The sequence below is a fragment of the Leptobacterium meishanense genome (assembly GCF_037645805.1).
Lineage (GTDB): Bacteria > Bacteroidota > Bacteroidia > Flavobacteriales > Flavobacteriaceae > Leptobacterium_A > Leptobacterium_A meishanense.
Genome location: NZ_JBBEXE010000009.1, coordinates 1 through 115343, shown reverse-complemented (window position 1 = coordinate 115343; position 115343 = coordinate 1). Strand labels below are relative to the sequence as shown.

At 35.6% G+C, this 115343-nt stretch carries 102 protein-coding genes and 3 tRNA genes (1 of these 105 running past the window's edge); 53 read left to right on the top strand and 52 right to left on the bottom strand.

Going from position 1 to position 115343, the window contains the following annotated elements; all coding sequences use genetic code 11:
- The 4 genes in view from WBG21_RS10390 to WBG21_RS10375 are tightly spaced (at most 7 nt apart) and all read right to left on the bottom strand, a layout consistent with a single transcriptional unit that may run on beyond the window.
- Positions 1-983, bottom strand: the beginning of a protein-coding gene (locus WBG21_RS10390) for a GumC family protein (protein ID WP_340077613.1). The gene continues 1381 nt to the left of window position 1, outside the view; the window shows 983 of its 2364 coding nt (coding positions 1-983); the start codon lies at positions 981-983; its stop codon lies off the left edge, out of view.
- Positions 984-990: 7 nt separating this feature from the next.
- Positions 991-1761: a polysaccharide biosynthesis/export family protein gene (locus WBG21_RS10385; RefSeq protein WP_340077611.1), complete on the bottom strand. Its 771-nt coding sequence runs from the start codon at positions 1759-1761 to the stop codon at positions 991-993.
- On the bottom strand, positions 1758-3719 hold the full coding sequence (locus tag WBG21_RS10380; protein ID WP_340077609.1) for a polysaccharide biosynthesis protein: 1962 nt from the start codon (positions 3717-3719) through the stop codon (positions 1758-1760). Before WBG21_RS10380 ends, WBG21_RS10385 begins: the two co-directional genes overlap by 4 nt.
- Positions 3716-4846, bottom strand: coding sequence for a DegT/DnrJ/EryC1/StrS family aminotransferase (locus WBG21_RS10375; protein ID WP_340077607.1), 1131 nt, complete (start codon positions 4844-4846; stop codon positions 3716-3718). Before WBG21_RS10375 ends, WBG21_RS10380 begins: the two co-directional genes overlap by 4 nt.
- 496 nt (positions 4847-5342) lie before the next feature.
- Between WBG21_RS10375 and WBG21_RS10370 the strand changes: the two genes are divergently transcribed.
- On the top strand, positions 5343-6377 hold the full coding sequence (locus WBG21_RS10370; RefSeq protein WP_340077605.1) for an NAD-dependent epimerase: 1035 nt from the start codon (positions 5343-5345) through the stop codon (positions 6375-6377).
- Positions 6378-6426: 49 nt separating this feature from the next.
- On the opposite strand, the gene WBG21_RS10365 is transcribed toward WBG21_RS10370, so the two are convergent.
- The gene (locus WBG21_RS10365; RefSeq protein ID WP_340077603.1) at positions 6427-7830 is read right to left on the bottom strand and encodes a right-handed parallel beta-helix repeat-containing protein; all 1404 of its coding nucleotides are present in this window, start codon (positions 7828-7830) and stop codon (positions 6427-6429) included.
- 359 nt (positions 7831-8189) lie between these two features.
- The gene (locus WBG21_RS10360; RefSeq protein WP_340077601.1) at positions 8190-9458 is read right to left on the bottom strand and encodes a right-handed parallel beta-helix repeat-containing protein; all 1269 of its coding nucleotides are present in this window, start codon (positions 9456-9458) and stop codon (positions 8190-8192) included.
- Positions 9459-9764: 306 nt separating this feature from the next.
- On the opposite strand from WBG21_RS10360, the gene murJ reads away from it, so the two are divergent.
- The 7 genes from murJ to WBG21_RS10325 are packed head-to-tail and all read left to right on the top strand — an operon-like array spanning position 9765 to position 17002.
- A complete protein-coding gene (gene murJ / locus WBG21_RS10355; RefSeq protein WP_340077599.1) occupies positions 9765-11102 on the top strand; it encodes a murein biosynthesis integral membrane protein MurJ in 1338 nt (445 codons plus the stop codon).
- The gene (locus WBG21_RS10350) at positions 11092-12168 is read left to right on the top strand and encodes a glycosyltransferase family 4 protein (RefSeq protein ID WP_340077597.1); all 1077 of its coding nucleotides are present in this window, start codon (positions 11092-11094) and stop codon (positions 12166-12168) included. The genes murJ and WBG21_RS10350 overlap by 11 nt, the downstream gene beginning before the upstream one ends.
- Positions 12165-13391 carry an O-antigen ligase family protein gene (locus tag WBG21_RS10345; protein ID WP_340077595.1) on the top strand — a complete coding sequence of 409 codons (1227 nt, stop codon included), beginning with the start codon at positions 12165-12167 and terminating at the stop codon, positions 13389-13391. The genes WBG21_RS10350 and WBG21_RS10345 overlap by 4 nt, the downstream gene beginning before the upstream one ends.
- On the top strand, positions 13363-13902 hold the full coding sequence (locus tag WBG21_RS10340; protein ID WP_340077593.1) for an acyltransferase: 540 nt from the start codon (positions 13363-13365) through the stop codon (positions 13900-13902). The genes WBG21_RS10345 and WBG21_RS10340 overlap by 29 nt, the downstream gene beginning before the upstream one ends.
- A 9-nt stretch (positions 13903-13911) precedes the next feature.
- Positions 13912-14976: a glycosyltransferase gene (locus WBG21_RS10335; protein WP_340077591.1), complete on the top strand. Its 1065-nt coding sequence runs from the start codon at positions 13912-13914 to the stop codon at positions 14974-14976.
- On the top strand, positions 14970-16082 hold the full coding sequence (locus tag WBG21_RS10330; RefSeq protein ID WP_340077589.1) for a glycosyltransferase: 1113 nt from the start codon (positions 14970-14972) through the stop codon (positions 16080-16082). The genes WBG21_RS10335 and WBG21_RS10330 overlap by 7 nt, the downstream gene beginning before the upstream one ends.
- 11 nt (positions 16083-16093) lie before the next feature.
- Entirely contained in the window at positions 16094-17002 is a 909-nt protein-coding gene (locus tag WBG21_RS10325; RefSeq protein WP_340077587.1) for an ATP-grasp fold amidoligase family protein, read from the top strand.
- 4 nt (positions 17003-17006) lie between these two features.
- Here the strand turns inward: WBG21_RS10325 and WBG21_RS10320 are convergent, their stop codons facing one another.
- Positions 17007-18041, bottom strand: a complete 1035-nt coding sequence (locus WBG21_RS10320; protein ID WP_340077585.1) for a sugar-transfer associated ATP-grasp domain-containing protein — start codon at positions 18039-18041, stop codon at positions 17007-17009.
- Positions 18042-18322: 281 nt separating this feature from the next.
- Between WBG21_RS10320 and WBG21_RS10315 the strand changes: the two genes are divergently transcribed.
- The 5 genes from WBG21_RS10315 to WBG21_RS10295 are packed head-to-tail and all read left to right on the top strand — an operon-like array spanning position 18323 to position 22709.
- A complete protein-coding gene (locus tag WBG21_RS10315) occupies positions 18323-19459 on the top strand; it encodes a glycosyltransferase family 4 protein (RefSeq protein WP_340077583.1) in 1137 nt (378 codons plus the stop codon).
- Positions 19456-20085 (top strand): sugar transferase, encoded by a 630-nt coding sequence (locus WBG21_RS10310; protein WP_340077581.1) that lies wholly within the window; start codon positions 19456-19458, stop codon positions 20083-20085. Before WBG21_RS10315 ends, WBG21_RS10310 begins: the two co-directional genes overlap by 4 nt.
- Positions 20082-21101 (top strand): glycosyltransferase, encoded by a 1020-nt coding sequence (locus WBG21_RS10305; protein ID WP_340077579.1) that lies wholly within the window; start codon positions 20082-20084, stop codon positions 21099-21101. Before WBG21_RS10310 ends, WBG21_RS10305 begins: the two co-directional genes overlap by 4 nt.
- Complete coding sequence (locus tag WBG21_RS10300) at positions 21098-22066, top strand: ATP-grasp domain-containing protein (RefSeq protein WP_340077577.1); 969 nt, start codon at positions 21098-21100, stop codon at positions 22064-22066. The genes WBG21_RS10305 and WBG21_RS10300 overlap by 4 nt, the downstream gene beginning before the upstream one ends.
- A complete protein-coding gene (locus tag WBG21_RS10295) occupies positions 22050-22709 on the top strand; it encodes an HAD family hydrolase (RefSeq protein ID WP_340077575.1) in 660 nt (219 codons plus the stop codon). Before WBG21_RS10300 ends, WBG21_RS10295 begins: the two co-directional genes overlap by 17 nt.
- Position 22710: 1 nt before the next feature.
- Here the strand turns inward: WBG21_RS10295 and WBG21_RS10290 are convergent, their stop codons facing one another.
- From WBG21_RS10290 to WBG21_RS10225, 14 genes are all read right to left on the bottom strand, one after another.
- Positions 22711-24087 (bottom strand): MBL fold metallo-hydrolase, encoded by a 1377-nt coding sequence (locus tag WBG21_RS10290; RefSeq protein ID WP_340077573.1) that lies wholly within the window; start codon positions 24085-24087, stop codon positions 22711-22713.
- Between the two features lie 2 nt (positions 24088-24089).
- Complete coding sequence (locus WBG21_RS10285; RefSeq protein ID WP_340077571.1) at positions 24090-24941, bottom strand: PDDEXK family nuclease; 852 nt, start codon at positions 24939-24941, stop codon at positions 24090-24092.
- A 60-nt stretch (positions 24942-25001) separates the two neighbouring features.
- Positions 25002-26363, bottom strand: a complete 1362-nt coding sequence (locus WBG21_RS10280) for a DUF6734 family protein (protein WP_340077569.1) — start codon at positions 26361-26363, stop codon at positions 25002-25004.
- Positions 26360-27970, bottom strand: a complete 1611-nt coding sequence (locus tag WBG21_RS10275; protein ID WP_340077567.1) for a thioredoxin domain-containing protein — start codon at positions 27968-27970, stop codon at positions 26360-26362. The genes WBG21_RS10280 and WBG21_RS10275 overlap by 4 nt, the downstream gene beginning before the upstream one ends.
- A gap of 103 nt (positions 27971-28073) precedes the next feature.
- The gene (locus WBG21_RS10270; protein WP_340077565.1) at positions 28074-28250 is read right to left on the bottom strand and encodes a hypothetical protein; all 177 of its coding nucleotides are present in this window, start codon (positions 28248-28250) and stop codon (positions 28074-28076) included.
- Positions 28251-28540: 290 nt separating this feature from the next.
- Positions 28541-28999 carry a protease complex subunit PrcB family protein gene (locus tag WBG21_RS10265; protein ID WP_340077563.1) on the bottom strand — a complete coding sequence of 153 codons (459 nt, stop codon included), beginning with the start codon at positions 28997-28999 and terminating at the stop codon, positions 28541-28543.
- A gap of 10 nt (positions 29000-29009) precedes the next feature.
- Positions 29010-30137 (bottom strand): N-acetyl-alpha-D-glucosaminyl L-malate synthase BshA, encoded by a 1128-nt coding sequence (gene bshA, locus WBG21_RS10260; RefSeq protein ID WP_340077561.1) that lies wholly within the window; start codon positions 30135-30137, stop codon positions 29010-29012.
- Between the two features lie 12 nt (positions 30138-30149).
- On the bottom strand, positions 30150-33059 hold the full coding sequence (locus WBG21_RS10255) for a glycoside hydrolase family 3 N-terminal domain-containing protein (RefSeq protein WP_340077559.1): 2910 nt from the start codon (positions 33057-33059) through the stop codon (positions 30150-30152).
- Positions 33060-33131: 72 nt separating this feature from the next.
- Complete coding sequence (locus tag WBG21_RS10250; RefSeq protein ID WP_340077557.1) at positions 33132-33617, bottom strand: ABC transporter ATPase; 486 nt, start codon at positions 33615-33617, stop codon at positions 33132-33134.
- A gap of 3 nt (positions 33618-33620) precedes the next feature.
- Positions 33621-34415, bottom strand: coding sequence for a (Fe-S)-binding protein (locus tag WBG21_RS10245; protein ID WP_340077555.1), 795 nt, complete (start codon positions 34413-34415; stop codon positions 33621-33623).
- Between the two features lie 24 nt (positions 34416-34439).
- On the bottom strand, positions 34440-34886 hold the full coding sequence (locus WBG21_RS10240; protein ID WP_340077553.1) for an LNS2 domain-containing protein: 447 nt from the start codon (positions 34884-34886) through the stop codon (positions 34440-34442).
- Between the two features lie 14 nt (positions 34887-34900).
- Positions 34901-36229: a (Fe-S)-binding protein gene (locus WBG21_RS10235; protein WP_340077551.1), complete on the bottom strand. Its 1329-nt coding sequence runs from the start codon at positions 36227-36229 to the stop codon at positions 34901-34903.
- A 3-nt stretch (positions 36230-36232) separates the two neighbouring features.
- Positions 36233-37189, bottom strand: a complete 957-nt coding sequence (locus WBG21_RS10230; RefSeq protein WP_340077549.1) for an MlaD family protein — start codon at positions 37187-37189, stop codon at positions 36233-36235.
- Positions 37190-37243: 54 nt separating this feature from the next.
- Positions 37244-38386, bottom strand: a complete 1143-nt coding sequence (locus WBG21_RS10225) for an N-acetylmuramoyl-L-alanine amidase (protein WP_340077547.1) — start codon at positions 38384-38386, stop codon at positions 37244-37246.
- Positions 38387-38472: 86 nt separating this feature from the next.
- Between WBG21_RS10225 and WBG21_RS10220 the strand changes: the two genes are divergently transcribed.
- Together WBG21_RS10220 and WBG21_RS10215 are read left to right on the top strand one after the other, a co-directional pair.
- Positions 38473-41259 carry a putative LPS assembly protein LptD gene (locus WBG21_RS10220; protein WP_340077545.1) on the top strand — a complete coding sequence of 929 codons (2787 nt, stop codon included), beginning with the start codon at positions 38473-38475 and terminating at the stop codon, positions 41257-41259.
- A gap of 24 nt (positions 41260-41283) precedes the next feature.
- On the top strand, positions 41284-41664 hold the full coding sequence (locus WBG21_RS10215; RefSeq protein WP_340077543.1) for a RidA family protein: 381 nt from the start codon (positions 41284-41286) through the stop codon (positions 41662-41664).
- 31 nt (positions 41665-41695) lie between these two features.
- Here the strand turns inward: WBG21_RS10215 and WBG21_RS10210 are convergent, their stop codons facing one another.
- From WBG21_RS10210 to pfkA, 3 genes are all read right to left on the bottom strand, one after another.
- A complete protein-coding gene (locus tag WBG21_RS10210; RefSeq protein WP_340077541.1) occupies positions 41696-42553 on the bottom strand; it encodes an N-acetylglucosamine kinase in 858 nt (285 codons plus the stop codon).
- Between the two features lie 61 nt (positions 42554-42614).
- Positions 42615-43616 (bottom strand): type I glyceraldehyde-3-phosphate dehydrogenase, encoded by a 1002-nt coding sequence (gene gap, locus WBG21_RS10205; protein WP_340077539.1) that lies wholly within the window; start codon positions 43614-43616, stop codon positions 42615-42617.
- A 37-nt stretch (positions 43617-43653) separates the two neighbouring features.
- Entirely contained in the window at positions 43654-44640 is a 987-nt protein-coding gene (pfkA, locus tag WBG21_RS10200) for a 6-phosphofructokinase (protein WP_340077537.1), read from the bottom strand.
- 117 nt (positions 44641-44757) lie between these two features.
- On the opposite strand from pfkA, the gene WBG21_RS10195 reads away from it, so the two are divergent.
- Positions 44758-46485 carry a sodium:solute symporter family protein gene (locus WBG21_RS10195; RefSeq protein ID WP_340077535.1) on the top strand — a complete coding sequence of 576 codons (1728 nt, stop codon included), beginning with the start codon at positions 44758-44760 and terminating at the stop codon, positions 46483-46485.
- Here the strand turns inward: WBG21_RS10195 and WBG21_RS10190 are convergent.
- Positions 46482-50873: a translocation/assembly module TamB domain-containing protein gene (locus tag WBG21_RS10190; protein WP_340077533.1), complete on the bottom strand. Its 4392-nt coding sequence runs from the start codon at positions 50871-50873 to the stop codon at positions 46482-46484. The genes WBG21_RS10195 and WBG21_RS10190 overlap by 4 nt on opposite strands.
- 119 nt (positions 50874-50992) lie before the next feature.
- On the opposite strand from WBG21_RS10190, the gene tsaD reads away from it, so the two are divergent.
- The 14 genes from tsaD (at position 50993) to WBG21_RS10120 (ending at position 66507) form a co-directional block, all read left to right on the top strand.
- Complete coding sequence (tsaD, locus tag WBG21_RS10185; protein ID WP_340077531.1) at positions 50993-52018, top strand: tRNA (adenosine(37)-N6)-threonylcarbamoyltransferase complex transferase subunit TsaD; 1026 nt, start codon at positions 50993-50995, stop codon at positions 52016-52018.
- A gap of 22 nt (positions 52019-52040) precedes the next feature.
- Positions 52041-52748, top strand: coding sequence for a 16S rRNA (uracil(1498)-N(3))-methyltransferase (locus WBG21_RS10180; protein ID WP_340077529.1), 708 nt, complete (start codon positions 52041-52043; stop codon positions 52746-52748).
- Positions 52749-52826: 78 nt separating this feature from the next.
- The gene (locus tag WBG21_RS10175; RefSeq protein ID WP_340077527.1) at positions 52827-53456 is read left to right on the top strand and encodes a hypothetical protein; all 630 of its coding nucleotides are present in this window, start codon (positions 52827-52829) and stop codon (positions 53454-53456) included.
- 209 nt (positions 53457-53665) lie between these two features.
- The gene (locus WBG21_RS10170) at positions 53666-55339 is read left to right on the top strand and encodes a Hint domain-containing protein (protein WP_340077525.1); all 1674 of its coding nucleotides are present in this window, start codon (positions 53666-53668) and stop codon (positions 55337-55339) included.
- Between the two features lie 22 nt (positions 55340-55361).
- Positions 55362-59021, top strand: coding sequence for a LamG-like jellyroll fold domain-containing protein (locus WBG21_RS10165; RefSeq protein WP_340077523.1), 3660 nt, complete (start codon positions 55362-55364; stop codon positions 59019-59021).
- A 13-nt stretch (positions 59022-59034) separates the two neighbouring features.
- Positions 59035-59544 (top strand): M35 family metallo-endopeptidase, encoded by a 510-nt coding sequence (locus tag WBG21_RS10160; RefSeq protein WP_340077521.1) that lies wholly within the window; start codon positions 59035-59037, stop codon positions 59542-59544.
- Between the two features lie 98 nt (positions 59545-59642).
- Positions 59643-60020 carry a VOC family protein gene (locus tag WBG21_RS10155; protein WP_340077519.1) on the top strand — a complete coding sequence of 126 codons (378 nt, stop codon included), beginning with the start codon at positions 59643-59645 and terminating at the stop codon, positions 60018-60020.
- A 71-nt stretch (positions 60021-60091) separates the two neighbouring features.
- On the top strand, positions 60092-60760 hold the full coding sequence (locus WBG21_RS10150) for a peroxiredoxin-like family protein (RefSeq protein WP_340077517.1): 669 nt from the start codon (positions 60092-60094) through the stop codon (positions 60758-60760).
- Between the two features lie 34 nt (positions 60761-60794).
- The gene (locus WBG21_RS10145) at positions 60795-61661 is read left to right on the top strand and encodes a sigma-70 family RNA polymerase sigma factor (protein ID WP_340077515.1); all 867 of its coding nucleotides are present in this window, start codon (positions 60795-60797) and stop codon (positions 61659-61661) included.
- Positions 61662-61716: 55 nt separating this feature from the next.
- Positions 61717-62616 (top strand): alpha/beta fold hydrolase, encoded by a 900-nt coding sequence (locus WBG21_RS10140; protein WP_340077513.1) that lies wholly within the window; start codon positions 61717-61719, stop codon positions 62614-62616.
- Between the two features lie 89 nt (positions 62617-62705).
- Positions 62706-63317, top strand: a complete 612-nt coding sequence (locus WBG21_RS10135) for a DUF4159 domain-containing protein (RefSeq protein WP_340077670.1) — start codon at positions 62706-62708, stop codon at positions 63315-63317.
- Between the two features lie 64 nt (positions 63318-63381).
- Complete coding sequence (locus WBG21_RS10130; RefSeq protein ID WP_340077511.1) at positions 63382-64470, top strand: AI-2E family transporter; 1089 nt, start codon at positions 63382-63384, stop codon at positions 64468-64470.
- A 7-nt stretch (positions 64471-64477) separates the two neighbouring features.
- Complete coding sequence (locus WBG21_RS10125) at positions 64478-65665, top strand: class I SAM-dependent methyltransferase (RefSeq protein ID WP_340077509.1); 1188 nt, start codon at positions 64478-64480, stop codon at positions 65663-65665.
- 119 nt (positions 65666-65784) lie between these two features.
- Positions 65785-66507 (top strand): hypothetical protein, encoded by a 723-nt coding sequence (locus WBG21_RS10120; RefSeq protein ID WP_340077507.1) that lies wholly within the window; start codon positions 65785-65787, stop codon positions 66505-66507.
- A 50-nt stretch (positions 66508-66557) separates the two neighbouring features.
- On the opposite strand, the gene WBG21_RS10115 is transcribed toward WBG21_RS10120, so the two are convergent.
- Positions 66558-67292: a M15 family metallopeptidase gene (locus WBG21_RS10115; protein ID WP_340077505.1), complete on the bottom strand. Its 735-nt coding sequence runs from the start codon at positions 67290-67292 to the stop codon at positions 66558-66560.
- Between the two features lie 321 nt (positions 67293-67613).
- Between WBG21_RS10115 and WBG21_RS10110 the strand changes: the two genes are divergently transcribed.
- The 3 genes from WBG21_RS10110 to WBG21_RS10100 all read left to right on the top strand — a co-directional run bounded on the left by WBG21_RS10110 (position 67614) and on the right by WBG21_RS10100 (position 76878).
- A complete protein-coding gene (locus WBG21_RS10110) occupies positions 67614-74699 on the top strand; it encodes a malectin domain-containing carbohydrate-binding protein (RefSeq protein WP_340077503.1) in 7086 nt (2361 codons plus the stop codon).
- Between the two features lie 49 nt (positions 74700-74748).
- Complete coding sequence (locus WBG21_RS10105) at positions 74749-75519, top strand: T9SS type A sorting domain-containing protein (protein ID WP_340077501.1); 771 nt, start codon at positions 74749-74751, stop codon at positions 75517-75519.
- An 87-nt stretch (positions 75520-75606) separates the two neighbouring features.
- Positions 75607-76878: a sterol desaturase family protein gene (locus WBG21_RS10100; RefSeq protein WP_340077499.1), complete on the top strand. Its 1272-nt coding sequence runs from the start codon at positions 75607-75609 to the stop codon at positions 76876-76878.
- Positions 76879-76882: 4 nt separating this feature from the next.
- On the opposite strand, the gene WBG21_RS10095 is transcribed toward WBG21_RS10100, so the two are convergent.
- Both WBG21_RS10095 and WBG21_RS10090 read right to left on the bottom strand, forming a co-directional pair.
- Positions 76883-77272, bottom strand: coding sequence for a hypothetical protein (locus WBG21_RS10095; protein WP_340077497.1), 390 nt, complete (start codon positions 77270-77272; stop codon positions 76883-76885).
- A gap of 2 nt (positions 77273-77274) precedes the next feature.
- The gene (locus WBG21_RS10090) at positions 77275-77862 is read right to left on the bottom strand and encodes an RNA polymerase sigma factor (protein WP_340077495.1); all 588 of its coding nucleotides are present in this window, start codon (positions 77860-77862) and stop codon (positions 77275-77277) included.
- Between the two features lie 96 nt (positions 77863-77958).
- On the opposite strand from WBG21_RS10090, the gene WBG21_RS10085 reads away from it, so the two are divergent.
- From WBG21_RS10085 to WBG21_RS10070, 4 genes are all read left to right on the top strand, one after another.
- The gene (locus tag WBG21_RS10085; RefSeq protein WP_340077493.1) at positions 77959-78297 is read left to right on the top strand and encodes a DUF6249 domain-containing protein; all 339 of its coding nucleotides are present in this window, start codon (positions 77959-77961) and stop codon (positions 78295-78297) included.
- 117 nt (positions 78298-78414) lie between these two features.
- Complete coding sequence (gene msrA, locus WBG21_RS10080) at positions 78415-79080, top strand: peptide-methionine (S)-S-oxide reductase MsrA (RefSeq protein ID WP_340077491.1); 666 nt, start codon at positions 78415-78417, stop codon at positions 79078-79080.
- Between the two features lie 27 nt (positions 79081-79107).
- Complete coding sequence (locus tag WBG21_RS10075; protein WP_340077489.1) at positions 79108-79710, top strand: carboxymuconolactone decarboxylase family protein; 603 nt, start codon at positions 79108-79110, stop codon at positions 79708-79710.
- Between the two features lie 39 nt (positions 79711-79749).
- Positions 79750-80478: a sugar-binding protein gene (locus tag WBG21_RS10070; protein ID WP_340077487.1), complete on the top strand. Its 729-nt coding sequence runs from the start codon at positions 79750-79752 to the stop codon at positions 80476-80478.
- Positions 80479-80481: 3 nt separating this feature from the next.
- Here WBG21_RS10070 and WBG21_RS10065 read toward each other — a convergent pair whose 3' ends face one another.
- The 8 genes from WBG21_RS10065 to WBG21_RS10030 all read right to left on the bottom strand — a co-directional run bounded on the left by WBG21_RS10065 (position 80482) and on the right by WBG21_RS10030 (position 87699).
- Positions 80482-82023, bottom strand: a complete 1542-nt coding sequence (locus tag WBG21_RS10065; protein ID WP_340077485.1) for a DUF4832 domain-containing protein — start codon at positions 82021-82023, stop codon at positions 80482-80484.
- A gap of 108 nt (positions 82024-82131) precedes the next feature.
- Positions 82132-83010: a haloalkane dehalogenase gene (locus tag WBG21_RS10060; RefSeq protein ID WP_340077483.1), complete on the bottom strand. Its 879-nt coding sequence runs from the start codon at positions 83008-83010 to the stop codon at positions 82132-82134.
- A gap of 4 nt (positions 83011-83014) precedes the next feature.
- A complete protein-coding gene (locus WBG21_RS10055; protein WP_340077481.1) occupies positions 83015-83494 on the bottom strand; it encodes an SRPBCC family protein in 480 nt (159 codons plus the stop codon).
- Positions 83495-83545: 51 nt separating this feature from the next.
- Positions 83546-84115, bottom strand: a complete 570-nt coding sequence (locus tag WBG21_RS10050; protein WP_340077479.1) for a TetR/AcrR family transcriptional regulator — start codon at positions 84113-84115, stop codon at positions 83546-83548.
- A 185-nt stretch (positions 84116-84300) separates the two neighbouring features.
- Positions 84301-85080 (bottom strand): hypothetical protein, encoded by a 780-nt coding sequence (locus WBG21_RS10045; protein ID WP_340077477.1) that lies wholly within the window; start codon positions 85078-85080, stop codon positions 84301-84303.
- Between the two features lie 70 nt (positions 85081-85150).
- On the bottom strand, positions 85151-86605 hold the full coding sequence (locus tag WBG21_RS10040) for a hypothetical protein (RefSeq protein WP_340077475.1): 1455 nt from the start codon (positions 86603-86605) through the stop codon (positions 85151-85153).
- Positions 86577-87173 carry a hypothetical protein gene (locus WBG21_RS10035; protein WP_340077473.1) on the bottom strand — a complete coding sequence of 199 codons (597 nt, stop codon included), beginning with the start codon at positions 87171-87173 and terminating at the stop codon, positions 86577-86579. The genes WBG21_RS10040 and WBG21_RS10035 overlap by 29 nt, the downstream gene beginning before the upstream one ends.
- On the bottom strand, positions 87157-87699 hold the full coding sequence (locus WBG21_RS10030; protein WP_340077471.1) for an RNA polymerase sigma factor: 543 nt from the start codon (positions 87697-87699) through the stop codon (positions 87157-87159). The genes WBG21_RS10035 and WBG21_RS10030 overlap by 17 nt, the downstream gene beginning before the upstream one ends.
- Positions 87700-87945: 246 nt before the next feature.
- On the opposite strand from WBG21_RS10030, the gene WBG21_RS10025 reads away from it, so the two are divergent.
- The 6 genes from WBG21_RS10025 (at position 87946) to WBG21_RS10000 (ending at position 93269) form a co-directional block, all read left to right on the top strand.
- Positions 87946-88497: a DUF2911 domain-containing protein gene (locus WBG21_RS10025; RefSeq protein ID WP_340077469.1), complete on the top strand. Its 552-nt coding sequence runs from the start codon at positions 87946-87948 to the stop codon at positions 88495-88497.
- A gap of 2 nt (positions 88498-88499) precedes the next feature.
- Positions 88500-89570 (top strand): methylmalonyl Co-A mutase-associated GTPase MeaB, encoded by a 1071-nt coding sequence (gene meaB, locus WBG21_RS10020; protein WP_413789401.1) that lies wholly within the window; start codon positions 88500-88502, stop codon positions 89568-89570.
- A gap of 57 nt (positions 89571-89627) precedes the next feature.
- The gene (locus WBG21_RS10015) at positions 89628-90341 is read left to right on the top strand and encodes a glycosyltransferase (RefSeq protein ID WP_340077467.1); all 714 of its coding nucleotides are present in this window, start codon (positions 89628-89630) and stop codon (positions 90339-90341) included.
- Entirely contained in the window at positions 90342-90965 is a 624-nt protein-coding gene (locus WBG21_RS10010; protein WP_340077465.1) for a lipid-A-disaccharide synthase N-terminal domain-containing protein, read from the top strand.
- 88 nt (positions 90966-91053) lie between these two features.
- Positions 91054-92595 carry an ArnT family glycosyltransferase gene (locus tag WBG21_RS10005; protein ID WP_340077463.1) on the top strand — a complete coding sequence of 514 codons (1542 nt, stop codon included), beginning with the start codon at positions 91054-91056 and terminating at the stop codon, positions 92593-92595.
- Positions 92596-92597: 2 nt separating this feature from the next.
- Positions 92598-93269, top strand: coding sequence for a hypothetical protein (locus WBG21_RS10000; RefSeq protein WP_340077461.1), 672 nt, complete (start codon positions 92598-92600; stop codon positions 93267-93269).
- Here the strand turns inward: WBG21_RS10000 and WBG21_RS09995 are convergent.
- From WBG21_RS09995 to mazG, 4 genes are read right to left on the bottom strand one after another with little or no spacing between them, the layout of a single operon-like run.
- Positions 93266-93850 carry a phosphatase PAP2 family protein gene (locus WBG21_RS09995; protein WP_340077459.1) on the bottom strand — a complete coding sequence of 195 codons (585 nt, stop codon included), beginning with the start codon at positions 93848-93850 and terminating at the stop codon, positions 93266-93268. The genes WBG21_RS10000 and WBG21_RS09995 overlap by 4 nt on opposite strands.
- 11 nt (positions 93851-93861) lie before the next feature.
- Complete coding sequence (locus WBG21_RS09990; protein WP_340077457.1) at positions 93862-94092, bottom strand: hypothetical protein; 231 nt, start codon at positions 94090-94092, stop codon at positions 93862-93864.
- 21 nt (positions 94093-94113) lie between these two features.
- Positions 94114-95487 (bottom strand): MATE family efflux transporter, encoded by a 1374-nt coding sequence (locus tag WBG21_RS09985; protein ID WP_340077455.1) that lies wholly within the window; start codon positions 95485-95487, stop codon positions 94114-94116.
- A gap of 56 nt (positions 95488-95543) precedes the next feature.
- A complete protein-coding gene (gene mazG / locus WBG21_RS09980; protein ID WP_340077453.1) occupies positions 95544-96317 on the bottom strand; it encodes a nucleoside triphosphate pyrophosphohydrolase in 774 nt (257 codons plus the stop codon).
- 488 nt (positions 96318-96805) lie between these two features.
- Between mazG and WBG21_RS09975 the strand changes: the two genes are divergently transcribed.
- Positions 96806-97417 (top strand): LytR/AlgR family response regulator transcription factor, encoded by a 612-nt coding sequence (locus WBG21_RS09975; protein ID WP_340077451.1) that lies wholly within the window; start codon positions 96806-96808, stop codon positions 97415-97417.
- Positions 97418-97484: 67 nt separating this feature from the next.
- On the opposite strand, the gene WBG21_RS09970 is transcribed toward WBG21_RS09975, so the two are convergent.
- The 6 genes from WBG21_RS09970 to tgt form a co-directional block, all read right to left on the bottom strand.
- Positions 97485-98696 (bottom strand): asparagine synthetase B, encoded by a 1212-nt coding sequence (locus WBG21_RS09970; RefSeq protein ID WP_340077449.1) that lies wholly within the window; start codon positions 98694-98696, stop codon positions 97485-97487.
- A gap of 97 nt (positions 98697-98793) precedes the next feature.
- Complete coding sequence (gene dnaB / locus WBG21_RS09965; RefSeq protein WP_340077447.1) at positions 98794-100344, bottom strand: replicative DNA helicase; 1551 nt, start codon at positions 100342-100344, stop codon at positions 98794-98796.
- 169 nt (positions 100345-100513) lie between these two features.
- Positions 100514-101467: an acetyl-CoA carboxylase carboxyltransferase subunit alpha gene (locus WBG21_RS09960; protein WP_340077445.1), complete on the bottom strand. Its 954-nt coding sequence runs from the start codon at positions 101465-101467 to the stop codon at positions 100514-100516.
- Positions 101468-101505: 38 nt separating this feature from the next.
- Complete coding sequence (locus WBG21_RS09955) at positions 101506-102414, bottom strand: DMT family transporter (protein ID WP_340077443.1); 909 nt, start codon at positions 102412-102414, stop codon at positions 101506-101508.
- A complete protein-coding gene (locus tag WBG21_RS09950) occupies positions 102401-103477 on the bottom strand; it encodes an LptF/LptG family permease (RefSeq protein WP_340077441.1) in 1077 nt (358 codons plus the stop codon). The genes WBG21_RS09955 and WBG21_RS09950 overlap by 14 nt, the downstream gene beginning before the upstream one ends.
- A 1-nt stretch (position 103478) precedes the next feature.
- The gene (gene tgt / locus WBG21_RS09945) at positions 103479-104609 is read right to left on the bottom strand and encodes a tRNA guanosine(34) transglycosylase Tgt (RefSeq protein WP_340077439.1); all 1131 of its coding nucleotides are present in this window, start codon (positions 104607-104609) and stop codon (positions 103479-103481) included.
- 172 nt (positions 104610-104781) lie between these two features.
- Between tgt and WBG21_RS09940 the strand changes: the two genes are divergently transcribed.
- The 3 genes from WBG21_RS09940 to WBG21_RS09930 are packed head-to-tail and all read left to right on the top strand — an operon-like array spanning position 104782 to position 107279.
- Positions 104782-105627 (top strand): transketolase, encoded by an 846-nt coding sequence (locus tag WBG21_RS09940; protein ID WP_340077437.1) that lies wholly within the window; start codon positions 104782-104784, stop codon positions 105625-105627.
- Between the two features lie 29 nt (positions 105628-105656).
- On the top strand, positions 105657-106610 hold the full coding sequence (locus WBG21_RS09935) for a transketolase family protein (RefSeq protein WP_340077435.1): 954 nt from the start codon (positions 105657-105659) through the stop codon (positions 106608-106610).
- Between the two features lie 48 nt (positions 106611-106658).
- Positions 106659-107279 carry an outer membrane beta-barrel protein gene (locus WBG21_RS09930; protein WP_340077433.1) on the top strand — a complete coding sequence of 207 codons (621 nt, stop codon included), beginning with the start codon at positions 106659-106661 and terminating at the stop codon, positions 107277-107279.
- 42 nt (positions 107280-107321) lie between these two features.
- Here WBG21_RS09930 and WBG21_RS09925 read toward each other — a convergent pair whose 3' ends face one another.
- Complete coding sequence (locus tag WBG21_RS09925) at positions 107322-108221, bottom strand: FKBP-type peptidyl-prolyl cis-trans isomerase (protein WP_340077431.1); 900 nt, start codon at positions 108219-108221, stop codon at positions 107322-107324.
- A gap of 83 nt (positions 108222-108304) precedes the next feature.
- Here WBG21_RS09925 and WBG21_RS09920 point away from each other — a divergent pair, with 83 nt between their 5' ends.
- The 3 genes from WBG21_RS09920 to WBG21_RS09910 are packed head-to-tail and all read left to right on the top strand — an operon-like array spanning position 108305 to position 109770.
- On the top strand, positions 108305-108694 hold the full coding sequence (locus WBG21_RS09920; RefSeq protein ID WP_340077666.1) for an RNA-binding S4 domain-containing protein: 390 nt from the start codon (positions 108305-108307) through the stop codon (positions 108692-108694).
- A complete protein-coding gene (locus tag WBG21_RS09915; RefSeq protein WP_340077429.1) occupies positions 108681-109262 on the top strand; it encodes a class I SAM-dependent methyltransferase in 582 nt (193 codons plus the stop codon). The genes WBG21_RS09920 and WBG21_RS09915 overlap by 14 nt, the downstream gene beginning before the upstream one ends.
- Before the next feature lies 1 nt (position 109263).
- On the top strand, positions 109264-109770 hold the full coding sequence (locus WBG21_RS09910) for a phosphoribosyltransferase family protein (RefSeq protein WP_340077427.1): 507 nt from the start codon (positions 109264-109266) through the stop codon (positions 109768-109770).
- Here WBG21_RS09910 and WBG21_RS09905 read toward each other — a convergent pair.
- Positions 109762-110271, bottom strand: a complete 510-nt coding sequence (locus tag WBG21_RS09905; protein ID WP_340077425.1) for a shikimate kinase — start codon at positions 110269-110271, stop codon at positions 109762-109764. The two genes, WBG21_RS09910 and WBG21_RS09905, sit on opposite strands and share 9 nt — an antisense overlap.
- A gap of 113 nt (positions 110272-110384) precedes the next feature.
- Between WBG21_RS09905 and WBG21_RS09900 the strand changes: the two genes are divergently transcribed.
- The 3 genes from WBG21_RS09900 to WBG21_RS09890 all read left to right on the top strand — a co-directional run bounded on the left by WBG21_RS09900 (position 110385) and on the right by WBG21_RS09890 (position 110717).
- A tRNA-Lys gene (locus tag WBG21_RS09900) sits at positions 110385-110457 on the top strand.
- An 84-nt stretch (positions 110458-110541) separates the two neighbouring features.
- A tRNA-Lys gene (locus WBG21_RS09895) sits at positions 110542-110614 on the top strand.
- A gap of 19 nt (positions 110615-110633) precedes the next feature.
- Positions 110634-110717 (top strand) — tRNA-Leu (locus tag WBG21_RS09890).
- Positions 110718-110773: 56 nt separating this feature from the next.
- Here the strand turns inward: WBG21_RS09890 and WBG21_RS09885 are convergent.
- The 4 genes from WBG21_RS09885 to WBG21_RS09870 all read right to left on the bottom strand — a co-directional run.
- A complete protein-coding gene (locus WBG21_RS09885; protein WP_340077423.1) occupies positions 110774-111340 on the bottom strand; it encodes a TlpA family protein disulfide reductase in 567 nt (188 codons plus the stop codon).
- 62 nt (positions 111341-111402) lie between these two features.
- Entirely contained in the window at positions 111403-111960 is a 558-nt protein-coding gene (locus WBG21_RS09880) for a TlpA family protein disulfide reductase (RefSeq protein WP_340077421.1), read from the bottom strand.
- A 125-nt stretch (positions 111961-112085) separates the two neighbouring features.
- Positions 112086-114353, bottom strand: a complete 2268-nt coding sequence (locus WBG21_RS09875; RefSeq protein ID WP_340077419.1) for an aconitate hydratase — start codon at positions 114351-114353, stop codon at positions 112086-112088.
- A 212-nt stretch (positions 114354-114565) separates the two neighbouring features.
- On the bottom strand, positions 114566-115343 hold a 778-nt coding region (locus WBG21_RS09870), incomplete at its 5' end, for an AAA family ATPase (protein WP_340077417.1).

The following is a 115343-nucleotide window of genomic DNA, read 5'->3' as shown; positions in this document are numbered from 1 at the left end:
TCTGTTCGGGCAGCGGATAATTTCTGTTCATTCTCTGAGCCTGAAGAAAGGTAAATATCTGCTTCAGAAGCAATATCTGTAAGCCGATTGCCTATTTTAAATTGTTCTACTACCTGATCTACATTGGAAAGATCAGTTGCTATAAGGTCTATCCTACTACTAATGAAATCTGCTGTGTTTTTTGCAATTAGCTTTTCTTCTTCTACTGTATTTTCCTGGTATTTTTGAATAAGTGTATTAATAATCTGCTTAGCCTTCTCAATTACCGGATCATTCAAAGAAATCTGTACCACACTTGAGCCTTCTTCTATGGGAGAAACAACTATTTTATTTCTATAATATTCCGCAACTTTATTAACAGGTTGTAGCCGTATTTTTATAGTGGTATTTTTGAACCGTTCTATATTATTTATTGCCGGAATAATAACCATGTCGCCGGAAGGAGTTATAATATTCTCCCCAAAATCAACATGCTTCACTTTAGTTTCATTCTCAAACTGATAATTAAAAGAGGTTTCTGATTTTATCTCAATATTAAATGTGAAATCTGACTGGTTAAGTGTAGAATCTGAAGCAATAAAATTTAATTTTACTGGTACTTCCGGAAACAATTCTATTTCATGTATTCTGCCTTCTGTATAGTACTGAATATTTAATTGACGCTCTTTGACCACTTTGGTCATAAGTGTCCTTGACTTTATGATCTGAATCTCATCTTCTACTTTATTTCCACTACCTGAAAGAAAGTTAAGGTCTTCAAAAATTGCCATTTCCGGGGCTGTTTTCTTATCATCACCAAGCATTATCCGTGCCGAAGCTGCATATTGTGGTGTAGTATATCTTAAGTATGTATAAGCCAGGCCTATACATATAATACAGCTAAGTACAAACCATCTCCAGTACCTTAAGTACCGCTCAAAGAACCTTCTTAATTCTGTATTGTCCGTAGTAGGAGAAGCTGTATGTTGATGTCCGGGCTCCATATATAATTTACCTTGTTAGAATGATCACAACCGAAGTAATAATTGTAGAAGCAATAGAAATAGCTATTGAAGCCCTATTATCAAGCCTGGAAGAGCTAATAGCTGATTGATTAGGCTCTACATACACCACATCGTTTTGAGTAAGGTAATATACAGGTGATTTGACGAACTCTTTTGAAGTAAGGTCTATTCGTGTGTAGGTTTTTGTACCGTTAAAATCACGTATCACCAATACATTTTTACGCTCTCCCTTTATCCTGAGGTCTCCGGCAAGCCCTAACGCTTCCAAAACAGTGATCCGCTCCCCTTCAATCCGGTAAGTTCCGGGCCGGTTTACTTCTCCCAATACCGTTACCCTGAAGTTTTTAATCCGAATATTTATAATCGGGTCCTTGAGGTAGTCTTTTAACTTTTCTCTCAACAATTGTTTTGCCTCTTCCGGGTTCAATCCTAATAATTTAACTTTACCAAGAATAGGAAAATCAATATTCCCATCTTTATCAATCAGGTAGTCCAATTCTACCGGACGCCCAAATTCACTAGTTCCTTTTACCAAATTAAAAGGCTTGGTGGCTTCCATATCATAAGCAGATACATGAATACTCACTATATCATCAATTTTAAAATTGGGTGAAAATGTATCTGTATCCACTATTGTTTCAAAATCTTTCGCATTTTGAAAATAGACAACATCTTCCCTAGATGCGCACGAAACAAGGAAGATGGATAGTATGATAAAAAATAAGTTGTTTTTTAGCCTGCATTTATATTTTGTCATAGATCTTTTTTTGTATAATTAGTAGTATTGATAGCACCGTTCATTATTCGTTTACGGGCTTCTATGATAGAAGTGTTTTTATCATATATTTCATATTTTGAATTCTTGGATTGATATTCCGGAACAAGCTCTTTCATTTTTTTTACAATTCCTTTGCTCTGGAAACGATTGGCAATACACAACTCTTCTATGTCAGATTTTGTGGTAGTGTATGGAAACTCTTTTGTTTTGCTTATCATTATCTTCTTATGATAAGTGGGCAAGGTGTTTTCACCATTGGCCAATAATTCTTCGTAGAGTTTTTCTCCCGGCCGCAATCCGGTAATCTTGATAGCCATTTCTTGTGGATATTTTAGTCCTGATAATTTGATCATATTAAGGGCAAGGTCATAAATTTTAACAGGCGCTCCCATATCAAATATGAAAATTTCTCCTCCTTTACCCATGGCTCCGGCTTCTAAGACCAATTGAGATGCTTCCGGTATAGTCATAAAATAGCGGGTTACATCTTTATGGGTGACGGTTAAAGGTCCGCCATTCTCTATCTGTTTTTTGAACAATGGGATCACAGATCCATTAGAACCTAATACATTTCCAAACCGTGTAATGATAAACCGGGTTTTGCTTTCTTGCTGTACACAACTTATATACATTTCAGCAATCCGCTTTGTGGCACCCATCACACTCGTTGGGTTGACTGCTTTATCTGTTGATACAAAAACAAACTTCTTTATTTTGTACCTAGATGCTGTATCAGTTAATGTTTTTGTGCCCAACACATTAATTTTAATAGCTTCATAAGGGGTGGCTTCCATTAAAGGCACATGTTTGTATGCTGCTGCGTGAAAGACAATGGAAGGGTTATATTTCTGAAAAATAGTATCTACCCTATTCTTATCACGAATGTCCGCAACAACAACCTTAAACTTATGTATGGCCAACTGTTTAAGGTTTTGCTCTAAATCATATAATGGTGATTCTGCTTGATCTAATAGAATTAGCTTTTCTACATCATACTGTGCGATTTGTCGGGCCAATTCACTCCCGATAGAGCCTGCTGCCCCGGTTACCAGTACAACTTCTCCTTGTAGTTCCTGTTGTAATTTAGGATTGTTGATCTGGATAGGATCTCTCTCTAAAAGGTCTTCTATTTGAACTTGTTTTATTTGACCAAGGCTTAATTCTCCATTAATCCACTTCTCAATAGGAGGCACTACCTTAATTTTTGTAGGCAACTTTACCATATTCTCTATTAGTTCCCTATATTTTTTTGATTTTATTCCTTGAATTGCTATGACAATCTCATCTACTGCATTTTTATAAATATATTTAGATGTCACTTTGTTTGATGCCAAAATAGGCACACCATTTATCTGTTTCCCTATTTTTTTAGGGTCATCATCAATATAAGCAACAACAGTTACGCGATTTCGCAAATTATTTATCAATGCATTGTATGTTATAATACCTGAGTCTCCGGCTCCGTATATCATTACTTTTTTACAGTTTCCCAATAAGCAATGCAGTTTTTTATACGCCAGTTTAAATGCCAATCTGCTTGCACTCAATACCACAAAGCTTAGCAATGAATGTATGATAAGGATGGAAATAGGGATTGTATAATCTTCTATGATGTTTAGTTGATTATTTACCAAAATAAAAGAAATGGTCAACACTCCTAACAAGGAGATCGCATTAAAAAGATTCATCACATCTTTAAAACCGGTGTGACGTATCACTCCTTTATAGGATCCAACTATTAAGAAACTTATAGCTGCTATGGCAACTAATACCGGAAGCTGAACCCATAATTTTGTTATATCAAAATTTAGCGTACAATTGAAACGAATAAAATATGCTAAAAAGAATGTGATACCAACTATCATCAAATCAATAGCTAACACTAGCCATTTAGAAGCATATTTTTGAGATTTATTAGCTAGGTAGTTCTTTATCATTCGTCCGTATTTTTAATTATTATTTCGGTTATTCGGGCAATATCTGACTGGCTTAGGCTTGAACCACTTGGCAAACACAATCCTTTTTCAAATAACCGCTCTGAAACACCACTTAAATATGCATCGCATCCCTTATAAACAGGTTGTAAATGCATTGGCTTCCATAAAGGCCTCGATTCTATGTCTTCTTTTTCCAATGCTATCCTGATACGTTCTCTTTGTTCATACGATGCTGTAATAATGCATGTTAGCCATCTATTTGAAAAAAATCCGTCAGGTTCCTCTAAAAATGAGATATTGGTATATCCGGACAATATTTTTTTGTAATAGTCAAAATTGTTTCGTCTTGCTGCTACCCGTTCATTAATAACTTCCATTTGACCACGTCCAATTCCTGCAACTACATTGCTCATCCGGTAATTGTACCCGATATGTGAATGTTCGTAATGTGGTGCAATATCCCGCGCCTGCGTTGAAAGAAAAATCACTTTATCTTTTATCCATTTATTCTTTGCAACTAGTGCCCCCCCTCCGGAGGTTGTGATAATTTTGTTTCCGTTAAAAGAAAGAATCCCTAAATCTCCCAATGTGCCGCATTTTTGCCCTAAATAGCTACTCCCTAGTGCTTCCGCACTGTCTTCAATAATGGGGATCTCATATTTTTGGGCAATTTCACGCACCTCTTCTACCATATATGGCATTCCGTATAAATGGACAGCTATAATGGCTTGGGGTTTTTTATTTTTTGAAATCCGGTTTAGAATTGCTTTTTCCAGAAGCTCCGGGGATAAGTTCCAGGTATCTGCCTCACTATCAATAAAAATAGGGGTTGCTCCCATGTATATTATCGGGTTGGCCGATGCAGTAAAAGTAAAACTCTGGCACAGTACCTCATCTCCTCTGGAAATGCCTAAAATCCTAAGTGCTAGATGTATTGCCGCTGTTCCCGAACTTACTGCAGCAACATGACAATCTTCACATAGATATGACTCCAAGTCGTTCTCAAACCCATATAAATTAGGCCCTAACGGAGCTATCCAATTTGTTTCAAAAGCATCATTAACATACTTCTGTTCGTTGCCTCCCATGTGAGGGGAAGAAAGCCATATTTTAGTCTTTGTTATCACACAAACTGTTTTTATAATGATTATTTAATCATTCACAGCGTATGGTTTGTGTTCATTATGAGAAAGGGCAGGAAGAGGACTGTTCTTACATTACACTAAAAAAATAAACTGATTTTCATTACCTTCCTTGGAAAACAGGTCGGTCTTTTTTGTGATGGTGTGTTTCATAATCCTCAAAATATTAAACTAATAAGGTGCTATTAATCAATTTAATACTTTCGGGTTTATGGGGTAAATTTAGTAATTGTTTAAGAGCTGTATGTATTGTTATTGTTTATTTCGCCAAAATCTTGATAAAAATCGGTTAACGACTATACATTGTATTTTACTGTCAGAAATTTATCCCATTCATCTGTTTTTATTGTTGATTGATCGTAAAAATGAAAAAATATGGTTTTCAGCGTCATTATTTACACATCATACTCTAAAGTTGAATGTTTTTAAAACTATTTTTTAATCTTTGTTCAATTGTACTTGATTTTTAAAAGAATATTTGATGAAAATACTTGTTACCGGAGCAGCAGGTTTTATAGGGTTTCATGTAGCCAAAGTGCTCATCGATAAAGGTCATAATGTTATAGGGTTAGATAATATCAATGATTATTATGATGTCAACCTGAAATATGCCCGTCTTGCTGAGCTGGGTATAAATAAAAAACAAGCAGCCCTTTATGGAAAAGTTACAGAAAGTGAACTGCGCCAAGCTAAATTTAAGTTTATTAGGCTACACCTAGAAGATCGAGAAAAGTTGCCAAAACTTTTTAAAGAAGAATCTTTTGAGGTTGTCTGTAACCTTGCTGCCCAGGCAGGAGTGCGTTACAGTCTAGAAAACCCGGAAACTTATATTGACAGTAATATTTCCGGTTTTTTAAATATTTTGGAATGCTGCAGGCATTATAATGTAAAGCATCTTGTATATGCAAGTAGCTCTAGCGTGTATGGATTGAATGAGGAAATCCCTTTTTCGGTACAGCATAATGTAAATCACCCTATAAGTTTGTATGCAGCTACCAAACGGAGTAACGAATTGATGGCACATACGTATAGTCATTTATTTGGTATTCCAACTACAGGTTTACGCTTCTTTACGGTTTATGGTCCCTGGGGACGGCCTGATATGGCCTTATTCCTTTTTACAGATGCCATAGCAAACAATAAACCTATAAAAGTTTTTAATTATGGGAAAATGGAGCGCGACTTCACCTATATTGATGATATTGTAGAGGGAGTTGTTAGGATCATCGAAGGCCCTATTAATAATCGTAAGGAAACAAACGACTTATATAAACTGTATAATATTGGAAACAACAAATCTGTCAAACTCCTTGATTTCATACATGCGATTGAACAAAATTTAGGGAAAATAGCTAAAAAAGAAATGTTGCCTATTCAACCTGGTGATGTAGAACGTACTTGGGCAGATGTAGATGCGCTTATAGATGACTACGGATATAGGCCTAATACTCCAATTAAAAAAGGGGTTAAAGAATTTGTGAACTGGTATAAAGGTTTTTACAATAAAAATAAATAATTAAAAAAAGCAGCTTGTTAAGCTGCTTTTTTTATTGAAGGGATTTAAGTTATCTGTTAATCGTATAGGTAAATGTTACATTTTTATTTTTAGAAGGGTCATACCCTGTGTAATTAGGTGGCTCTGCATTAGATCCATTCACTATAATATCGCCATGGATTTCACTTACCCCGAGCAACGTACTATGTCCTCGAACTTGAAAGAATGGTTCTTTTGCCCCATAGTCCAACCTGAGATTCTCAAAAGTAAACCCTCCTAATGGGCCCGACGCATAATCATAACTGGGAACTTCTAAATTAATTGGTGGATGGGTATCTGCCAAAGAAATATTCCTTGCAACAGAATTTTTAAATGTAACGTGAAAAGCTTCTTTAATTTTTCTACTATACAACATTCCCCATTCACTTCCGTCTATTACAATGCCGTCAAAAGTCACTGTTCCTTTTACCGGGCGCGTATCGTGTGCACTAATCCCTATTTCACTGGCAGCATAGCGATTTGATTCGTCATGGTTCATACTCAAGAAACAATCTTTGAATGAAATACTTACCGGCTCTGATGTGTCATCAAGATTAAACAACGCTAACAATATCCCTGAGTGATGATTATTAGTAAATGAACAATCAGAAAAATTAACATTCACAACTCTATCAATGGGGTTATTAGGTTCTATATCAACACCTGCTTCAGGCAATGCACCTTTAGTTTCAGTAAACAGAGAGTTTCTCACCCACATATTCTGTACACTTATAATGCTCATTCCCTGACGTCTGTGATTAATCGATTGAATGTCTTCAACAATTATATTCTCAGAGTATGATTTTTGAGAAGATCCGGCCACATATATTCCATCCCCTCCACTATCTTGCAGTGTCAGTCCTTTTACAGTAATGTCTGTACTACCTCTCAAACTAAGTGTATGGCGCCATTCTCCACTAGTATACTCATCTTTATTCATATCAAAAGTGGCTCCATAACCAATAATGGTAATATTATGACCATTGATAAATTGTAATAGGGCATCATTTGTATTCGGAAATGCTCCTCGTTTTGCTTTTAAAACAACTCCTTCTTCAAAGAAGATGAATTTATTACTTATGTTCGTAATCCGTGTTGGTTTTATAATCCAATCGGAAGCTTGCTTGTCAATAACAATGGTATCATTATCTGAAGTAAGGGCTGCTACAAATGCACTGGTAGCATCTGTTTCATTATAACCAAAAGTGGAGGCTTTTACACCTTGCACATCACTTGGTGGGGGAGTTTCTTCCGGAGGGGTTTCACCATTTTCATCCGTTGGGGGTTCTTCTTCAGTTGATTCTTCTTCCGTAGTGTCGTTTTCATTATCAACGACTTCTTCAGCGGTTTCATCAACTATTGTGATAACGTCTTCCTCTCGGGTACACGAAAGGATAAGCAGTAGCATAACTGCTAGTGTAATCTGTTTTCTCATGATTCGATTTGGGGTTTAATGATTAACAGTAACTAATAAACTTAATATGTCTCTTTCCAATTTGTAACGTATTAATTATCAAAATCGTATATAGATCTTGAAAAAAATTATAAAATATGGTTTTGCGAAGCTTAGATACAACTATTTTTATATACGCACAGATGAACAAAAAAGATTACTGCTTGTTCAAATTAATAAAATTTTAACATCTTGATAAAAAAGAGTAAGACATTCCTATTTCATTATCATCCATCCATTCAAAAGGTTTGAATAAATCTTAAAGGGTTTATTTCTATTGATAGAATCTATGTAAGGGTCTTCAAAAAATGATATAATTCAAATTATTTACAAATAATGGATCAATAGTCCTTATCTGTAATTATGGTATAAGTAATACGCACTTGTCTATTATTTTCCGGATTGTAGTTTAAATATTTAATACCTCCCTGCCATGGGTTTATAACAGTAATATCACCATATATCCCTGCCACTTCTTTAAGTGTTTCTTTTTTTGAACCCCTTACTTGAAAAAATGGAAGTGCTGTTTTATACGCAAGCATTACGTTCTGAAAAGTAAATCCTCCCAAAGCTCCTGTTTCTTTATTATAATCAGGAACTTCTAAATATATGGGGGGCCAAGTATTATCCTGAGATATGTTTATAGCAGCACAATCTTTAAAAGTTACATGATAGGCATCTCTAGTTTTTCTGCTATATAACATTCCCCATTTACTCCCATCTATCAAACAATTATTAAAAATCACCTCTCCTTTTACAGGGTTTAAAGGACTAGCTCCAACAATAATTTCACTGGCTGCATATCGGTTTTCAGGGTTATGATTATTCTTTAAATAACAATTTGAAAAATAAACACTTACAGGTTCAGAGGTATGATCCATCTTGTTTAGGGCCAATAAAATCCCTGCATGATCATTATCTATAAAAGAACAATTTTCAAAACGAATATTTATTATCTTGTCTTGATTATGGTTGGGTTCTATATCTACCCCGGCCCCGGGAAGAGTTCCTTTCGTATTTTTAAAAACACTCTGACTAATGTATATGTTTTTACCGCTTATAATACTTATTCCCTGCCTTTTATTGTTCATTGCTGTAACAGCATTGATAGTAATATTTTCGCTGTAGCTTCCTTTTTCTAATCCAGCAATATAAATACCATCTCCCCCGCTATTTGCTATAGTCAGTTTTTCGATATAAATATTCCTACATTTTCGGAGGCTTATACTATGTCGCCATTCTCCTGTTATATACTCGTCCTTATCCATTATAAACAAAGCTCCATTGCCTATGATTTTTACATTCTCAGCATTAATAAACTCAAGGAGCCTATCTGATTCATTTGTAAAGGCTCCTTTTTTAGCTCGTAGTGTAACTCCTTTTTCAAAAAGGATTGTTTTATTGCTAAGATTTCTAAATACAGTGGGTCTTATATGCCAATCAGAAAACTGTTTATCAATAATGATAGTATCAGCTTCTGATTGAACAGCTTGCTGAAATGCTGCTGTAGCGTCTTGGGGATTGTATCCATAAACAGATGCTTTTACCTTTTGAGCAGCAATACTACAAATCCCTCCAAGCAATAATATTACGGTAACAAGTATCTTCATGACTATCTATTATAACCTTTTAAACCATTAAAAATACTTTTTATGCTTAGTAATATGCTTATTTCTCTGTATAATGTGAATTTCAACGATATTATCACCTGCTTATGGTGAGAAACCCATCCTTAAGAAGGTAAATTTTCATCTTTGCTAAGGGTTTGGACTGAAAAACAAGCTAAAAATCGTGCACAAAATACTCCATAAACCTTAATTGCTTAAATCATAAAAAAACCTCTCAGTTTGAAAAAACAGTTAGCGTTAATAATAGTAAAAAAAAGTCTAAAGACCACTTTAAGCACCTGTTTTTATATGCCTCGGACACGTTTTGATAGCATCCTAAATATTATTCGCCAGCCCATTGTGGCAAATATGTTACTCGTTGGTATTGTTACATTGGCTGTGAAGGTTATTTCTTTTTATAAAGAAACGGTAATAGCCAGTACATTTGGTCTTTCTGAATTATTAGACACCTTCTATATTGCTATTCTAATCCCTTCTTTTGTACAAAATGTATTCGTAGGGGCATTAAAAAACCTTTTTATCCCCAATTACATCACAGAGCTTCATACAACCAAACAGCGAGGAGGGTTTCAAACATTGGGGTTTAGCATCATAATTATCATTGTATCAGTACTTATTATCCTCTCTTTAATATTTGCTGTTTATTTTTTGGAATTTGTATTCCCTGGCCATTCAGAAGCTTTTTATCAGCTAGTGAGAATACAGTTATACTTTGCATTACCTTGTCTTTATTTTTGGGGGGCTTCTACTTTACTGGAAGGGTTGTTGGAAATTGACAACAAATTTTTCGTTGCTACCATAGCACCTGTCTTTATGGCTATTGCCACTATTTTTTGTCTGTTTTTTTTAAGGGATGTATTAGGAAAAGTTGTCTTAGTAGTCGGCATGTTAAGTGGCAGTGTTTTAGGGTTTGCCTACCTCCTTCTAATGGCTGTTCGATATAAAAAAATATACCTAGGGAAAATCCGGATGAATGGTAATATGCGGATGATGATAAAGCAATTACCCCCTAAAATTATTTCCGGCTTTTTAACAGGGGTGAATCCTTTTGTAGATCAGTTTTTTGCTGCGCAATTGGTAGTGGGGTCAATAGCAGCCATTAATTACGGTGTCAAAATACCGGCCTTTGCTGTTGGTATTTTAATATTAGCTTTGGGAAATGTACTCCTTCCTCATTTCTCAAGGCTCATTAATAAAGATCTAAGAAAAGCCTACGTACAACTTTTCAATATTTTAAAAATGATTTTTATAGGAAGCTTGCTATTAATGGTTATTGCTTTCTTTTTTTCTAATGAAATTATAGCATTCTTATTTGAAAGAAAAGCTTTTACAGCTGATAATACTATTGTTGTAGGCACAATTCAAAAGATTGCATTTGTATATGTGCCTTTCTATTTATGTACGCTTGTTACCGTGAAATTCCTTACCAGCATTAACAAAAATGCTTTTATGGCATGGACTTCTTTTTTCAATCTTATAATGAACCTAATCCTAAACATTATTCTAGTCAAAAAATGGGGGGTTTATGGGTTGGTTTTAAGTACCACTTGCGTGTATATAATAAGTAGTTTTATCTATTTCGGCTTTACTTACAGACAATATAAATTGCATTTAAATGAAAATTGATTTTATCATAAGTTCATTGGGTGGTGGTGGGGCCGAACGAGTAATGGCACTACTGGCCAATCATTTTGCTTTAAAAGGGAATGATGTTACCATCGTTACTTTTAATGATGGAGAGGCATATGAATTAAATGAAAATGTAAAGCGGGCTAAACTACATGGGGGCAAGATTAAAAACCACACTATAAGAAGTTTTATTAATCTCATACGACATTATTACAAAAAGAGAAACCGGCCTAAGGTAGCTATTTCCTTTATTACGCACGCTAGTATGATGGCCATTGTTACTTGCAGGTTCTACGGTATAAAAGTAATTGCTTCTGAACATAACAACCACCTACAAGCAAAAGTTCCTGTTTTCTTAACTCGTTTTGCCAGAGATTATATTTACCCTTTGGCGCATTACATTACAGTGTTAACCTCTTATGATATTGATTTCTATCAAAAGAAAGGTGCTAAAGTAGTTGTAATGCCCAACCCTTGTACTTTCAAACCTTTGAAAGACAGCCCAAAAACACGTGAAAAAGTCATTCTGGCTGTAGGCAATTTAGATCGGTACCACCATAAAGGGTTTGACAACTTAATAATATTAATTGCCCCTATATTGAAAGAGCATCCGGAATGGCACCTAAATATAGTAGGCGGAGGGAAAAACGGATTGGCTTACCTGAAGGAATTAGCAGATAGTAATAGGGTTCAAAATCAGGTTCATTTTGCAGGGTTTCAAAAAAATGTAAGTGCACTAATGCAAAAGTCTGAGATTTTTATACTACCCTCCCGTTTTGAAGGACTTCCCATGGTGTTGCTGGAAGCTATGTCGCAGGGAATGGCATGTATTGCTTATGATTGTGTTACGGGCCCTTCCGACATCATTAATAACAACATAAACGGTTTATTAATCGAAGATCAAAATCAAGAAGCCATGCAAAAAGGGCTCCGCGATTTAATAAATGACCCGTCACTAAGGGAAACTTTAAGCACACGGGCTATCCGTAGTTTGGAAAGGTTTTCCATGGAAACCATAGGCAATAAATGGGAAATGCTTTTTAAAAATATATTGACCAAATGAAACATCTAGGTATATTATTCTTACTAATCCCTTTTGTTTTAAATGCACTAAACATACAGGCTTTTGTCACTAAGTTTGTTTCTGTTTCCATAGGGCAGGCAATTGCTTATTTAAATGTAGCATTATTACTTATAGGGATCGGTTTTTTTATTAAACAAAAACGCTCTTTTCCTCCTCTAATAAAATTATGGGTATGGTTTTTTGGATGTTATTATGTCTTCGGGCTTATAGCAAATGCTATTCACCAAACACCGGCCCCTATTATAAAAACACTGATCCCTGTTATCTACTTTTTCAGTTTTGCAGTGTTTTTAAATATGGACAATTATCGTGCTTTTTTCCAAAAGGTAATGGCCATTACTTTCTTCATTGCTTGTTGCTTGCTTATTGTTATGCAACGCTATAATTTTTCATTAGATCATGATGGTATTTACGCATATACCCTAGATAGAGCCGGTGGTGTTTATGGAGATGCTAATAATGCTGCTGTTGTTTGCCTATTGTCATTCATTTTTATATATAAAATTTTCAATCCTAAAAAAAGAATATTGCGCCTTCTTAAGCTAATAGGGTTGGGTATTGCTGCATATGCCTTATTCCTTACATTTTCTAAAACCGGATTTGTTGTATTGTTTGTCGTAATAGGTTTTTTATTTTACAAGCTCTTTAATCTAAAAAGAATCTTACTTATCGTAATAATAGTGCCTGTTTTATTGTACACAGGGATCACTACTGCCTTGAACAGCGAAAGCTTAACGCCGGTCCAGAAAAGCCGGATCGAAAACATTGTCAACCTGCTTAGTTTCAATACTGAAAAGGTGGAGTTTTCAGACAGGGATATCTTGTTCAATAATATGATAAGCTTTATCTATGAAAACCCTTTTATAGGCAATGGTATTAATTTTTCGACAATGATACGAGGGCATAATACTATTTTTGGGGTTTGGGCAGATGCCGGGATCATAACTTTCTTACTTTTTCTTTTTCTGCTATTTCAACATTTCCGAAAAGCAATAGTAGCCCCTCCTGAAACCCGCTTCTTTTTATTACCTGTAATCTTTGTTCTATGCATATTCATGTTAAGCTTACAGAGTATTATCAATCAAGGGTACTTAATGGCTTTATTTGCATATATAGCTTATGGGTTAGAAAGCCGATATAAATCTGATGTCAAAGTATATAAACACCCTAGTTATGAGAAGAATATTAAAACTGTTTATTGATTATTACCGTCGTTTTTCCATGTCGGGAGTTGCATATGCACGACTGAAAGGAGTTTCTGTAGGCAATGATTGTCGCATTCTAACTACTACTTTAGGATCTGAGCCATGGCTAATTTCAATTGGAAATAAGGTAACCATCACTTCTGGGGTCCGGTTAATAACACATGATGGTTCATCATGGTTGTTCAGTGATAAAAAAGGAAGGAGGCAGATATACCGTCGCATTGTTATAGGCAATAATGTTTTCATCGGAGTTAAGAGTATTATTATGCCCGGCGTAAAAATTGATGATAATGTTATTGTAGCAGCAGGAAGTGTTGTAGTTAAGTCGATCCCCAGTGGAGTTATCGTAGGAGGCAATCCTGCTAAAATAATTGGTGATTATAACAGCTATAAAGAACGGGTACTGAAGAACTATGTTGCTAATGCTGATATTGATTTTTCAAAGAGTTATCGGGAGCGTGTCAATGAAGTTGTTGATAGTACTTTTAAATCTTATATGAAACAATAAAAGATCTTCATGAAAAAAAAGAAGAAAATAGTTTTTATAATTCCTTCTCTTCGAGCAGGAGGCGCAGAACGTATTATGTCTTTTATTGCAGAAAACTTAAACAAAGAGTTCTTTGAAACGACACTGCTTGTTATCGGCTCGGAAGAAAATGCTTCTTATAGGGTAACTAAAATCCCGGTTGTTTTCTTGAATAAGAATAAAGTACGCTCAGCCATTCCAGCATTGTTCAAGTACCTGTTATTCCACAAAATTGATTTAGTTGTAAGCGCAATTGGACATTTAAATACTGTCATGGCCATCCTTGCTGTATTTTTCCCAAGGATAAAGTTTGTAGCACGTGAAACTATCGTCCGGTCTGCAATGATTCCATATCAGGATCATAGAAAAAAATGGTTTGACCTTTCTATAATACAGCGCTATACATTAGATGCTATCATTTGTCAATCGAACGATATGAAAAAAGATTTGATAAAAAATTATCATTTTCCAGAAAAAAAACTTGTCATTATAAACAACCCTATTACAAAAGAAATTAATGTGAAAGCGGCCAAAAAGAACAACCCCATACGGTACATTACGGTGGGCAGGGTAGTAAAACAAAAGGGGTATAAGCGTCTTTTAAAACTATTAGCAAAATTGGAATATCCCTTCCAATATATCATTGTTGGTAATGGAAAAGAGATGAATGCTATTTTTAGGCAAATTGAATTTTTAGGCCTAGAAGATAATGTAATACACATTCCTTTTACAAAGAAAGTAGAAGAGTGTCTGGAACTAAGCGATGTGTTCCTTCAAGGTTCATATGTAGAAGGGTTTCCAAACGCACTTATAGAGAGTTGTGCAGTAGGCACTCCTGTTATTGCCTTCAATGCTCCCGGAGGGATTAATGAAATTATTGAGAATGGGGTTAACGGATATATTGTGAATACCGAAGAAGAGTTTATAGCCCTGCTAAATAAAACTAAAGATTTTCATTGGGACCCCAGAAAAGTAAGTGAATCGGTTACTTCAAGATATCATAAAAATAGTATTCTTAAAAAATATGAAGCCCTGTTTAATCAATTAACATGTTGAAAAGGAAACATATAGACTGGTTGTTTGTACTTCCCACTGACGGACTTGGTGGTGGGGCTGAACAATTTCTTTTTAATATTGCAGAACACCTCTCTAGTAAAAATGAAAAATGTAAGATCATTATCCTTACACGCAAAAAATACAAGGGTTGGGATAAGCTCGAAAAAAACTGTCAGATTACCTATTTACCTTTTTCTTCAGTGATTTTAGGGTATTTATTTTTAGTACTAGTCTTATTTCGGTTATTTGTCACACATCAGCTAGATTATACATTTACTTCCCAAACACTCATAAATGGCTTATTAGGATGTTATAAACGTATAGGTCTCATACCAAATACAAAAGTAATCGTTAGGGAATCCAACTCTATTTTTAAACTTCTTAAAGGTAAAAAACTAAGGCTTTACACTACTGCTTATAAATTAGGATATAAAGGTGTTGATCTTATTATCTGCCAAACTGCTTACATGAAAGATCAGTTGCTTTCAGTTATTCCAAAATTGGAAAAAAATGCAAAAATTGTTGTTCTTCACAATCCTGTTAATCTAGGCCTAATTGCTGAAAAGTCAAAAAAACCCATTTCGATTACGCTTCATAACAATACTCCATTTATTGTAGCTGCCGGAAGGCTTGTCCCTGCAAAAGGGTTTGACATACTGATAACAGCCTTTGGCAAACTCCGGAAAGATTTTCCTGAGCTACAACTCATCATACTTGGAGAGGGCCCAGAACGACAAAAACTTACATCACAAATTGAACGTATGAGGTTACATGACCGGATAACACTAGTGGGGTTTGTGGAAAATGTGTACCCTTACTTCAAAAATGCGGCATTATGTGTACTCTCATCACGTATTGAAGGGTTTCCTAACGTATTATTACAGATGATGTCGCAGAATACAAAAGTGGTTAGTACATTAAGTGCCGGTGATATTGATCAGATTAAAGGCATCTACACTTGTGAAATTGAAAATGTAGCTAGCCTAGCTAATACTATTAAACAATGCTTTAATGATGATACTACTCAAAATAGGGCATTATTTGATGCTTATTTGGAAAAGAGAACCGTGCCATCTTATATAAAGAATATGTTACACAACTTATAAAGAAAGAAGCAATGCGAGGATTTCTAACAAAAATATACTATCAAACACGTATTGGAACCTATCTCATTCAACCCATACTCAATTTAAGAAACTTCGTAATTCCGGAAAAAGTGCGCTTACAACAGCGATTTAAGAGGTTGTTAGGTTATCCCCTTAATTTAAAAAGCCCAAAAACATTAAATGAAAAAATACAATGGTTAAAGTTATACGATCGTACACCACTGCATACTATTTGTGCGGACAAATATACCGTACGATCACATATTAAAGAAAAAATTGGGGAACAATACCTCATCCCGCTTATTTTTCATACAAAAAATCCAGATGACATCATCCCTCAAAACTTACCAAACTACCCCGTTATAATTAAAACAAATCATGACAGTTCTGGAGGGATTTTTGTACGGGATAAAAATACTATGGATTGGAAAACAATCCATAAGAAACTGAAAAGACATCTAAAACAGAATTATGATACCGGAAAAGGGGAATGGCAATACCGAAATATAGCCCCTCGCATTTTGGTTGAAAAACTCTTGATGGATGAACATGGAAGTATCCCTTCCGATTACAAATTACATTGCTTTAATGGTAAATTAACCTTTACTCAAGTAGATATTGACCGGCAAACCGATCATAAGCGAAACCTTTATGACGCTGAATGGAACTTCATTGATTGTGAATGGAAGTACAAAAACGGAGTTCCTGTTAAAAAACCTGATGTTTTTGAAGAAATGCGAGGGATTGCAGAAAAATTAGCGACCGATTTTATTTATGTACGGGTTGATCTTTATTATGTAAAAGAAGCTATTTATTTTGGAGAGTTAACATTTCACTCTGAATCTGGGAACGGGTCTTTTAAGCCAATAGAATGGGACAGGAAATTGGGTGATTTATTAGAGCTTCCTATAGAGAAATAGTCTTTTAGGCACTGTACAGTGGCCTATTGGCAATTTGATATTCTTTAACTTCTTGTCCAATAATACTATAATTAATCAGTATTACTTCTTCATCTTTATCTACTGCCAAATCCCATGAGATCATTTTAAAGTATGGCATCTGCGGATGTAGCTTATTAACTGCATCTTTTACTTTTCTGAAAAATGAAAGCTTTACAGCATTAAACGCTATTCCTTCATCTGTTTCTGTTACTTTTTCAAACATATCATCATATCCAAAATCATTTAGTTGTCCATTTGGTTTAATACCACAATAGAGTCCCCCGGAAACAATATCTCCTTGTCTGCCCATTCGGACAGAAGCAGATAGTATGACTGGCTCCTTCTCTCTGAGATCTGTTACAATGCGCAATACGTTCAATGAAGAAGGGTTCATCAATCGTAACAGCTTGTGCTGTTCAATAACTTCCTGAACAAGAAAATCCTTTTCATACGATTCAAATAATTCACATAGTGCCATCCCTTTATAATCTGTTAAATCCCCTTCAACCGAAAATAGCACAATGCGTTCCCCTATCCCAGAGCCTATGGAGGGTTTTATAACAAGACGGTCGTATTTCCTACAAAGCTCTAAAGCTTGCTTTTTTGAAATTCGTTTATCGTTGTGAAAATACGTTCCCTGAATATTTTTCACAGGGGTTTCGGGTTGCTTTATGCCTATAAAATGCTTGCTCAATAGATTTTTATCTGTTAAGTTCGGATAGGCCTCAATTTTATTTAATACATATTCAAGCGTAGGACGGAATAGATCCTTTGGTAAATATTCTTTTGGAAAATTTACCATAATATCATCATAAAAAGGGTTCCAGTTCCCTTCATTTACCTTAAAACTGTTTTTCATATAATACTTTTTCGCCTCTATTATATGCTCCTTACTAAAGGAAAAACAGTTTTTAACCTTTCGGAGATTTTCAGATGTTTGGGCCCCTATCCATGGGAAACGTTTTATGAATGCCGATGTATTGGTAAAAAAAGCTTGAACTTTACATAAAAACCCCATATGTAAATAACTGTAAATTAAAAGTTTTGATATTTAATAAACCCGAAAATTACTAAACCTTATAGAGGTATGTCACGGTATTCGATAAACGGTTTATTATATTCGACAAAAATGTTGATTTTATCGATGAAATACATCTGTAAATCAGTTATTTAAAAAAAAAGTCTTTAATATATTTCTATATTTGAAGTAGAAAAAGAAGGATTTGGTTTGTTAAATTTAAGATGTAATAAAACACATCATTCAAACTATTTTTCAAATAAACAACCTACCCACCATCCATGAGCAAAAAGAGAATAATGCTAATAAGCTCATTAGCTGGTTCTTTATTGAATTTCAGAGGCGATTTTATTTGTAGTTTAGTTACAAATGATTTTGAGGTTTTTTGTGCTGCCCCCGATTTTGACAAAGAAACCATTCATCAACTATCACTCCTGAAAGCACACTCCATACTTGTACCATTATCAAGGACCGGTCTTAACCCTTTTGCAGATCTAAAAAGTATCCTGGTAATCAAAAAGATTATTGAAAAATATGCTATAGACGTTGTTTTTCCATATACCATAAAACCGGTAGTTTATGGTTCTATAGCTGCTCACCTTTCTAAGAAGCCTGCTATCTCATTGATAACAGGTTTGGGCTATACATTTAGTGGTGTTTCAACAAGAGCAAAGCTTCTACAAAATATTACCCGGTTACTATACCAATTGGCCTTGCGTAACAACAAAGCGGTTGTTTTTCAGAATGAAGATGATTATTTGTTATTCGTTAAAAAACGGATTGTTTCAAAACAGCAGCCTTTCTATATTGTAAATGGCTCTGGTGTTAACCTTAACCGGTTCAAATATCGAACATATAAAAAGCATTGTGGGCCTGTTTCTTTTATTATCATAGCCCGGCTCATTGAAGAAAAAGGGACGGGATTGTATTTAGAAGCTGCAAAAACATTAATAAAAAAATTTCCCGAAACCATTTTTCACATTGTAGGAAGCCCTCCGAAAAATAATTCTTCGGGAACTTTAATTGATAACTTAAACCGTTTAACCCAAGAAGGTATTATTGTATATCATGGTGCCCAACCAAATGTTGTTGATTTTCTTTCCAATTCCGATGTTTTTGTTTTGCCAACATATTATCGGGAAGGAATTCCCCGGTCTATTTTGGAAGCCCTATCAGTAGGCATGCCTGTTATTACTACTTTGACTCCGGGATGCAAGGAAACTGTAGAAAATATGGAAAATGGGATTTTAATTCCGCCAAAAGACCTTGAAGCATTAATAAATGCTATGGAGTTTTTTGTCAAAAACCCGGAAAGCATCCAAAAAATGGGGCAAAAAAGCAGAGAAATTGCTGAACAAAAATTCGATGTTAATAAAATCAATCAACAACTAATAACAATTATCAATTCTCATATATGAACTTTTACAAAAAATATATTAAAAGAATATTAGATATTGTTATAGCAACCATAAGCCTGCTAGTGCTCTCCCCTATCTTTATCATAACAACCTTATTGTTAGCGCTAGCCAATCATGGAAAACCATTTTTTTATCAACTAAGACCCGGAAAAAACGAAGCTAGATTCAAAATTGTCAAATTTAAAACCATGAGCGATAAAAAAGATTTAAACGGAATACTGCTTTCTGATGCTGAACGGTTAACGGCAATAGGAAAAATAGTACGAAAATTATCTATCGATGAGCTTCCACAACTTATTAACATACTCAAGGGGGATATGAGTCTCATTGGCCCAAGACCACTATTAATTTCATATTTACCTCTATACAATGAGATACAGAGACGACGCCATGAAGTTAAACCCGGAATTACCGGATGGGCACAAGTAAATGGCAGAAATGCTATTAGCTGGGAGCGAAAGTTCGAGTTAGATGTATGGTATGTTGATCATCTTTCATTTTTATTGGACTGCAAAATCATCTGGTTGACTTTTATGAAGGTAATTCGTTCAGAAGGTATTTCATCAAACACACATGCTACTATGGAAAAATTTCAAGGAACTCCTTCACAAAAAAATATTATATGAAACTAAGTATTATCGTTCCTGTCTACAACATGGAAAAATACCTTGGTATATGCCTGGATAGCTTAATAAACCAGAACATGCCCGAAAAGGAATACGAGGTTATTATAGTAAATGATGGATCAAAAGATAATAGCTTAGCCCTTGCTACAACGTATGCACAAAAGCATACCAATATTGTTATACATGACAAAGAGAACAATGGTGTGGGTGCAGCAAGAAACTCAGGATTAGACTTAGCAAAAGGAGAGTATGTCTATTTTGTAGATCCTGACGATTACTTAGCTGAGAATAGCTTACAACCACTTATACGCATTGCTAAAAAACATCAATTAGATATTTTAACTTTTGATGTAAAAAATGTGAGCGCATCAGATAATGGACAAAATAAACCCGAATATTTTTCTGATAAGAAGCCTAATATTATGAGTGGAGTTAGCTACATAGCTAATTACAAGTACAAAAGTGAAATATGGTGGTATATTATAAAAAGGGACTTCTTGTTACAAACCGGTTATCGTTTTATTGAAGGTAGGTGGATGGAAGATGCCATACTTACTGCTCAATTGTTTTTAAAAGCAAAACGGATGGCGCATGTTTTTATAGATGTGTACCGTCACCGGGTTATTCCCACTTCGGCAATGAAGAATAAGACTCCGGAACATTACAAAAAAGTTATCTATGATAATGAAAATGCGGCTTATGTATTTAATGATCTCATAAAAACAATTCCTTCTCAAGGAACTGATAGTGATGACTGTAAAAAACGCTTACAGATACGTCAGCAATCGTTCGTTTTTTTTCTTATGGTCCGGTTAATGAAGTCTGATATTCCTGTAAATAGGGTTCCTGAGATGTTGAAGGGTTTTGAAAAAATAAATGTTTATCCTTTGAATCATTTCCCCGGTAGTGACTATAAAGGGTTAAGATACAGCTTATTGACTTTAATCTTTAATCAGAAGCGATTCATGGTACCTTTTATCCATTTTTTCCGGTTTTTTTATACTATCGTCAAATGAATATTTTAATTACATCCGCAGGAAAAAGAGTTTCACTCGTTCGGAGCTTTCAAAAAGAGCTAAAAAAAATAATGCCCAGTGCTAAGGTGTTTGCAGCAGATGCCAATCCTGAATTAGCGGCAGCATGTCATATAGCAGATGCATCACTAAAAGTTCCAAGGTTGGATCACCCATCATATATTGCTGAACTAATTAACCTTTGTAAATTTAATGAGATAACACTTGTTATCCCCACCATTGACACTGAACTGCTCCTATTGGCAAAAAATACAATGTTTATGAAAGAGCAGGGAGTAACACCACTTATTGCCGCCTTAGAAATTATAGAAAAATGTAGGGATAAACGAAAAATCCATTCTTTTTTTGCACAACATCATATAGATGTAGCAAGAGAATTTTCAAAAGATGATTATCAATTACCATTATTTATAAAACCGACTGATGGCAGTAGAAGCCAAGATACATATATCATAAAAAATCCTAATGACTTAACCGATTATCATTTTAAGAATGAAAAATTGATGTTCTTAACATATTTAGACCCAGATGATTATGATGAATATACGTGCGATCTGTACTATGGGAAGGATCATTTTTTAAAATGTGTAGTGCCCCGAAAACGGATCGAGGTACGTGATGGAGAAGTCAATAAGGGGAAAACGGTGAATAACGAACTTGTTCCCTACATCAAAGAGCGATTAGGGAATGTAAAAGGGGCAGTAGGTTGTTTTACTGCACAGTTTTTTAAACACAGAAAAGAAAATCAAATTATTGGAATTGAAATAAATCCACGATTTGGTGGCGGCTTCCCGCTATCCTATTTGGCCGGTGCTAATTTTCCAAAGTGGATTATTGAAGAATATCTGTTAAAAAAAGTGATATCCCCTCAATTTGATTGTTGGGAAAGTGATTTATTAATGCTTCGCTATGACGATGAAATTTTAGTTCATGGATATAAAGGTTGATACACATACCGTTGTTTGTTTTGATCTGGATGATACATTGTATAATGAAATCGATTTTTTAAAATCTGCTTTTAAAGCTATCGCTATGCAGCTTGACACTAATCAACCTGATGTGTTATATGCATATATGTTTTCTTTACATCGTTCAGGTAGTGATGCTTTCGACATGGTTTCAAAACACTATGCTATTACTAAAGAGGAACTCATTCATTGCTACCGATCACATAAACCTTCTGTTGTTCCTTTTGATAATGTTCTGTCTGTTTTTCAGACTATAAATCACAAAAAAGGTGTTGTAGGTATCATTACAGATGGGAGAAGCCTTGCTCAACGGAATAAATTAAACGCGCTAGGCCTTATGCCTTATATTGATACCATTCTTATTTCAGAAGAAACAGGTTATACGAAACCTCATAAACACAATTTTAACCTGATAGAAGAAAAGTATAACCGAAAAAATTATTACTATATAGCAGACAATCCTTCAAAAGATTTTGTTACACCAAATACGTTGGGATGGGAAACCATTGGGTTGATTGATAATGGGCTAAATATCCATAACAATATTCATATTTATTCAAATAATCCTGAGTTCATGCCCCAGAATTTGATTCACTCATATGAAGCATTAAGAATCATTTGAACTAAGTACCTATATGAATTGTATAGGTCTCATAAAGCTTAGGAATATAGGTGTTCCAATTGTAGATTTCTTCTACTCTTAAGCTTAATGACTCTAGTCCTTCTGTTTCTCCATGTATCAAAAAAACCGTCTCAGGAATATTTTTTACAGTACTAAGCCACTCTATCAACTCATCCTGATCTGCATGTGCTGACAAGCTTTCTACTAATGAAATTTTTGCTGCTACAGGAAAATATTTCCCATGAATTTTAATTTCTTTTATCCCATCAAGAAGGTCACGACCACGAGTCCCTTCTGCCATATAGCCAACTAAGAGGACACTTGTTTCAGGCAAGTCAATAAGTTGTTTTAAATAGGTTAAAACCCTTCCTCCTGTAATCATCCCGCTGCCTGCAATAATAACTTTAGGCCTTGGGTCATCTATAGTCTCCCAAGTTTCACTATAATGTTCTATCACTTCTATAAAATGGCACATTTCGGTAAATTCTACTTCTGATAATTTATGCCATTTTGAAAAATCCTTGAAAACGCCCAACACTTTCTCCCCCATCGGACTATCCATCACTACCTGGATTTTTGGGATTTTACCTTTTTTATACAATTGCCACAATAGGTGTATGAGTAATTGTGCCCGTTCTACTGTGAAACTTGGCACAATAATGCTCCCTCCGGTATATATAGCCTCTTCTATAAGTGTTTTTAGTATTTTTTCTAAATCCTCCTTAGGGTGTTTTTTGTTTCCATATGTGCTCTCAATGAAAAGATAATCTGCTTCTACAGGTTTCTCGGGAGGGTATAATAATGCATCCTTTTCCCTTCCTATATCCCCTGAAAAGACAAAGACCTTTCCAAATACAGTAAGTTCAATAAACGTAGCACCTATAATATGCCCATTATAATAAAATTTAAAATAAACATCTTCCGATAACTGTACTGTTTCGTGTAATTCTTTTGGTTCAAAATGACGCAATGTTTTCTCTACATCTAAAGTGTCATATATAGGTTTGGCCGGATGGTGTTTTGTGTACTGTTCTTTGTTTGCCCTCTCTGCATCTTCTTCATTTACTTTTGCACTGTCTCTCAGTATAATCTCTGCTATCCGCAATGTTGGGGGTGTCCCTATTATTCTTCCTTTAAAACCTTGTTTAACCAGCCTTGGTAAATAACCTACATGATCTAAATGCCCGTGGGTCAATAACACAGAATGTATCTGTGAAACATCAAACGGTAAATAGTCCCAATTCTTCTGTCTGAGCTCTTTTAATCCTTGAAACATCCCACAATCAATCAAAACATTGTGCTGTGGGGTTTCTACAAGGATTTTAGAACCTGTTACTGTTTGTGCACCTCCCCAAAAATGAACATTGATTTTCTCCATTGTTAATGATTAAGATTGCATAAGTGCCTTAATTCTGATAGAATTTTTTGTTTTCTTATTCTTGATACTCTTATTTTATCCAATAAGCCATGCCTGTCATAGAGTTCTTTGCACAATACTATACCCTCTGCAAGAATTGCCTTTTTTTCTACATTTGTAATCAATGTTAATGTAGTTACAGGGTAAAGCCCAACAGCATCTATCCTGTCTTTTAACCCATTCCTATCTGGATAATCCCAACTCAATAATTCAAGTCCCGCACAAGTTCCATAATCAATAGCATTTTTAGTGAAACGTGTATTAGTAACCACCCAACCTTTGTTCAATTCACTGTTTTTATATTGTGACGGATGCCATGCTTCTTTAATGTCAAGGTACCTCGATTGGATATATAGTGGGATTTTAACATCACAATGGTAACCTCTCTTAGAGTGAAATTTACACTCAATAAGTTCTGCATATCTGTTTTTTAATGCTAAAACATCTACTTCGTGATCTACACACCGCCCTTTTATAATTTCACTAACATTTGTATCATAGCCAGAATGAGAAAATATAGCACTTATATAATGCTCAAAAGGAAAGCCTGAAGGGCCTAGCTCATATATAGCTTTTTTGAGTTTATATCGAGCAGCATAGTGTGGCTTGTTCCTTTTTAGTAATCGAAACGCTTCTCTATGGATTTGTTTTGTAGTACTGCCCTCTCTTATGTTGGTAATTATGTGATCAATAATCTCATTTACCTGTAGTTCACTTGCCCCGGTTTTTAATAGTGATTTTTTTAATTTTTCAATAGAAAAACTTGCTCGTTCCCCTGATGCCTTTATAATATTAATAGATTGTTTTTCTCTCACTTTATTTATACATAGATAAAGGCGAAAGTTACAAAAAAACAATCTTGCTCCTTTTGTTATTTATACAGGTAATTTTGTATGATAATTTTTCATCACAGAAAGTATCTTTCTTGATAGAAAGAAAATGATCCTTTCACGTATCATGAGTACAAAAGCTTCCATATGGGCATTTGTTACATCCTCATCCAAATACGTTTTAAGGAACTTAATTAAATTGTTATAATTTATTGGCTTTGCTGTTGTTGCTAAAAGAATTTCATCAATGTCATCTATAAGAAAACTATAGCTGTCTCCGAATTTGTCAATTCTTCTTATCCCTTTTTGATCACCCAATTTAAAAATTTCATTACATGGGAGTTTATAAAAAAATGTTTCCTCTTCTTTTGCTAGTATCTCACTAATATTTGCTATTATTTCCATAGAGGTCAAATCCCTGGCTAACAAATAATGTTCAGTGATGTTTGTTTTCTCTTTATGAATTTTATCCATGAAGTTTTTAACCAATTGCTTGTTTGTTTGTTTTGAGAAATTGTATCCTGATTTTTTAAAAATGGGTGCTTCTCCGGCTATTTCAATCACGTTCTTATAATATTCTGGATAATGGGTTATTACATAATCTTCCATTGCTTTATAGGTGTAGGAATCTCGCTTATACCCCCCTAGTAGGTGCAAATATGTTCTTTGTTCCGGAACCTTGTCAAAATCACCAAAACCGATATATTCGTTGTCTGAAGGCACTTCATCAAACAAGAAATGAACCTTTTTATCATTGCTTTTTGTCATCTCATAAAATAAAAGCTGTTCAAAAAAAATATTGAAGTTGCTCTTGCTTATTCTATCCCAAGATTTTTTATTGTTATCTACAAAACGTATGGCTTTATTTGCATATGTTTTAAAAAATGTTACGTCTGTTCCTCCAACAATGCCCATATTACATGCATAACCTGAATTTGTATTATTAAACGACTCTAATTCAACAGGTATGTATAAAAGATTGTCTTTTATCCCTTTCCACATTAATTGATAGTAACTGGTAGTTTTTTCAAGGTTTTGGGCAATGATAGGAGCTTGTATAAGTGTCTCCGGGAATTTGTCCCAGATAAAAACATCGCCATCAACATGCAAAAAAGGTGCTTCTTGTAATGAATATGTTTTTATTTTAGAGATAGCCCACAATTCATTATGGTAGCAACTTAAATCATCTAAAACAATATGAACTTTTGAATAGGGTAGTTTGAGCTTATCTATTAGTATTTCTGCCCCAAGGGCATCCGTATATAATTCTACCTTGCTATAATATTTCTTTAGCTGATTAGCACTTAATACCCAACTTATTAAATTATATTTTGATGAAACCCAACCAAAGTTATTTTGAGCTATGTTTTTGATCCCGGCAGTCCAGAAGCTTTGAATAATTTTCATACTTCTTGTAATTTATAATCTTGTTTAATAGCTTCATCTTCAATCAAATCTTCTATAAAAAATACGATATCTTTCCTCTCATAGGCCTTGGGATACTCATATCCATTAATAAATATAGCCGGCGTATAGTTTATATTATTGTTTATACACCATTGGTTCATGGCCTTATATATGTTATCTACTTCATTCCTCTCTGTTATAGCATATTTATGCTTGTTTAACCATTCTTTTATGTTCCCGGATATAAAAAACTGTCGCAATAATTTATTGAATTCTTTTTCTCCTTTTTCCAAGTAATTGGTCATTAATGTCCTGAAAAAATCTTTGGTTTCCTCATTATCTAATTCAAAGTTTGTTTTGATTATTACTTTAATAGCTATACGGTCTCTATATTTTGCTAAAACCGTATCTAGAATTTCATGTACTTCTTTACAATGTCCACAGAAAGGATTTGTAATTACTGTAATTTGAGTTTCGCTATCTGGATTTCCCATGAAAATCACATTCTTTGTTGGTGTTTCTTTTTTATCCCCCGAGCGTAATGAATTTCTAAAAACCTCATAATTTCTCAGAAAACGATTGGCCTTCAATTGAAACTCTTTTAGTTCTTTTTGTTCTAGCAGACTTTTCTTCATCAATATCCACACCAATATAACTCCAGTAAATACAAAACTGAATAGTATTGTTGCATTATAGGATATTATGAATTGATTCTCAAAAAAAAGTAGCAGGTACACTGCTTCTATAATAATAATACTTCCGATCATCAAACATATAGGGCACCATTTCTTCTCTACAAATTTTTGATAATATATTGACAACAGTATGATTGGAACAGCTCCTAAGACAATAATTTTTTGAATATCAAAAAAACGATCTATATTATCTGCAAGTAAAAATAACAACAACCCAAAAAGTTGACTTGCAAAAAACACAATGCTTAAATCACTAAAATTAATATGCTTTAAAATGCTCCATTTTTGAGAGGACACTACAGAAAAACAGCTGTTATATGAAGTAACATTACAAAAAGCAGTTATAAAATTATTTTTTGCTCCAAATAACTCTCTTAATGCGGCAATTGATAGCATTATCCCTGTAATAGGTAAAATAAAAAACAGTAAAATGAAGAAATCATTTGTGGATTGAAATAGTGTAGCTAATAAAATTCCGAAAAACAGAGAAGGTAGAAACCAAAAGTAGTTTGATCTTTTTTTGCTGGTCTTTTTTTCCTCTTTAGGGGCTTCTATTAATAAAACAAGGTCTAACCACCGTTCTTCAAGTGTCGTTCGGTCAATTTCATACAATGTCTTCTCTTTCATAATGACGAACTTGTCTTCTTTTCTATTTATAAAGTAAAGTTGAGATTCGTCATTAGCCTCCTTTAATAAACCGATAAAATGATCTGGTAGTAAGTCAAGCTTTGAAACATCCAACCTAATAGCCCCATTATTGATATTAAAAAATGTCAATGTATCAGATATTGATAATAATGTTGGGTAATCAGGATGTGATTTTATTTGAAATAAAAATTCGGAAGCATCATAAGGAATGACCTCATGCTCCATATACTTAAACACAAAGTTAAAACTATAGTCATCTGTCATTAGAGGAACTGTTTATATTAATATTCTATTGTATAGTTTAGGTATATGAATTTTATATAAAAGGGATTCCTCTCTTTTGAAAAGGAATCCCAAAAATGCTAAATTAACATGCTCTTAGCTCGGCACCTTCTACACAAATAGTACCACTGGTACATGTGCTACAGTTATTGGTTCCTTTCCAACAGCACTTGTTAAGTCCGCCGCCTCCGCAGCCTCCTCTTACGGCTCTCATTTCATCTCTTTTAAGACCGCTTTTTAAATCTTTTAAACTAATTTTCATAATTAAAAATTAAATGTTTACACCTACTCTATTCTGGCTTTTCGGCTTCCCCCATATTGCATGTCAAATAATTAAAATATAGGTTAATTGCTAGCTTTTTTCCTACAATCAAATGTAATAATTAATTTTATTTTGAAGTTGTCTTTTATCAATATAAAAAATACGTGAATGCAGTAATTTATATCAGTTTAAGAATAATTAAAAATTAAGAAATTTTTTAATTTTAAAATAAGAGTTAATATAAAAAATAGAGGAGTATAAAAGTGAAGTGTGGTGATACCTTCTAAAGATCAATTATTTTTTTTTCTAAAAACAATCTTTTTATTTTTTTTAGGTATTTTATATACACTAAAGGGTTGTGTTATAACAGTTGGCACAAAATCATCCTTAGCAGGTGTTATTTCTTCTACATAAACTATGATCGTATCTTCTTGTTCTTCTATAGTATTAATCTTTGATTGGTATCCTGCGGTTTTTTTGAGTCCCATACACAATATAATAATGGTCTCTTTCTTAAAGTTTACTTTTGGGACAGCCAATCCGGGTTTACGGGTCATATTGATTTTTGCATAAAACTCTTGTAATAATGAAGGTTCTTTAATTACCAGTATTTGTGGGTTTTCCGGTCCACCTATTACATCTTGTACTATAAGCTTATATGGGTATGTTTGTTGATCATCAATACTATTCACTTCCTTAGTCACAAAAAAAAGGATTGATATTATAATAAACGTAACTAATACTTTCATTTTGTTTATTTTATGCTAATTCATATGCTTTTTGATAAATCTGTTCGTACAAAGAAACAATAGTGTCAATATCAAATTTTAGTGCTTCCTGTTTTGCATTTGTTTTAAAACGATTTAGTGTTTCCTTATCTTTCAGTATGTAAATAGCATTCTGTGCCATTTCTTCTATAGCTCCTACGTCACTGAGAAATCCTGTTACTCCATGTTTATTTACCTCTGGAATCCCTCCAGTATTACTAGATATTACAGGTACACTGTTTATCATAGCTTCTAGGGCGGCTAAACCAAAACTTTCATTCTCTGAAGGCAATAAAAACAAATCAGAAAAACAGAGTATCCTGTCTATCTCCCTACTATTTCCTAAAAAAAGTACCTTATCTGTTATCCCTAAGGTATCACATAAATATTCTGCATGCTCTTTTTCAGGTCCTTCACCTACCATAACAAGTTTAGCGGGTAATTGTTGTTGCACTTTGTTGAATACATGGATGATATCCGGAATACGTTTTACTTTCCTAAAATTGCTTATATGAGTAATGATTCTTTCTTTTTTATCTGCTATCATATCTCGCTGACAATCTGTAAATTCTTTACTGTATTTTCTTGCATCTACAAAATTGGGTACAACTTCAATTTCTTTTTTAATATCAAACAATCGTAGCGTATCTTCTTTTAAACTCTTGGAAACAGAAGTAACAATGTCAGATTTATTGATGCTAAATGTCACCGCCGGTTTGTAAAAAGGGTGATTGCCAACAAGTGTAATATCTGTACCATGCAATGTAGTAACCATTGGAAGTGTAATCCCTTCTTCTTGTAACATCTTTTTTGCCATATAGCCTGCATACGCATGTGGAATGGCATAGTGTACATGTAATAATTCAATGTTGTACAGTTTTACCATATCTACCAGTTTACTCGACAAAGCCAATTCATATGGTTGATAATGAAATAAGTCGTACTCAGGCACATGAACTTCGTGAAAATGAATATTCTTGGTTAAAAATGCCAATCTTACTGGTTGCTTGTATGTAATAAAATGAACTTCGTGTCCCCTATTTGCAAGAGCAATTCCTAATTCAGTGGCAACTACGCCACTACCGCCAAAGGTAGGGTAGCATACTATAGCTATTTTCATGTTTTGATTTAATTAATCTATGATAGCATCATAAATAATTTGTTGTATTACCGTTCTGGTGCCTTCCGTTATCAACTTTCTGTTTTCAGCAGTTGGATAAGTCCTGTTTGATAAAAATACATAAACTATTTCTTTCTCGGGGTCTGCCCATGTATACGTTCCCGTAAAACCACTATGGCCAAAGCTGTTCATAGAAACACATCCACAGGTAGGCCCTTCTTCTTCTAATTGAGGCTTATCAAACCCTACGCCACGCCTGTTGTTATACTCACAGAAATAACATGTGTTAAAACGGTCTATCGTACTTGTCTTGAAATACCGTTTCCCTCCATAATACCCTCCTTGCATGTACATCTGCATAATCTTAGCAACATCGTTGGCATTACCAAACAATCCTGCATGCCCTCCTACACCTCCCTGCATTGCCGCTCCCATATCGTGAACATATCCTCGAATAGGTTGATACCTGAAATACGTGTCTTCTTCTGAAGGGACAATTTTATTGCTTGGGAATTTTTCTAATGGCTTATATGTAGTATTATTAGCTCCCAAAGAACTGTAAAAGTATTCTTGAGTTAAGACATCTAACGGTTTTTTATATTCTCTTTCTACATATTCTTTAAGCAAGTAATATGGCAAATCACTATACCGGTATTCTTTTCTCCCCAGTAAATCACTCTCTAATATCCTATTGACAATAGTGTCTTTATAATCGCTTCTGAGGTATAAGTTTCCTGTAACCTTTGTAGTATAAAATTCGTCAGCTCGTTTTCTGTAATAAATTCCCGAAGGTTTTTTTGTTATCGAATCTAACGTATTTAAGTAATATGGTATCCATGGTCTAAACCTACCATAGTGAGAGAGCATTTCAAGCAATTGGATGTCTTCTTTGTTGGTTCCTTTAGCCGCTGGAAAAAATGATTTTAAAGGCGATTGAAGTGAAACTTTTCCGGCTTCTTCTAGTTTCATTACCATTGGTAAGGTAGCTAAAATTTTGGTCAATGATGCCAGGTCGTATATATGGTCAGATTTTATTTTCTCTCCTGAATCATACGTTGTATTACCAAAATTTTTATCATAGATCACTTTCCCTTTTCTGGCTATTAATATCTGAGCCCCGGGAAGTATCATGGAGTCAATTGCACGTTCCATAATAGTGTCTATATACTTTAAAAAAGTTCCGTCTATTCCCACACTTTCTGCAATTCCATACCGAAGCCTTGATAGTGAGTTAGTGGTTGTCCCCAAATTAACAGGAAGCTCTTCGTTAACAGACACCGGCAATATCCCTTTGAAAGGAATAGCTCCGAATATGGCTTGTGCCGATTTTTCCTGAGCTACTTTACTATTTTGATAACTTACAATAACTGTTTCAATATTACTGAGGGAAATAATATCTTTTAAAGCATATGGTTTTACGAAAACATCTAATATAACATTGTGGTTTCTAGCAACTTCATAAAGCCAGGTAAGCTCTTTGTTAGAAAATTTATACGATTTCCATGGGTTTGCATTAGAACGGTGAAGGCCGATAATTACCAGGTTATAGTGTTTAAGCTTTTCTAGGAGTTCATCAAGCCTGTTTGCAGTTACTTTATCTACACGTGTATATCGTTTTAGCGCATCTAAAAAATGGCTTCCATCGTCATCTCCCATAGGCACATAGGCTATTTTTTTTATTTCTAAGCTCCTCACAGGTACTAAATCCAATTTATTTTTTGCAACAGTTATACTGTTTTCTACCAACGTTTCATGTAATAACTCATCATGTATGGTATTTAGGTCTTCTATTAAATGGGTTGTTTTAATTGGTTGATAACTATGAAGCCCTACTTTATATTTTGTCTGTAATATCTTTTTTACGGAATGTGCCAACCGTTCCTCTGATATGATCCCATTCTGATATGCAGTTGTCATTTTTTCAAATGCTTTCGGTAAATCTTCCGGTATTAACAATACATCGTTCCCTGCCAAAAAAGCTGCCAGGTCTATATCTCCGGGAACTGTAAAGTTTGTGGCCCCTTTCATGTTTAATGCATCTGTGAAAATGAGGCCGTTAAATCCCATTTTTTCCTTTAAAAGTTTGGTGACAATATTCTCTGAAATAGATGAAGGATAGCCATTTCGCATTTCCAATGCAGGTACATTAAGATGGGCTACCATAACACTTTCTAACCCTTCTTTAATAAGTTTTTTGTATGGATAAAGTTCTACACTGTCAATGCGTGCTTCTGTAAAAGATACAGTAGGTAGTGTTTTGTGTGAATCTTGATCTGTATCCCCATGTCCCGGAAAATGCTTCCCACAGGTTATAATTCCTGCTTCTTGCATGCCTTTCATGATAGCTAACGCTTTTTGGGTAACATTTTCCTTATCTTCTCCAAATGATCTATTGCCTATGATAGGGTTATCAGGATTGGTATTGATATCAATATCCGGAGCAAAATTAATATGGACCCCTAATCGTTTGGCATGCATCCCTATTTGATAACCTGTTTCTCTTATCAATTTACTATCGCTAACTGCTCCAAGTGTCATGTTCCATGGGTATGCATAGGTTGAATCAAGCCGCATCGCCAATCCCCATTCAGCATCCATTGCAATAAGAAGCGGTATTTTAGAAAGTTCTTGGTACTCGTTAGTAAGCTTGGCCTGTCGTTTTGGGCCTCCTTTTGAAAATATAACTCCCCCAATATGATATTTTGCTATATTTCTTTTTATTTGATTGGTATGCAATGTGTCTTTTTCTGAGAAAACATCTATCATGAACAATTGTCCCACTTTCTCCTTCAATGTCATTGTGTTGTATAGGCTATCTACCCATTCATTCTGTGCCAATGAATCTTTCGTTACTAAAGGATGTACTTGTGCTACAGTTTCATGTAGATAGAATATTGCCACAAATATTAAAAAGTACCGCATTGTTTGGATTGTCATAAACACCTTCAGAAATTGAAATTAAAAAGACTTGTTGAAAAAACAGCTTTTTTAGGACTATTTAACAAATCGGGAATGCCAACTCTCCTTAGCAGGGACTTCCCAATGTTTTAAATACTCTCCTTTATTAGCAACCAGATTGTTAAACACAATAGTATTACCCGAAACAGCTTTGTTTTTAGCCATTTTTTTAAATTCAATTAACGGTTTATAAGTTATGTATTCCCCTTGCTTATAAGATACGTTCATTTTATCGAGTAAATCTATATTGTATTCCTGCTCCAGTTGCTGAATGAAACGGACCGATGTATCAATAGAGCAACCTGTAGCCGCTTGTAGGTCTTGATCTAAAGCAATGATGATAAAACGATTGTATTTGATTTGATACGACGCTTGCAAATTAGCTCCATGAGCAGTCCATTCCTCAAGAAACACTTTTAGTTTTTTTTCTATTTCGGCTATCTCAATATCAGAAAATTTTCGATTGGATTGATATATCCATATTCTTGATGAATCTGGTAAAGTATCAAATGTTACTAACATATACTATAGGTCATTTGCATTTGCTATTAATTCTGCTACGTCCAGTACCTGAACAGCAGCTTCTTTTTCTTTGTTTTTTATGCCATCTGTCATCATGGTATTACAAAACGGGCAGCCCGCCGCAATAATCTGCGGATGTGTCTCTAATGCTTGCTCTGTTCGCTCTATGTTGACATCCTTATCTCCCTTCTCAGGCTCTTTAAACATTTGGGCTCCTCCTGCTCCACAGCAAAGCCCATTTTTGCGGCACTTACGCATTTCTACCAATTCGGCATCTAGTTTTTTTATAAGTGCTCTTGGGGCCTCATATACATTATTAGCTCTTCCTAAGTAGCAAGGGTCATGAAATGTGATCCGTTTTCCTTTGAAAGCACCTCCTTGAACAGACAGTTTTCCCTCGTCTATAAGCGATTTTAAGAATTGAGTGTGGTGCATTACTTCATAATTGCCCCCTAATGAGGGGTACTCATTTTTCAATGTATTGAAACAATGCGGACATGTTGTAACTATTTTTTTCACTTCATAAGTGTTGAGCACTTCTATATTGGTTACAGCCTGCATTTGGAACAAGAACTCATTTCCTGAGCGTTTGGCCGGGTCACCGGTACAACTCTCTTCAGTACCTAATACTGCATAAGATATCTCCGCTTTATTAAGAAGCTTTACAAACGCTTTTGTTATTTTTTTGGCCCTATCATCAAAACTACCTGCACAGCCTACCCAAAATAGCACATCGGGTTGCTTTCCTTCTGCTATCAGTTCAGCCATTGTAGGTACTTTAATTGTTGTGTCGCTCATCTTATAAAGATTTATAATCAATTATTACTCATGTTTTCCATCGTCAAAGACTTCAATAGTGATTTCTTTTTCTATAAGGTCAGTAAATTTTCCATTATAGCGTGTAGCTCTCACCAAATGATTGTCTACCCAATGGTAATTTCCTCCTCTGGGTTTGCCCATCAACAGGCTATGATATTTAAAACCGTATTTATTGAGCCATTGCTCCGTTACTTCTCTATGAACCTCTGTACGAGAGGTGAAAAAACATATTATATGGCCTTCTTCATACCATTTATTAAGCGTCTCTAAAGCATCAGGGTATAATTCGGCAGTAGCCATCCGTTCCGGTGCTTCATTCGGGATATCATCACAGATTGTTCCATCAATATCAATCAGGTAGTTTTTTATACCCTTAGGCAATATGGGACTCACATGCGACCCCTGTTCCACCTTTTCATGTAATAATTTTTCTATTTCTTCTTTCTTCATAGTTTAAAAATATATCATGCTTCGTTTTTCCAGTTCAACCTGTCCATTTGATTGTACGGCCAAGGCGCTCCATTATTTTCAATATTGGTCATCATATTGTTTAATTCTACCGGAGCTGCTGATTGCTCCATCACAAGGTACCTCCTCATGTCCATGATAATAGATAACGGATTAATACTTACAGGACATGCTTCTACACATGCATTACAAGAAGTACATGCCCATAATTCTTCCTTGGTTATGTAATCATCTAGTAATTGTTTTCCATCATCTACAAATGTGCCTTTATTGTTATCAATATTTTTCCCGACTTCCTCTAAGCGATCGCGGGTGTCCATCATAATTTTGCGAGGAGAGAGCTTTTTCCCCGTTTGATTGGCAGGACACTCACTAGTGCAACGGCCACATTCTGTACATGTATATGCATTTAAAAGCTGTACCCTATTCAAATCCTGTACATCAGATGCGCCAAATTTCTCAGGAGGGGTAGCTGTTTCAGCAGGTACTGTAAAGGGGTCTGCGTTCGGATCCAGCATTAATTTCACCTCTTTGGTTACCGCTTCCAAGTTATCAAACTGTCCTTTGGGGTTTAAACTTCCAAAATACGTGTTGGGAAATGCCAATAATATATGTAAGTGCTTTGAATAATATAAATAATTCAAAAATATAAGAATGCCAATGATATGTAGCCACCATGCAGTACGTTCTATCATGATAAGTGTGGCTTCTGAAAAACCATCAATTATAGGTAACAAATATTGGCTTACAGGAAAAAACCCAGCTTGTGTATAATGGTCTGATCCTAGTTGTTGTAGTTGATAATCAGAAGCATTCATAATTAAAAAAAGCATCATCAACACTACTTCAAAATATAGGATAATATTCCCGTCATTCTTAGGCCATCCTTTCATTTCAGGTTTAATGAACCTTTTAAGTTTTATGATGTTTCTACGAACCCAAAACACTAAAACCGCTACTATTACCAGCAATGCCAATATTTCAAAGGACCCTATGAGGATGTTATAAATTACTCCCAAAGAAGCAAAAACACGATGTGTGCCAAACAGGCCATCCATAATGATCTCTAATACTTCAATGTTAATAATAATAAAACCTATGTATACAATAATATGAAGCAATCCAGCTATAGGCCTCACTATCATTTTTTGCTGACCAAAAGCAATCATAATCATATTCTTCAAGCGTTTAGCCTTGTGATCACTTGCATTCACTTCTTTACCTAGTTTTATGTTTCGTATCAATTTCTTGATATTCATTACAAAAAACCCAATGCCTAGAATAAGGATTATGGCAAAAATTAAGCTGGCTATATAACTTGTCATGCTTTAGTTGTTTTCTTTCGTATCTGATGGAGGTTCATATGGTTTTGGCTTCTTCCCAAATAATGAAAAATGCACATAACGCTTAGGGTTTAACCGCATATCTTCCAGTAGAAGTCCTAACTCTTGTGATGCACCTGATAAGTTATCATATAATTTTTTATCATTTACAAGTTTTCCTAAAGACCCTTCTCCTTTTTCAATTTCATTCAATATTTTGTTAAAACTGGTAATTGTTGTCTCTAATTTTTTAATAGTTGCCCCTAAATTCGCTTCAGAGAGCGAGTCTGATACTTTAGATAAGTTTGCGCTTACATTTTCTACGTTATCCAATGTATTCCTCAATTTTTCTTCATTGTCAGTTACAATACCTCCTATAGCTTCAGAGGCTTTCCTAAAATTAGCTATCGTCCGGTTTAACTCGCCAATGCTTCCTCTTATATTTTGTTTGGTTTCTGCGTCCATTATTTGGTTAATATTTCCAAGCAATGAATCGGCATTTGTTAGCATATTGCCTAATTGCTCTTGTAGAGGCGTTAACTTCTGTGTAACCAATTCTGTCAACCCGGGTTTTACTGAACTGATAAGTGTATCCCCTGATTGTGCTATTCTGCTATCATCAAAAACAGGAATAACCTGAATGCTTTTCCCTCCTATAATTCCGGTGTCGAACAATTCTGCTTTACTGTTTTTAGAAAACTCAAACTCATCTTCTATATTAAATGTTACAAGCAATCGTCCCTTTTCATCCAAAAACCGGATATCTTTTATTTTCCCAACATTAAACCCATTTATCATAACAGGGGTTCCCGGAGCCAACCCACCTACGTGGTTATATATAACATAATACGTACGGTATGATTGAAATACAGAATTTGATTTTAAGTAACTGAAACCAAGGACAAAAAGCAATATACCCCCCAGTACAATAATAGCAGTTTTAATTTCTCGAGATAGTTTCAAATGAAGGGTTTTTGCGTTTTAAACAAATTTAGAAATATTTTTATGAAAAAGAAGTCAATCGCGAATTGATTTCAGCGCTTCATCTATTGTTATCCGTAATCCATTTTTATAAGCCACTATAAATGCAGATGTATACCCCTTCTTCTTTGCTTTGGTTTGGAGTTCTTTGGCTTCTTCTAAGGTGTTGACCGCTCCATAAAAATAGCGGTAGATGTTATTAAATTTCTCTTTTGAAATAGGGCTCAGGCCTTTAAAGTTATAAGCTTTTGTCTCAAGAAGTGTAGCACCGGCAGCCAATTGAACCTTGAATGTTACTAGGCCTGTAGACAGAACATTTTTATTCTCAGAAAGTGTTTCTGTTTCGTTTGTAATGGGGTTAATTTCTCCTGTTTCATACGAAAAATCGTTCCCTACATTTTCTTCAATTGATTTTTTATATGTTACTATCCCAAAAGCAATAGATTTGGCCATCTCTCCCTGTCCGGTGGCAGAATTCAAATATCTCCCTTCTGGTTTATAGGTCAAAAAACCTGTTTCTACCAATACACTGGGCATAAATGTTTGGTGCAATACAATAAATCCCGCTTGTTTTACACCTCTATTAACCCTTCTCAACTTATTTGTAAAGCCATCTTGTATATTTTTAGCTACTTCTATGCTTTGATCTAGAAATTCCTCCTGCATAATGGTCAACCCTATGACAGACTCCGGAGAGTTAATGTCATAAGCTGCATATTTGGTTTCATAATTTTCTTCCAGATAGATCACCTCGTTTTCTGCCTTTGCTACTTCAAAATTTTGTTGGTTAGCATGGAGTCCTAAAACAAAAGTTTCTGTTCCATGTGCTTTACTATTGTGTGAATTACAATGTACAGAAACAAATAGATCGGCATTAGCATCATTCGCTATTTTACCTCGCATAAAAAGGTCTACAAATTTGTCCGTTTTGCGGGTATATACAACTTCAATATCTTCATTTTTTTCCAAAAACGCCCCTATGGCGAGTACAATTTTAAGCGCTATATCTTTCTCTTTGTAGCCATTTCCTACATTACCAGGATCGTGCCCGCCATGACCCGCATCTAGCACCACCTTAAATTTTTTCTTTTTCGGAGGATCCAATGGTGCATATCCGTACAAAACAAACAATGAAAAAAGTAATCCGAAAAGGGGTTGTTTTTTTAATAATTGCTTCATAAAATAATAACTATTTTCCACAGTTATTTATTTGATTCAAATAATTTTAACTGCTCATTTATACAGACAAAAAAATATACGTATGTTTGGCTCTCCAAAAATTGAGCCATACTTTTACAAAAATAGGATATAAAGCTTTGCAGGCAAAACGGTACTATATACTTTCATCGATTATTTTATTCTTTTTTGGCTTCATTGTGTATGCCCAAGAAACCCCTGTGAGGCAGCCTTTAAAAATTGAAGCTGAAAAAGATTCTACAGCAATCACTGCAAAAGCACTTATTCAAAATACTGTAGCCATCGATTCTGTCCGAACTGATAGCCTTACCATAGATTCCATTCCTCAAAAAGAACCTTTACTATTAGACAAAATAGATTATAAGGCAAAAGACTATGTCCGCATTAGTCAAAAAGATAAAAAAATATACCTATATAATGAAGCCGAGGTGTATTATCAGGATACAGAATTAAAATCAGGCATCATTGTTATAGATTATGAAAAAAATGAAGCTTATGCCGGACGTATCAAAGATACAGCCGGAAATTACATTCAGCCTCCCTACTTTAAACAAGGTGGGAATGTGGTAGAGCCTGATTCCATACGCTTTAACTACGATACACAAAAAGCATTGATCTGGAACTCCCGATCAGAACAATCAACAGGAGGTACTGGAGGTGTTGGCGGTGTGAATATTGGTGCAGGAGGTGGAAACATCAATGTTTTTGCTGAGCTCACAAAAAAAGAAAACGATTCTGTTTACTATCTTCAAGAAGGAAAACTAACAACTGACAAAAATCTAGAGGATCCTGATTATTACATCCGTATCCGAAAAGGAAAATTTGTTCCTAAGAAAAAAGTAATTGCTGGCTTTAGCAACATGTATATAGCTGATGTCCCTACGCCTATTGCAGTCCCTTTTGCCTATTTTCCTTTAACACAAAGCAGAACATCAGGATTCATATTTCCTACCTTTTCACAATCTAATGAACGAGGGTTCTTTTTACAGAATGCAGGCTATTATTTTGCCATAAGTGATTATGTTGATTTAGCTTTAATGGGAGATTATTTCACCAACGGAAGTTATGGTTTCAGGGCTGAGGCTACGTATGCATTGCGTTACCGTTTTTCAGGTGCTTTTAATTTTCGTTATGAGAACAATATTACCAGTCAAAAAGGGTTTCCTGATTTCAGTAAAAGTACAGTATTCAATCTACAATGGCGGCATACCCAGGATGCTAAAGCCAATCCGAACTCTCGTTTCTCTGCATCTGTAAATGTGGGAAGTAGTCGGTTCTTCAGAGAATCTCTTAACCTCTTGAATACCTCAAACTTTCTGCAAAACACGCTGCAATCATCTATTTCATATTCCAAAACATTTCCGGGATACCCTGCTGTAAATCTAAGTTTAACAGCTTCTCACTCACAAAACACCAATACGGAAACGGTTAATATGATCCTTCCTACTTTTCAAGGAAGTGTAGAACGTATATTTCCTTTTGCTCCGAAAGAAGGGGTGAAAAAAGGGATTTTTCAGAACATTAACTTTCAATACAATGTAAGAGGCGAAAACAGAATTCAAACAACAGACTCCCTTTTCTTGAAAAAAGAAATGTTTGATGATGCTAAAATGGGCTTTCGGCACACCATTCCGATAAGTACCAACTTTAAAGTGGCTAAATATCTAAGTGTCTCTTTATCTGCAAACTATGATGATGTTTGGACATTTGAAACCATCCGGAGAAGAGACTTTGATGAAACACTCAACACAGTACCTATTGACACTTTAAAAGGCTTTGACCGTTTTGGACAGTATAATTTCAGTGCTAGCATTGGTACTACATTATATGGTACATTCAATTTTGGAGAAGACAAAAAGATACAGGCCATCCGGCATGTTATGAGGCCATCTATTAGTTACGGTTATACACCTTCATTTGACCAATATTATGAAGAATATGTAGCTAATGAAACAGGCGAAATCCGGGAGTTTACACGATTTGAAGGGAGTATTTTTGGTATTCCGAGCAGAGGGAACTCCAATAACATAGGTATCTCCATCAGTAATACCATCGAAGCTAAAGTAAAGAACAAAGACACTACAGCTACAGAGCCCAAAAAAATTAGCATCCTCAACAGCCTCAATTTCAATACCTCATACAACATTGCTGCAGATTCACTTCCTTGGAGTCCTCTAAGAATGACCGGAGGCACCCAGCTACTGAACAATAAAATGAGTGTTAATTTTGGTGCTACTTTTGATCCTTACGCTATTGATAATAATGGTAGGCGTATTGATGTGTTCAACATTGATAATGGTGGTAGTTTATTTCGGTTGACCAATGCCAACCTTACCTTAAACTACTCACTTTCTAGCAAAACCTTTCAAAAGGGGAAAGACGATAAAAAAAATGATAAAAAATCTGTAGAAGAAGAAGTTGATGAAACTTTTTTTCAAGACAGTTTTTCATTAGGCAGAAATCAACGAAACCGTTTTGATGACGATAATGAGGAAGAGCGGGAAAATAAATTGTATAATACGGAAATCCCCTGGGACCTACGTATTGGGTATTCTATGAATTATAATAATTCCAATCGGCAAAAGGAAATTACTACCAATACGGTTCAATTCAGCGGAAATGTATCGCTATCTCCAAAATGGAAAATCAGGTTTTCTTCAAGTTATGATATAAAAAACCAAGGGTTTGGACACACCAATCTGGGCTTTCAAAGAGACCTGAATACCTGGCGGATGAGCTTTGATTGGCAACCTTTCAGGGAAAATGGCACCTGGTTTTTCTTTATAGGGATAAAAGGTTCCATTTTGAGTGACATCAAATGGGAAAAACGAAGAGAACCGGACAGAAGACTTTAAAACTAAATTATATATTTATAACATATGAAAACAATTATAAAAACAAATGATGCCCCAGCTCCTATTGGCCCATACAATCAAGCTGTATTTGCAGGCAATACACTTTATATTTCAGGACAAATACCGATTGACCCTAAAACTAATGAACTCGTTTCCTCAGGAGTTAAAGATGAAACTGAACAAGTGATGAAAAACCTTCAGGGTATTTTAACTGAAGCTGGAATGACTTTTGAAAATGTAGTGAAATCATCCATTTTTTTAAAAGACATGCACAACTTTGCTGAGGTCAACAATGTTTATGGTAGCTATTTTAATGAAGAAACAGCACCTGCTAGAGAAACAGTTGAGGTTGGGAACCTCCCTAAATTTGTAAATGTTGAAATTTCTATGATTGCAATTAAATAGCGTATTTTCTATTACTGTTTTTTATTTGAAACTATTGGTAAATAGCTTTATGGTGCTGAACTAGTCCATCAATAGGCCTTCTTAAAATTTTTCCTAGGTTTAAATTGTTCTCGCTCATAATAATTCTTAGTTCATCCTGAAGGTAGTATGCAATACTCCCTACAAAATGTATAGCGACCTGCTCTTTGGCTTGTTGATACTGTTTTATGGAGTTCTCTATAAACAGTTGCATGCCTTTTTGTATTAACCGCTGGCAGTATTCTTCATTTTTGTTTTGAATAACAAATTTGGCAAACGTAGCGAGGTAGGTATTCGGATTGGGCTGTCTGTATAAATTATTCTTTATAACATCTGCTTCCAAATCATACTCTTGTTCAAACTTACCAGCGAGTTTCGGTGGCATTTTATGATAATAAAAGTCTCTCAACAATTGCCGGCCAAAATAATTACCGCTACAATCATCCATCAAAACATAACCCAACGAGGTCACTTTTTGAAAAACCTCATGGCCATCATAATAACAACAATTGGAACCCGTACCCAGAATACAAACAATCGCATACTCATCCGGTGCCACTGTCGCATATACTGCTGCATAAGTGTCCTCTTTCACAGTAATCTTAGCATTTATAAAATATTCTTGAAAAATATCTTTTAAGTAGTTTCGCATTCGGAGTGTCCCACATCCTGCTCCATAAAAATGAAGCTGACTAACCTCTTTTTTGTTTTTGGAAAGCTCAAAATTATTAACTAAACGCTCTACAATTATCTCACGTGTCAATACTTCAGGGCTCAATCCCAATGTCTGGGTCATGAAAAGTTTATCTCCTGTATCATTAAGTGCTATCCAATCTGATTTTGTGGCTCCGCTATCTACTATTAATATCATGCTTTGTGTATTAAAAACAAGAATTCCCCTATTAAACGGGAATTCAAAAACGCTATTTTAGCTATAATGAAGTAATGTATTCTGCTAAGTCTACCAACTTGTTCGAGTAACCCGCTTCATTATCATACCAAGATACTACCTTAAAGAATTTAGAGTTAAGTTGAATCCCTGCCTCCGCATCAAATATACTGGTACGTATATCGCTTACAAAGTCTTGTGAAACAACTAACTCATCCGTATATCCTAAAATCCCCTTGAGTTCCCCTTCGGATGCTTCTTTCATAGCTTCTTTGATGGCTTGATAGGAAGTTTCTTTTTCAAGGCGAACTGTTAAATCCACTACAGAAACATCGGCCGTAGGAACCCTAAATGCCATTCCGGTAAGTTTTCCTTCCAATTCAGGGATCACTTTAGTTACTGCTTTGGCTGCACCAGTTGACGCAGGAATAATATTTAAAAGTGCGTTTCTTCCACTTCGGTAGCTTTTTCGAGAAGGGCCATCTACCGTCAATTGAGTAGCTGTAGTAGCGTGTACCGTAGTCATAAGACCTTCTTCTATACCAAATTTGTCATTTAATACTTTAGCTAATGGTGCTAAACAATTTGTGGTACATGAAGCATTGGAAACTATAGTATTAGAAGCTTTTACCTTTTTATGATTTACCCCCATCACAAACATAGGAACATCTTTAGAAGGTGCTGATATAACCACTTTTTTCGCTCCTGCATCAATATGTGATTGTGCTGTTTCCAATGTTGTGAAAATTCCTGTACATTCAGCAACAACAGCTGCTCCAACAGCGTCCCATTTTAAATTTTTAGGATCTCTCTCTGCTGTAACCCGAACTGTTTTCCCGTTTACAATAAGACCTCCGTTTTTTACTTCAACAGTGCCTTCAAATTTACCATGGACAGAATCATATTTCAACAAATAAGCTAAATGCTCTACATCTAACAGATCATTTATAGCCACTACTTCTACATTTGCCCTTTTTACAGTAGCCCTAAAAACCAATCGTCCTATTCTTCCAAAACCATTAATTCCAATTTTTACTTTTGACATTGTTTTTTCCTTTTTTAGTTACGTTCTTTTTTAATTTTTATGTTGACATGATATCAGAAACCCGTAACAATTCCTTATCAATTGTAGTTTGTCCCTTTACTGCTTTATCTATAGGGGTCAATGTTATTTCACTTCCTACAACCCCAACCATATAATTTGTTTTTCCTTCTAAAATACTTTCTACTGCCTTAACACCCATTCGGCTTGCCAATACCCTATCGTAACAAGATGGAGAACCTCCTCTTTGTATATGTCCTAAAACAGAAACCCGTACATCATAGTCAGGGAGGTTGTCTTCTACATATTCTTTTAGTTCAAAAACATTTTTTCCGGTTTTATCTCCTTCTGCAACGACTACAATGCTGGATGATTTTCCTGATTTTCTACTTCGTTCCAATGATTCTAACAAACGGTTTAATCCCAGGTCTTCTTCCGGAATGAGTATTTCTTCTGCCCCGGCCCCTACTCCAGCATTCAATGCAATATAGCCCACATCCCGTCCCATTACTTCTACAAAAAACAATCGATTATGTGAGCTTGCTGTATCACGTATCTTATCTATTGCTTCTACAACAGTATTTAGAGCTGTATCGTACCCAAGTGTGAAATCAGTTCCGTAAATATCATTATCAATGGTTCCGGGAATTCCCATAACCGGAAAACCATATTCTTCATTAAAAACCATAGCTCCGGTAAAGCTACCATCCCCGCCTATTACCACAAAAGCTTCTATTTCTTCTTTAACAAGTTGTTCATTTGCTTTTTTACGTCCCTCAACAGTTCGAAACTCTTGTGAACGAGCTGATTTTAATATAGTTCCTCCTCTATTAATAATATTGTTTACACTACGAGCGTTCAATTCTTTAAAATCTCCTTCTATCATTCCCTGATACCCCCTATATATACCAATACATACTATTTTGTGATATGCGCAAGTACGAACCACAGAACGAATAGCGGCATTCATTCCCGGAGAATCACCTCCGGAAGTAAAAACTGCTATTTTTTTTATGCTTTCAAGCATTATTTTTTCTTTTTAGAATAGTAAAACTACCAAACTTATTTTAATTTTCTAATATTGTAATAGCTTATTTAATACGCTTTTAGCATTTCAAACGTTTTCGTTAATAAATTTTATTTTATGACTTTAGCTACACTTGATTATATTCTCATTATTTCTTTTTTTTTAGTCTCTCTTGCCGTTGGAATTTGGGTATCAAAATCTTCAGGAAAAGACACTAAGTCATTCTTTCTTTCAAGTCGTAATATGCCTTGGTGGTTGTTAGGCGTATCCATGGTAGCTACCACTTTTGCAGCAGACACCCCTAATTTGGTGGCAGGAATAGTACGAGAGGACGGCGTATACGGTAATTGGGTATGGTGGAGTTTTTTATTAACGGGAATGTTGACCGTTTTCTTCTATGCCCGTTTATGGCGCAAAAGTGGTGTCACAACTGATCTTGAGTTCTATGAACTTCGATATAGTGGCAAACCTGCTGCTTTTTTGAGAGGTTTTCGGGCCATCTATTTAGGGGTATTTTTTAATATCGTTATAATGGCCAATGTATGCTTGGCTGCTGTTAAAATAGGGCATGTGATGTTTGGGTTTTCTCCTCAACAAACTTTATTAATTGCTTCTATTGTTACTGTGCTATATGCTGCCTTAGGTGGTTTGAGGGGAGTGTTAATAACCGATTTTATACAATTTATCATAGCAATGGTGGGTAGTATCTGGGCAGCATTCTATATTATAAACTTACCTGAAGTTGGTGGTATTAAAAATATTTTAAATACACCTTCTTTGGCGGATAAAACCAATATATTTCCTGACTTCTCTCAACCGGAAGTATATATTCCATTGCTTATTGTACCGTTAGCTGTGCAGTGGTGGAGTGTCTGGTATCCGGGAGCAGAGCCGGGAGGTGGTGGTTATATTGCACAGCGCATGTTGGCTGCTAAAAATGAAAAGCATGCTACCGGTGCCGTACTATTTTTTAATTTTGCACATTACGCATTACGCCCTTGGCCATGGATTATTATCGGGCTGGCATCCCTCATAGTTTTTCCTAATCTGGAATCATTACAAGCTGCTTTTCCTAATTTAGATGCTGGTTATGTTAAAAATGACCTATCCTATCCAGCTATGCTTACTTTTCTGCCAGCAGGGCTCTTGGGGATTGTTATCACCTCTCTCATCGCGGCTTTTATGAGTACAATATCTACACACCTGAATTGGGGAAGTTCTTATGTGGTGAATGATTTTTACAAGCGTTTCATAAAACCGGATGCTTCCGAGAAGGAATTAGTGTTGACTGGAAGGATTTCAACATTCATAATGATGGTTTTAGCTGCTTTATTGGCATTGGTGTTGGAGGAGGCTAAAGAAGCTTTTGACCTTTTACTCCAAATTGGTGCAGGAACTGGTTTGTTATTTATTTTGAGGTGGTTTTGGAAACGAATCAACCCGTATAGTGAAATTGCGGCCATGATCATATCATTTGCCATTGCATTAATCTTCTTTATTGATGGGAAACAAACACAGCCTTTCTTTATTATTGCTGGTCATTGGAAACTGGTATTAGGGGTTGTTGTTACTACTTTAGGATGGGTTTTGGTTACATTATTAACCCGGCCTTCCAATAGAGAAACCATCATTGATTTTAACCAGTTGATTTTTGAAGGGGATTCTAAATTTAAAGGATTTCGTTATAAAATTGGTGCATTTATATGTGGTATAATTGGTGTATACGCTGCGCTCTTTGCTACCGGTTTTTACATTTATGGAAACTATACTCATGCATCACTTTTAACCGGAGTGGTCATTATAACTTCTTTTTTTCTTATACGGCTCTGGAGAAAAGTTTTTTAATCTTGGGAAGCCTTTTTGTTTTTAGAAGAAAAGTTTAATAGTCCGTTGCCTATGTTTTCTCGTTTTGGAGTTTCTTCCTGCTCTTTTTTCTTTTCTGATTTTTTAAACAATTTTCGGAAAAGTTCCCTAAAAGTATCAAAATCTACTTGATAAGAAAGCCCTATACCTTGAGTATATCCCTGCCTGTCTGATAAAAATTGTTGAATTTCATTTTGTTTGTTGAATATTTTTGCACTTAAAGAACCATCCTCATTTAATAGGATTTGCACTTCTACATCACCAGCCACTACCGACTCAGTAACACCACCTACAGGAACCCCAATTTTACCATTGATAAGTATCCTGTCGCTCACCTGTGTAGATACGGTAACACCCAATCGGTCTTGTGTGTTTACTCCCAAAAGGTTTCTGTTTCCCTGTTCATAAGACAATCCAACATCAAATTTCCCATCCCCATCGTTTAAAATATCATTTATTAAACTAGAAGCTGTTTCTATCAAATTGCCTGTTAAAGCTTGTTGCGAAATACTCACTTCATCTATAAATGTGCCTTGAGACAATAATGAAAGTGCTTGTAACTCACGCCTGTTCCGATCTTCTAATCGATACTCCAATTCAGAAACAACAACACCATTTGTGTTTGGAAAATTAATATCATAATCAATCGTTGGTTGTAAAAGCTCTCCTTCCAATTTTATAACAACATCAGTATCAATTTTCCTAGTAATGGAATTGTTATCCAACAAAATAGCCGGATTTGCCGTTGTTGAATACACCGCTTCCATATTAAGGTTTGCTTTCAACGGGTCACCATCCCAAGTGATGGTTCCACCAGGCAACACCCGCAATTCTTTAGTGAGTAAGCCCCTGTATTTAAAATTATAGATTCCCGTGAAAGTAATGAAGTCACCCCACATCCTGAATTTTCCATTCGTATTAATCTCTATGAGCAAATTCCCTGCTCCGGTTCCTTTCAGGGTACTTCCTGTTTTTCGGTCAATTACTATTTCTACTTCTGCATCAGGAGTTACATCAAGGTCAAATGACAATTCCAGGCCTTCGTACTCTAAAAGTTCCCGTTTTCTTTTTACTTCTTCACTTTCATTCTTATCTATGAACCGGATATAGGATGTGTCTCCTATTGTTGTCACATCACTTATAGGTATTTTAAAGCTTGTCCCTTTTTCCGTCCTTGCGGCTACATTTATATTCAATGCATTGGTAAACCCTGAAATAGTTGCTTCTCCACTAATAAACCCGGTACCATAATACAATGCATCCTCATCATATTCCGTGTTTAATACTAGAAACTTCTCTCCTAATGTGTTCAATTTCAAATCTAAAAACCAATCTTGAAAATTGGTATGTGTGATGGTTCCGTCTAAAAGTGATTGTGTATTGTATTTTGTATCTGTTAGAACTACATTATCAAATTCAAAGGATTGCCCATAAAGTTTTACGTTTGCCTCGTCATCAAAATCAACAGCTACATTAAGATAGGGAATATTCAATCCAGTTCCATTTAAGGTCAATTGTCCATTCATGTCAGGGTTTTTAAGGTTTCCTATTACTGCTACATTTCCTGATAAATAACCTTTAAGATTGGACAATACTTCTCCTCCTAATGGGCTAAAGGGGCTTAAGTCTAAATCATTAAGCGATAGTTGCAGGTCTACATCAGGTCCCGAAGAAGTAAACCTGGCATCGCCGGCTATTCTCAGATTTTCCAGATTGTTGTTTGTTAAGTTAGCATCTACAGTATAGGTTTTCATATCTTCATCTCCTATTACCCCAACAGTTAGTTTTCCTAATTTTTGGCTGTTTACAGTAAAATCATCTATGAATAGGTTGGATGAAGAGAAGTAATTTTTGTTTTGTTGTAATATATTCATGTCACCATTCAGTATTCCTTCCATGGACAAACTGTCTATTGATGGGCTTATTTTATCTAGTGCCACATCTTTAAATCGTAACTTAATGTTTTTATATGTGGAATCAACCAATTCTCCTTGAAGTCTTATGTATTCATCATCTAAGCTCATTTCTATTTCTTCAATGGTAATACTATCTAATGTCCGATTGAAAACAACTTTATTTTTTGTATTCCCTTTCTCATTAAGCACCCATTTATTCCCCTTAAAGCCAACATCAGAAGTTTTTAACCCTATGACTGAGCTTTTATCTTTATTGAATGTATGGTAAAAGTTAAGATTGTAAATATCATTATACTCCTTCCCTTTCCCTCCTTTAAATTCTGTCCTAAAAAATAATGTGTCTTTAATCGTTGTATTGATAAGGTTAAAATCTTTAATTTTATAAAACCCCGCATCAATATCTTGTACTTCCACATAGGTATTAAAGAGTGGGTTTTTGTTATCGATCCGAAGTTTTACATCATCAAAAACATTTCCATAAACACTCAGGTATGGAGATTTAAACGTTAATTTAAAATCTCCTTCGTCAGCTATCATACTTCCTTTGACCGTCGTACTTTTCCCAAATACAATTTCAGGAAAAAATACTTCTACTATTTTATTATAAATCTTTAAGTTGAAGTCCATGTATTGCCCTTCGGATACTCTATGCGGACTATAGTTTGTATAAATACTTCCTATAGAATTTTCTATTAATTTCCCTACCTCATCAAGGTAAAATTTTCCTTTTACAGTTCCGGTGATAATATCAGGTGAATTAATTTCTATAATACGTTCCTCTCCTGAAAAAGAAGAGCTTAAACTAAAATCATCAAAAGAATAGGTGTTGTTGGGGTTGGTATAGTTAGTATTTAAAAAATTAATATCCCCCTCCAGATTTTCAATAGTGTTCCCTGTCATGTTCATATTTACAACACCTTTAAAAATGGAAATACTGTCAGTGGTAATAAAATGAAGTTTTTTAAAATCAGCATAGGCCACATCAGCAGTAAAATTAAACTTGTTTTTAGCTCCGGACATATCTGCCAACCCTTCAAAAGTAAATTGTGCATTAGGGTCTGATGATACCAGTTTGCCATCAAAGAGTTGATCTCTCAACAAACCAGCTACTTGAAGGTCTCTATAATCATAATCATTATAGTTGAGTTTAAAAACTTTTCCTGTAATCTCTGTGTTAAGTTTTTTTTGAGTGAAGCCACTGCCAACTACATCAAAATCGGAAGTGATTCTTCCAAACGCCTTGTCATTTACAAAAGTCCCTATATCAAAATTCAAAAAAGATACAAAACCTTGATATGAAGCATTATCAATGTCTCCGATATTTGACAATTCCATATCTGCATAACTGCTTCCTAAACCAGTATATAAGTTAATTGCCATGTTTATTTTTTCTTCGGTCACAGATGCGTTGCCCCTTATAGTAAATTGCTCCAAGCGTTTTAAAGAAGAAGGCAAACTTTTTCCTAAAATATCCGGCAATAACAATTGCAATTGATCATAACTGGATGTTACATTTTCCATCTCTGCACCTAATCGAAATGGAGCCGATGAAGTAACAATATTCTGAAAATGGAAATCCCCTTTTATTAATGAATTTCCGGATTCCAGATCGAAATTTTTTGCGGTAAAATCATTTAAAACACCTTCCACTTCTGATGAAAAAACCACTAATTTATTAGCCCCAAACTCATTGTAAAAAAGGTTTATTTCATCTAATGATACTTCTGACTGCTCAAAATTTGCTGTTATATTAACTTTATTGATAAAATCGGCCATATCTTCCCTTTTGTAGTCAAAAACAACCATACCTTCTATGTCTGAAAGGGAGGTAAGGATGGACAAATCCTCAAACCGCATTTGTTGAGGGGTATATGAAAATTGGGTTTGCAGTCTACGCATTGCAATACCCCTACCTGTGGTAAATGCCAATTCATCTATAGCTCCGGCTACATTAGGCCCTTCAATAATAAAGTCATCTACTTCAATAAATAAGTTCTCAAAATCTAAAACCCTTGGTTTTGAAACATTCTCATCTATTAAACGAAACTTACTTTCTTCAATAGAAACATCTGAGGATGTTAATATAAATGTACTTTTCGAAATCGTATCTGAAGGGTTTTCTAATTTAGCTATAAATACATCTAGGTTAGTAAGCGGCTCCCCTTCATAGGTCTTTAAATTGAATGTAAGACCTTCTATATTCACCGTGCCAAATTTCAGGTTATTGTTAATGGCATTCCTTACACTCAAAAGTGATGTGTTCAATTCTTGAATATAAACGAGTGTGTCTTTCTTATGGTCTTCTATATAGATACCTTTCAAACCTACCCGCCCAAAAAAAGAGAGGTCTACTTTGTCAATGTTAATATTAGTGCCAAATTCTGTATTAATTTTGTTTGTGGCCCACTTTGCTAATTTGTTCTGTACAGGGGGTAAAGAAAATAAAATACCCATTATTACAAATAATGATAAGAGTACAATAACTGTACGAATAAGTATTTTTCTATATCTTCTGATCTTTTTTATTGTTTTACTTTTGTATTAGTTCAATTTTCATTCCAAAAAGAACATTGATGAGCTCTTCTGAAAACATAATTATATTAGCTATTGAGTCTTCATGTGATGACACTGCTGCTGCTGTACTACACAACGGAAAAGTATTATCTAATGTTGTTGCCAGCCAAAAAATTCACGAAGAATATGGAGGAGTTGTCCCTGAATTAGCATCAAGAGCACATCAACAACACATTGTCCCAGTGGTTCATCAATCGTTAGCCAAAGCAAATATCGATAAAAAACAATTATCTGCCATAGCTTTTACAAGAGGCCCGGGGTTAATGGGTTCTTTACTTGTTGGTACTTCATTTGCTAAATCTTTAGCACTTGGGCTGAACATCCCGCTCATAGAAGTAAACCATATGCAGGCACATGTTCTAGCACATTTTATTCGAGAAGAAGGGCATCATGTTCCATCATTCCCTTTTTTAGCGATGACCATTAGTGGTGGGCATACACAAATTGTAAAGGTCAACAGCTATTTTGATATGGATATAATTGGAGAAACACTTGATGATGCCGTTGGTGAAGCGTTCGATAAAAGTGCCAAGATTCTCGGATTGCCTTATCCCGGAGGACCTTTAATAGACAAGTATGCGCAAAAAGGATTCCCTAAGGCATTTCCTTTTCCAAAACCAAAAGTAGAAGGGCTTAATTTTAGTTTTAGTGGGTTTAAAACCAGTGTACTTTATTTTATCCAGCGAAACATGACCAAAAACCCTGATTTCATAAAAAATAATTTAGAAGACATTTGTGCTTCTATACAATATACGATTATCCATATTTTGATGGATAAACTTAAAAAAGCAGCGAAACAAACCGGCATTAAAGAAGTAGCTATTGGCGGTGGGGTTTCTGCTAACTCAGGAATTAGAAAAGCAATGGAAGTGGCAGAAAAAAAATATGGTTGGAAGGTGCACATCCCTAAATTTGAATATACTACCGATAATGCTGCAATGATTGGCATTGTTGGACATTACAAATACTTGAGAAAAGATTTTACAGATGAAACCGTTTCCGTAAAAGCTCGTTACACATTATAAATTACGTATAACAAGTACCTATATGCAGTTATTTTACAACCCTAATATTACCCAAAAAACACAGCAAATCACTTTTGATAAAGAAGAGAGTATACATATTATAAAAGTACTTCGAAAAAAAGAAGGGGATACATTACATATTACTAATGGCAAAGGTTGGTTGTTTAAAGCTATTATTACTGTCGCTCATATAAAAAACTGTGTGGCCACTATCAAAGAGCAGAAAGAAAAGCTCTCCAAAAAGTACTACCTTCATATGGCTGTGGCTCCCACTAAATCGAATGACCGTTACGAATGGTTTTTAGAAAAAGCCGTTGAAATAGGTATTCATGAAATCACCCCCATTATTTGTGAACACTCCGAACGAAGAAAAATAAATCCCTCACGTTTTGAAAAAATTATTCAATCAGCCATGAAGCAATCACAACAATGCTTTTTGCCTAAACTCAATCCAGCTGTTTCGCTAAAAGAGTTTTTAAAAACATCTCATGAAGGACAAAAATTTATAGCCCATTGTGGTGAAGGGGAAAAATATACCCTCAAAAGAAATCTAATGCCTGACCATAGAGTTACCATTCTAATTGGCCCTGAAGGGGACTTCTCAGAAGCAGAGTTACAACTTGCCAAAAAAGATGGGTTTTTACCCCTTACACTAAGTGAAAATCGACTTCGTACGGAAACAGCAGCGGTAGTTGCATGCCATGGTGTGGTTTTTGTGAATTCTTTTTGATCAGCCTTATGAACAATACCATTAGATCTCAGGAGATTTCTTTGAAAACAATTGTTAACACATTTAAGAAAGTAACACATGAAACTCTTTAAAAAAACATTTCCATACTCTTTTTTGTTTTTCACTATAAGCATGTTGTCACAAGAAAAAAATCAAGAGTGGCAACAGTTAAAGGAAGCTGCCCATGCAATTGGTTATTGTACATACCATTCAAATATGTCTTATTGTAATGAGCATATCCCTGAAAAAAATAAACGCGAGAAAAAAGCAAACAAGGATGAAGATGTATATTACTTTCTAATGGAAGAAGAATGGGCTACAACCCGTGTAAAAGAGTGGGCTACAAAACAACAAAATGATCCTGAGAATTACCTTATCATGTTTGATATATTACAAGGGGAAAGCATAAACGGGCAAAAAACAATCCAAAAACCCTACAATAGTTTTTTTATACTGAACCTGACCGATCCTATCGTTATTGGCTTATCTAGTAATATGGATGGCTCTATAGCGCGAGTTTCCATCAAAGTTCGCAATAATAATGGTCTTATCTTAGAAAATACACTCTGGCGTGAATTTATATCAAACCGGACAGGCTTGATACAAAAAAACATTTCCTTTACTATCCATTCAGAAAATCAAGCAAAAGAGTCCCTTCATGCATTTATGAATGCACTCAATGAATTTAACAAACTGCTAGAAAAATAAATTTTACCTCTTTATTTTTTTAAAAATTACGGTTTTACCGTAGAATACTACTTTTTTTGTAAGCTTATTTGTTTTTGTTAAAAAAGGTTGTACATTGTATCACCCTCCCGTTATTTTTCAATTCAAATTTTGTCGGCAATTAAACAATGTAACAAAATAACCTATAAACTGGTATTGTTTCTATAACACAATATCAAAAACAACCAATTATGAAAATAAACGATCAAGAAAAAGAATTGTTTAATTACATTGACAGCATCATACCTGAAAGCGGTCAATTAGAGTACGACTTTAACGATCCTAAACAGTTTGAATTTGCCCTAATGTTTGCTCAAAAAAGCTTTGATACCGAACGTTATCCGGGAATTATTGAATCTTTACACGTTAAAAAGAGGGCGCAGGAACAAAGAAAGGTGGTAAAAAACACTTTAGAAACGGATACCGGTTTCCAAAACATGTTTGGTATCCCGGGTGTCGGTCTTGATTCTACAACACGGAATGTAGCCTCTAATGGAATAGGGACTATCGTCGGTGGATATGCAAGTATGAGTTTGTTACTGTTTATTAAGGATAATGCTACAGGGAACATTATTACACATGCTGCAAACAATGATATGGCAGGTACACTGTTATCTGTTGCAACCTCTCCAAACTCCGGTACAGCCAATTTAGATGTTACTTCATATTTAAGCTATTCAGGCACTCCAAAGAAGGCTCAAAACCAACTAGAAGACCCTACCCCTATTTCCGGTATTGCAAAAAGAGGAGCTTATAACACTACTGCCGATCCCACCATTTCTGCACCCGTAAGGACCACTTCCAATCCCAGAATACCAACCGCTATCAACATCGGATTAGGAAGGCCTTGGACAGATCAAGGAGGAACTTCAGGGTTTGATTATGCTTGGAACGAACCTACTTCCAGTAGTCCTATTGGAAAAATACCCTTTGTGGGAAGTGTTGTTTTTAATCAAGCAATACAAACACTTACTCCAAATTCAAACTTCTTGCTTCAAATTTATGTAGCCAATCAGGTAAATGGCGGTACTGTAACATTAAATGTAACGGATATGGCTACGGTATACTCCAGGTTTAGTATAGACCCTGCCAATCCTAATAAACTAAATTGGAATCTGCCTGCCGGCATCTCCACAAGCGATCCAGGCAATCCGATTGTTTTTCAACATATAACATGGCCTACGGACATGGAAGCGCTGTTTTATTGCCAAATCATCGTAACACTCGCCGATGGAAGCTTAGGAAGCGCAAATGTCCAGAGCCAGCTTACTTCAGATGATGATCCATTAGATGGCACATTAGGTATCATGCCTATTGCTTTTATATGGCATTGCTTAGGTGAAGACACTGTAGTGGACATGGCAGAAGGGGGAAGTAAACCCATAGCAGATATTGTTGCCGGAGACTTTGTAAAAACTGATTTTAACGGCGGAACAGCAAAAGTAGAGTGGACTAATAAAGGAATGCACATCGGAGGTGCTTTAAAAATATGCTTAGAAAACACCGTAGAAATTACCACAAGTGACAACCATGTATTTTTTACAAACAACAAACCTACACCTGCTTCAGAACTAAAAGAAGGAGATCCATTAATTACCAAAGAAGGTCCTGTGAAAATAACAGCAATTGAAACAATACGCGATTTCAAAGGGATGTTCTACAATATAGCCACACGACCTTATGAAAGGCCTGAAGATTTTAATGGGATTATTGGTTCTTTCATAGCAAATGGGGTTAAAACCGGAGATGTAAACGCTCAAAAAGCATATAGACATATGCTATCTAATGATAAAGAATGGGTAAAAAAACAAATACCTTCCTACTTATACAAAGACCTCGATTCATTTTTTGAAGACAAAAAATAACTAACCATTATAAAATACACTTATGGAGACCGATTATGGTATAAAAATAAGTGCTTCATCCTATATTGAAGTACCTACAAATACTGCATATAATTTTGGGAAAGGTGATTTTACAGTAACTGTATTATTTCAAACCAAACAATCAGGCGCGTTACTTTCTAATATAGCTCCGCAAGGAGCAACAGAAGGTGCCGGGTGGCTAATCTACATCGAAGATAATGGAGCTATCCGTTTTACAACAAGTAATGGCCAAGGCTACTTTCAAGTAACCTCGTCCCCTACTGTTGTACTTGACAATACATGGCATAGTATTGCAGCAATGCGGCTCAATGGGGGTCTTTTTATCTTCTTGGATGGCGAAAACCTTCATACGACCATACAATCAAGCTTGCCCACCCCCTTAGATGTTTCCAATACAAGGCGGCTATTGTTTGGAAATTCTGATGACCAACAGGTACCTAACCCTCAATTTGTAGGTGTTCTTGAAGATATTACCATTTGGAACAAAGCACTTAATGCAGATCAAATAAGGGATACCATGTTCAACAATGTGGATCCCAGTAGTAATGGCCTTGTTGGATTTTGGGAAATGAACAAAGATTTTACAGACACATCTCCAATAAAAAATGAAGCAGACCCTATTGGAAATGTTCATTTTATACCCATTTACCATTGTGTATGGGTAGAAGGTAATAATCATTACTCTTACTGTTCAATTGATATGCATGAGGATATAGAGGAAGATTATGGAGCTAATATTTCAGGCACAGGACAGATTACAATCCCCTCCAATCAAGTATATAATTTTGGAACAGGTGATTTTTCACTAACTGCACTCTTTAGAACTACACAACCGGGAACGATTATGTCCAGAAAGTCCTCGGAAGAGGGAGCTGCTACAGATGCCGGTTGGTTACTAGTTGTCAATCCTAATGGGGTATTCCAGATGAAAACAGACAATGGCCTTGGGTACTATGAGGTCAATTCCGGTGCTACAGATGCGCTCAACGGGCATTGGCATAGTGTGGCAGTAACGAGAACTTCTGGACAAATTGCTATTTATTACAACGGAATAAAAATTCCGGTTACTCCAAAATCTACTTTAAACACTCCACTTAATGTTTCCAATTCAGAAAATCTAATTATTGGTAATAGCATTCAACCACAAAATCCATATAAGCAATTTGAAGGAACCCTTGAAGATATCACTATATGGAACAAAGCCATCAATGAAAGTGAAATCCAAGATACCCGTTTTAATGGGTTATCAGGAAATGAGGCCGGGCTTGTAGGGTTCTGGAAAATGGACAATAATTTTAATGATGCATCTCCTACCGGAAACAATGGTGCCTCCTCTGGAAATGTCACCTTCATTCCGATAGCACATCCTGCCATAAGAAGACAATCCTTAAATATCCCTACAGGAACCCCATATCTGTACGGAGCTGTTTTTGATAAAGAATTGAATAACAATACGTTTCCGGAAGATACTATTCTAAAAGTATACAGACCAGATGGTACCCAACTGACAGCAGCCACCGCAGAAAATAATGAATATGTATTGATGAGTTTTGACTCCGTTCACGCATTCAACATCGAAAACCCGCAAGCAGGAGATTGGATTTTCTCATTAGAAAGCCCAAGCGATGTCCCTATTCTCTTTAATGCGCAAACAGTTCCTTCAACAGCAATACCACAAACCATTACTACCAATCTCCAGGAAGTATATGATTCTCCCCCTGCATCTCATGTAAGATTCTTGGCAAAAAGAGACCCGGTACGTTTAGCAGAATTCACATGGAGTTGGTCAAGCGTTGCCAAATGGGCCGGAATTGGCATTGCGGCAGTTGCCACAGTAGTTACTATTGCTGCAGTAGCCGCAGGAGCCACTATAATGTCACCCGTAGTACTTGGTGCAGCCGTTGCTGTAGGGGTGGGTTCAGCTATTACAAATATGGGTTTGATGGGAGAAGTATCCAACGCAGCCTATGAAGCATCTTATAAAATAGGTGTAGGAAGTGCTTCTGGTGGGGGAAGCAGCAATGGTTCCTATGCTATCGTGATGGATGGACAATCTTATTTTCCATTATTGAGAAATTTATTGATGGCCGTTCAAACGGGGAGCTATAGCGCTACAGGTAAAGTAGTGCCCGATCAGCCTACTTTTGAAAATTTATTCAAAGCTATTTCTGATGCAGGCAAGAAAGCTTATGTAATGATGTTCAATACCGCTGCCATATATCATATGATAGAGAACGCCGATATTGTTAAATTCTTCCCCAGAAAAGTCATAAAAGGAGTTGATGCAAGAGATAATTACAAATCAAAAGCAGCATTAACACAATATGAAAATATTCGTGTAGCAATGGAGTCGTATAACTCTTCTTCAAGTTACACACCTTTATATTCTCAACACCAAAAATTAGCTATTTTCTCAGTAAATGGAGTGAAAGTAGGTCTCGTTGGAGGGTTCAATATCACCCCTTCTTATTGGGATGATGAAACGCACCCAATGAGCGACCATAATAATTTCCATACTTGGCACGATACTGCTGTATTATTACAAGGGCCTATTGTAGAGCAAGTTGAAAATGAATTCAACAGAAGATGGGTAAAATCAGAGATGCATTATGGGCTTCCTCAAGACGGAACCTATGTAAAATTCTCGTGCTATCATGTAAAACATGACACTTGTTTGGACGGAACCAACAATTGCACGCCCGGAACACCTTCAAAGTTTCCTTATACCAACCCTATTACATCAGACCCGCAATATCCTATAGATGTTTTAATTACTTCATCCGAGTATGAAGAGAAATTTACCCAGATAAAAGATAAAATTATTGAGCAAATAAATGCATCTTCTGTCTATTCGTATTTTGAAAACTTCACATTTCACGACCTTGATGTGGTCAACGCCATTGCCAATAAACTAAGCAGTAACCCTAATTACAGCTGTATTATTAATGTTCCTTATCCCACAAAAGGGAACGATACAGAAGACCAAAGAGGGCAATTTTACATGATAAGGGTTGCTTATGCCGTCATCGTACTAAAAACAGGCAAATGGAGCAGTATTGCTTTTGACGGTGGCACAATTATTACCAAAGATCAATGCAGTAGTGCATCCGTATCCGTTCCTGACGGGAAGGGCATTGAGTATGCTGTGTTTAACTATACATTAAAAAGTAACGGACAATCTTATTCCGTTGCAATAGGCTCTAACCTTATCAATTTAGAAGAAACTACTGACTCTAATTTAATTTTCACCTCTGCAGTACGCTATTTTGACACACTCAGCCCAAATGAAGAAAAGTTTCAACTGCCGGGATTGTCCGTTAATTTCAGGAGCATCTATATCCATTCCAAGTTAGCTCTATTTGATGATAAATATGCTATTATAGGAAGTGCTAATTACAACTCCAGGAGTTTAACCTATGATGGTGAGTGTAGCATTGGTGTTAATTCAGCTGCTAAAGCCATTGAAATACGGCAAGAAATCTTTGCGCATTGGGGTATGGACACTGTTGCAAATTGGAAAACCAAGATGCAATCCAATGCACAAAACCCTCAACAAGGTGTCTGTGCCGTACCGCTCCCCATAAGAGTACTTAGCAGTTCTCCAATACCGTGGTACTGGAAGTATGCATCATACATTTATGAATTTTCAGATATCAATTAAATTTCTAAGACATATGAACATATCTTTTACAGGAGGAAGCAGCGCACAACAGAGCATGGTTTTTCAAAGCCATCAATTAGCAATAACTATGGCTACCAATGCTATGAATGCCATAAACACTTCTCCCAACTATACTACATGGTTTGGCAACGGTTTAAAAACTACGGTAAATTCAAATTACCAAAATGCCATAACCGTCCTTAACAATACGAGTTTTCAATACATGCTAAATACGATGACACGAAATCAACTTCAAAACGGGCTCTATTTTTGCTACAGTAAAGATTCTTCCTCATCAAACAGGATTGTATTGCCATGGATGGGCATGTTTTCGCAAGCAGACCTAAGTGTTGTCAAAGATGGTGCCCTTTCCATTATACAACTGGCTGTTACATCAGATACTGATTACAATCTGGATATCGCCAGCGATCAGGATGGGGCCAAATTTTTAGCAGCATACGATCCGGACACTGCCATCAAATCACCCATAAACTATAAGTATTTTGCGGCATCTTTTCATTGAATCCTTTAATAATTTCAGCAATTGGTCAAAAAACTTTCTGGTAAATTACTAATTTTAGCTTCATACAATTTATGTATACATAAGCTAAAATATATGTAATGAACCTCAACCAAGTTACTATCCCCTCATTAAATCTAGATATTGCTATCCCTTTTTATGAAAGGCTTGGGTTAAAGCTTATCGTAAAAGCACTGCCCCATTATGCCCGTTTTGAATGCCCACAAGGCGATGCCACTTTCTCTATCCATCAAGTAACAGCATTACCAAAAGGTGATGGTGTTTATGTTTATTTCGAATGTGATGATTTAGATACCTATGTTAACGAATTGCTTGCTGGACAAATAGTTTTTGAAGAACTCCCAAATGATAAAAAATGGCTGTGGCGGGAAGCTAGTTTAAAAGACCCGGATGGGAATCAGCTTGTTTTATACTATGGTGGGGATAATAGAAAAAACCCTCCTTGGAGAATCCAATAGCTTACCCTAATAGTTCATTTTAAAAAATGAAATCTGTAACTTTGAGCCTTAATTATTCATAATAAATAAACATGAAATATATTCACCCCATACTAGTAATACTTTTTATCATAGTGATAAGTTGTAACACGAAAGAAAAAAAAGAAACCACAAAAAACAATATTAAAAACACTGCCCTCAAAAAAGAAGTATCAACACCTGATGAGACTCTACAACAATCAGCTAATAATATTGGGGATATCGCTCCTGATTTTACCCTAAAAAATGCTGTCGGGAAAGAAATCAACTTAAAAAAATCCCTGAAAAATGGTCCTGTGATAATAACCTGGTACCGTGGTGGATGGTGTCCTTATTGCAACAAGTATTTGGCGCAACTACAAGAAGCTTTGCCTGCATTCAAAGAACAAGGGGCTACTTTATTAGCATTAACCCCTGAGTTGCCAGACAAATCAATAACTACAAGTGAAAAGCACCAGCTAGGGTTTGAAATTCTGAGCGATATTGGAAATACGGTTGCAAAAACATACGACATTGCTTATCAATTAGATGTTAAAACTGCTGAAAAATACCAAAATGCATTCGATCTACATGCCTATAATGGTGATACTAGTAATGAATTGCCCTATACGGCAACTTATGTAATAGGTACAGACGGCATTATAAAATATGCTTTTCTAGACACTAATTATAAAAAACGGGCCGCCCCCGAAGACATTATTGATGCTTTAAAAGCATTATAATTATATTCTAAGAAAAGAGAATAATCTTATAACAATGAATACCTCCCATATAGCTAATATTGTATCCAACCACCAGAAATACTTTATAGCTATTGCTTATAATATGGTCGGAGATATGGAAGTTGCGAAAGATATTGTTCAAGATGCCTATATAAAAACAATCCCTTTCGAAGAAAACATAAAACATCGTAAAGCGTATCTCCGAAAAACAGTTGTAAACTTATGCATTGACCATTTAAATCACTTAAAAAAACACCCTAAAAGCTATGTTGGGCCTCAGTTAGCCACACCTGTTGAAGATACTTTCTGGGAAGATGAATTAAAAGACAATAAAAGTATAGATCAAGCACTTTTTTTATTGTTTAACAAGTTGACCCCCTATGAAAGAGCTGTGTTGGTATTAAAAAACCTTTATGGAACAAAACATGCTGAAATAGCTTCTATAATAAATACGACAGAAGAAGAGTCGAGACAGATATACAGCAGGCTAAAAAGAAAAATCAAGCGACTCCCAGACCAGAAAACAATAGCACTTAAAACCCGGAAAAAAGTAATCGACCAATTCATCTATTACATTAATAAAAATGATCTAGAAGGGCTAAAATCATTATTAAAAAACGATATAAAATATTATGTAGATAGTGGCGGCAAAGTAAAAGGAGCTGCTACAAATATCTTGACAGGTTCAGATACCATAGCAGAGTTCATCATTTCAAGGCTTCAAAAAATTACCCCCAAGGTTACTTGTTACAAGATAAAATACATCAATGGAAAATTAAATATTGTAAATGTAGCTTCGAATAAAATCAGGCTTTTTATAGAACTAGAGGTCGTTGAAAATAAAATAGCTAACATTTATATTACGGCCAATCCAGACAAACTTAAGTATATTTCTTTATAAAAATTGTGTCACAAAATCCACAGTTCTCTGTCAATAAGGATAAAAACACAATTTTATGGAAACTGTATTAACAAATGCTACTTTTGTGATACCTGAATGGCTTAACAGGGAACACTATCCTTTTGAAAGCAAATTTCTGGAAATAAATGATAACAAAGTCCATTACATCGATGAAGGTAAAGGTGACATTATCCTCTTTTCGCATCCGGCATGTGCTTGGTCTTTTATGTACCGTGACATGATAAAAGTTTTGTCAAAAGAGTTCCGGTGCATCGCTCTCGATTATCCTGGATTTGGTTTTTCTATTCCTTCAAAGGCTTATGAATATACTATAGAAAGTCAATCGAAAATATTGAATGCTTTTATTGAGAAATTGAACTTGGAAGATCTGTACTTTTTAGGACATGATACAGGAGGTCCGTCCGGATTTTATATTGCTGCACAAAAGCCAGAGTTATTCAAAGGGTTTATATTTACAGGTACGATTATGTTCCCTACTAATGAATTTAAAAAACTTCACAATTTTATTGGGGTACTTTCTACTTGGCCGTTGAAAATTATCAACCAACAGTTTAATATTGTTGTATGGGCAATGGTCAACAAACTCAAAGCTCAAAAAGTACCAAAAGATGTGCAACAGCATTATTTCAATATATTTAACACTAAAGAAAAACGGGAAAGGGTGCGTAAATTATTGGTCAATCTCAAAGATTCAACAGCGATCATGATCACTATTAAAGATGCCATGTCATCAAAACTTTCCAAAAAGCCCTCCTTGTTAATTTATGGTGTTAAAGACCCTGTAAATGAGCTTGGAATTCCTGAAAGAGCCGCATCAATATTAAGCAATTCTGAACTGCACTTAATTGAAAATGAAGGTCACTTCCCCCACGAAGGAAATGGGGAAAGAATGGCGCTCATTATAAAAGACTGGTTATTAGGTAAAAATCAGTAAATTTGAGTTTTAATGATAACAGGAGGTAAATGCCTCCTGTTGTTTATAAAACCAAGAGATTGAAACCTGTACACCTCTTAATTGTACTAATGATAACCCTGACTACACAAGCACAGGAAATTGCTGTATTAAAATATGGTGGTGGTGGCGATTGGTACTCAAATCCTACTGCTTTGCCCAATCTTATTTTATTTTGCAATCAACACATTAATACAGCCATTGACGCTAAGCCCCGTATCGTAGAAGTTGGTGATATATCCATTTTTCAATATCCATTCATTCATATGACCGGACATGGAAATGTGTTTTTTACACCTGAAGAAGCACAAAATCTTAGAAATTACCTGCTTTCTGGGGGATTTCTCCATGTAGATGACAACTATGGAATGGAACCCTATTTCAAGAATGAACTAAAAAAGGTCTTTCCTGATAAAGAATTAATCGAATTACCTGCGAATCATGCTATTTTTAACCAAACATACCATTTTCCAAGCGGACTCCCTAAAATCCATGAACACGACGGGAAACGCCCCCAAGCCTTTGGTATTTTTCATCAGAACAGGTTAGTACTGTTATTTACCTACGAAAGTGATTTAGGAGATGGCTGGGAAAATCCAGAAATACATAACGACCCCGAAGAAATACGTGTACAAGCATTGCAAATGGGGGCCAATATTGTAGAGTATGCTTTTAAAAACTAGCCCCGTAAAATATAACTATAATTTATACCAAACATACTATCAAAAATTTTATATACCCATACCTATGGATTCAAGAGTTATAGCTACCGGAATTATAAGAGCCATTGCCATCTTAGCAGGTATTGCATTGTTGCTTTTTTTAGTATACAAAATAAAAGTTGTACTTATTTACATCACTATTGCTGCTGTTATATCACTCATTGGCAGACCTCTAGTGTTCTTTTTACGAAACCGGTTAAAGTTTACCAACACATTTGCAGTTATTGTTACCATGGTTATTATGGTTACCCTTTTATTAGGGCTTATCTCCATGTTCATCCCACTAGTAATAAAACAAGGACAAAATCTGTCATTATTAAATGTAGAAGCACTTCAAGAAAACATAGAAGGTCTGTATAGGGAAGTCTCTGATTACTTTGCCATCAACCAAATAGACATTGAACAAACTATTAAAGATTCCGGTATACTCTCAGGGCTAAATTTTGCTGCTATTCCAAACTTTTTAAACGCAGTTGCTAATTTTCTTGGAGATTTTAGTGTTGGCCTATTTTCTGTTGTCTTCATATCTTTTTTCTTCCTGAAAGATAGCCGTCTTTTTGAGGATGGTGTTATGGTTTTTGTCCCTAATGATAAAGAGCGACGCCTCAAAAAATCATTTGACAAAATGAAAGATTTACTCTCTAGGTATTTTATTGGCCTGTTATTACAGATCCTTATCCTGTTTATTCTATACACGATTATTTTGCTCATCTTCGGAATAGACAATGCTATTGTAATTGCCTTCCTCTGCGCACTGCTAAACCTAGTACCTTACATTGGTCCTATTATAAGTGGATTATTGATGTTATTTCTTACAATGACAAGCAATCTAGGACAAGATTTCAGTAGTGTTATTTTGCCAAAAACCATTTATGTTTTCATTGGGTTTATCATAGCACAATTGGTTGATAATCTCTTTAGCCAGCCTTATATTTTTTCTAACAGTGTTCGTTCACATCCGTTAGAAATTTTTTTAGTCATCATAATAGGAGGGTTGCTTTTTGGTATTACCGGAATGGTTATTGCAGTACCTGGGTATACCGTTATAAAGGTGATTTTAAAGGAATTTTTAGCAGAAAATAAGGTAGTTAAATCATTGACTAAAAATCTATAGTAAAACTTTGAATAAAAATATATTAAAAACTGGTATTCAGAATTTTATAGATGAAAATTTAAATACTGACACTTCGTCAGTTTTATTTAAAAACCCTGATTTTGATGGTGTGAAGGCCTCAGAGCTCGCCGAACAACTTATTTCAAAGAAAAAATCAGAAAAAAAACTCCCTACCTGGTTCAATACTCCCAAAATATATTACCCAAACAAACTGGCTATTGAACAAACCTCTTCTGAAATTACCGCTGCATATAAAGCCAGTTTGGTAAATGGAAAATCATTAGTTGACCTTACCGGAGGGTTTGGTATTGACTCATTTTATTTTGCAAAATTATTGAAAGAAATAACTTACTTAGAGATTAACCCTGAGTTAGTTGAAACTGTCTCTTATAATTATCAGGTCCTGGGAGTTGATAATATAGAAATTATCCATGGAGATGGTATTGAATTTCTAAAAAAAACTTCCAAGAAATTTGATTGGATATACCTAGACCCCTCTCGAAGAAATAATGTAAAAGGAAAAGTTTTTATGCTACAGGACTGCATTCCTAATGTTCCCGGTCATATTGACCTTCTATTTGATAAAACAGAAAACATTTTAATAAAAACAGCTCCGTTACTAGACATCTCGATCGGGATAAAAGAACTTCGGTGTGTAAAAGAAATTCACGTAGTGGCAGTTAAAAATGAAGTAAAAGAGCTTCTATGGATCTTAAATAGTCATTCTGATAGTAAAGTGATAAAAATAAAAGCGGTTAACATCAAAAATAAAAAGCGGGAAACTTTTGAATTTCTATTTCATAAAGAGAAGCAGGCAGGTGTTACGTATGCAGCTCCCAAAAAGTATTTATACGAACCCAACAGTGCTATTATGAAGACCGGAGCTTTTAACAGTATCGCAAAATACTATAAGCTTGACAAATTACACTTACATTCCCACTTATATACTTCAGATAATCTTATTTCCTTTCCCGGTCGGACATTTGAAATTATAAACTCCTTTCCATACCAACGAAAATTGCTCAAAAGCAAGTTAAAAACACTTAAAAAAGCCAATATCAGTACCCGAAACTTCCCAGAGAGTGTTGCACAGATTAGAAAAAAGCTAAACATCAAGGATGGCGGGGATGATTATTTGTTTTTTACAACAGATTATAAAGGAGTTAAGATTGGTATCTATTGCAAAAAATATTAAGATTTTTTAATTAACATGGTAGGGTTTTCTTTTTTTTAGCTGTTTATATCATAATAAATATGACCAAAAAAGGTTATATATTATAGTATCTACAACTTAACTTATAAATAACAATTATTATGAATTTAAAAAGATTTTTTCCGTTTTTTGCCGTAACTGCCCTAGTAGTTACTAACATTTCGTGTAGTAGCAGTAATGATTCTAATGATGGCAATGTAAGCATCAATGCCAAAGCATCTATTAACAGTAGCAATATTGGCTCCCGAAACCCTGACAATGTCATCTTAACCGATTTCCTTATTAATATAAGAGAAATTGAATTTGAAATTGATGATGATTTGGACGACAATAATATTGAAGATCTTATTGGAGAGGATAAAGTGGAATTGCAAGGTCCTTTTGAATTAGATCTACTTTCCGGAAGTACTTCAATCAACATTGCAAATGTAGATCTGCCAAACAATACTTATGATGAAATCGAATTTGATTTTCACAAGAGTCAAAATACCTCAAGTGAGTTATTCGATAAGTCTATCCTTATAAGAGGGACTATCAATGATGTCCCATTTGTGTTTTGGCATGATACCGAAGAGGAGTTTGAAGTAGATTTCTCTAATGATACTGTCGACATAGTTGTTGACGGAGGCACTACCAATATCACTATTAATTTTGATCTTGATATTATTTTCGGTGCTGCATCTTCTGTCGATTTCTCTTCAGCTACAGATGGCAACAATAATGGAGTAATTGAAATTAACCCTAACGATGATGATGGAAACAGGGCTTTAGCAGATTTTATAAAGAACTTACTCGAAGAATCATCAGACCTCTTAGATGATTAAAAACACATTCATATCTCTAAAAGCTCTTTTTGGTAAGAAAAGGGCTTTTTTTATTTACACTTCCATTTAAAATTAGCTATTGCATCATTAGATGCCGTATTAAGGTTGTAGTGCCACCATTCCGTCCGGATACTCCAAAAGCCATGTTTTTCCATGATTTCTTTTAATAGTTTTCGGTTGTTCAACACCTCTTTAGAAAGATTGGTATAATCATGATGTGCCTCTTTACCAAAATAATCAAAATCGGTTCCCATATCCAGTTCATCCACTGCATCATTCACTAGTGTAATATCCACTGCCCCTCCTCTGTTGTGAATAGATCCTTTCTGCGGGTTTGCTACATATTGCGGATTAGGAAACAATTCCCACATCTTCCACTGCACATCATTAGGGCGGTAACAATCAAAAAACTTAATACGGTGCCCCTGCCTCATAAAATCATTATTAGCAGCCAACAGTGCTTTAGCTGTCTTCACCCTCACATAACATTCCGGGCAATCGTATACTGCTTTTTTTAAAAAATTATCTGTAGTGGCATATTTAAGGTCAAATATAAAATCATTACTATAATCTGCTAAGCGTATAAAGACCGTATCAGACAGCAAGTTTAACGGAACAATTATTTCTTTTTTAGCGAGCAACGTATCTGTAGCTTTTTCGTTAGAGTCACTTGGATCTGGTACAGCTACCATATAAGGATTTGAAAAAGCATCCGGGTCTTTGCATTTTTTACATGAAATGATACTCAAAAAAATTACTGATAGAATGTATAGCCTGACTCGCATATTAACAAAAATACATAAATCCAAACGAATCAATTATAAGGTCTAATACTGCCTTGGAAAGTAATACACTATAACAAAATAGTTCATCTAAATGAAAGCCATAAAGGCTGATAATTAATTGTTAACTACTGACCCCTCCCCTGATCGAAGAATACTTCCGTTTACCGATACATATGGTAAAAAGCCGTATAAGTTATCGTATATTTGTACTCCCTTTCTTCATTAAATAGCGCACCTACAATTATTGCTAACGGCACTTTTTATTACATGAGTACTTATTGATTAGTAGCACCCAAAATAAGTTCTGTAATAAAAGTAGCAATGATGATAAAAAACTACCGCCCCGCAACTATTAAATCAATAGTTTGCTTATTTTTTCTGCTGTTTATACAGCTAACAACTATTAATGCACAAACCATCAGTTTTTCCTCTTCAGGGCTGGTTGGTGAGAATGTTAACAACCCTACCTCACTAGAATTTGGTCCGGACGGAAGACTTTATGTAGCTCAGCAAGATGGTACCATTTGGGCCTTCACTGTTACACGTGACAATGCTGCCCCGGGAAGTGGAACCTATACAGTAACCAATACCGAAACAATCAACATTGTAAAAAACAGTGTTCCCAACCACAACGACGATGGCATCTTTAACAATACGCTCATCCGACAGGTTACCGGTATAGCGACAGCTGGAACTGCATCAAACCCAGCACTATATGTAACTTCTTCTGATTGGCGGATTGGTGGTGGTGGAAGTTTGGGAAATGATACCAACCTTGATACCAATTCAGGCATACTTTCGAAGCTCACATGGAATGGCTCTTCCTGGGATAAGGTTGACCTTATAAGAGGGTTGCCGCGTTGTGAAGAAAACCATGCCATCAATGGAATAGATTTATTTGAACAAGGGGGGACTTCCTATATGTTGTTACAAATGGGAGGAAACACCAATAAAGGTGCCCCCAGTAATAACTTTGCCGGCATTCCGGAGTTTTACCTATCCGGTGCGTTGCTTATTATCAATCTTACCCAACTGGAAGGAATGCCTGTATATACCGATCCTAGAACAAATACTCAGTATGCCTACGACCTTCCAACGCTTAATGATCCCACGAGGGCAGACATCAACAATACTTCACCTAATTTTCCATATCCGGTAGGACATCCTATGTATAATACAACCATAGATATAGGTGATCCTTTTGGAGGAAATAATGGTTTGAACCAAGCTTTTCCTGAAACCGGGGGACCTGTACAAGTATTTTCGCCTGGATACCGGAACGCATATGATGTTTTGGTTGCCCAAAATGGTAAAATATATGTGCCTGATAACGGCCCAAACACTAGCTGGGGGGGTACACCACTCATCTATACTAGTGGAGGGGTACTTAAAAACCCTCAGGTCTTTGATGAATTTGCCGGAGATTATGTAACCAATGATTTTAATGAAGACAATAGTCAAGGTTTTGGAGACCCATTACATTATATAGGTACTATCAATGATGCAAACGGAACTTATTATGCCGGGCACCCTGTCCCCATCCGTGCATTTCCTTCGAGAGCAGATGTTGTTGAATACCGGTATGGCGATGATCCAAACGACGGAACTAGTAATATTGATTGGTACGAAGCAAGCCGGCACAATTGGGCAGATTTATTAGTAGGTGTACAAGGATATTTTCAAAATTCTTTTTCCATTGCTAATTTTCCCGATGACCCGAGACAGGGTGCATACCTCTCTAAAAATGTAGGTGATCCCGGATTAAATGTATTAGACGTAGTGAGCTCCTCTACCAATGGTATTTGCGAATATACCGCCACTAATTTCTCCGGGGCTATGCAAGGGGATCTCCTTACGGCTTCTTTCAATGGAAATATAAACCGATATGTTCTCAATGCCTCTGGTGATGCTGTTGTGCTAGAAGAACAAACATTTAGCGGTTTTGGAAGTATTCCCCTTGATGTTGTTGCACAAGGAGACACCGATCCTTTTCCCGGAACAGTATGGGCAGCTACTTATGGGGCAGATAATATTACTGTCTTTGAACCAGCTGATTTTGGAAATTGCCCACAACCTGGTGACTTAGATTATGATCCTAATGCTGATTCTGACAATGACGGCTACACGAATCAGGATGAAGTAGATAATGGAACGAATCATTGTTCAGGAGGAAGTGTGCCGAATGACAATGATGGAGATAATATTTCAGATCTTAATGATCCAGATGATGACAATGACGGAATATTGGATGTGGATGATGCTTTTGCGATTGATCCAGATAACGGGACTACAACAAATTTACCTATTAATTATTCCTTTTTTAATAATGATCCGGGAACCGGTTTCTTTGGGTTAGGTCTTACAGGCCTTATGGTAGACCCTTCAGGAAGCACGGATTACCTAACACAATATGATGAATCAAACATGTCTTTTGGGGGGGCCGGGGGGAAAGCAACAGTTGACCTAGTTCCTGAAGGCGATGCACTAGAAGGTACTAATACCCAACAATATGGATTCCAGTTAGGCATCAATGCAGATGTCAACTCCAATCCATTTACAGCACATTCAAAAATAGAATCACCCTTCTTTGCTGTAGGAGGTGCACAAACAGCACCCCAGAACTTTCAATCACAAGGTATTTATATTGGCAATGGTGATCAAGATAATTATTTAAAAGTAGTCTTAATGGACGGTATTACAGATGGTGATGCTATTTATGGATTGCAAGTTTTATTAGAAGATGCCGGTACCATAACCTCAGATACATCTTTTGATATCCCAAACGTCCTAGATGCCGAATCTGTTGACCTGTACATTAGTGTTGATCCAACATCTAATACTGCACTACCCTATTATTCTTTAGACAACGGAGGTAGTGTGATTGCTTTAGGTTCGCCGATAACACTACCTGCTTCCTTTCTAAGTGCTGCAGATAATAAAGGACTAGCTGTAGGGCTCATCGCTACCTCTGCAGGTCCTGGAGATGCTTTTTCCGCTACATGGGATTTTATGAAAATAACAGAAAACCTCCCTTTAACTCTTAGCGTAAACAACAATACCAGTGCAATAGACTTCGGAGAAGCTCCTATCAATAGTAGCGATATTCAGCTTATCATCAATGCTGCAAACTTAGGCGGGCCGGAAAGCGGTGTCTTGCAAATATCCCAAATCAATATTACGGGAACAGATGCTGCACTGTTCAGTTCTCAAAATGGGGCACTCCCTATAAATATTGGTCCGGGAGCAGATGTGTCTTTCCCTGTAACATTTATGCCCAATGGTGTTACAGGAAGTAAATCAGCAACTTTAGAGTTCATCCATGATGGAGTCAATTCCCCGTATAATGTTCCACTAACAGCAATACTTACTGAACAACAGGTTCCGCTTGTGAGAATTAATGCCGGGGACGTAACTTTTACTGCTACGGATGGCGGCCCCGATTGGGAACAAAATTCAACCAAAGGAGCTACTAGTGGCCCAAGCTATACTGTAAACGTCGGAGAAATCTCTACACATGGGCTCTCCGCAGCCAATAAGCATACTTCCATACCTTCATATATAGATAATACCACTTATGAAGCACTTTTTAATAAGGAACGTTGGGATTTAGCAGGTGGTGCTGAAATGCAATTTGATATTCCACTAGACAATGGCAATTATACCGTCAATCTATATATGGCCAATGGGTTTTCTGGAACAGGTGCGCCCGGACAGCGGGTATTTGATGTATTGATAGAAGGAGCCATTGTTTTGGATGACCTTGATTTGGCGGTCGAATTTGGAAATCAGGTGGGGGGCATGTTCTCGTTCCCAATAACATTAACAGACGGTGTCCTAAACATTGGGTTCGCCCATGATGTTATTGAAAATCCATTGATAAATGCCATTGAAATCCTCGGAGCTCTTCCACAAATAACAATTGATCCTATTACTGACCAGTCAAATTTTGTAGGCGATGTAGTGAGTTTAGCTGTAGCAGCATCGGGAGGTGATTCAGGGCAGAACTATACGTATAGTATTTCCGGACAACCAGATGGAATTGCCATAGAACCCACCAATGGGCATATCTTTGGCACTATAACCGAAACTGCTTTAACGGGAGGCCCTTCAGCTGACGGAATCCATAATGTAACTGTAACAGTTACACAATCCGGGATTCCAGATGCCACAGAACAATTTACATGGACTATAAATGCATTGCCTGATTTATGGATTGACAAAAATGAAGATGAAAATTACATCGCACGTCACGAGTGTTCATTTGTACAAGCAGGTGATAAGTTTTATATGCTGGGCGGTCGAGAAAGCGCACAAACTATTGATGTGTATGATTATACAAACAATACCTGGACACAGAAAGTGGGTTCAGCTCCAATCGAATTTAATCATTTTCAAGCTATTGAATACCAAGGGCTTATATGGGTAATAGGAGCGTTTAAAGATAATAATTTTCCTAATGAACTACCGGCAGATCATGTATGGGTATACGACCCTGCAAATGACATATGGATACAAGGTCCTGAAATTCCGGCAGGAAGAAAAAGAGGATCTGCTGCACTCGCCATACACAACGACAAATTCTATGTCCTCGCCGGAAATACGCTTGGTCATAACGGAGGCTATGTAAGTTGGTTTGATGAATATGACCCTGCTACTGGTACATGGACAGCTCTTACTGATGCCCCAAGGGCCAGGGATCACTTTCATACAGCTATTATAGACGGGAAACTCTATGCGGTTTCCGGAAGGCTCTCTGGAGATGCAGGAGGCACATTTGGTCCGGTAATTCCCGAGGTTGATGTTTATGATTTTAATACATCGGGTTGGTCAACTCTTCCTGTTGGGCAAAATCTTCCAACTCCGAGGGCAGGGGCCGGTGTAGCAGCCCTTCAAGGAAAACTATATGTTGCAGGTGGTGAAATCCCTTCTTCTGCAGATGCACTTACTGTTACAGAAGTATATGACCCTCAAACACAGACTTGGAGTACTGCTGCTAGTCTCAATCATAAAAGGCATGGTACACAAGCTATCGTGTCCGGCAATGGTATTTTTGTGGCTGGCGGTTCTCCAATACAAGGTGGTGGAAATCAAAAAAATATGGAGGTTTATGGTTCCGATAACCCTACAGGAACACCTATAACAGCAAGTAATGTTACTGCTCCTACAGGTGTAACCTTCTCTGAAGGAGAAACAAAGGATATTATTTTGGAAGTATCTGGCGGCAATACGGCTATCATTATCTCTTCTATAGTAATATCCGGCACCAATGCAGGTTTATTTAATATAACTGCCGGAGATCTGTCTGATTTTTTGGTCAAACCCAATAGTTCACATACCATTAGTGTTGAATTTACAGGAACAGGTACCGATAAAAATGCTGTTTTGACCATCACATATAACAATGGATTGGCAAAAATAGTTAACCTAACAAGCGGCTTGCTAAATGAAGTAATATTCAGAGTAAATGCAGGTGGTGCACTAACAACATCCAATGATGCATTCATGGATTGGACCGAAGATCGTTCAGCGGGCTCTGCAGGTGGAGCAGCTACTACTGGAACCCCTTCTTCGTATGTGAATGCTGGTACTCAAGACGTGACGTTTGGAGTTACCCTATCCGGATTTACCAATACTACTGGTTATCCGGACTCACTTTTTGCTGTTGAACGTTATAACACATTTGACAGTCCAAATAATATGCAATGGGACTTTCCGGTAACCAATGGTGTTTATACTGTTAATTTACTTTTTGGGGAAGTTTGGAACGGTATTCAAAACCCTAATATAAGAGAATTTGATGTGTTTATAGAAGATAAACTGGTACTGGAAAACTATGATCAAAATGAGGTATACGGATGGAACGTTGCCATTGTAGAAACATTCAATACAGAAGTAACTGATGGTAACCTGGATATTGATTTTGTCAAAATATTGGAAAATCCTAACATTAAAGGAATCGAGATTATACGGTTGAGTGACCTCCCGACCAACAACCCTCCCCTAGTAACAAATCCGGGGGCACAGACCAATACGGAAGAAGATGTCGTTTCTCTTCAAATAAATGCTGATGACGGAAATGGCGACACACAAATTTTAACCTATGCAGCAACCAATCTTCCTCTCGGTCTGTCTATAGATCCTGATACCGGGTTAGTAAGTGGTACCATAAGTACTGCTTCCATTTCTTCAAATACATTTCAGGAAGACAGCGGTTTAGTTGTCATAGAAGCAGAATCAGGGACACTTTCAGCTACCTGGAGCCAACTAACAGATAATAACATCACAGGAATTTTAGCAGGAGCCGATCATTTCCTTGATCAAAATGGAGGGGTTGTTAATTATGATATTCAAATTACAACCCCCGGGGTTTATCGCATTAATTGGAGAAGTGATTTTGGAGGGTCAGACCCTACACAACAAAACGATACCTGGATGAAGCTTCCAAACAATGATGATGTATGGTTCTTTGGGCAAAAAGGGACTACCGGAACAGAAGCTACCATGATAAATAACCTCCAGGGAGCGCAAGCTAATGTAGTGTTCCCTATTGGAAGTACTAGAGTCACCGGAGCCACAACGCCTGCAGGAGCAGGGGACAATGGATGGTTCAAAGTTTATAGGAGCAATTCGGAATCATGGAAATGGCAAGCCAGCACTAGCGATAATGATCCGCATAATATTTATGCATACTTTGTAAATCCTGGAACTTATACCTTGCAAATTTCTGAACGCTCATTGGGACATGCTATTGATAAAATTGTACTCTATAAAGTGGATGGCACTAATTATACTAACCTTCAACTCACAAATGCTGTTGAATCTCCTACTGTTCAAATTATAGAAGGTGCTGCTTCAAATAGCCCATACAATGTTGAAGTTACTGTAACTGATAATGGAGTTACTCCTGAGGCTACTGCTATACAATTTACATGGAACATTAATCCTAACAACACAACCCATGCTTTAATAATAGAAACATCATTGCAGGGAAGAACCTCTAACGCCGGGGATTATACTGTTCAGCTATACGAAGTTGTTAACCTTACTACGCCAAAATACGACTTCAACATAACAGCAAATAATGCCGGACAACTGGCCATTCCCTCATTAATAGATTCCGGGGATTATAAATTAGTAATTGGCCATGGAAATTACCTAACACAAATAATAGATATTACTGTAAACTCAAATACTTCAATACCTGTAGGTGAATTCAAAGGAGGGGATGTAAATGGTGATAATGTTATTAATGCTCTGGACTTTTCATTATTAGTTGCTTCTTTCAATAAATCATCAGGAGAAGCCGGTTATAATGCAAACGCAGACATCAACGGTGATGGTGTAGTAAGCGCTTTAGATTTTTCTATACTGGCATCAAATTATAATACGCAAGGTGATAATCTATAAAAAAAACTAGGTTTGATCTTAAAAATATATTGATCATAAACTATACAAAATGAAAATAAAACTACAAAGAATTGGTGTATTTATATTACTGATTATTTCAGCCATTGGGAATGCACAGAATACGGATGTTTTTTTTGTTGCAAATCCATCATCGTATAATGTTTCAGGAGGACAAACTTTTGATGTTATTTTTGAAATACAAGCCAATGACCAACAAATTGACCTGGTGGAAATGCATCTTAATTTTGACCCTTCTATCATAGAAGTACAGTCTTTGACATATAATGCAGGAGGCATACTGCCAATTGAGCTTATAGCTCCGTCTTTTAATAATACTACAGGAACTATAGATCTTGCTTATGGAGCCATTTCTGGTTTCCCTTCAGGAACTTTTGGTTTTCTTACGGTTACTTTTAACGCTTTGAACATAACTGATACAGCTATTGTGGATTTTAGTTTTACATTTCCCAGAGAATCTATTTCAACTTTTACAGGAAGCAATGTGCTTGTAAATACTACCGCTGCAACTGTAAATGTAACACAAGGCACTTTAGGTGTCGATGATATAGAAGTAGAAGAAATACTCTTGTATCCCAATCCGGCTTCTTCGGAATTCTATATAGAACTTCCTAATAGCATAAGTGCGAAAAGCCTAACCATATATGATGTTAATGGCCGGCTAGTTCACAGTGAAATATATCCATCATCTGGTAGTAAGCTTTTCATAAATGTTTCATCCTTATCAAATGGCCTCTATTTTGCTCTTTTAACTACCGATCAAAATCTTAAAATAGAAAAGAAATTTTTAGTTGATAAATAGCTTGTTAACTATCACTTTTCAAAAAAGGCAATTCCGTATAGAATTTGCCTTTTTTATTTTATATTTATGACAATTTAATACATTCCTATGGAAAGTTATGCTAAGATATTGCTAATAGCCATTCCTTTTTTCATTGGGCTGGTCTTAATTGAAGTTTTATTTGGTTTTTTTGTTAAAAACCAAAAGCATAGGGCATTAGATACTGTCTCTAGTTTAAGTTCAGGATTAACTAATATTATAAAGGATTCTTTAGGATTAGCTATTATCATTATTTCATATCCATACTTGTTAGAACATTTGGCATTGTTCCATATTGAATCAACATTGATGGTATATATTGCTGGCTTTATTTTTATTGACTTTGCTGGTTACTGGAACCATCGGCTGGCGCATAAAATTAATTTTTTCTGGAATGAACATGTGATCCATCACAGCAGTGAAGAGTTCAATTTAGCCTGTGCCTTACGGCAATCCATTTCAAATATCATTGGTCATTATCCCTTACTTCTCATTCCTGCTGCTATTTTCGGAATCCCTGAAAATGTTATCGCTATTATTGCTCCTATACACCTTTTTGCTCAGTTCTGGTATCATACACAACATATTGGTAAACTCGGATGGCTTGAGTACATTATTATTACTCCTTCACAGCACAGGGTGCACCACGCTATAAATAAGGAATATATTGATAAAAATTTAGGGCAGATACTAAGTATCTGGGATCGGATGTTTGGTACATTTCAAGAAGAACTTGATGAAGTACCCCCTGTTTATGGTGTCTTGAAACCAGCTAATACTTGGAATCCTATCCTTATTAATTTCCAGCATTTATGGCGATTGATTAAAGATGCATGGCAGACAAAAAGCTGGCTAGATAAGCTCCGGATATGGTTCATGCCTACCGGATGGCGTCCTGCTGATGTCAAAGAAAAATATCCTGTAACCATCATTGAGGATGTGTACCACTATAAAAAATACGAAACCGGGGGATCTAAATTATTTATAGGCTATGCTGTTTTTCAATTAATCGCTGCTACATTGCTCATGATGTTTATGTTTTATAATTATGGGGCTATTGGTTTTGAAGGCTTGTTATTATACAGCGCAATTGTTTTCATAGCCATCTATGGTTATTCTTCTTTAATGGATGGTGTTAAATATGCTATATGGATTGAACTGATCAGAGGTTTATTGGGATTGGGACTGATTGTTTATAGTGGTGACTGGTTCGGAATTAACCTATTCTTTCATTATGGTGCTTATTGGGTCGCCGGATATTTTATTATTACAATTTTAGGGGCTTTTTATTTTACATTTTTAAAAAAGAAAATACACAGCAATATAGAAAGTTTAGCATAATTGTTTACAAATCCATTTCTTTATAAAACCGCCTTCTCAACACAATTACCTGCATTAAAATCATAATGGTAGCTATTGCTATACTATAGGTAGTGGTTTTTGATATTGTCAACCCTTCAATAATAGCGGGTAGCTCTACATCAGTAAGTATTGTACTGAAAATGCTCTTCTCCTGACCGGTATAAGCAAGAAACAACACTACTCCAATAAAGATTATAGTTATGATAAGCTGAAACCTTTTTGAGACAATCAAAGGAGCCATTTTTACTTGCTCCGTTTCCTGTTCTACACGGTGCATTACATTTTTGATAAGCGATTCTGGAGCTTGCACAATACCTCCTTCTTTTATCATTTTTTTTATAAAAGCATCCCTATTTTTATTTTCTTTATCCATAATTAATAGGTTAGTGTCGTATTTTTTAATAATTCTGATAATTTATTTCTACTCCGAAATAATTTAACCTTTACATTACTCAGGGTCATACCCATAGTATGGGCAATTTCCTTTAAAGAGAGTTCTTCATAATAATACAATGTCACAATAACTTGATCGTCTCTATCCAACGCTTGTATAGCATGTTGGATTACTGTTTTCTTTTCCTGCTCCTCTATATTAGTTATGGTTTCATCTTCCATTATGAGGTTCCCTTCATTCACTTCATCAATAATGCCCGATTTTATAAGCTTTTTTTTCAATTTTAATCTGTCCAAACAATAATTATATGTGATACGGTATAACCAAGTAGAGAATTTTGATTTTCCTTTAAATTTATCCAACTTCTGATATGCTTTTATAAATACCTCCTGTGCCACATCTTCTGCCTCTTCCCTATCATTCATCATCCTAACCGAAATGGTAAAAACCATGTGTTGGTACTTTTCCATCAAAAATGAGAAGGCCCTTGTATTTCCCTCCAATATCTGATCGATATAATATTGGTCAGTTTGATTGCGCATTTCTCGTTTGACGCTCAATATACTCATTTGGTTACAAAAAATAAATTAAAAAATTCTATCCATTTGTAACCTCATTCATTTTATAGCAGTCATATGGGTGTAATCAATTAAAAAACTAGAAATATGGAAGTAGCAATTGTATTTATTTGTTTTGCGTTAGTAGGCTTAGGAATTTTCTATCTATACTTTACTACACGTAATAAAGAACGCCTCGCCCTTATTGAAAAAGGGGCTGATGCCAGTATCTTTACCGGAAAACACCGAAGGCTCTCCACAGTGTGGAAAGCGTTGGTTTTAAACCTCGCTTTACTGCTTATGAGTATTGGCATAGGTATTTTCATCGCATCCATTCTACATTACAATATTGGTGTAGAAGAAGAAGTTGCTTATCCAGGGACTATTTTCTTAATGGCAGGGATAGGTCTTTTTACAGGTTTTCATATGAGTAAAAAACTTGACTAAAGTTTTATTATCAAAATTTAGTATTTTGAAAAGGCTTTACAATTATGTAAGGCCTTTTTTATTTTTACATAAAATAAGAAACTTTTATTTGGAACGTTCATATATAAAACAATAGCAATGCGCCGTATATTATTTTACTTCTCTACAACCTTTTTAGTTCTCATCATAAGTTGTCATACTACTGAAAAAAAAGAAACTGTAGCCAGATTATCTGTTGAAAACCCTACACAGCCCGAGCTCTCAAAATACAAGACTGCTTATTTTGCCAGTGGCTGTTTTTGGTGTGTAGAAGCCATTTTTCAGAGCGTAAAAGGAGTAAAAGAAGTTATCTCCGGCTATTCGGGAGGAAATGAACCCAACCCTACTTATGAACAGGTAGGTAGCGGACAAACAACTCATGCAGAAGCTGTAGAAGTATATTACGACCCGAAAATAGTGCGCTACGAGACTTTAGTAAAAGTATTCTTCGGCTCGCATGATCCCACTACGCTTAATAGGCAAGGACCTGACAGAGGGTCACAATACCGGTCTATTGCCTTTTATAAAAATAAGGAAGAAAAGAAAATCATAGAAACTTACATCAAGAAATTAGAAGCTGAAAAAGTATATGATAATGAAATAGTTACACAAGTAGTGCCTTTTAAGGTGTTTTATAAAGCAGAAGATTACCACCAGGAGTATGAAAAACTCCATCCCAATAACCCATATGTGCAGCGTGTATCCATTCCCCGATTGAAAGCTTTTCAAAAAAAATATCCGGAATTACTCAAAGAAACCCACTAAATTAGCAATATTAACTGCTAATTGTTTATGAGCTGGATAAAAACAATTCCATACGGAGAGGCCTCCGGAAAATTAAAAAACATCTATAACAAGATAAAGGGGCCTGATAATCATATCGATAATATCCTAACCATACACAGCCTCCGGCCCCATACATTGACGGGGCACATGAGCTTATACAAAAACGTATTGCACCATAGTGGAAATACATTGCCAAATTGGTTTTTAGAAGCATTGGGGAGCTATGTCAGTTACCTGAATCGATGCAACTACTGTTATGCCCATCATACAGAAGGAATGAAACGGTTTCTCGGTGATGAACAAAAAACAACAACCATAAAAAATGCGATAGAAAACAATACGTTGAATATCGTATTTACTCCAAAAGAGTTAGTAGCCCTTAATTATGCCAGAAAATTAACCCGTTCACTTTCTAAAATCGAAAAAAATGATTTCATTAAAATGAAAAGTGCCGGATATCAAGACGGGGAGATTCTAGAAATCAACCAAGTAGTAAGCTATTTCAACTACGCCAACCGAACTGTTTTAGGACTGGGTGTTTCACTAGACGGTGAAATTCTTGGCTTGTCGCCAAAAAATAAAGACAGTGATCATTGGCAGCACGAATAGCCATTTTTTATCTTTACGCTTAACAATCATTTGTTATTCATGAGAAAAACAGTCGCTTTACTTACACTCACGTTCTTTATGTTAAGTTGTAATAAAAAAGGAGATCATCAAGTTATTACTGTTTCTAAAACGCAGGCAACACCTGTAATTGATGGTATTGCTAATGATATTTGTTGGCAAAATACCAATTGGTTACAGCTTGACCAACGATGGATTGGCAATACATTCACTCCCGATGATTTTACAGGAAAGTACAAGCTGAGCTGGAATGAAGAGGCGCTCTATATACTAGTCGAAATTGTCGATGATGTTTTGTTGGATCAATATGATAACCCCTTGACTTTATGGTGGGATGATGATTGTGTAGAGGTTTTCATCGATGAGGATAATTCAGGAGGGATGCATCAATACAATCATAACGCCTTTGCTTATCATGTGGCTTTAGATGGAAATGTAGTTGATCTTGGTCCTGACAAGCAGCCACATTTATATAATGACCATTTAATTTCAAAAAGAATAACGAATGGAAATACCTCTACATGGGAGTTGGCTGTAAAATTATATGATAATGACTTTAAGGATGGTAAAAAAAATACACCTAAAAAATTAATTTCAGGAAAAAATGTAGGGTTTGCACTTGCCTATTGTGACAATGACGCCAGTAAAGAGCGGGAAAATTTTATCGGATCAGTCTTTGTACCGGGCGAAGATAAAAATCAAGGGTGGATCAATGCCGATATTTTTGGCACATTAATACTAAGCAACTAAGGCTTAGTTCCCCTCATCCCAATGTAAGACCCCTAAAACGAGGTTACCTTCTTCACTCATTGCCGTATTGGATAAAAGTAACGGGCTTGTTACTACCTCATTTTCCGATCTTATTCGAATGGCTATCGTATAGTCTCCTGAAGCAATATCTGTTGGCAAACTCAAAGTATGGTTAGTTTGCACCGTCCCTATTGCCATGTCTGTCAAAGACAATAAATCTAATTGTTCTTCCTCTAATAATTCAGAAGTTGATGTATTTTGCAACCATATCTCTAACGTCCAACCTTCATAAGTGGGTGCATTCCCTTCATTTAACCACGATAAGTCTATGCGTAAACTAAAAGTTCCATTGGATTCTGTAATAGCTATATCTGAAGCAGTAATGGCATATTTATATCCCAAAGAACGAGCTGCTTCCATGAATGAATTCTGTTCAGCAGCCGTCAATGACTGCCATTTTTCTTCACTTGTACCATTAGGCCCTACATTTCCGTTACCTACTGCTGAGATATGAAATTCGGCTATTTGATTAATGGCAACCTCAAAATTCGTAGTTAAATTTCCGGAGAAAATCCGACAAAATTCACCTATAAAGGGAGCCTTCTTCCAATTCTCCTGAACTTTCTCCATTATTTCAGGACGCACCCTAAATTGTTGAAAAAAATCAGTTTCTCCAATACAATCTACCCGGAGCCCTACAGGAACACTTGCTATCTGCTGGGTATTCATCGCATAATCCGTGGCATTAAAATGATCAACAGTAAGCTTTGCCAACTGTAATACATCAGGGAAAGCATTAAGGTGCATATCTACATAAGCAATTTCTGATGCCTCTGTAATTGGAACAATTGTTCCGGGGGCTTTGGAATAATCAACATCATCTGAAATCGCCCACTCGCCCCATGCACCTACCATTCCAATATCAATCCAAGCCAGATTATTGCTGTCAGGGATTCCCGTTGCTAGCGCTTGAAATAGTGCATTGGCACGTGCTATGAGAAAGGGGTCGTTCCAGTCCGGCATAGCTGTTGGCGCTAAGGTACTGCCATTAAGGTAATCGTTCACCGTCCATACACAGCCATTTTGGCAACTGGGGTTGTTTACTATGTAGCTAGGCATATAAACACTTGTATCGCCATGCCCTGCCATAGCACGGATACGAAAGGCAAAACGTTTTCCTTCCGCAATTGCTGCATTATAATCGTCAATAATCCTTGAAAAGTCATACACGCCCATAGCGGTCTCTATATCTTTCCAAAAATACCTTTGATACATTTCTCGTGATGCTACCGGAGCTACTTCTTCATTTCGCCATTTATATAGACCGCGAAGGGGGTTTATCCTAAAATCTTCCTGAGAAGACAATAACTCAAAGGTGTTTTCTTCGGAGGTAATCACCCATGATGGATCAGTACCTGTTCCGGTACCCGGGTCCGGGTCTGGAACTATAACATCATCATCCGGTTTTCTGGAGCAAGCAAATAGAATAATTATAAAAATTATGGCTAAACCATAGTTTAGATATGCATTATAAGTAGGCTTCATGTAGCTAAAATATGTAAATATTTTATTGTTATATTACATTTTTAGCTAAAAAAAGGGAAGTAATTTTCATTTGCTCCCCTTTTTAAACATATTAACCAAACCAAATTATCATAGTTCCTCTAACCAATTGCTTACAGCCTGCCCTATTTCATCAGGACAGTCTTCTTGGATATAATGAACACCTTCTCCTACTTTTTTTACTGTAATATTTTTCATGCTAGCTTCACACCAATCCACCAGTGGTTTTGGCATAATACCTCCCGGTTCTGCATATAAAAGCAGTTTAGGGATTGCTGTTTCCTGCATAAACATGTTATATGCATTTACTGCTTCTACTACTTCTTTAGGTTCCCCTGCTATAGGAAGCTCATTAGGCCATTTCCATACCGGCTTTCTATCCGCTTCTTTTTCAAAAGGAGCCCTATAGGTATTCATCTCTTCATCACTAAGTTTCCTTAGAATTCCCATAGGCAATATTTGTTCTACGAACATATTTTGCTTTATTAACAGCTCCTCTCCAACCCCGGCAGTCCTGAATTGTGAAAAAATATCTTTCATGGCATCAGGTACAGAGTCCCAATCGGGAACTGCATTTATAATGGCTTCCATAAACACAATGCCTTTGACAAGTTTTGGGTGGTTTTTCGCAAAATGAAAAGCAATTGCCGATCCCCAGTCATGGCCTACTAATACAATCTCTTTTAAACCTAATTTATCTATTAATAATGTTTCTACATATTTATAGCTTTCAAAAAAACCATAATCGCTTTCAGGTTTTGCAGATTTTCCCATCCCTATTAGGTCAGGGGCAATACACATTCCCTGCCCACTTACATGAGGAATGATATTTCTCCATAGGTACGAAGAAGTAGGGTTTCCATGTAAAAATACAATCGGGATACCTTCACCCGTTTTAAGGTAATGGATTTTTTGCCCTAATACTTCAGTAAAGTGCGACGTTATTTTATCTTTTGTCAATTCTCCCATAGTTTTAAGCTACTTTATTAAGGTTCTTAATGGCTTTCTTCAATACTTTTTTCATGATGATTCCCATAAAGAAACCTTTTACAGGGTTTTTAGGGTTAAAGTATTGTGACCAACTTACGGTAGTAGTGCCATCACCATTGTCTTCACATTCTACAACTCCCAAGTGGTCAGATGCGTCGGCAGTATCCTCTGCTGAGTATGCATACAGTTTTGGAGGTTGCCATGCCACGATCTTCTCTACCAATCGGTCTTTACCGAATTGACATACACGTACCGAACCTACATCGCATGCGCCTGTGGATGCAGAAGAATCATGGTTCATCTCTACTTTTTTCATCATAGGGACCCATTTGGACATACTTTCATGATCTTTTAACTGATCGAAAACTTCTGTTACAGATTTTTTTACAAGACCAGACACTTTTGCTTTCAAAGGTGCTTTTGTGTGGTCTTTCGGGTTAAACGTTGCTACTTGTGCTTCCATTTTTAATTTTAATTTAATTAGACTAGTCGTATTATATTTATGTAAATTTTTTTAACTCGAAAAAGTATATTCCATAAACAACTGCAGAGGTTTTTCAGACTGTTCTGTTTTCATCCTCAATAGAGCACCGTGCCAGTTGTTTTGAATATAGTCTGCCCATTCGGATGCATCGGTGTTTTTCACCTCTCCCGCTTCTTGTGCTTCTTTTATGGTTTGTTCCAGTAAATATTTTGTCTTCTTTAATTCATTATTGACAGCATTGCTTAAGGTAGTATTCAAGTCTCCTACCTCCTGGCTCATGTTCCCTATAAGACAACCGCAAGTATAACCCCTTCTGGCCATTACTTTTATTAGATCTGTATAAAATGTTTTTATCCTATTTAAAGGGCTCAATTCTTTATTGTTCACATACGATTCTAAATGTGCGTACAGTTTAGCACCATAGAACTGTATCAATTGTGCCCCAAAATCTTCTTTGCTTTTAAAATGATTGTAAAACGACCCTTTTGGAATATCGCTTACTTTCAACAATTCATTGAGACCAGAATAATTATATCCTTTAAGGATCATTACTTCTAGCCCTTTCTCTAATATTTCTTCTGTGGTATATTTTTGTCTCATAATTAGACCGGTCGTATTGCAAAGATATAAATAAAAACACAAAGTATCTGATGATAGTCAAATATATTTGGTTATTATTAACCAGGTTTTATATAATAGGCTCAATAAGTATCGTTAAACTTAACGGTTTTTTTCATTAAGACTTGGTAAATAGCAACAATACTTATTGAGCTTATGTTTTAGACTCAGTCAATCTCAGGTTCAGATGGAGGATCAAAAGTGTCCAATGGTATTTCTATATTAGCTTCTATTTTACTCCAAATAGTAGCATTTAGAAACGCTCCTGTTCCCTCTCTTCTTTCAATTTGAGCAAAAGGATACAAAACCCCATTGACATTTCTATAATCAGAATATTTAACAATGATTTCAACATCATCACCGACCGCATGAATTGGCATAACTTTACGTTGGCCAATCAATAAATATGAATCCTTATCGAAATAGAAATTCGTTATGTATTCAGAATTCATTACATGTATAATAACCTCTATATTATGTGCCATTAGCCCTCCTAAAGACACTAATCCTTTATATGACATTTCATGCCCTTTCTCTTCAGCATCAATGAAAGGATAGTCAAATTCACTTGAAACAAGTATAACTTCTTTAGCTTCTCCTTCACTCAAAATGAGACCTCTTCCTTTATGATATTCCCAAGCTTGACCATTATATCCTTCCTCAAATCCTACTAAATCAATATCACCAATGATTCTATAATTGGGTCTTCTTTTTTGAATCTTTGCTACTGCAATAATATTATAAGCCGGTTCTATATAATGGCCATCTTTACTGAGTGTATTGATACTTTTCAATTTCTCATAGCCACCAACAGCTTCATAGTATTTATTGACAATAAAGTCAGGTGTGAAATTCTCTTTTTGCTTGTCTACCGAAGTACATCCGGTCAAAAGTATGGAGGTTGTTATAATAATAAATATATTGGTTAACATAATCTTGTTTGGCATAGTTTTAATTTTTAATAGTTTTAGTTTAGTTGAATACTTAATTAATATCTGATAAAAGTGTTTGTAAAAACTATTGGTTAGTCACATTTCGCAATGCTACATCACTGTAATGGGCATTTATTTTAATAATCTTATCTTGATTTTTGTTTTTATAATACCCTTTTATCAATTTATTCGCATAATTGTCAGTGGTTTTTACGATCATCTCTTTGGGATATTTTACTTTTGAATCTGCTCCATTATAATAAAAATTAAATCCGGTTTCCGGAAGGATGATCACGGTATCGGTATTTTCCAAATTCACATCCAACGTCGAAAAGTTCTTGTTTATGTTTCCAACATATAGTTCGCCAAATGAACCATTAATAAACCCATTATCTATTAGATTATCAATCACAACATTGGATGAATTGGCGGTTAATTTCAAGCTCTTTACATTTTCAATAGCCACTTTATCAACATAATTTACTTTTAACTGTCCATAATTCCAGTTCTGTACAGCAACAGGGGCATAAAAAGCTTCAATGTCTGTGTATTCGCCATTTATGTTATTGGCAAGCAACCTTGTATAAGACAAGGTTGCTTTAATGTTTGTAGTGTTTTCTGCCAATTTCACTTCGCCGTGCCGCACGTTCATTTTTAGTTTGGCATCTTTTGGTATTTTGATTTTAATGGTTTTTTTTACTTTTAGGTTTCCTTTTTTACCATCAGGGGCAAAGAAAAACATATTCCCCTCTTTTTTGTTTCGCATGGTTTCCTTTAAGATGATTTTTGCTTCTTCTATTTCATGCTTCTGCTCCTCTATAGCCTTTTTTGCTTCTTTTAAGGCCTGTTCTTTTTCTTTTTTGATTTCATCTCTATCTATTTTTACTTCCCACTTTATTTTTTCCATTTCTTTTTTATGCTGTGCCATTTCCTTCTTCCAAACTTCCATTTCTTTTTTGAAGTTTTCATTAAAATTTTTATTAAACTTTTCTTTCCACTTTTTTAGATAGGCATCGCCTTCTTTTTCATAAGCTTCATAATCGAAAGAAAAAGAATCAAATTCGTGAAATACCATGGGTGGTATCGGAGGCATTACATGCAAGCTATCCAACTGGATAACAAACGGAGCAATTTCCGGTATCTCAGAAATTTCCGGCATCACAAAATCAAATTCCATGGTGCCGGGAGCTATCACTGTTGCATTTCCTCCTCTGTGAAACCACATATTTCCTTTAGTACTGATAGATACCTTGCTTTTATTTCCTAGAGCTTCAAAATCCCAACTTTCAAAATATCCTTCGACTTCTTCTTCAGAAGCTCCATCTATTTCTAAGATAGCCGTTATCTCTACTTTGTTTTTGTTCCACGTTTCAAATTCAATATCTGTGTAACTGGTGTTGATATCGATGGTAACATCTTTGTTTACATCAAAACTTTCAGTAGTCTTTTTTGTTTGCTTTTGTGCATAAACACTAAAAGTTGCTCCTGTTACTAGTACCCATAGTACTATACTAAGCTTGTTGATCTTTAACTGTTTCATTTGTTTTCTCTTTTAGTTCTTTTAATTTGTCTTTTAACTTGTATAGCAATTGTAACCGTAATTGTAAATTATTAATAAGTGCCGTAACGGTATATTCATTAGGCCCTATACTGTTTAATTCTTCGTTTAAGGTTTTGTATTCTTCGTCTAGCTCTTCCAGCCGGTTTATATAACTGTCGAAAAGTTGTTTGTTTTCTGGGGTTACCTCAATCTCTAATAGTTCTAAATTGATATTAGCTAAATAATAATCCTGAACCTTTTTGAGTTCAGGGGAGATATCACCTAGCGTAATTCCATTTTCAATGGTTGGCTCATCCTTTTTAGTTTCTACAACTGTATTATTATCGTGTATATTCTTGTTCTTGTTCAAATATTGATACGAAAAATAGCTTACCGCAATTAATACTGTAACAGATGCTGCTATTTGAAAAATGAAAAAAGAATTCTTTCTATGCTTAGGCAATACTATTTCAAGCTTTTGTAAAAAGCGTTCCTCGTGCCCTTTTTTCATTTTATGAGTAGTTAAATGTTCCTTCTCCTTAAAAAGTTTTCTAATGTCTTGTGCCATAATGTTTACTTTTTAATAATTCTTTCAACTTGTTTTTTCCTCGCATCAGTTGCGTTCTTGAAGCTACTTCTGTAATGTTTAGTATTTCCGAAATTTCTTTGTGGTCATAACCTTCCATTAAATACAGCATCACCACGTATTTATACTTGTCCGGCAATGTTTCTATAGTGGCTTTCACTTCTTCAATGCTTATTGGATCTTCTACATCCCAATTGTTGTCATCTGCCATGTACATATACCCTTCATCTAGCTCTAATAAGTATTCTTTTTTCTTCTTTAAAAAATCAATGCATTTGTTGACCACTATTTTCTTTAACCATGCACCAAAGGTTACTTCTGCTTTGTACTGTTCTATTTTTTTGAATGCTTTGATAAATGCTTCTTGAACTACATCTTCTGCATCTTCTGTATTTTTTAGAAAACGCATTGCTACACAAAACATTCCGTCACAATACTGTTGATAGAGCTTCAGTTGTGCCTTACGGTTATTATTTTTACATTTTTCAATGACTCCAATTGGAAACATGCCGGCTGTTTCTGGTGGTTACAATTACTATTCACCTCTAAAGACGAGTCTTTTTTAGAAGTGTTGCAAAAAGATATATTTTTTTTACCTTGATACCAAACATATTTTATATAGTGATAGTTACCCTAAGTAATGATAAGATTCCTATTACGTTTCTTTTACTTTTAAAACTATCATCCGAAATACTTGAAAAAACTATCTGTTTTTAAGTATTTTTACAAAAAGTAATTAATCTTAAAAAAGTATATGAATAAAACAGTAAAATGGGCTATCATCATAGTCTTAATATTAGGAGTTGGTGTCTTTGGCCTTTTTAAATATATGCAAACCCAAACCAAAAAACATAGTCCGGAAGAAACCGTAACTTTTAACCAAGGTGAAACTGAACTCTCTATCACCTATAGCAGGCCCTACAAAAAAGGAAGGGATATTTTTGGGGGATTAATTCCTTATGGTCAAGTATGGCGTACAGGAGCAAACGAGGCTACTGTTTTTAAAACCAATAAAGACCTTTCTATTGGTGACAAAACACTAAAAGCAGGAAAATATACGCTCTGGACCATTCCTAATGAAAATGAATGGGCTGTTATTTTCAATGATAAAATGTATGGTTGGGGGGTTGGTTATGGTGGAGTTCCCTCTAGAAACCCTGAGTATGATGCTGTTACCATTAATGTGCCTGTGGAAACACTTCCCACTTTTTTAGAACAATTTACCATCGCATTTGAAGAAAATGAGGATGTTTATTTAACGTTCTCATGGGATCAAACTAAAGTAAAAGTACCTATCTTAAAATAATTTTGAGTGTAAAAAAACATCTTTCATCATCAGCTAAAGAAGAAAAAGAACAATCTTTTTCTTCCGTATCTAACAATTCTGTTGCCCGAAGAAATCAGCCTTCAGTAAAAATGTTGGTTTCAAGTATCTTAAATCATGATAAGGTAATGCTCAGCAGAGCCATTACACTTATTGAGAGCACACATCCGGACCATGCACAAAAAGCTTCGGAAGTCATTCGTAAATGCCTTCCATATGCAAACAAATCCATTAGAATTGGTATCACCGGTGTTCCGGGAGTAGGCAAAAGTACTTTTATTGAAGCTTTTGGAAAGTATTTGACAACTATAGGAAAAAAGGTAGCTGTACTCACTATAGACCCTAGCAGTTCTATAACTAAAGGAAGTATTTTAGGGGATAAAACCCGAATGGAAGAACTGGTGAAAGATGAGAATGCTTATATAAGGCCTTCTGCTTCCGGAGATTCCTTAGGAGGGGTGGCACGCAAGACCCGGGAAGCTATTATTTTATGTGAAGCAGCTGGTTTTGATACGATCATTGTAGAAACAGTGGGGGTTGGACAAAGTGAAACAGCTGTTCATAGCATGGTTGATTTTTTTCTGTTATTAAAACTTGCAGGGGCAGGTGATGAACTACAGGGCATCAAACGGGGGATTATGGAAATGGCCGATGCTATCATTATCAATAAAGCTGACGGTGAAAACATTAAAAATGCACAACGTGCAAAAGGAGAGCTTGCAAGAGCTTTACATTTATATCCTCCAAAAGAAAATGGTTGGACCCCCAAAGTAACTACATGCTCAGCCCTAGATAAAAAAGGGATTAAGGAAGCGTGGGGACTCATCGATAGTTTTATAGTTCACAATAAATCAAGCAGCCATTTTCATCGCCGACGAGCACAACAAAACAACTATTGGCTTATACAAACTATAGAGGGGCAACTGAAAACCAATTTTTATAACCACCCCAAAATAAAACCTGCTTTAAAAAAACAACTAGAGCGTATTGAAAAAGGCGAAGTGTCTCCATTTGAAGCTGCTAACGAACTTCTTAAAATATATAATGGGAAGTAATGTCTGTTTATGTTTCATATAAAAAGAATACATTTGCATAATTAGTCATCTCAAAGAATGAATTACGAGTTTACCATCATTATTCCGGTCTATAATGAAGAGGAAAATTTAAAACGTGTAGAGCAGGAACTTTCCAATTATCTTAAAATAGCTTCCCGAAAAACCAAGGTACTTTTTGTAAATGACGGTTCTAAAGACAATAGTCAAGAGCTGATTGAAGTTATATGCCATAGAAACCTGGATTTTAATTTTATACAGTTTGCCAAGAATTGTGGCTTAAGTGCTGCAATTAAAGCGGGAATTGATTATGTAGATACTGAATTGACTGGTTATATAGATGCTGATTTACAAACTTCTCCGGAAGATTTTAATCTTCTACTAGAATACATTGGAGAATATGATTTGGTTACCGGTGTCCGGGCTGACAGAAAAGATTCTTTTGTGAAAAATATGTCTTCCATTATAGCAAATGGCATACGGCGTGCTTTTACACACGATGGTATGGACGATACCGGATGCCCCTTAAAAGTTATTAAAACTGAGTATGCAAAACGCATTCCCATGTTCAGGGGGCTGCACCGTTTTCTTCCTGCCATGATACTACTGCAAAATGGTAAAATCATCCAAATCCCCGTCAGGCACTTTCCTAGAATTGCCGGAAAAGCAAATTTTGGCTTATGGAACCGTTTGCTTGGGCCTTTAATGGATTGTTTTGCCTATTTATGGATGAAAAAAAAATACATCAACTACCAAATTGATAAGAAAGGATAAATGAGTGATTGGATTATATACACCATTGGTTTTTTAGCACAAATCCTTTTTTCAAGTAGAATACTTATTCAATGGATTGTTTCCGAAAAAAGCAAGAAGGTACTAACTCCAAAAATTTTTTGGAAATTCAGTCTATTAGCTTCTTTTTTACTGTTTATATATGGCTGGCTTCGCGATGATTTTGCCATTATGCTTGGGCAGACACTTACTTATTTTATATATATACGAAATCTTCAGCTCCAGGGAGAGTGGATAAAGCTCCCAAGGTTTTTTCGAATTTTCTTGTGGGTGTTCCCTGTTTTAGTTGTCATATACGGATACAATAACAATGCGTACGATTTAAATGATTTTTTTAAGAATGATGCCATCCCATTATGGCTATTAATTTTAGGTAGCGTAGCACAAATTATCTTTACACTACGCTTTGTGTACCAATGGTTTTATTCTGAGAAAAGAAAAGAATCCAGTTTGCCGTTTGGGTTCTGGCTATTAAGTCTTATTGGGTCTTCTTTAATATTGACCTATGCCATTATCCGAAAAGACCCTGTTTTATTTGCAGGCCATGCATTAGGTATTATTATTTATACAAGAAACCTTCTAATTATAAAAAAGCAGGATGGTTAAATGGTTTTTTCATAATCCTATAAAGACTGTTCTCATTGTGGGGGCATGTATTTTTTTGTTCAATCTACATATTTTACCAGTTTCCATCATGGAAGCTCGTAATTTCATTTCTGCAAGGGAAATGGTGACTGAAGGAAATTGGCTTTTAACTACGATGAATGATTTTCCAAGGTATGAAAAACCTCCATTGCCCACATGGTTAACTGCAATTGCGGCATATTTATTTGGAATCGATAATAGTTATGCATTACGTCTTCCTACAGCTCTTATGGCTATAATGCTTGTGCTAGTATTGTGTTTTTTCTCTTTAAAATTACTAAATGACAAAAAGCACAGTCTCATAAACGGGCTTGTTATAATGACTTCTTTTTATATTATCGCTATTACTATAGAAGCACCATGGGACATTTATACACATGGTTTTATGCTGACCGGCATCTATTTTTTATTTCAGTTTTTTCAACATCACAAGAAATTATGGAGAAATGCCCTATTAGCTGCTTTGTTCATAGGGTTGTCTTTTATGAGCAAAGGGCCTATTTCACTCTACGGGCTCTTCCTTCCTTTTTTAATTGCCTATGGGGTTACATTCAGGTTTTCAAGTTTTAAAGGAAAGTGGGGCGCTTTTATAGTTTTTCTAATTGCCACTATTTTAATTAGTAGTTGGTGGTTTGTTTATGTCCGTATTGCTGACCCGGAAGCTTTTCTGGCCATTACCAAAAAAGAAACAGGTAATTGGGGAAGTTATAACATCCGGCCTTTCTATTATTATTGGAGTTTCTTTACACAAAGTGGCATCTGGACAATTCCTGCATTCGTAAGTTTGTTATATCCGTACTTAAAAAATAAAGTGAGTAATAAAAAAGGTTATTTATTTTCTTTCTTATGGACTATCAGCGTTGTTGTTTTATTATCCATTATTCCGGAAAAGAAAAGCCGTTATCTAGTCCCTGTGTTAATTCCGTTAGCTATTAATATTGGATTTTACATAGAATATTTGATCCGAGAATTTAAAAATATAACCGACTGGAAAGAAAAGTTTCCAATATATTTTCATTTTGCAATAATTGCAGCTATTGGAATTGTTTTTCCTTTTGCCGGGTACTTTATGTTTAATGAAAAAATCAATAATGAATGGTTAAATTTTGTAATAATGGCTACTATATTATTCATTATTGGGATCAGTATAATCTATCAATTGAGAAAAAAGAATATAACGTTACTTTTTTTCTTATCTATTGGATTTATTATGAGCATTACGGTATTTGGAATTCCTATTTCAAAAGCCTTCCATGTAAATAAAGACCATAAAAATATCAACCTCCTTTATCAAAAAACTACAACTAATCGACTTACTGTCTACAATTATGGAGAAATTGCTCCTGAAATGGTTTGGTATTATGGGAGAGCTATCCCTGTTTTAAAACAAGATGAGCAAATTACGGTTCCAAGTGATACTGCTTTTGGGGTTTTAGTAACTCTCCATGAAGAAAATGAATTTAAACGTATCTTTGGTAAAAATCACACTTTGATTTTAGAAGAAACGTTTGATTTAAACAAAACATCTTCTTCGGAGCAAAAAGGCTATAAAAAAAGGTTGGTCAGTCAATATTATATTGTAAAAAAATAAGTATGCAAACATTTACAAAAACAGAACGTATTGGTTATTTCTTTCTTTTAGTTGTTTTCTCAATAGGGCTATACCTTGGCTTTAAAGACATTGCTTATTTTGACACTGTTTTTACAGTTGAAGATGGGCCTGTAGAATGGACCACTGCCTTAATGCTGTTTTGTGTTAGTCTTTTGTCCATATGGCATCTTTTTTCCTTTTGGAAGTCTAAAAAGCTACTCTGGAAATTTGGGACTTTTGTTTTTATTGTCTTGTTCTTTTTTGCAGCAGGTGAAGAAATTTCATGGGGACAGCGTATTTTTGAAATAGAATCTGGAACATTCTTTCAAGAAAACAATGCGCAGGGGGAAACCAACTTACACAATCTTGTTGTAGGTGGAAAAAAACTCAACAAAATCATCTTTAGTCAATTATTGATGGTAGTGATGGTTTTATATTTAATAGTTACCCCACTACTCTACCGAAAAGTAAATTGGCTGAAAAAATTGGCTGATGAGTTTGCAGTACCAGTTGTCCATTGGCATCACACTATTGCTTTTATGGTTGGAACCGCATTGGTGGCCTTAAACCCGTCAAGTAGAAAATGGGAGGTGTATGAATTGGCTTTTGCCGTTATTTTTCTTCTTATTTTTCTAAACCCATTCAACAAACACATTTTCGAGAAAAATGCTTAGCTAGTTTTGTTTGTCCTAATTATTTTATCGTTAATTTTTTGAACCAAAATAAAAAATAGCCACCCTATTAATAACCCTACACTTATTCCGGTAATAATGTCCATAGGAAAATGTACTCCAATATAGATACGGCTATAAGCAACCATTAATGCCCATATAACTAATACTACAGAAAACCATTTAACATAGGGTCTGAATAAGATTGCAAAGAACGTGGCTACAGCAAATGAATTGGCTGCGTGTGCCGAAAAATAACTGAATTTCCCTCCACAATATGCTTTTACTAAACGCATACTGTTCATCACTGTTTCATCATGACACGGCCTTAGCCGGGCAACTCCATATTTAAATACATTTGCTAATTGATCCGTTACTATAATCATTACCACTACTGATACTATAACCACCAACGTACGTTTGAATCCTAATTTTTGAAATGATAGCACCAGTAAAACTATATAAAGCGGTATGGATGTCCATTTATCAGTTACAAGCAGCCAAAAACCATCCCATGGCTCACTTCCCAAATTGTTAAGGAAGATGAATAATTCTTTGTCATACGCAATCAGTCTTTCTAACATAGTTTATTTCTTTATTGTTCTTCATAGCGTTGCAACTCCCGGTCATAAAATCCGGTTGCTTCATTGATGAGTGCTACCATCTCTTCTTCTAACTCTTTTTTTTCAGAAGGATCTAAATCCTCTAGCCATTCTACATTATCATCTACTAAATTAATAACAAAACGAGGGAAGTCAGTATGAACAATAAAGATGGCATCCGGATAATCCGTATTGTCCCCTAATAAAAATTTTGGAAGGTCCATAGTGTATGTATAAATTATAATTTACAGTGCTTTAATAAGCCTTTTCGTCAATAAATCAAATCGTATATAAAGCATTATTGCTGAAGCTGTCAAACCAGCTAAAAGCCCTATCCAAATCCCCATACTTCCCATATTTGTATACAGTCCTAAATAGAAAGATATCGGAAATCCTATAACCCAATATGCAATAAATGTTATAAATGTAGGTATTTTTACATCTTGAAGCCCTCGTAAGGCTCCTAATACAACTACTTGTATACCATCTGATATCTGGAAAAAAGCAGCAATCAGCAATAATTGGGAAGCAATGGTGATCACTTCAAAATTATCTACTTGATTTAACAAATCGTGTTCGTCCAAATAAATTGTTGGCAATAGATCCTTAAAAACAAGGAAAAATGTTGCAAAAAGAATTTCCAATATTAAAGTGAGCAGAAAGACCGACAATGCAATTCTACGGAGTTCTGAAAAGTTCTTTAGCCCTTTTTGATTTCCCACCCGGACCATAGAGGCTACACTAAGCCCCATGGCTACCATAAAAGTCATACTAGCTAGGTTTAAAGCAATTTGGTTTGCCGCTTGAGGGTTTTTCCCTAGTACACCGCTCAACCATATTGCTGCTGTAAAAATGGCTACTTCAAAAAACATCTGCATCGCTGAAGGAAACCCTAAACCTATAATCTTCCTTAACACTGATTTCTTCACAACCCCAAAGTTAAAATGTGTAACATAAACATGAAACTTTTCTTTTCGTTGTAGCAACCACCATAAATAGGAAAGCATTACAATGCGAGATACTAGGGTTCCTATAGCTGCTCCGATAATCCCTAATTTTGGTGCTCCAAAATGTCCAAAAATAAGCACATAATTAAGGCCTATATTTATAACATTAGCCAGTACTGTAGCATACATGGGGTATTTAGTTTGAGATAGCCCCTCTGAGAATTGTTTAAACGCTTGAAACATTACTAATGGAATAAGTGATAATGCTACCAAATCCATATAAGGCAAAGCTAATGCTATCACTTCTTTTGGTTGATTCATGTAATACATGAGTGGTTTAGATAGCATAATCAACAGAAATAAAACAATCCCTAATGTTGTACATAGAAGAAGTCCGTGTTTTAGTGCAGCCTTTCCTTTAGCTACATTCTTTTCGGCATCCGCTTCTGCAACCAGAGGTGTTATAGCTGTTGAAAAACCTATGCCTAATGACATCGCAATAAAAATGAAACTATTCCCTAACGATACAGCAGCCAATTCTGCAGTTCCTAATTGCCCTACCATGATATTGTCTGCAAAAGCAACAAAGGTATGTCCTAACATTCCTAATATGACAGGGTATGCCAATTGTAAATTATACCGGAATTCTTTGGTGTATTGTGTTAGTGGCATGTGACTATGAAACGGCAAAGATACACAGTTCTGAAACTTTTAATCAGAAAGAACAGCTATATTTTCTTAGCTTCTTCCCAAAATACATTCATTTCTGTCAGCGACATCTCTCTTAGTTTTTTTCCTTTTTCAGTAGCCTTATTTTCAAGATATTGAAATCGTTTAATGAACTTTTTATTGGTTCTTTCTAATGCGTTCTCCGGATTGATTTTTAAAAATCGTGCATAGTTGATCATCGAAAACAATACATCGCCAAACTCAGCTTCTATTTTTTCAGGATCGCCTGATTCGATTTCTTCCTGAAATTCAGATAATTCTTCTTTTAATTTTTCCCATACCTGCTCCGGGACCTCCCAGTCAAAACCGATACCGGCTACTTTGTCTTGTATCCGATTGGCCTTTACCAACGCCGGCAAACTTTGAGGAACCCCTTCCAGAACACTTTTTTTGCCTTCTTTCAATTTCAGGTTTTCCCAATTCCGTTTTACTTCCTCTTCATTTTCTACTTCTACTTCTCCATATATATGCGGGTGGCGGGCTATAAGTTTATCGCAAATAGTATTTGCTACATCAGCTATATTAAAACTATTTGTTTCACTTCCTATTTTTGCATAAAACACAATATGTAACAGCAAATCTCCTAATTCTTTTTTGATCTCCTGTAAATTATTTTCTAAAATCGCATCCCCTAATTCATAAGTTTCTTCTATGGTAAGGTGCCTTAGTGTTTGGAATGTTTGTTTACGGTCCCAAGGGCATTTTTCGCGTAATTCATCCATTATAATTAACAAACGTTCAAATGCCTTGAGTTGCTCTTCTTTAGTGTTCATTGAATAAATTTGAATAAAGATATTCATAAATTAAATATTTTTTTTTAAAATTTATCCCGATATGCTTTCTGGCATTATTGGCACAAAATAAAGACTATAAAGAAGTAAAAAGCATTTTAAATCTTACTAGTAGGGTTGGCAAAGAGAAAAAACAGAAATTGATTTTATTATTAGAACATAAATTTAGAAGGAAAAGTTAAAACATGGGATAGTGATATTGGTGCAAAAAAAAGGTTATTTTATAATCAAAAGATCATCCATCAATTTTGATGTGAAAAAATCAATACTTAGAGACAAAAACAAGGGTTATGGGGTATAAAAAACAATAAAGGGGTAAATAACATTAATATTATTCTTAAAATTCATCCCTTTATTTAATTATTTCTTGTCATATGTCAATGTTTTTGATCTTTTTATGATTTTCTTTTGTGCTAATAATTATTTTTTACGGTTAAACCACAAAAATAATATGTTTAAAATTTCAAAAGATGGATATTAAGTTAGCATATGTAAAAAAGAAACCTACTACAATCCTATGGTATTTTTTAGTTCCGTTCATTATAGTAACATTCGTATTTCTTATTCAAAATATCTCTTTTGATTTATCAAAGGCTTCATGGCAGGCATATCTCAAGATGCTTCTTAATACATTGCCATATGCTGCAGGAGCTCTAATACTTATATTATTTTATGTCAATTATAAAAAAAAGCATCAGAAAAGTTCAACACCAATACCCTCTAAAGGAAAAATAAAATTAGTCTCGGCTAATGGAAGAGAGGTTCTTTATTTACAGCATAAAGATTTACTTTTTATTAAAAGTGAAGACAATTATTCTTGTATTTATTACCTTAAAAACAATAATATTGAAAGAAAATTATTTAGAGGGAGCCTATCCTCTTTTGAAAAGCAATTAAGCTTCCCATTGATACGGGTTCACAGATCATTCATCATCAATTTAATGAACGTTTTTAAAATTAAAGGGAATAGTCAAGGGTATAAAGTAGAGATGGATTTATTAAATATGGAAGTTCCTATCTCAAGAAAATACACAGCAAATTTTTTAACTGCCATTGAAAAATTAGAAATGCAAATATTATAGCTTATTGGTTTTAGGAAGTATTATAAGTACGTCTAATAGCAATCAAAGCACCTTAATGGTGCTTTTTTTATGTTTTTTGTCTTTTCTTTCTTGCTGCAGGAAACAATACATTATTCAAAATTAAACGGTAACCGGGAGATGTTGGGTGCAACTCCAACTCCGTTTTTGGGTCTCCTACCCTATGTTGATAATCCTCAGGATCATGCCCTCCATAAAATGTAAAGAACCCTTTGCCCTTAATTCCATGAATATAGCGTCCTTCTCCATTAGTTTTATTTTCACCTAAGATTAAAACCGTAGGTTTTATTTCGTCTCTTTTGAAACTTGTTGTTTGTCCCATAAAACCTTTTACAATAGCTGTATGGTTTTGACATAACATCGTTGGGACTGGATCCCATTTTGCAGAGAAATCCATCAGGGTAAAATAGTCCATTTCATTAGCAATAGCTCGCTGCGATGTCATGTCAATAGATGAAAACTCATAACGGTAAGGATTTCTTTCTAATGTATAGTTTACAAACGCAAATGTTTTATCATAATCAATCTTTGACTGGTAATTGGGTTCCGAAGGGTCTCCATCAAACATAGGTTCACAAATATCTACACCCTCTGCTGAGAGTGCAATATCAAAACTATCTGTAGCAGAGCACATAGCAAACATAAATCCTCCTCCAACAACATAATCGCGTATCTTCAATGCGACTGCTAATTTCTGGTCCGATACTTTATTATATCCTAACTTACTCGCTAGTGCTTCAGCTTCCTTTTTACCTTCAATATACCAAGGTGTTGCCCTATACGCTCCATAAAATTTACCATATTGACCGGTAAAATCCTCATGGTGGAGGTGCAGCCAGTCATATAAAAGCAGCTCATCATTTAAAACTTCCTCATCATACACGACTTTATAAGGTATCTCTGCATATGTGAGTACCAACGTTACTGCATCATCCCATGGTTGATTTCCTTTTGGTGAATATACTGCTATCTTTGGAGCTTTTTCCAACATAACAGCCTCCTGATTTTTAGAAGGGCTGCTTATTTCTTCCAAAATAAGACCGGCTTTTGCATCTGAAATCAATTCATAAGAAACTCCTCTTATCTGACATTCCTTCCGTACTTCCTCCGAATCGGGAATTAAGAATGAGCCTCCTCGATAATTTAGCAGCCATCTAACCTTTATCTGCTTTTCTAACATCCAATAGGTTATCCCATATGCTTTAAGATGATTTTTTTGGGTTTCTGCATCCATAGGGATAAGGACATGTGATGCTGTCATTTTAGTAGAAAGAAGCAAAAACAAAAACATAAATAAACAGCTCCTCCATAATAGGGTTGTAGGTTTGCCTATTGTGGGAAACTGTATATATTTTTTTCTAGAACGGTACGCCATTATCTTCATCAGGGTCAAATTCATCATTTAAAGAATCTCCAAAAGCTTCATTAGCATCGGGAAGCTTTTTGGGAGTAAAAGGGGATCCCTCTCCTTCATTCATTCTGGACTGAAATTCAAAAGGTGAATCAAAGTCATCTAAATTATCAAATTTTCCGAGTTGTCCAATGAATTTTAACCTAATATTATCTAAACCGCCGTTCCGGTGTTTTGCTATAATAAATTCTGCCTGACCTTGAGTAGGGGAGCGTTCTTCATCGTCCCATTCCTCAATTTTATAGTACTCAGGCCGATATATAAAGGATACTATATCCGCATCTTGTTCTATTGCTCCCGATTCACGAAGGTCAGACAATAATGGCCGTTTACTGCCTCCACGGGTTTCTACCGCTCTGGATAACTGAGACAATGCAACAACTGGAACATTCAGTTCTTTTGCCAATGCTTTTAAATTTCTAGAAATTGTGGATATCTCTTGTTCTCTGTTCCCTCCTTTTTGACTTCCCCCGGCTGTCATAAGCTGTAAATAATCTATAACGATAAGTTGTATTTTATGTTGAGAGGAAAGCCTTCGTGCTTTTGCCCTAAGGTCAAAAATAGAAAGTGAAGGAGTATCGTCTATAAAAATAGGGGCCTTCTCTAATCCTTTTACTTTTACATTTAATTGTTCCCACTCGTGTTTTTCTAATTTTCCAGTACGCAACTTTTCAGAAGAAAGCCCGGTCTCTGAAGAAATAAGCCGTGTAATCAACTGTACTGATGACATTTCTAACGAAAAGACAGCCACAGGGATATTATAATCTACTGCAATGTTTCTTGCCATTGAAAGCACAAAAGCTGTTTTTCCCATACCCGGACGGGCTGCAATAATGACAAGATCGCTGGGCTGCCACCCCGATGTTAAACGGTCTAATTTGTCAAATCCGGATGGAATTCCACTCAATCCCTCTTTATTTGATATCTCTTCTATTTTTTTCTTTGCCTGTATTACAAGGCTTTGAGCTGTTTCAGAAGACTTCTTGATGTTTCCCTGCGTTACTTCATAAAGTTTTGCCTCTGCATTGTCTAACAGATCAAAAACATCTGTAGTTTCATCATAAGCCTCTTCAATAATATCACTAGATATTTTAATAAGACTTCTCTGGATATATTTCTGAAGTATAATACGGGCATGAAACTCAATGTGTGCCGAAGAGGATACTTTTTGTGTCAGTTGTATCAAGTAAAAATCACCACCAACTAATTCAAGCCTAGAATCTTTACGTAATTGTTCAGAAACTGTTCGTAAGTCTATTGGTTCAGAGGATTCAAACAATTTTAGAATCGCCTCGTAAATATATTGATGTGCTTCTTTATAAAAAACTTCCGGATGAAGAATGTCTATTACTTCATCAACCCCTTTCTTGTCAATCATCATTGCTCCAATTACAACTTCCTCAATATCAATCGCTTGAGGTGGTATTTTTCCTTTTTCAAGATTAACAACATTACTCCTGTCTACTTGAAGGTTCACTATAGGGTTTGGTTTTTCCATGACTGCGAATGTAGAAAAATTATGAGCTACCTTGCTCTTTTGTCAAAGAATCAATCTTCACTACTCATTAACAATTTAACTGTTAATAAGTTACTACTTTTTGTTCATAATGCCAAAAAAACCGAAGATTGAATCTTCGGTTTTTTCGATAGTGTTGTTACTAAGCGTGTTATCCTTTATAAACCCCCATTGCTGCATATTTATCCATCCGCTGCTTCACCAATTCTTGTGGTGATAACTTTTTTAGCGCTTCATAATTGGAAATAATTGCCTTTTCGACTGTCTTAAATGTGGTTTCTCTATCAGAATGTGCTCCTCCAAGTGGTTCTTTTATAATATCGTCGACTAAATGAAGCTTTTTCATATCAACAGATGTAAGTTTTAAAGCTTCTGCTGCCTGTTCTTTGTATTCCCAGCTCCTCCATAATATAGATGAACAGGATTCCGGCGATATCACTGAGTACCATGTATTTTCTAACATTAACACCTTATCTCCTACTCCTATCCCCAATGCTCCTCCAGAAGCTCCTTCACCTACAATGACTACTATGATGGGTACTTTTAATCTGGTCATTTCTAATATATTGCGGGCAATAGCCTCTCCTTGTCCGCGTTCTTCTGCTTCTATGCCTGGATATGCTCCGGGAGTATCTATTAAGCATATTACTGGAAGTCCAAATTTTTCTGCAGACTTCATTAAACGAAGTGCTTTCCGATATCCCTCAGGGTTTGCCATTCCAAAATTCCGATATTGGCGGGTTTTCGTATTATATCCCTTCTGCTGACCTATAAACATATAACTTTGGTCTCCTATTTTTCCCAAACCGCCTATCATAGCCTTGTCATCTTTTACACCTCTGTCTCCATGAAGTTCAAGAAAGGTCCCTTTGGTAAGGGCTTTTATATAATCAAGCGTGTAAGGCCTAGAAGGGTGTCGGGATAATTGTACCCGTTGCCATGCTGTTAAGTTTTTATATATTTCTTTCTTCGCCTGAACAAGTTTTTTTTCAATCTGCTTGCAAGTGTCAGAAACATCTATATCGCTTTCTTCTCCTATGATCGCACATTTATCTAATTGCTCTTTCAATTCTTTAATAGGTAGTTCAAAGTCTAAATATTCCATTAGTTTTTTTCTTTAGGTCAGCATGCAAAGATAAAACTTTATACGGTACTGCTTAAATGATTTTTTCCTTTCCTTCTTTTATAATTCTTGATAATTCCATTTGCTATAACTGTCATCAATATGACAATGGCTCCTATATAAAAACCCTTACTCATGCTTTCTGAGTCTCCCAATATAAAGTAGGCTAATAAAATTCCATATACAGGTTCAAGATTAATAGTGAGCATTACAGTATATGGACTTACATAGCGCATCACTTTTACAGATATAATAAACGCATAGGCTGTACATATAGAAGATAAAATCAACAGATATATCCAGTCCATTGTTTGTAAATAAAAAAAAACTTTACTGAAATTGCCAGAAAATACCAGATAAATGCTAATAAAGAAAACCCCCGACACTAATTCATAAAATGTAATTACTGATGGTTTATATAAATGAACAAATTTTCCGTTCAATAGCGCAAAAACAGCTGATAAAAAAGCAGATATTAATGCAAGTACAATTCCTTCTGTATAGCTAGCTTCTACCTTGAAAATAATAAATAATCCAACAATGACAATCAGTCCAAAAATAAGTTCATACCATAACATTTTTCGTTTGTACCATATTGGTTCCATGATAGCTGCAAAAAAGGTGCCTGTTGACATCATCGCTAAAGTAACAGATACATTAGCTACTTTAATTGCCCCAAAAAAAGTTATCCAATGTAACGCAATAATAATTCCCCCAAAAATAAATCCAAAAAAGGTTTTTTTGGGCACTACTAAAGGTATCTTTTTAATACAAATAAAAACAAAAATGAAAGGCAATGAGAGCAGTATTCTATACCATACCAACGCAATAGCATTAATACTTATTAATGCACCAAGTACTGCAGTAAAGCCCCATATAAAGACTATGAGGTGTAAGCTAAGGTAGTTTTTAAGCTTATCGTTTAGCATTTTTCAATAAATAAAGTGCTAAAACGCCAAAAATAATATTTGGAAATGCCACGGCCCAAAATGGCGAAAACCCGGATCGTTCTGCCATAGTGCCAAATATCCTATCAAAGAAAATATATACAAATGCAATAAAAATACCCAACGCAAGGTTTACTCCCATCCCTCCTCTTCTTTTCATAGCAGATACTGCTACTGCAATAACCGTTAATATAAATGCTGAAACAGGCAACGCCCATCTCCTATATTTGACTAATAAGTATGTGTTAATATTGGATGATCCCTTTCTTTGTTCTTTTTTGATAAATTTATTCAATTCGAATAAGTTTTTAGTTTCTGCTATATAAGAAACAGGGGTCAAATCGTCCAAATTAAAACTGAATAACGTATCCTTCCTTCTTTCGGTAATAAGGCTATCTTTTCCCTCACCAATGACCCTCTTTAAATAAGAAGACAGTCGGTAAACGCTATCTTTTTCCACCCATCGTATATTCCGTGCCGTTATCTTATATTCAAGTTTATTGTCTTCAAAGTGCTCTAATGTAAAATTATAGCCAATTTTATTATTAGGTTCAAAACTACTTACATAAATATAATCGTTGTCATTAAGTTGATTGAAAAGATTGGTAGTTTCCCTGTCTTGCTTCCCTTTCTTCAAATACTTGTACCTAAATTCATTATATCCTTTACTGGCACTAGGAACAATAAACATTCCCATTAAAAATGTGAGAATTGCCACAATGGACGCCCCTATAAAATAAGGTCTTAGAAATCGGGTATAAGAAACCCCGGAGCTTAATATTGCTATAATCTCTGTATTATTAGCAAGCTTCGACGTAAACCATATAACCGATAAGAATAAAAAAATAGGGAATAAGAAATTGGCAAAATGAATAGTGAAATCAAGATAATAGCCCAAAATCTCATTAAACGGAGCTTCCCGCTCTATCATTTTATCAACCTTTTCGGAAATGTCGATCATAATCCCGATAGGGATAAATAAGAGCAACATCACAAAAAACGTGAATAAATAGCGTTTCAAGATGTATTTATCTACAATTTTCATCTCATAAACGATTGTCCATTTGAGCAACCATCTGATTTTTCCAGTCCAAAAAATCTCCCGCTAAGATATGTTTTCTGGCTTCACGAACCAACCATAAATAAAACCCGAGATTATGAATAGTCGCTATCTGCTTTCCCAGTAGTTCATTTACCGAAAATAAATGCCGTAAATATGCTTTAGAGTATTGTGTATCAACAAACGTAATAGCTGATTCATCTATCGGGGAAAAATCGTCTTCCCATTTTTTATTTTTAATGTTAATAGTCCCACGTGCTGTAAATAACATTCCATTTCGGGCATTTCGGGTGGGCATCACACAATCAAACATATCAACTCCCAAAGAAATGCATTCCAAAATATTAATAGGTGTTCCTACACCCATTAAATAACGGGGCTTGTCTTCCGGTAAAACAGAACATACTGCATCAGTCATTGCATACATCTCCTCGGCAGGTTCCCCAACAGAAAGACCACCTATTGCATTTCCTTCTGCTTCTTTAGCTGCTACATACGCTGCTGATTGCATTCTTAAGTCTTTATAAACCGATCCTTGTACAATAGGGAATAACGATTGTTCATAATTGTATTTTGGAAGTGTTTTTTCAAAATGGTTAATGCACCTATCAAGCCATCGATGTGTCATCTCCATCGAACGTTTCGCATATTCATAATCACAAGGATAAGGCGTACACTCATCAAAAGCCATAATAATATCGGCTCCAATACTCCGTTGGATTTCCATCACATTTTCAGGAGTAAATATGTGATAAGAACCATCTATATGTGATTTGAACTTTACACCCTCTTCTTTAATTTTTCTATTGGCTGAAAGGGAATATACTTGATATCCTCCACTATCTGTCAATATATTTCGGTCCCATCCAATAAATTTATGTAACCCCCCAGCTTTTTCTAAAATATCTATTTGTGGGCGCAAGTATAAATGGTAGGTGTTTCCCAAAATAATATCCGGGTCAATATCTTCCTTTAATTCTCGTTGATGAACCCCTTTTACTGAACCTACAGTACCTACAGGCATAAAAATAGGCGTCTCTATTTTTCCATGATGTGTAGTAATTACCCCTGCACGGGCTTTTGTCTGTATATCTTTCTTTTTTAGTTCAAATTTCATAAAAACAAACGTCAGTCGGCAAAGATACTCAACAGTAGAGCAAACCCCTCTAAATAAAACTCTAAAAATTATTCATTTATTAACTGTATTTCGTTAAAAAGTCCCCTTAAAATAACTTTGCAACCCTTCAATAAAGGTTTACTTTTGGCAAATCATCTATATAATTATTCTAATGGCTACAACAAAACAGCTAAATGATTTAGTAATTCAAGTCCGAAGAGACATTCTTCGTATGGTACATAAAGTAAACTCTGGTCACCCGGGAGGGTCTTTAGGTTGTACGGAGTTTTTCGTTGCAATGTATAACGAAATTATGGACATAAAGGATACTTTTGATATGGACGGTATTGGAGAGGATCTTTTTTTCTTATCTAATGGACATATTTCTCCGGTTTATTATAGTGTCCTTGCAAGGCGGGGCTTTTTTCCGGTTAAAGAGTTAAATACATTCCGGCACATCAACTCACGATTACAAGGACATCCAACCACTCATGAGGGGTTACCTGGTATCCGGATTGCCTCAGGTTCTTTAGGGCAAGGGATGTCTGTAGCTATTGGAGCTGCTCTCGCTAAGAAATTAAATAATGACAATCATCTTGTTTATAGCTTACATGGTGATGGCGAGTTACAAGAAGGGCAAAATTGGGAGGCTATGATGTTTGCCTCTGGGAAAAGGGTCGACAATTTCATAGCGACTATTGATTATAATGGAAAACAAATAGATGGTGCTACAGACGATGTGATGCCTTTAGGAAACCTGAAAGCAAAATTTGAAGCTTTTGATTGGGACGTCATGGAGATCAAAAAAGGAAATAATATTGATGCCATCATAACAGGAATGAAAGAAGCAAAAACACGAACTGGGAAAGGAAAACCTGTATGTGTGCTTCTTTATACAGAGATGGGCAATGGAGTAGATTATATGATGCATACCCATGCATGGCATGGGAAAGCCCCAAATGACGAATTACTGGAAAAAGCACTGGAACAAAACCCGGAAACTCTAGGAGATTATTAAAGACACCTTGAATTTTAACACTAACACACATGAAAAAATATACCTATACTGAAAAAAAAGATACACGTAGTGGCTTTGGAGCAGGGCTTACTGAACTTGGAAGAACCAATCCAAATGTTGTGGCTCTTTGTGCGGATTTAATAGGCTCTCTAAAAATGGATACGTTTCTAAAAGAAAATCCTGATCGTTTTTTTCAAGTAGGTATCGCTGAGGCTAACATGATGGGAATCGCTGCCGGGTTAACCATAGGAGGAAAAATTCCGTTCACAGGTACTTTCGCTAATTTTTCTACCGGACGGGTCTATGACCAAATAAGGCAATCTATTGCTTATTCACATAAAAATGTTAAAATATGTGCCTCACATGCAGGTCTTACATTAGGAGAAGATGGTGCTACACACCAGATATTAGAAGATATCGGGCTTATGAAGATGCTCCCCGGCATGATAGTTATCAATCCTTGTGATTACAACCAAACAAAGGCAGCGACTATTGCCATAGCTGCACATCACGGACCTGTTTACCTGCGGTTTGGCAGACCTGCCGTTCCTGTTTTTACCCCTGAAAATCAAAAATTTGAAATTGGAAAAGCTATTTTATTAAATGAAGGAACAGATGTAACTATTATTGCTACAGGTCATTTAGTATGGGAAGCGATTGTTGCCGGAGAAGAACTTGAAAAAGAAGGTATTTCAGCAGAAATTATTAACATTCATACTATAAAACCTCTAGATAAAGAAGCAATATTGAAGTCTGTTGCAAAGACAAAATGCATCGTGACTTGTGAAGAACACAACTATTTAGGAGGTCTGGGAGAGAGTGTTGCTAGAGTATTAGTAGAGAACGATCCTGTTCCTCAAGAATTTATTGCCACGCAAGATACCTTTGGAGAAAGCGGCACACCTGCACAACTCATGGAAAAGTACGGGTTAAACAGTCATGTTATTATAAAAGCTGTACATAAAGCCATCAAAAGAAAATAATTATTCTTAACAAACGTTTTAAAGGCACAATCTAAATATATGTTAACCATGATAAAAAAACAATTATTTGTTTTATTCCTCTTAATAGGGTCTATCGCATTATCTCAAACGCAAAGAAGTAATAATTCTTTCGGAATAAAAGCAGGTTTAAATTATAGTTCTAATGGAAACTTAACTGTCCAAGATATTACAAATGCTGGACAAGATATTATTGAAGGTTCAGAATCCAAAACAGGTTATCATGTAGGTTTTTATGGAAAAATAAAGCTTTTGAGTTTTTATTTAAGACCCGAGTTGGTTTATACTAAAACAAAAAGCCAGTATGATAATATAAATTATGATGTTCAAAAAATAGATCTTCCTATTTTGGTAGGATATAAAATTATTGGCCCTTTAAGTGTATTTGCAGGGCCTTCCTTCCAATATATTCTTGATAACGATTTAGATATTGATGACATTGATTTAAGTGATGTTGAGAGTGATATATCATTAGGTCTTAACATAGGAGCTTTAGTAGAAATAGGGAACTTAGGGTTAGATGTTCGATATGAGAGGGGATTCTCAGATAATGAAGCCGCATTTATAAGCCAAAATATTAATAACAACTTGGCAGGTAGAGTAGATTCCAGACCTTCCCAAATTATATTTAGTGTTTCTTTAAAATTATAACTAATTTTAAAAAGCCTCAATAGAAAAAAGAGGCTTTTTAAATTATTCATTATCAAGATAATCGGGTATGCCGTCACTATCGGAGTCGTCCGGTATACCGTCATTATTTTCATCATATTCATTAATAGTTAACGTTCCATCTCCATCGTCATCCGTATCTAAATAATTAGGAACTCCATCTCCATCGGTATCATCATTTGTGGGGTTTCCATCTCCATCTATATCTTCATCTATAGATAGAATACCATCACGATCATGATCTGAGTCATTCATTGCAAGAAGCTGAATATTGAATATCAGAGGTGCGTATAAAGGGATTATAAAAGTAGGTGGACGTGCAAAATAACCCAGTCCCGAGGGCATTATAACCATCCCAACTCCAAAACCTTCAACATCTATCGTTCCATCGGGATTGCTTATTGGTATTCCTCCCGCCTTAAATTCTGAAACACCCTCTGCAAAACCTCGTATACTCGCTAGTAAATCAAACCATATGGGAATATTTGAGCTATCAAAACGGGTTTTGTCTAATAATAATCCTTCATACCTTACAAAGGTAGAATCTGCTACCGTAGGTTGCCCCCCTATTCCTTCTCGTGCATTTAAGTAATAAAGTTTGTGTGGAACATCATTGTCATTTATATCTTTTAATACAATTGTTTTAGAAACCACATGATCAATTAATGGAATTTTATCTTCATTATTTCCTGCTATGGTATCAATAACAATTTTAAAATCAAAATTAGCAGGAGGATTTTGAAATGCCTCATAATTATAAAAATGAGTTTGTAAAAATGCTATTATTTCTTCATCATTTTCTATAGCTACCTCTGCTAAATCCCGAACTTCCGGTTCCTCATTAGAGTCATCATCTTTTTTACAGGAAAAAATAAAAACCATTAACGTAAACAACAATAAAAAACCTGCTTTACTTACTTTCATCACTTAGTATATATTAATGCGCACAAGATACAATTTTCTCTTATTTTTGCTTAAAACATTAACGAACATTTTTGATAGATCACATGCGGATTGATAAGTTTTTATGGTGTACACGTTACTTTAAGACAAGAAATATGGCTGCAGAAGCTTGTAAAAAAGGACATGTGCGAATAAATGACCAAATAATTAAGCCTTCTCGAGAAGTATTTCCTTCTGACAATATAGTATTAAGAAAAAACCAAATTAACTATCAACTTACTGTGATAGCAATTCCTGAAAATAGAGTGAGTGCTAAATTGGTTGATTTATATCGGGTTGATACTACTCCAAAGGATGTTTTTGGGCACGTAGAACAATTGCGGTATGCCAAAAAATATTACCGTAAAAAAGGGGAAGGCAGGCCTACAAAAAAAGATCGAAGAGATATCGATGATTACACCGGAAATATACAATCATTAAATGAAACTGAATAAGGAGTATTGGGAGAATCGTTATCAAAATAAGTCGACAAAATGGGATATTGGCTACGTGAGCACTCCTATAAAAGAATACCTAGATCAAATCCACAATAAAAACACCAAAATTCTCTTACCAGGAGGAGGCAATGGTTATGAGGCTGTATATGCATTCAACAGTGGTTTTAAAAATACTTTTCTTTTAGATATAGCTAAACATCCATTAGAAAATTTTAAAAATCAAAACCCTTCGTTTCCTGATACACAAATTATAAAGGATGATTTTTTTAACCACCAAGAAAAATATGATCTTATCATAGAACAGACATTTTTCTGTGCATTATTACCGGAACAAAGAAGTGCTTATGCAAAAAAAGCAGCAACGTTGCTAAATGAAAAAGGAATAATTGCCGGTGTTTTGTTCAATTTTCCATTAACAGAAAAAGGGCCTCCTTTCGGAGGGAGCATAGATGAATATAAGTCATGCTTCAGTCCCTATTTTAATATTCATAAGCTAGAAACTTGTTATAATTCAATCAAACCCCGTGAAGATAATGAACTCTTTTTTATCTTTGAAAAAAAGTAATATGACTGTTACAAAAAATCAGATTCTTGCACATGATGAAATTGCCCACAAAATAAAACGCATCGCCTATCAAATCTATGAAACTTTTGTGGATGATAATGAGATCGTCTTGGCAGGGATTGCTCCCGGAGGAATCTTCTTAACTTCCAAAATTAGAGAAGTCCTTGAAAAGATTAGCCCTTTAAAAGTTATAGTATGCGAAGTGAAAATTGATAAAGAAAACCCGCTCTCTTCCATTACAACATCCATACCCGAAGAAATGTATTCCCACAAGTCTGTAGTCGTAATAGATGATGTGTTAAACTCGGGATCCACTCTGATATATACTGTCAAGCATTTTTTAAATGTCCCCCTCAAAAAATTCAAAACTGCTGTTTTGGTTGATCGAAACCATAAACGATTCCCTGTAAAAGCTGATTTTAAGGGTATTTCATTATCTACTTCACTTCAAGAAAAAGTCATAGTTACATTTGGCAAGAATAATAAAGATGCTGTTTACTTACAATAGCCTTCGTATGGCTTCAACAACTTTTTTAGTTGATACGTCATCAACATTTATAATATGATGCGCCTGAAGATAGAAAAACCCTCTCTCAAACAAATGTTTCGTTATAAACTCAGCAAGTTCATTAGTTTTTATGTTTTTAATTAATGGCCGCTCTTCTTTCTCATGTGTCAACCTATTTACAAGCGTATCTACAGATGCCTTAAGGTAAAACACATTCTTTGTTTTGTCTAAAATCATTTCCATATTCTTTCCATAGCATGGTGTTCCTCCTCCAACAGACAATATTACATTGGCTTCTGAAGCTAATATTTTTTTCAAGGCACCGTACTCTTGCTTTCTAAAATAAATTTCTCCTTTTTCTTTAAATAATTGACTAATAGACATCCCTTCATTTGATGTAATGTAATCATCCAAATCAATAAAAGGAAGTTGGAATTTTTCTGAAAGTAGCTTGCCAATGACTGTTTTTCCACTACCCATATACCCGATTAATACTATCATAAAATCAATTTATTTCGTCAAGATTCAAAAAACAAATTTATGCTAAAATACCCTTGAAAAATAAATTAATGATGTTATATTTGCACCCGCATTAAGCAATCATAGTTATGTCAGACCTGGTAGCTCAGTTGGTAGAGCATCTCCCTTTTAAGGAGAGGGTCCTGGGTTCGAGCCCCAGCCAGGTCACTTCTTTTAATAAATCCTAAAATATATCAGATTTATTATTGAGTTGTTTGGCTAAAACTTTATAGTCTAATTAGTGATTTTTAAGACCTGGTAGCTCAGTTGGTAGAGCATCTCCCTTTTAAGGAGAGGGTCCTGGGTTCGAGCCCCAGCCAGGTCACATTAATCTTTCTGCATTGGCCCACGTGGTGAAATTGGTAGACACGCCATCTTGAGGGGGTGGTGTTCGAAAGGACGTGCTGGTTCGAATCCAGTCGTGGGCACAAAATTCCTTATTATCCTAATAAAAGCTTTGTAAACCGGAAAAGAAATGATATAATCATTTCGAAAGAAGCTCGTCTATTTGCTTTCGTACTTTACTACTATTCCAATCTGCGGGCCCTTTCTTATCAATCACAATCTTTCCTTCTTTGTCTATCAGATAGGTAGCAGGGATGCTTCTGGAGCGCAACTTTCTTGGGATTTTTGTTACAGGTTGGTATACTGGAAAATTGTATTGTCTTTTTGTTAAAAAAGGTTCCACTTTCTCTACATCTTCAAAAGTAACAAATAAAAAAACTACCTCTTCCTGGTAATCATCATATAATGATTGTAAACTTGGCATTTCCGCTATGCATGGTGGACACCATGTAGCCCAAAAGTTTATTAATACAACTTTCCCTTCAACTTTAGAAAAATCTAGTAACTCCTTCTCATTTTGAATATTTCTCAATTTCCATTCATATGTTTTTAATTCTCTTCTTTTTTCTTCTTTGATAACTGAAGGGCTAAATGCAATTGCTTTGTTTACCCATATCTTAATAGTAGTTCCTATCGGAGTAAACATAAAAACTCCAATAAAAACTAACAATGCCAAATTTGAAACTTGATTTTTCGTAATCTTCATATTTTATTGTGATACCTTACATTAGTCGAACATATAACTCATTTCTAACATAACGAATGGCACTATTCTATTAAGTTGTCTAATAATTCTTTTACAGTATTACTGTTCCAATTGGCTATTCCTTTCTTTTCTACAGCAATATCTCCTTCTTTATCAAGGATATACGTAGATGGGATTTTTTCTGCATTAAAAGGCATTTTCTCTCCTATGATAAGATAAGTGACCGGGAATGTATACTTTTTTTCTTTCATAAAGGTTTCTACAGGCTCTTTTTCTTCATTGGTAATAATATAAAAGTCAACTTGTTCTTTGTAGTTATCATATAGCTTTTGAATACTATGCAACTCTGCAATTGACGGGATTTGCCATGAAGCCCAAAAATGCACAAATATTACATTCCCTTTGGAAACCTCAAAGTTGAAAAAATTCCAATCATCATCTTTCAGTTTCCAATCAAAATCGGAGATAGGTTTTCGTTGAACCTCTTCAATCACATAAGGGCTAGATGCAAATATTCTATTTAAAAGTATTTTACTTTGATCTCCTAAAGGTGTAACAAAAAATGCCAGTATGATTAAGATGACTAATAGGTTATATATCGATTTCCTGGTAATTTTCATTTAAAGTGATATTGGGTTGGCCAAAGCTACTAATTAATCTAGTTTTATCATATCAATATATTTTATAACTGGTAAAATAAAAAGCTCTTGGAAATCAAGAGCTTTTCAATATATCTGATTTTTGCCTAGCCGTTATTTTGTGCCTTAATAAGGTTTAATGCTGAGCCGGCCTTATACCACCTTATCTGCGTTGTATTATAAGAATGGTTTGCTTTTATCATGTCTTTTGAACCATCACTATGTACCAATTCTATAGTCAATTGTTTCTCCGGGGCAAATTCTGCCAAATCAACAAAATTGAAGGTGTCGTCTTCTTGAATAAGGTCATAATCTTTTTCATTAGCAAAAGTGATGCCAAGCATCCCCTGCTTTTTCAAGTTAGTTTCGTGAATACGTGCAAACGATTTTACCAATACTACTTTCACTCCTAAGTGCCTTGGTTCCATAGCCGCATGCTCTCTGGAAGAACCTTCTCCATAATTGTGGTCACCAACTACAACTGTCGGCACCCCTGCTGATTTATATACGCGTTGCGTATCAGGAACACCGCCGTATTCTCCTGTAAGTTGGTTTTTAATAAAATTGGTCTTCATATTAAACGCATTCACAGCACCTATCAAACAATTGTTAGAAATATTATCTAAATGCCCCCTGAAACGTAACCATGGTCCTGCCATGGAAATATGATCAGTTGTACATTTTCCATGAGCCTTAATAAGCAGTCTTGCCCCCATAATATTTTTGCCGTCCCACGGTTCAAAGGGTTCTAATAATTGTAACCGTTCTGAGTCGGGCTTAACAACAACTTCTACATCACTTCCATCTTCTTTAGGTCCTATATATCCTGCATCTTCTACAGCAAAACCTTCAGGTGGTAATTCATAACCTCTAGGTTCATCCAATTTTACTTCTTCTCCCTCTTCATTAATAAGGGTATCAGTAATCGGGTTAAAATCCAGTCTTCCCGAAATTGCTATAGCTGTTACTAATTCCGGAGAACCTACAAAAGCCATTGTATTCGGGTTTCCATCTGCACGTTTTGCAAAGTTTCTGTTAAAGGAATGTACAATCGTATTACGTTCTTGTTTTTCAGCTCCTTCTCTATCCCACATACCTATACATGGGCCACATGCGTTTGCAAAAACAGTAGCTCCAATTTTATTAAAGGTTTCAATAAAACCATCACGTTCAATCGTATATCGGACTTGTTCTGAACCTGGAGTGATTGTAAAGTTTGATTTTGTCTTCAGTTTTTTATCAGCAACCTGTTTGGCCAATGAAGCAGCTCTTGAAATATCTTCGTATGATGAATTGGTACACGAACCTATCAAACCATATTCTACATTTAAAGGCCAATCATTCTTCTTCGCAGCTTCTTTCATTTCAGATATTGGTGTTGCCAAATCAGGTGTAAATGGCCCATTCAAATGTGGTTCTAATTCTGATAAATTAATCTCTATTAATTGATCGAAGTACTGTTCAGGATTTTCATATACCTCAGGGTCTGCCGTCAAATACTCTTTTATTTCATTGGCTGCATCAGCTACATCAGCCCTATCTGTTGAGCGAAGATACCGTTCCATAGACTCATCATATCCAAATGTAGAGGTGGTCGCACCTACTTCTGCTCCCATATTACATATAGTTCCTTTTCCGGTACATGACATCGATTTAGCGCCTTCTCCAAAATATTCAATGATGGCTCCGGTTCCTCCCTTAACAGTTAAGATACCTGCTACCTTGAGTATAACATCTTTAGGTGCTGTCCAACCTGAAAGCTTTCCTGTAAGCTTTACACCTATCAGTTTCGGAAATTTCAACTCCCACGGCATCCCAGCCATTACATCAACAGCATCTGCACCTCCAACACCCACGGCTACCATTCCTAACCCTCCTGCATTTACTGTATGGGAATCGGTACCTATCATCATACCTCCCGGAAAAGCATAGTTTTCAAGCACTACTTGGTGAATAATTCCGGCTCCCGGTTTCCAAAAACCTATTCCATATTTATTGGATACTGACTCTAGAAAGTCAAATACTTCGTTGCTGTTTTGATTGGCTCTTTTAAGATCTACCTCAGCTCCTACTTTTGCTTGTATAAGGTGGTCACAGTGTACCGTAGTTGGTACAGCTACTTTTGGTTTTCCTGCATGCATAAATTGAAGTAGGGCCATTTGTGCTGTTGCATCCTGACAAGCAATTCTGTCCGGAGCAAATTCTACATAATCTTTTCCCCTGATATATGGTTTCGAGGGCATCTCATCCCAAAGATGGGCATATAATATTTTTTCCGATAATGTTAATGGTTTATCAACTAATTTTCTTGCTTTATCTACTTTTTTAGGAAATTGGCTGTAAACTTTTTTGATCATTTCGATGTCAAAGGCCATAAAAATCTGTTTTTAGTTTGAAAGCATTGCAAAATTATAAAAATAGCACGACAGTTTAAAGTTTTTAAAAGAACAAATCTTTTTATAAAAATAATTCAATGAAATATTATTTTTAACACTCAAAAATAGGATATTCTTAATTTATACTGCTTTTTTTGTTAATCTGGTAAAAAGAATGATTTATATAAACTATTCCTAGCTTACAGTAGCGTTTATAGAAGTTTTTGGATAATTGTATCTATCGTGATGCCTTCCGCCTCTGCTTTGTAATTTTTAATAACACGATGCCTTAATATACCGGGAGCAATCGCCTTTACATCTTCTATGTCAGGTGAATATTTCCCATGAATTGCAGCATGGGCTTTTGCTCCTAATATGAGGTTCTGTGAAGCTCTAGGGCCTGCTCCCCAGTCTACATATTGATTCACTAGCTCCGTAGCTAAAGAACCTTTTGGCCTTGTTTTACCCACCAGTGAAACTGCATATTCAATGACATTATCAGCTACCGGGATTCTCTTTATGAGTTGCTGAATGGCAATGATTTCCTGTGCATTAAATAATGGTTTTATGGAAGCTTCACTATCAGAAGTTGTTGTTTTAACTACCTCTATTTCTTCTTCGTATGAAGGGTAATTTAATTCTATCGCAAACATAAAACGGTCCAGTTGAGCTTCAGGAAGTGGATAGGTGCCTTCTTGCTCTATAGGGTTTTGAGTAGCCAATACAAAATAAGGCAAATCAAGTTCGTAATGATGTCCCGCAATGGTAACGGCACGCTCTTGCATAGCTTCCAGAAGTGCTGATTGGGTTTTGGGCGGCGTCCTGTTTATTTCATCTGCTAGAATAATATTGGCAAAGACAGGACCTTTTATAAACTTAAATTCACGGTTTTGATCTAATATCTCACTTCCTAAAATATCACTTGGCATCAAATCCGGGGTGAACTGAATACGTTTAAATACAAGCCCTAATGCTTTTGCTATAGTATTC

Coding starts and splice junctions, on each gene's coding strand:
- WBG21_RS10385 (WP_340077611.1), bottom strand. CDS start 1,761: ATGACAAAATATAAATGCAGGCTAAAAAACAACTTATTTTTTATCATA.
- WBG21_RS10380 (WP_340077609.1), bottom strand. CDS start 3,719: ATGATAAAGAACTACCTAGCTAATAAATCTCAAAAATATGCTTCTAAA.
- WBG21_RS10370 (WP_340077605.1), top strand. CDS start 5,343: ATGAAAATACTTGTTACCGGAGCAGCAGGTTTTATAGGGTTTCATGTA.
- WBG21_RS10365 (WP_340077603.1), bottom strand. CDS start 7,830: ATGAGAAAACAGATTACACTAGCAGTTATGCTACTGCTTATCCTTTCG.
- WBG21_RS10360 (WP_340077601.1), bottom strand. CDS start 9,458: ATGAAGATACTTGTTACCGTAATATTATTGCTTGGAGGGATTTGTAGT.
- murJ (WP_340077599.1), top strand. CDS start 9,765: ATGCCTCGGACACGTTTTGATAGCATCCTAAATATTATTCGCCAGCCC.
- WBG21_RS10350 (WP_340077597.1), top strand. CDS start 11,092: ATGAAAATTGATTTTATCATAAGTTCATTGGGTGGTGGTGGGGCCGAA.
- WBG21_RS10345 (WP_340077595.1), top strand. CDS start 12,165: ATGAAACATCTAGGTATATTATTCTTACTAATCCCTTTTGTTTTAAAT.
- WBG21_RS10340 (WP_340077593.1), top strand. CDS start 13,363: ATGAGAAGAATATTAAAACTGTTTATTGATTATTACCGTCGTTTTTCC.
- WBG21_RS10335 (WP_340077591.1), top strand. CDS start 13,912: ATGAAAAAAAAGAAGAAAATAGTTTTTATAATTCCTTCTCTTCGAGCA.
- WBG21_RS10330 (WP_340077589.1), top strand. CDS start 14,970: ATGTTGAAAAGGAAACATATAGACTGGTTGTTTGTACTTCCCACTGAC.
- WBG21_RS10325 (WP_340077587.1), top strand. CDS start 16,094: ATGCGAGGATTTCTAACAAAAATATACTATCAAACACGTATTGGAACC.
- WBG21_RS10320 (WP_340077585.1), bottom strand. CDS start 18,041: ATGGGGTTTTTATGTAAAGTTCAAGCTTTTTTTACCAATACATCGGCA.
- WBG21_RS10315 (WP_340077583.1), top strand. CDS start 18,323: ATGAGCAAAAAGAGAATAATGCTAATAAGCTCATTAGCTGGTTCTTTA.
- WBG21_RS10310 (WP_340077581.1), top strand. CDS start 19,456: ATGAACTTTTACAAAAAATATATTAAAAGAATATTAGATATTGTTATA.
- WBG21_RS10305 (WP_340077579.1), top strand. CDS start 20,082: ATGAAACTAAGTATTATCGTTCCTGTCTACAACATGGAAAAATACCTT.
- WBG21_RS10300 (WP_340077577.1), top strand. CDS start 21,098: ATGAATATTTTAATTACATCCGCAGGAAAAAGAGTTTCACTCGTTCGG.
- WBG21_RS10295 (WP_340077575.1), top strand. CDS start 22,050: ATGGATATAAAGGTTGATACACATACCGTTGTTTGTTTTGATCTGGAT.
- WBG21_RS10290 (WP_340077573.1), bottom strand. CDS start 24,087: ATGGAGAAAATCAATGTTCATTTTTGGGGAGGTGCACAAACAGTAACA.
- WBG21_RS10280 (WP_340077569.1), bottom strand. CDS start 26,363: ATGAAAATTATTCAAAGCTTCTGGACTGCCGGGATCAAAAACATAGCT.
- WBG21_RS10275 (WP_340077567.1), bottom strand. CDS start 27,970: ATGACAGATGACTATAGTTTTAACTTTGTGTTTAAGTATATGGAGCAT.
- WBG21_RS10270 (WP_340077565.1), bottom strand. CDS start 28,250: ATGAAAATTAGTTTAAAAGATTTAAAAAGCGGTCTTAAAAGAGATGAA.
- WBG21_RS10265 (WP_340077563.1), bottom strand. CDS start 28,999: ATGAAAGTATTAGTTACGTTTATTATAATATCAATCCTTTTTTTTGTG.
- bshA (WP_340077561.1), bottom strand. CDS start 30,137: ATGAAAATAGCTATAGTATGCTACCCTACCTTTGGCGGTAGTGGCGTA.
- WBG21_RS10255 (WP_340077559.1), bottom strand. CDS start 33,059: ATGCGGTACTTTTTAATATTTGTGGCAATATTCTATCTACATGAAACT.
- WBG21_RS10250 (WP_340077557.1), bottom strand. CDS start 33,617: ATGTTAGTAACATTTGATACTTTACCAGATTCATCAAGAATATGGATA.
- WBG21_RS10245 (WP_340077555.1), bottom strand. CDS start 34,415: ATGAGCGACACAACAATTAAAGTACCTACAATGGCTGAACTGATAGCA.
- WBG21_RS10240 (WP_340077553.1), bottom strand. CDS start 34,886: ATGAAGAAAGAAGAAATAGAAAAATTATTACATGAAAAGGTGGAACAG.
- WBG21_RS10235 (WP_340077551.1), bottom strand. CDS start 36,229: ATGACAAGTTATATAGCCAGCTTAATTTTTGCCATAATCCTTATTCTA.
- WBG21_RS10225 (WP_340077547.1), bottom strand. CDS start 38,386: ATGAAGCAATTATTAAAAAAACAACCCCTTTTCGGATTACTTTTTTCA.
- WBG21_RS10215 (WP_340077543.1), top strand. CDS start 41,284: ATGAAAACAATTATAAAAACAAATGATGCCCCAGCTCCTATTGGCCCA.
- WBG21_RS10210 (WP_340077541.1), bottom strand. CDS start 42,553: ATGATATTAATAGTAGATAGCGGAGCCACAAAATCAGATTGGATAGCA.
- gap (WP_340077539.1), bottom strand. CDS start 43,616: ATGTCAAAAGTAAAAATTGGAATTAATGGTTTTGGAAGAATAGGACGA.
- pfkA (WP_340077537.1), bottom strand. CDS start 44,640: ATGCTTGAAAGCATAAAAAAAATAGCAGTTTTTACTTCCGGAGGTGAT.
- WBG21_RS10195 (WP_340077535.1), top strand. CDS start 44,758: ATGACTTTAGCTACACTTGATTATATTCTCATTATTTCTTTTTTTTTA.
- WBG21_RS10190 (WP_340077533.1), bottom strand. CDS start 50,873: ATGGGTATTTTATTTTCTTTACCCCCTGTACAGAACAAATTAGCAAAG.
- tsaD (WP_340077531.1), top strand. CDS start 50,993: ATGAGCTCTTCTGAAAACATAATTATATTAGCTATTGAGTCTTCATGT.
- WBG21_RS10180 (WP_340077529.1), top strand. CDS start 52,041: ATGCAGTTATTTTACAACCCTAATATTACCCAAAAAACACAGCAAATC.
- WBG21_RS10175 (WP_340077527.1), top strand. CDS start 52,827: ATGAAACTCTTTAAAAAAACATTTCCATACTCTTTTTTGTTTTTCACT.
- WBG21_RS10170 (WP_340077525.1), top strand. CDS start 53,666: ATGAAAATAAACGATCAAGAAAAAGAATTGTTTAATTACATTGACAGC.
- WBG21_RS10165 (WP_340077523.1), top strand. CDS start 55,362: ATGGAGACCGATTATGGTATAAAAATAAGTGCTTCATCCTATATTGAA.
- WBG21_RS10160 (WP_340077521.1), top strand. CDS start 59,035: ATGAACATATCTTTTACAGGAGGAAGCAGCGCACAACAGAGCATGGTT.
- WBG21_RS10155 (WP_340077519.1), top strand. CDS start 59,643: ATGAACCTCAACCAAGTTACTATCCCCTCATTAAATCTAGATATTGCT.
- WBG21_RS10150 (WP_340077517.1), top strand. CDS start 60,092: ATGAAATATATTCACCCCATACTAGTAATACTTTTTATCATAGTGATA.
- WBG21_RS10145 (WP_340077515.1), top strand. CDS start 60,795: ATGAATACCTCCCATATAGCTAATATTGTATCCAACCACCAGAAATAC.
- WBG21_RS10140 (WP_340077513.1), top strand. CDS start 61,717: ATGGAAACTGTATTAACAAATGCTACTTTTGTGATACCTGAATGGCTT.
- WBG21_RS10135 (WP_340077670.1), top strand. CDS start 62,706: ATGATAACCCTGACTACACAAGCACAGGAAATTGCTGTATTAAAATAT.
- WBG21_RS10130 (WP_340077511.1), top strand. CDS start 63,382: ATGGATTCAAGAGTTATAGCTACCGGAATTATAAGAGCCATTGCCATC.
- WBG21_RS10120 (WP_340077507.1), top strand. CDS start 65,785: ATGAATTTAAAAAGATTTTTTCCGTTTTTTGCCGTAACTGCCCTAGTA.
- WBG21_RS10115 (WP_340077505.1), bottom strand. CDS start 67,292: ATGCGAGTCAGGCTATACATTCTATCAGTAATTTTTTTGAGTATCATT.
- WBG21_RS10110 (WP_340077503.1), top strand. CDS start 67,614: ATGATGATAAAAAACTACCGCCCCGCAACTATTAAATCAATAGTTTGC.
- WBG21_RS10105 (WP_340077501.1), top strand. CDS start 74,749: ATGAAAATAAAACTACAAAGAATTGGTGTATTTATATTACTGATTATT.
- WBG21_RS10100 (WP_340077499.1), top strand. CDS start 75,607: ATGGAAAGTTATGCTAAGATATTGCTAATAGCCATTCCTTTTTTCATT.
- WBG21_RS10095 (WP_340077497.1), bottom strand. CDS start 77,272: ATGGATAAAGAAAATAAAAATAGGGATGCTTTTATAAAAAAAATGATA.
- WBG21_RS10090 (WP_340077495.1), bottom strand. CDS start 77,862: ATGAGTATATTGAGCGTCAAACGAGAAATGCGCAATCAAACTGACCAA.
- WBG21_RS10085 (WP_340077493.1), top strand. CDS start 77,959: ATGGAAGTAGCAATTGTATTTATTTGTTTTGCGTTAGTAGGCTTAGGA.
- msrA (WP_340077491.1), top strand. CDS start 78,415: ATGCGCCGTATATTATTTTACTTCTCTACAACCTTTTTAGTTCTCATC.
- WBG21_RS10075 (WP_340077489.1), top strand. CDS start 79,108: ATGAGCTGGATAAAAACAATTCCATACGGAGAGGCCTCCGGAAAATTA.
- WBG21_RS10070 (WP_340077487.1), top strand. CDS start 79,750: ATGAGAAAAACAGTCGCTTTACTTACACTCACGTTCTTTATGTTAAGT.
- WBG21_RS10065 (WP_340077485.1), bottom strand. CDS start 82,023: ATGAAGCCTACTTATAATGCATATCTAAACTATGGTTTAGCCATAATT.
- WBG21_RS10060 (WP_340077483.1), bottom strand. CDS start 83,010: ATGGGAGAATTGACAAAAGATAAAATAACGTCGCACTTTACTGAAGTA.
- WBG21_RS10055 (WP_340077481.1), bottom strand. CDS start 83,494: ATGGAAGCACAAGTAGCAACGTTTAACCCGAAAGACCACACAAAAGCA.
- WBG21_RS10050 (WP_340077479.1), bottom strand. CDS start 84,115: ATGAGACAAAAATATACCACAGAAGAAATATTAGAGAAAGGGCTAGAA.
- WBG21_RS10045 (WP_340077477.1), bottom strand. CDS start 85,080: ATGCCAAACAAGATTATGTTAACCAATATATTTATTATTATAACAACC.
- WBG21_RS10040 (WP_340077475.1), bottom strand. CDS start 86,605: ATGAAACAGTTAAAGATCAACAAGCTTAGTATAGTACTATGGGTACTA.
- WBG21_RS10035 (WP_340077473.1), bottom strand. CDS start 87,173: ATGGCACAAGACATTAGAAAACTTTTTAAGGAGAAGGAACATTTAACT.
- WBG21_RS10030 (WP_340077471.1), bottom strand. CDS start 87,699: ATGTTTCCAATTGGAGTCATTGAAAAATGTAAAAATAATAACCGTAAG.
- WBG21_RS10025 (WP_340077469.1), top strand. CDS start 87,946: ATGAATAAAACAGTAAAATGGGCTATCATCATAGTCTTAATATTAGGA.
- WBG21_RS10015 (WP_340077467.1), top strand. CDS start 89,628: ATGAATTACGAGTTTACCATCATTATTCCGGTCTATAATGAAGAGGAA.
- WBG21_RS10010 (WP_340077465.1), top strand. CDS start 90,342: ATGAGTGATTGGATTATATACACCATTGGTTTTTTAGCACAAATCCTT.
- WBG21_RS10005 (WP_340077463.1), top strand. CDS start 91,054: ATGGAAGCTCGTAATTTCATTTCTGCAAGGGAAATGGTGACTGAAGGA.
- WBG21_RS10000 (WP_340077461.1), top strand. CDS start 92,598: ATGCAAACATTTACAAAAACAGAACGTATTGGTTATTTCTTTCTTTTA.
- WBG21_RS09995 (WP_340077459.1), bottom strand. CDS start 93,850: ATGTTAGAAAGACTGATTGCGTATGACAAAGAATTATTCATCTTCCTT.
- WBG21_RS09990 (WP_340077457.1), bottom strand. CDS start 94,092: ATGGACCTTCCAAAATTTTTATTAGGGGACAATACGGATTATCCGGAT.
- WBG21_RS09985 (WP_340077455.1), bottom strand. CDS start 95,487: ATGCCACTAACACAATACACCAAAGAATTCCGGTATAATTTACAATTG.
- mazG (WP_340077453.1), bottom strand. CDS start 96,317: ATGAACACTAAAGAAGAGCAACTCAAGGCATTTGAACGTTTGTTAATT.
- WBG21_RS09975 (WP_340077451.1), top strand. CDS start 96,806: ATGGATATTAAGTTAGCATATGTAAAAAAGAAACCTACTACAATCCTA.
- WBG21_RS09970 (WP_340077449.1), bottom strand. CDS start 98,696: ATGACAGCATCACATGTCCTTATCCCTATGGATGCAGAAACCCAAAAA.
- dnaB (WP_340077447.1), bottom strand. CDS start 100,344: ATGGAAAAACCAAACCCTATAGTGAACCTTCAAGTAGACAGGAGTAAT.
- WBG21_RS09960 (WP_340077445.1), bottom strand. CDS start 101,467: ATGGAATATTTAGACTTTGAACTACCTATTAAAGAATTGAAAGAGCAA.
- WBG21_RS09955 (WP_340077443.1), bottom strand. CDS start 102,414: ATGCTAAACGATAAGCTTAAAAACTACCTTAGCTTACACCTCATAGTC.
- WBG21_RS09950 (WP_340077441.1), bottom strand. CDS start 103,477: ATGAAAATTGTAGATAAATACATCTTGAAACGCTATTTATTCACGTTT.
- tgt (WP_340077439.1), bottom strand. CDS start 104,609: ATGAAATTTGAACTAAAAAAGAAAGATATACAGACAAAAGCCCGTGCA.
- WBG21_RS09940 (WP_340077437.1), top strand. CDS start 104,782: ATGGCTACAACAAAACAGCTAAATGATTTAGTAATTCAAGTCCGAAGA.
- WBG21_RS09935 (WP_340077435.1), top strand. CDS start 105,657: ATGAAAAAATATACCTATACTGAAAAAAAAGATACACGTAGTGGCTTT.
- WBG21_RS09930 (WP_340077433.1), top strand. CDS start 106,659: ATGATAAAAAAACAATTATTTGTTTTATTCCTCTTAATAGGGTCTATC.
- WBG21_RS09925 (WP_340077431.1), bottom strand. CDS start 108,221: ATGAAAGTAAGTAAAGCAGGTTTTTTATTGTTGTTTACGTTAATGGTT.
- WBG21_RS09920 (WP_340077666.1), top strand. CDS start 108,305: ATGCGGATTGATAAGTTTTTATGGTGTACACGTTACTTTAAGACAAGA.
- WBG21_RS09915 (WP_340077429.1), top strand. CDS start 108,681: ATGAAACTGAATAAGGAGTATTGGGAGAATCGTTATCAAAATAAGTCG.
- WBG21_RS09910 (WP_340077427.1), top strand. CDS start 109,264: ATGACTGTTACAAAAAATCAGATTCTTGCACATGATGAAATTGCCCAC.
- WBG21_RS09905 (WP_340077425.1), bottom strand. CDS start 110,271: ATGATAGTATTAATCGGGTATATGGGTAGTGGAAAAACAGTCATTGGC.
- WBG21_RS09885 (WP_340077423.1), bottom strand. CDS start 111,340: ATGAAGATTACGAAAAATCAAGTTTCAAATTTGGCATTGTTAGTTTTT.
- WBG21_RS09880 (WP_340077421.1), bottom strand. CDS start 111,960: ATGAAAATTACCAGGAAATCGATATATAACCTATTAGTCATCTTAATC.
- WBG21_RS09875 (WP_340077419.1), bottom strand. CDS start 114,353: ATGGCCTTTGACATCGAAATGATCAAAAAAGTTTACAGCCAATTTCCT.